At 40.1% G+C, this 115343-nt stretch carries 96 protein-coding genes and 1 rRNA gene (1 of these 97 running past the window's edge); 38 read left to right on the top strand and 59 right to left on the bottom strand.

Going from position 1 to position 115343, the window contains the following annotated elements; genetic code table 11:
• Both rrf and HWV58_RS09100 read left to right on the top strand, forming a co-directional pair.
• A 5S ribosomal RNA gene (rrf, locus tag HWV58_RS09095) occupies window positions 1-106 on the top strand; the annotation flags it as partial.
• 491 nt (window positions 107-597) lie between these two features.
• Window positions 598-1578 (top strand): acyl-ACP desaturase, encoded by a 981-nt coding sequence (locus HWV58_RS09100; RefSeq protein ID WP_175633813.1) that lies wholly within the window; start codon window positions 598-600, stop codon window positions 1576-1578.
• A 61-nt stretch (window positions 1579-1639) separates the two neighbouring features.
• Here the strand turns inward: HWV58_RS09100 and HWV58_RS09105 are convergent, their stop codons facing one another.
• From HWV58_RS09105 to pafA, 4 genes are all read right to left on the bottom strand, one after another.
• On the bottom strand, window positions 1640-2563 hold the full coding sequence (locus HWV58_RS09105; protein WP_175633814.1) for an MBL fold metallo-hydrolase: 924 nt from the start codon (window positions 2561-2563) through the stop codon (window positions 1640-1642).
• Window positions 2563-5958 carry a methylmalonyl-CoA mutase family protein gene (locus HWV58_RS09110; RefSeq protein ID WP_175633815.1) on the bottom strand — a complete coding sequence of 1132 codons (3396 nt, stop codon included), beginning with the start codon at window positions 5956-5958 and terminating at the stop codon, window positions 2563-2565. Before HWV58_RS09110 ends, HWV58_RS09105 begins: the two co-directional genes overlap by 1 nt.
• A gap of 223 nt (window positions 5959-6181) precedes the next feature.
• Complete coding sequence (locus tag HWV58_RS09115) at window positions 6182-6553, bottom strand: VOC family protein (protein ID WP_175633816.1); 372 nt, start codon at window positions 6551-6553, stop codon at window positions 6182-6184.
• Between the two features lie 165 nt (window positions 6554-6718).
• A complete protein-coding gene (gene pafA, locus HWV58_RS09120) occupies window positions 6719-8377 on the bottom strand; it encodes an alkaline phosphatase PafA (RefSeq protein ID WP_175633817.1) in 1659 nt (552 codons plus the stop codon).
• 493 nt (window positions 8378-8870) lie between these two features.
• Here pafA and HWV58_RS09125 point away from each other — a divergent pair, with 493 nt between their 5' ends.
• Window positions 8871-10406 carry a DUF3472 domain-containing protein gene (locus tag HWV58_RS09125; protein WP_175633818.1) on the top strand — a complete coding sequence of 512 codons (1536 nt, stop codon included), beginning with the start codon at window positions 8871-8873 and terminating at the stop codon, window positions 10404-10406.
• A gap of 76 nt (window positions 10407-10482) precedes the next feature.
• Here the strand turns inward: HWV58_RS09125 and HWV58_RS09130 are convergent, their stop codons facing one another.
• From HWV58_RS09130 to HWV58_RS09180, 11 genes are all read right to left on the bottom strand, one after another.
• Window positions 10483-11772 (bottom strand): bifunctional folylpolyglutamate synthase/dihydrofolate synthase, encoded by a 1290-nt coding sequence (locus tag HWV58_RS09130; RefSeq protein ID WP_175633819.1) that lies wholly within the window; start codon window positions 11770-11772, stop codon window positions 10483-10485.
• Between the two features lie 137 nt (window positions 11773-11909).
• Window positions 11910-12731 (bottom strand): energy transducer TonB, encoded by an 822-nt coding sequence (locus HWV58_RS09135; RefSeq protein ID WP_175633820.1) that lies wholly within the window; start codon window positions 12729-12731, stop codon window positions 11910-11912.
• On the bottom strand, window positions 12731-13132 hold the full coding sequence (locus HWV58_RS09140) for an ExbD/TolR family protein (RefSeq protein ID WP_039482209.1): 402 nt from the start codon (window positions 13130-13132) through the stop codon (window positions 12731-12733). Before HWV58_RS09140 ends, HWV58_RS09135 begins: the two co-directional genes overlap by 1 nt.
• Window positions 13132-13836, bottom strand: a complete 705-nt coding sequence (locus HWV58_RS09145; protein ID WP_039482213.1) for a MotA/TolQ/ExbB proton channel family protein — start codon at window positions 13834-13836, stop codon at window positions 13132-13134. The genes HWV58_RS09140 and HWV58_RS09145 overlap by 1 nt, the downstream gene beginning before the upstream one ends.
• A complete protein-coding gene (locus tag HWV58_RS09150) occupies window positions 13836-15422 on the bottom strand; it encodes an HU domain-containing protein (protein ID WP_175633821.1) in 1587 nt (528 codons plus the stop codon). Before HWV58_RS09150 ends, HWV58_RS09145 begins: the two co-directional genes overlap by 1 nt.
• 378 nt (window positions 15423-15800) lie before the next feature.
• Complete coding sequence (locus HWV58_RS09155; RefSeq protein ID WP_175633822.1) at window positions 15801-17066, bottom strand: erythromycin esterase family protein; 1266 nt, start codon at window positions 17064-17066, stop codon at window positions 15801-15803.
• A 226-nt stretch (window positions 17067-17292) separates the two neighbouring features.
• Complete coding sequence (locus HWV58_RS09160) at window positions 17293-18990, bottom strand: TonB-dependent receptor (protein ID WP_175633823.1); 1698 nt, start codon at window positions 18988-18990, stop codon at window positions 17293-17295.
• Between the two features lie 4 nt (window positions 18991-18994).
• Window positions 18995-22018: a tetratricopeptide repeat protein gene (locus tag HWV58_RS09165; RefSeq protein WP_175633824.1), complete on the bottom strand. Its 3024-nt coding sequence runs from the start codon at window positions 22016-22018 to the stop codon at window positions 18995-18997.
• Window positions 22019-22442: 424 nt separating this feature from the next.
• Window positions 22443-23372 carry an aspartate carbamoyltransferase catalytic subunit gene (locus HWV58_RS09170; RefSeq protein ID WP_039482225.1) on the bottom strand — a complete coding sequence of 310 codons (930 nt, stop codon included), beginning with the start codon at window positions 23370-23372 and terminating at the stop codon, window positions 22443-22445.
• Window positions 23373-23379: 7 nt separating this feature from the next.
• Window positions 23380-23925 (bottom strand): bifunctional pyr operon transcriptional regulator/uracil phosphoribosyltransferase PyrR, encoded by a 546-nt coding sequence (gene pyrR, locus HWV58_RS09175; RefSeq protein WP_124562171.1) that lies wholly within the window; start codon window positions 23923-23925, stop codon window positions 23380-23382.
• A 122-nt stretch (window positions 23926-24047) separates the two neighbouring features.
• The gene (locus tag HWV58_RS09180; RefSeq protein WP_175633825.1) at window positions 24048-24869 is read right to left on the bottom strand and encodes an aminotransferase class IV; all 822 of its coding nucleotides are present in this window, start codon (window positions 24867-24869) and stop codon (window positions 24048-24050) included.
• 132 nt (window positions 24870-25001) lie between these two features.
• Between HWV58_RS09180 and HWV58_RS09185 the strand changes: the two genes are divergently transcribed.
• Window positions 25002-25403 carry a thiol-disulfide oxidoreductase DCC family protein gene (locus tag HWV58_RS09185; RefSeq protein ID WP_175633826.1) on the top strand — a complete coding sequence of 134 codons (402 nt, stop codon included), beginning with the start codon at window positions 25002-25004 and terminating at the stop codon, window positions 25401-25403.
• A 3-nt stretch (window positions 25404-25406) separates the two neighbouring features.
• Here HWV58_RS09185 and HWV58_RS09190 read toward each other — a convergent pair whose 3' ends face one another.
• The 3 genes from HWV58_RS09190 to HWV58_RS09200 all read right to left on the bottom strand — a co-directional run bounded on the left by HWV58_RS09190 (window position 25407) and on the right by HWV58_RS09200 (window position 27837).
• The gene (locus HWV58_RS09190) at window positions 25407-25607 is read right to left on the bottom strand and encodes a hypothetical protein (protein ID WP_175633827.1); all 201 of its coding nucleotides are present in this window, start codon (window positions 25605-25607) and stop codon (window positions 25407-25409) included.
• Window positions 25608-25857: 250 nt separating this feature from the next.
• Window positions 25858-26232 carry a DUF779 domain-containing protein gene (locus HWV58_RS09195; RefSeq protein WP_175633828.1) on the bottom strand — a complete coding sequence of 125 codons (375 nt, stop codon included), beginning with the start codon at window positions 26230-26232 and terminating at the stop codon, window positions 25858-25860.
• A 99-nt stretch (window positions 26233-26331) separates the two neighbouring features.
• Window positions 26332-27837, bottom strand: coding sequence for an aldehyde dehydrogenase family protein (locus HWV58_RS09200; protein WP_175633829.1), 1506 nt, complete (start codon window positions 27835-27837; stop codon window positions 26332-26334).
• A 235-nt stretch (window positions 27838-28072) separates the two neighbouring features.
• On the opposite strand from HWV58_RS09200, the gene HWV58_RS09205 reads away from it, so the two are divergent.
• A complete protein-coding gene (locus tag HWV58_RS09205) occupies window positions 28073-28999 on the top strand; it encodes an AraC family transcriptional regulator (RefSeq protein WP_175633830.1) in 927 nt (308 codons plus the stop codon).
• Here HWV58_RS09205 and HWV58_RS09210 read toward each other — a convergent pair.
• From HWV58_RS09210 to cmk, 8 genes are all read right to left on the bottom strand, one after another.
• On the bottom strand, window positions 28988-29587 hold the full coding sequence (locus tag HWV58_RS09210) for a hypothetical protein (protein ID WP_175633831.1): 600 nt from the start codon (window positions 29585-29587) through the stop codon (window positions 28988-28990). The two genes, HWV58_RS09205 and HWV58_RS09210, sit on opposite strands and share 12 nt — an antisense overlap.
• 1 nt (window position 29588) lies before the next feature.
• Window positions 29589-30065 carry an RNA polymerase sigma factor gene (locus HWV58_RS09215; RefSeq protein WP_175633832.1) on the bottom strand — a complete coding sequence of 159 codons (477 nt, stop codon included), beginning with the start codon at window positions 30063-30065 and terminating at the stop codon, window positions 29589-29591.
• 264 nt (window positions 30066-30329) lie between these two features.
• A complete protein-coding gene (locus HWV58_RS09220; protein WP_175633833.1) occupies window positions 30330-31994 on the bottom strand; it encodes a beta-N-acetylhexosaminidase in 1665 nt (554 codons plus the stop codon).
• 268 nt (window positions 31995-32262) lie between these two features.
• Window positions 32263-34197 (bottom strand): 30S ribosomal protein S1, encoded by a 1935-nt coding sequence (rpsA, locus tag HWV58_RS09225; RefSeq protein ID WP_175633834.1) that lies wholly within the window; start codon window positions 34195-34197, stop codon window positions 32263-32265.
• A gap of 340 nt (window positions 34198-34537) precedes the next feature.
• Window positions 34538-35521: an SH3 domain-containing protein gene (locus HWV58_RS09230; RefSeq protein WP_175633835.1), complete on the bottom strand. Its 984-nt coding sequence runs from the start codon at window positions 35519-35521 to the stop codon at window positions 34538-34540.
• A gap of 137 nt (window positions 35522-35658) precedes the next feature.
• Window positions 35659-37158 carry a TPM domain-containing protein gene (locus tag HWV58_RS09235; protein ID WP_175633836.1) on the bottom strand — a complete coding sequence of 500 codons (1500 nt, stop codon included), beginning with the start codon at window positions 37156-37158 and terminating at the stop codon, window positions 35659-35661.
• A 60-nt stretch (window positions 37159-37218) separates the two neighbouring features.
• Window positions 37219-38049 carry a 3-keto-disaccharide hydrolase gene (locus HWV58_RS09240; protein ID WP_175633837.1) on the bottom strand — a complete coding sequence of 277 codons (831 nt, stop codon included), beginning with the start codon at window positions 38047-38049 and terminating at the stop codon, window positions 37219-37221.
• Between the two features lie 253 nt (window positions 38050-38302).
• Window positions 38303-38983 (bottom strand): (d)CMP kinase, encoded by a 681-nt coding sequence (cmk, locus tag HWV58_RS09245; protein ID WP_175633838.1) that lies wholly within the window; start codon window positions 38981-38983, stop codon window positions 38303-38305.
• 74 nt (window positions 38984-39057) lie between these two features.
• Between cmk and arfB the strand changes: the two genes are divergently transcribed.
• Both arfB and HWV58_RS09255 read left to right on the top strand, forming a co-directional pair.
• The gene (arfB, locus tag HWV58_RS09250; RefSeq protein WP_175633839.1) at window positions 39058-39465 is read left to right on the top strand and encodes an alternative ribosome rescue aminoacyl-tRNA hydrolase ArfB; all 408 of its coding nucleotides are present in this window, start codon (window positions 39058-39060) and stop codon (window positions 39463-39465) included.
• 132 nt (window positions 39466-39597) lie between these two features.
• Entirely contained in the window at window positions 39598-40632 is a 1035-nt protein-coding gene (locus tag HWV58_RS09255; protein WP_175633840.1) for an MAC/perforin domain-containing protein, read from the top strand.
• Window positions 40633-40803: 171 nt separating this feature from the next.
• Here HWV58_RS09255 and HWV58_RS09260 read toward each other — a convergent pair whose 3' ends face one another.
• Both HWV58_RS09260 and lon read right to left on the bottom strand, forming a co-directional pair.
• Window positions 40804-41754 carry a lipid A deacylase LpxR family protein gene (locus HWV58_RS09260; protein ID WP_175633841.1) on the bottom strand — a complete coding sequence of 317 codons (951 nt, stop codon included), beginning with the start codon at window positions 41752-41754 and terminating at the stop codon, window positions 40804-40806.
• A gap of 83 nt (window positions 41755-41837) precedes the next feature.
• Window positions 41838-44309, bottom strand: coding sequence for an endopeptidase La (gene lon / locus HWV58_RS09265; RefSeq protein ID WP_175633842.1), 2472 nt, complete (start codon window positions 44307-44309; stop codon window positions 41838-41840).
• 315 nt (window positions 44310-44624) lie between these two features.
• Here lon and HWV58_RS09270 point away from each other — a divergent pair, with 315 nt between their 5' ends.
• Window positions 44625-45245, top strand: a complete 621-nt coding sequence (locus tag HWV58_RS09270; RefSeq protein WP_175633843.1) for a tetratricopeptide repeat protein — start codon at window positions 44625-44627, stop codon at window positions 45243-45245.
• A 54-nt stretch (window positions 45246-45299) separates the two neighbouring features.
• Here the strand turns inward: HWV58_RS09270 and HWV58_RS09275 are convergent, their stop codons facing one another.
• Together HWV58_RS09275 and gpmI are read right to left on the bottom strand one after the other, a co-directional pair.
• The gene (locus tag HWV58_RS09275; protein ID WP_175633844.1) at window positions 45300-45830 is read right to left on the bottom strand and encodes a hypothetical protein; all 531 of its coding nucleotides are present in this window, start codon (window positions 45828-45830) and stop codon (window positions 45300-45302) included.
• Complete coding sequence (gpmI, locus tag HWV58_RS09280; protein ID WP_175633845.1) at window positions 45830-47350, bottom strand: 2,3-bisphosphoglycerate-independent phosphoglycerate mutase; 1521 nt, start codon at window positions 47348-47350, stop codon at window positions 45830-45832. Before gpmI ends, HWV58_RS09275 begins: the two co-directional genes overlap by 1 nt.
• A gap of 173 nt (window positions 47351-47523) precedes the next feature.
• Between gpmI and HWV58_RS09285 the strand changes: the two genes are divergently transcribed.
• The 4 genes from HWV58_RS09285 to HWV58_RS09300 all read left to right on the top strand — a co-directional run bounded on the left by HWV58_RS09285 (window position 47524) and on the right by HWV58_RS09300 (window position 50534).
• The gene (locus HWV58_RS09285) at window positions 47524-47922 is read left to right on the top strand and encodes a DUF4783 domain-containing protein (protein ID WP_175633846.1); all 399 of its coding nucleotides are present in this window, start codon (window positions 47524-47526) and stop codon (window positions 47920-47922) included.
• 95 nt (window positions 47923-48017) lie between these two features.
• Window positions 48018-48860 carry a carboxylating nicotinate-nucleotide diphosphorylase gene (gene nadC, locus HWV58_RS09290; RefSeq protein ID WP_175633847.1) on the top strand — a complete coding sequence of 281 codons (843 nt, stop codon included), beginning with the start codon at window positions 48018-48020 and terminating at the stop codon, window positions 48858-48860.
• A 49-nt stretch (window positions 48861-48909) separates the two neighbouring features.
• Window positions 48910-49557 (top strand): glycerol-3-phosphate 1-O-acyltransferase PlsY, encoded by a 648-nt coding sequence (gene plsY / locus HWV58_RS09295; RefSeq protein ID WP_039482305.1) that lies wholly within the window; start codon window positions 48910-48912, stop codon window positions 49555-49557.
• A 170-nt stretch (window positions 49558-49727) separates the two neighbouring features.
• Window positions 49728-50534, top strand: coding sequence for a M48 family metallopeptidase (locus HWV58_RS09300; protein WP_124562149.1), 807 nt, complete (start codon window positions 49728-49730; stop codon window positions 50532-50534).
• A gap of 242 nt (window positions 50535-50776) precedes the next feature.
• On the opposite strand, the gene HWV58_RS09305 is transcribed toward HWV58_RS09300, so the two are convergent.
• From HWV58_RS09305 to HWV58_RS09320, 4 genes are all read right to left on the bottom strand, one after another.
• The gene (locus HWV58_RS09305) at window positions 50777-52033 is read right to left on the bottom strand and encodes an anthranilate synthase component I family protein (protein ID WP_175633848.1); all 1257 of its coding nucleotides are present in this window, start codon (window positions 52031-52033) and stop codon (window positions 50777-50779) included.
• A gap of 283 nt (window positions 52034-52316) precedes the next feature.
• Complete coding sequence (locus HWV58_RS09310) at window positions 52317-53597, bottom strand: adenylosuccinate synthase (protein ID WP_175633849.1); 1281 nt, start codon at window positions 53595-53597, stop codon at window positions 52317-52319.
• A 38-nt stretch (window positions 53598-53635) separates the two neighbouring features.
• The gene (locus tag HWV58_RS09315; protein WP_175633850.1) at window positions 53636-54133 is read right to left on the bottom strand and encodes a Fur family transcriptional regulator; all 498 of its coding nucleotides are present in this window, start codon (window positions 54131-54133) and stop codon (window positions 53636-53638) included.
• A 174-nt stretch (window positions 54134-54307) separates the two neighbouring features.
• Window positions 54308-56515 carry a RelA/SpoT family protein gene (locus HWV58_RS09320; RefSeq protein WP_175633851.1) on the bottom strand — a complete coding sequence of 736 codons (2208 nt, stop codon included), beginning with the start codon at window positions 56513-56515 and terminating at the stop codon, window positions 54308-54310.
• A 109-nt stretch (window positions 56516-56624) separates the two neighbouring features.
• On the opposite strand from HWV58_RS09320, the gene HWV58_RS09325 reads away from it, so the two are divergent.
• The 4 genes from HWV58_RS09325 (at window position 56625) to HWV58_RS09340 (ending at window position 60050) form a co-directional block, all read left to right on the top strand.
• Window positions 56625-57239 (top strand): DUF4294 domain-containing protein, encoded by a 615-nt coding sequence (locus tag HWV58_RS09325; RefSeq protein WP_175633852.1) that lies wholly within the window; start codon window positions 56625-56627, stop codon window positions 57237-57239.
• 6 nt (window positions 57240-57245) lie between these two features.
• Entirely contained in the window at window positions 57246-57758 is a 513-nt protein-coding gene (locus HWV58_RS09330) for a glutathione peroxidase (protein WP_175633853.1), read from the top strand.
• A 5-nt stretch (window positions 57759-57763) separates the two neighbouring features.
• Window positions 57764-58480 carry a bacillithiol biosynthesis deacetylase BshB1 gene (bshB1, locus tag HWV58_RS09335; RefSeq protein ID WP_175633854.1) on the top strand — a complete coding sequence of 239 codons (717 nt, stop codon included), beginning with the start codon at window positions 57764-57766 and terminating at the stop codon, window positions 58478-58480.
• A 208-nt stretch (window positions 58481-58688) separates the two neighbouring features.
• Window positions 58689-60050, top strand: a complete 1362-nt coding sequence (locus tag HWV58_RS09340; protein WP_175633855.1) for an acyl-CoA dehydrogenase family protein — start codon at window positions 58689-58691, stop codon at window positions 60048-60050.
• A gap of 41 nt (window positions 60051-60091) precedes the next feature.
• On the opposite strand, the gene HWV58_RS09345 is transcribed toward HWV58_RS09340, so the two are convergent.
• Window positions 60092-60496: a hypothetical protein gene (locus HWV58_RS09345; protein WP_175633856.1), complete on the bottom strand. Its 405-nt coding sequence runs from the start codon at window positions 60494-60496 to the stop codon at window positions 60092-60094.
• Window positions 60497-60498: 2 nt separating this feature from the next.
• Window positions 60499-61830, bottom strand: coding sequence for an L-lysine 6-transaminase (gene lat, locus HWV58_RS09350; protein ID WP_175633857.1), 1332 nt, complete (start codon window positions 61828-61830; stop codon window positions 60499-60501).
• 431 nt (window positions 61831-62261) lie between these two features.
• On the opposite strand from lat, the gene HWV58_RS09355 reads away from it, so the two are divergent.
• Together HWV58_RS09355 and HWV58_RS09360 are read left to right on the top strand one after the other, a co-directional pair.
• A complete protein-coding gene (locus HWV58_RS09355) occupies window positions 62262-62675 on the top strand; it encodes an SRPBCC domain-containing protein (RefSeq protein WP_175633858.1) in 414 nt (137 codons plus the stop codon).
• A 129-nt stretch (window positions 62676-62804) separates the two neighbouring features.
• Window positions 62805-63932 carry a hypothetical protein gene (locus HWV58_RS09360; RefSeq protein ID WP_175633859.1) on the top strand — a complete coding sequence of 376 codons (1128 nt, stop codon included), beginning with the start codon at window positions 62805-62807 and terminating at the stop codon, window positions 63930-63932.
• 149 nt (window positions 63933-64081) lie between these two features.
• Here HWV58_RS09360 and HWV58_RS09365 read toward each other — a convergent pair whose 3' ends face one another.
• The 3 genes from HWV58_RS09365 to HWV58_RS09375 all read right to left on the bottom strand — a co-directional run bounded on the left by HWV58_RS09365 (window position 64082) and on the right by HWV58_RS09375 (window position 67189).
• Window positions 64082-64831 (bottom strand): hypothetical protein, encoded by a 750-nt coding sequence (locus HWV58_RS09365; RefSeq protein ID WP_175633860.1) that lies wholly within the window; start codon window positions 64829-64831, stop codon window positions 64082-64084.
• A 379-nt stretch (window positions 64832-65210) separates the two neighbouring features.
• On the bottom strand, window positions 65211-66080 hold the full coding sequence (locus tag HWV58_RS09370; RefSeq protein ID WP_175633861.1) for a 1-aminocyclopropane-1-carboxylate deaminase/D-cysteine desulfhydrase: 870 nt from the start codon (window positions 66078-66080) through the stop codon (window positions 65211-65213).
• An 80-nt stretch (window positions 66081-66160) separates the two neighbouring features.
• Window positions 66161-67189, bottom strand: a complete 1029-nt coding sequence (locus tag HWV58_RS09375; protein ID WP_175633862.1) for a DUF6588 family protein — start codon at window positions 67187-67189, stop codon at window positions 66161-66163.
• A 94-nt stretch (window positions 67190-67283) separates the two neighbouring features.
• Here HWV58_RS09375 and HWV58_RS09380 point away from each other — a divergent pair, with 94 nt between their 5' ends.
• From HWV58_RS09380 to HWV58_RS09390, 3 genes are all read left to right on the top strand, one after another.
• On the top strand, window positions 67284-68312 hold the full coding sequence (locus HWV58_RS09380; RefSeq protein ID WP_124560228.1) for an RluA family pseudouridine synthase: 1029 nt from the start codon (window positions 67284-67286) through the stop codon (window positions 68310-68312).
• 3 nt (window positions 68313-68315) lie between these two features.
• A complete protein-coding gene (locus tag HWV58_RS09385; RefSeq protein ID WP_175633863.1) occupies window positions 68316-69155 on the top strand; it encodes an aminotransferase class IV in 840 nt (279 codons plus the stop codon).
• A gap of 130 nt (window positions 69156-69285) precedes the next feature.
• Window positions 69286-70032, top strand: coding sequence for a hypothetical protein (locus HWV58_RS09390; protein ID WP_175633864.1), 747 nt, complete (start codon window positions 69286-69288; stop codon window positions 70030-70032).
• Window positions 70033-70090: 58 nt separating this feature from the next.
• Here HWV58_RS09390 and fmt read toward each other — a convergent pair whose 3' ends face one another.
• A complete protein-coding gene (fmt, locus tag HWV58_RS09395; protein WP_175633865.1) occupies window positions 70091-70999 on the bottom strand; it encodes a methionyl-tRNA formyltransferase in 909 nt (302 codons plus the stop codon).
• An 88-nt stretch (window positions 71000-71087) separates the two neighbouring features.
• On the opposite strand from fmt, the gene HWV58_RS09400 reads away from it, so the two are divergent.
• Together HWV58_RS09400 and HWV58_RS09405 are read left to right on the top strand one after the other, a co-directional pair.
• Window positions 71088-72131 (top strand): DNA topoisomerase IB, encoded by a 1044-nt coding sequence (locus HWV58_RS09400; protein WP_175633866.1) that lies wholly within the window; start codon window positions 71088-71090, stop codon window positions 72129-72131.
• A 32-nt stretch (window positions 72132-72163) separates the two neighbouring features.
• On the top strand, window positions 72164-74023 hold the full coding sequence (locus tag HWV58_RS09405; RefSeq protein WP_175633867.1) for a PAS domain-containing sensor histidine kinase: 1860 nt from the start codon (window positions 72164-72166) through the stop codon (window positions 74021-74023).
• A gap of 27 nt (window positions 74024-74050) precedes the next feature.
• On the opposite strand, the gene HWV58_RS09410 is transcribed toward HWV58_RS09405, so the two are convergent.
• Both HWV58_RS09410 and HWV58_RS09415 read right to left on the bottom strand, forming a co-directional pair.
• Window positions 74051-74257 carry a hypothetical protein gene (locus HWV58_RS09410; RefSeq protein WP_175633868.1) on the bottom strand — a complete coding sequence of 69 codons (207 nt, stop codon included), beginning with the start codon at window positions 74255-74257 and terminating at the stop codon, window positions 74051-74053.
• Window positions 74258-74466: 209 nt separating this feature from the next.
• Window positions 74467-75618: an exo-beta-N-acetylmuramidase NamZ family protein gene (locus HWV58_RS09415; protein ID WP_235972698.1), complete on the bottom strand. Its 1152-nt coding sequence runs from the start codon at window positions 75616-75618 to the stop codon at window positions 74467-74469.
• Window positions 75619-75900: 282 nt separating this feature from the next.
• Here HWV58_RS09415 and HWV58_RS09420 point away from each other — a divergent pair, with 282 nt between their 5' ends.
• Window positions 75901-77121, top strand: coding sequence for an ABC transporter permease (locus HWV58_RS09420; RefSeq protein WP_175633870.1), 1221 nt, complete (start codon window positions 75901-75903; stop codon window positions 77119-77121).
• A 77-nt stretch (window positions 77122-77198) separates the two neighbouring features.
• On the opposite strand, the gene HWV58_RS09425 is transcribed toward HWV58_RS09420, so the two are convergent.
• Entirely contained in the window at window positions 77199-77642 is a 444-nt protein-coding gene (locus tag HWV58_RS09425; protein WP_175633871.1) for a hypothetical protein, read from the bottom strand.
• Between the two features lie 30 nt (window positions 77643-77672).
• A complete protein-coding gene (gene truA / locus HWV58_RS09430; protein ID WP_175633872.1) occupies window positions 77673-78479 on the bottom strand; it encodes a tRNA pseudouridine(38-40) synthase TruA in 807 nt (268 codons plus the stop codon).
• A gap of 76 nt (window positions 78480-78555) precedes the next feature.
• On the opposite strand from truA, the gene HWV58_RS09435 reads away from it, so the two are divergent.
• Window positions 78556-78939 (top strand): YchJ family protein, encoded by a 384-nt coding sequence (locus tag HWV58_RS09435; protein WP_175633873.1) that lies wholly within the window; start codon window positions 78556-78558, stop codon window positions 78937-78939.
• A 124-nt stretch (window positions 78940-79063) separates the two neighbouring features.
• On the opposite strand, the gene mazG is transcribed toward HWV58_RS09435, so the two are convergent.
• From mazG to mnmD, 6 genes are all read right to left on the bottom strand, one after another.
• Window positions 79064-79870, bottom strand: a complete 807-nt coding sequence (gene mazG, locus HWV58_RS09440; RefSeq protein ID WP_175633874.1) for a nucleoside triphosphate pyrophosphohydrolase — start codon at window positions 79868-79870, stop codon at window positions 79064-79066.
• A 39-nt stretch (window positions 79871-79909) separates the two neighbouring features.
• The gene (locus tag HWV58_RS09445) at window positions 79910-80359 is read right to left on the bottom strand and encodes a DoxX family protein (RefSeq protein ID WP_175633875.1); all 450 of its coding nucleotides are present in this window, start codon (window positions 80357-80359) and stop codon (window positions 79910-79912) included.
• Between the two features lie 63 nt (window positions 80360-80422).
• Complete coding sequence (locus HWV58_RS09450; RefSeq protein ID WP_175633876.1) at window positions 80423-80719, bottom strand: hypothetical protein; 297 nt, start codon at window positions 80717-80719, stop codon at window positions 80423-80425.
• A gap of 1 nt (window position 80720) precedes the next feature.
• Window positions 80721-81830 carry an AI-2E family transporter gene (locus HWV58_RS09455; protein WP_175633877.1) on the bottom strand — a complete coding sequence of 370 codons (1110 nt, stop codon included), beginning with the start codon at window positions 81828-81830 and terminating at the stop codon, window positions 80721-80723.
• A 504-nt stretch (window positions 81831-82334) separates the two neighbouring features.
• Entirely contained in the window at window positions 82335-83282 is a 948-nt protein-coding gene (locus tag HWV58_RS09460; protein ID WP_175633878.1) for an aldo/keto reductase, read from the bottom strand.
• Between the two features lie 127 nt (window positions 83283-83409).
• Window positions 83410-84075: a tRNA (5-methylaminomethyl-2-thiouridine)(34)-methyltransferase MnmD gene (mnmD, locus tag HWV58_RS09465; RefSeq protein ID WP_175633879.1), complete on the bottom strand. Its 666-nt coding sequence runs from the start codon at window positions 84073-84075 to the stop codon at window positions 83410-83412.
• A gap of 100 nt (window positions 84076-84175) precedes the next feature.
• On the opposite strand from mnmD, the gene HWV58_RS09470 reads away from it, so the two are divergent.
• Window positions 84176-84514 carry an MmcQ/YjbR family DNA-binding protein gene (locus HWV58_RS09470; RefSeq protein ID WP_175633880.1) on the top strand — a complete coding sequence of 113 codons (339 nt, stop codon included), beginning with the start codon at window positions 84176-84178 and terminating at the stop codon, window positions 84512-84514.
• Window positions 84515-84571: 57 nt separating this feature from the next.
• On the opposite strand, the gene HWV58_RS09475 is transcribed toward HWV58_RS09470, so the two are convergent.
• Complete coding sequence (locus HWV58_RS09475) at window positions 84572-85369, bottom strand: DUF2625 domain-containing protein (protein ID WP_175633881.1); 798 nt, start codon at window positions 85367-85369, stop codon at window positions 84572-84574.
• A gap of 212 nt (window positions 85370-85581) precedes the next feature.
• Complete coding sequence (locus tag HWV58_RS09480; protein ID WP_175633882.1) at window positions 85582-87618, bottom strand: M13 family metallopeptidase; 2037 nt, start codon at window positions 87616-87618, stop codon at window positions 85582-85584.
• Between the two features lie 430 nt (window positions 87619-88048).
• Here HWV58_RS09480 and HWV58_RS09485 point away from each other — a divergent pair, with 430 nt between their 5' ends.
• A complete protein-coding gene (locus HWV58_RS09485) occupies window positions 88049-90034 on the top strand; it encodes a heavy metal translocating P-type ATPase (RefSeq protein ID WP_175633883.1) in 1986 nt (661 codons plus the stop codon).
• A 143-nt stretch (window positions 90035-90177) separates the two neighbouring features.
• On the opposite strand, the gene HWV58_RS09490 is transcribed toward HWV58_RS09485, so the two are convergent.
• Window positions 90178-90585 carry a DoxX family protein gene (locus HWV58_RS09490; protein ID WP_175633884.1) on the bottom strand — a complete coding sequence of 136 codons (408 nt, stop codon included), beginning with the start codon at window positions 90583-90585 and terminating at the stop codon, window positions 90178-90180.
• Between the two features lie 218 nt (window positions 90586-90803).
• On the opposite strand from HWV58_RS09490, the gene HWV58_RS09495 reads away from it, so the two are divergent.
• The 5 genes from HWV58_RS09495 to HWV58_RS09515 all read left to right on the top strand — a co-directional run bounded on the left by HWV58_RS09495 (window position 90804) and on the right by HWV58_RS09515 (window position 98669).
• Window positions 90804-93470, top strand: coding sequence for a valine--tRNA ligase (locus HWV58_RS09495; protein WP_175633885.1), 2667 nt, complete (start codon window positions 90804-90806; stop codon window positions 93468-93470).
• Window positions 93471-93532: 62 nt separating this feature from the next.
• The gene (locus HWV58_RS09500) at window positions 93533-94213 is read left to right on the top strand and encodes a hypothetical protein (protein ID WP_175633886.1); all 681 of its coding nucleotides are present in this window, start codon (window positions 93533-93535) and stop codon (window positions 94211-94213) included.
• Between the two features lie 317 nt (window positions 94214-94530).
• A complete protein-coding gene (locus tag HWV58_RS09505; protein WP_175633887.1) occupies window positions 94531-95886 on the top strand; it encodes a Gfo/Idh/MocA family protein in 1356 nt (451 codons plus the stop codon).
• Between the two features lie 16 nt (window positions 95887-95902).
• The gene (locus HWV58_RS09510) at window positions 95903-97270 is read left to right on the top strand and encodes a 3-keto-disaccharide hydrolase (protein ID WP_175633888.1); all 1368 of its coding nucleotides are present in this window, start codon (window positions 95903-95905) and stop codon (window positions 97268-97270) included.
• 205 nt (window positions 97271-97475) lie between these two features.
• Window positions 97476-98669, top strand: coding sequence for a Gfo/Idh/MocA family protein (locus HWV58_RS09515; protein ID WP_175633889.1), 1194 nt, complete (start codon window positions 97476-97478; stop codon window positions 98667-98669).
• Between the two features lie 168 nt (window positions 98670-98837).
• On the opposite strand, the gene HWV58_RS09520 is transcribed toward HWV58_RS09515, so the two are convergent.
• From HWV58_RS09520 to HWV58_RS09530, 3 genes are read right to left on the bottom strand one after another with little or no spacing between them, the layout of a single operon-like run.
• Window positions 98838-99296: a type I restriction enzyme HsdR N-terminal domain-containing protein gene (locus tag HWV58_RS09520; protein WP_175634030.1), complete on the bottom strand. Its 459-nt coding sequence runs from the start codon at window positions 99294-99296 to the stop codon at window positions 98838-98840.
• A gap of 29 nt (window positions 99297-99325) precedes the next feature.
• The gene (locus HWV58_RS09525; RefSeq protein WP_175633890.1) at window positions 99326-99673 is read right to left on the bottom strand and encodes a hypothetical protein; all 348 of its coding nucleotides are present in this window, start codon (window positions 99671-99673) and stop codon (window positions 99326-99328) included.
• 36 nt (window positions 99674-99709) lie between these two features.
• On the bottom strand, window positions 99710-100390 hold the full coding sequence (locus tag HWV58_RS09530; protein WP_175633891.1) for a formylglycine-generating enzyme family protein: 681 nt from the start codon (window positions 100388-100390) through the stop codon (window positions 99710-99712).
• A 110-nt stretch (window positions 100391-100500) separates the two neighbouring features.
• Here HWV58_RS09530 and holA point away from each other — a divergent pair, with 110 nt between their 5' ends.
• Window positions 100501-101523, top strand: coding sequence for a DNA polymerase III subunit delta (holA, locus tag HWV58_RS09535; protein WP_175633892.1), 1023 nt, complete (start codon window positions 100501-100503; stop codon window positions 101521-101523).
• Between the two features lie 139 nt (window positions 101524-101662).
• Window positions 101663-103921, top strand: a complete 2259-nt coding sequence (locus HWV58_RS09540; RefSeq protein ID WP_175633893.1) for a glycosyl hydrolase family 95 catalytic domain-containing protein — start codon at window positions 101663-101665, stop codon at window positions 103919-103921.
• A 182-nt stretch (window positions 103922-104103) separates the two neighbouring features.
• Here the strand turns inward: HWV58_RS09540 and HWV58_RS09545 are convergent, their stop codons facing one another.
• Window positions 104104-104916, bottom strand: coding sequence for an MOSC domain-containing protein (locus tag HWV58_RS09545; protein ID WP_175633894.1), 813 nt, complete (start codon window positions 104914-104916; stop codon window positions 104104-104106).
• Window positions 104917-105038: 122 nt separating this feature from the next.
• Window positions 105039-105926, bottom strand: a complete 888-nt coding sequence (locus HWV58_RS09550) for a helix-turn-helix domain-containing protein (protein ID WP_175633895.1) — start codon at window positions 105924-105926, stop codon at window positions 105039-105041.
• A 371-nt stretch (window positions 105927-106297) separates the two neighbouring features.
• Here HWV58_RS09550 and HWV58_RS09555 point away from each other — a divergent pair, with 371 nt between their 5' ends.
• Both HWV58_RS09555 and HWV58_RS24425 read left to right on the top strand, forming a co-directional pair.
• On the top strand, window positions 106298-107005 hold the full coding sequence (locus HWV58_RS09555) for a hypothetical protein (protein WP_175633896.1): 708 nt from the start codon (window positions 106298-106300) through the stop codon (window positions 107003-107005).
• A 7-nt stretch (window positions 107006-107012) separates the two neighbouring features.
• Window positions 107013-109034: a plastocyanin/azurin family copper-binding protein gene (locus HWV58_RS24425; protein WP_175633897.1), complete on the top strand. Its 2022-nt coding sequence runs from the start codon at window positions 107013-107015 to the stop codon at window positions 109032-109034.
• 77 nt (window positions 109035-109111) lie between these two features.
• On the opposite strand, the gene HWV58_RS09565 is transcribed toward HWV58_RS24425, so the two are convergent.
• Window positions 109112-113056, bottom strand: a complete 3945-nt coding sequence (locus HWV58_RS09565) for a hybrid sensor histidine kinase/response regulator transcription factor (RefSeq protein ID WP_175633898.1) — start codon at window positions 113054-113056, stop codon at window positions 109112-109114.
• A gap of 439 nt (window positions 113057-113495) precedes the next feature.
• On the opposite strand from HWV58_RS09565, the gene HWV58_RS09575 reads away from it, so the two are divergent.
• Entirely contained in the window at window positions 113496-114764 is a 1269-nt protein-coding gene (locus HWV58_RS09575) for a glycoside hydrolase family 88 protein (RefSeq protein WP_175633899.1), read from the top strand.
• Window positions 114765-114896: 132 nt separating this feature from the next.
• On the top strand, window positions 114897-115343 hold the 5' portion of the coding sequence (locus HWV58_RS09580) for a SusC/RagA family TonB-linked outer membrane protein (protein ID WP_175633900.1). The gene runs 2703 nt beyond the window's last position; 447 of the gene's 3150 nt are visible here — the first part of the coding sequence; it begins with the start codon at window positions 114897-114899; its stop codon lies beyond the right edge, outside the window.

Below are 115343 nucleotides of genomic sequence, written 5' to 3' on the forward strand. Positions count from 1 at the left end.
GCCTATATCGGTGGTGTCCACCTCTTCCCATTCCGAACAGAGAAGTTAAGCCCACCAGAGCCGATGGTACTGCGGTAACACGTGGGAGAGTAGGTCGGTGCCAAATCTTAAAAGAAACCCTTTAACAACAATGTTAAAGGGTTTTCTTGTTTTAGGGCATTTGAGTGGGAAGCAAAAAGATAAAAGCTTAAAGGCTAAAGCATAAAGCGGGAGGCACTGCTTAGAGCTTTAGTCTTTTGGCTTTAAGCTTTCAATAATAGCCCTGATGGCGGTGGAAATCCCCTTTTGGCTCGAAGAACATACCTAACTCGCGTTACCCCTCCAAAAGGATTGAAACGAACAGCAGGACGGAACCTTTACTATTAGCATTGGCTTTGCGCTTCAGAAAGAATTATAAAATTTCGTTTTAACAAAATAATGGAACTGTAAATGGAGATTGTGTGACGCAATCAAATTGTTAACAAAACTTAATAATTAAAATGATGTTGATAATTTAAAGTTGATTTAAAACTGATTTGATGCTAAATATGTTAATATCACGAGGTTTGCCGTAATATTTGGTTATCTTTGCTTACAACAAATATATAAACACGAATAATGAGTTTTTTTGCAGATAAAAGAAGGGAAGTGATGGTGCATATAGAACAGTATATGCTGGATATGATGGATACCTATCTTAAACCGATCGATACCAACTGGCAGCCATCTGACTTTCTACCTGACTCTACAAGTGATACATTTTATCAAGATATAAGAATACTAAGGGATAATGCAAAAGATCTTTCATACGATCTTGTAGCTGTATTAATTGGTGATACGATTACAGAGGAGGCTTTGCCTACTTATGAGTCGTGGTTAGCAATGGTGCAGGGACCAAGTATGAAAGAAGATGGTGGGTGGATGAAGTGGAACAGACATTGGACTGCTGAAGAAAACCGTCACGGGGATTTGTTGAATAAATATTTATACCTATCGGGTAGGGTGGATATGCGCCAAATGGAGATTTCTACACAATACCTTATTGCTGATGGTTTCGACATCGGTACCGGACACGATCCTTACCGCAATTTTGTTTACACTTCTTTTCAGGAGATGGCAACCAATATTTCGCACAGAAGAGTAGCTTCGTTAGCCAAAAAAGATGGCGATACGCTATTGTCGAGAATGTGCGGTGTAATTGCTTCTGATGAAGCCAGACATGCAAAAGCTTATAAAGATTTTATGAGCCGTATCTTTGAAGTTGATCCAAATGAGGCGATGCTTGCTTTTGAAGATATGATGCGCCAAAAAATTGTAATGCCTGCTCACTTCTTGCGTGAAGTTGGTTTAAAAATTGGTCAAACTTTCGGTCATTTTACTGATGCAGCACAACGTTTAGGCGTTTACACGGCGATTGATTATGTTGACATTATGCAACAGTTAATTGTTGACTGGAAAATTGAAGGTATGCGCGACTTAAACGAGGCCGGAGAAAAAGCCCGCGACTACATTATGGCTTTACCTTCGCGTTTGTTGCGTGTAGCGGAAAGAATGAAAAATCCTACGATTGATTATAAATTCAGCTGGATTGCAGGATAAGCCCCACTGATTTTACCATATTTAAAACCTGTTGCCTATTGCAACAGGTTTTTTTTTAGGGTTAATAGAAAATTTGATCTTGCTTAGCCAGGTTAAAGCCTTTATTTTGCAAAGCTTGTTGTGCCTTAGCGCTCCACAATAATGGGTTGGTATGGTTAAAATGGATGAAATACAGCTTGCGTTTTACTGCTGCTGTTTCGTTTTTAAACAAATCTGTTGTTTCTGTAAGCAAAGGGTGAGGTACTTGGGCAATTGCCCTGTTAGCAAGTTCGGTATTGCTATAAAAGGTAGCATCAACCATGGCTACATCTACATTTTTAACTTCTGTTATAATATCTTTATTCCACTTGCTCCATTTGTCGATATCAGGAATAAAGAGATATTTTTTAGTAGGGGTAATAATTTTAAAGCCGGCAGTTTCTGAAAATTCATCACGGTGAGGTACCGTAAATGCTGTTACTGTATTATTGGAGACAGTAATGGCTTGGTCGGCCGAAAGCCCAATAATATTGATGTTGTTTAACTTGACAAGTTGGCTCCATGGTCCATTTTGCTCCAGAAAGGCTTTTAACTTAGGCAATACATACACTTTTAAACTTTTGGTTGCCATTACTTCGCGACCAAATTCCATTAAGCCGGTATAATGACCAATATGGGCGTGCGTAATAAATACGCCCTCAGGAAGATATGGATAGGCATTGTTGGTTTGCGATTTAAAATGTTGCAACTGTTGTTTGATATCGGGAGTAGCTTCGAACAACCACCATTTTTTATTAACCGGATCGACCAGGGCAAGGGAAACCACCTGTTTCTGCATTTTTGGATTAGCCCAGGCTATTTTACAACAGTTTTTCTGGCAGCCCATGTGTGGGTAGCCACCATCCTGCGCAATACCTAAAGCGATTATGTAAGTGGTTTGGGGTAGTGTAGCAGCCCAGGTATTTGCACTAAACAGGACAACAATTAGAAAGATTAATCTTTTCATTACATGTTTCTCCTGTATTGTCCGCCAACTTCGTAAAGGGCGTTGCTAATTTGCCCTAATGAACAGATTTTACATACTTCCATTAACTGTTCGAAGATATTATCGCCGGCAACAGCCGATTTTTGCAACTGTTTCAACAAACCGGCGGCTTTATCTTGGTTACGGTTCTGGAACTTTTCTAATGTAGAAATCTGGAACTGTTTTTCTTCTTCGGTTGCCCTGATTACTTCCCCCGGAACAATGGTAGGCGAACCGTTTTTATTTAAGAAGGTATTTACGCCAACAATAGGATATTCGCCAGTATGTTTCAGGGTTTCGTAGTACAGGCTTTCTTCCTGTATTTTTCCCCGTTGGTACATGGTTTCCATAGCTCCTAAAACACCACCACGATCGTTTATTCGTTTAAATTCTGCCAGTACAGCTTCTTCTACCAAATCGGTTAATTCTTCGATGATAAAGGCTCCCTGTAGCGGGTTTTCATTTTTGGCCAGGCCTAACTCCCGGTTTATGATCAATTGTATGGCCATCGCCCGTCTTACCGATTCTTCGGTAGGTGTAGTAATGGCTTCGTCGTAAGCATTGGTGTGGAGCGAATTACAATTGTCGTAAATGGCATAGAGAGCCTGTAAGGTAGTCCGGATATCGTTAAAATCGATTTCCTGGGCGTGCAACGAGCGACCTGAAGTTTGAATGTGGTATTTCAGTTTCTGCGAACGATCGTTCCCTTTATATTTGTTTTTAATGGCTTTTGCCCAGATTCTACGTGCTACACGGCCAATTACTGCATATTCAGGATCGATACCGTTAGAAAAGAAGAAAGAAAGGTTAGGCGCAAAATCATCGATATGCATGCCCCTGCTTAAATAATACTCCACAAAGGTAAAGCCATTACTCAGCGTAAAAGCCAGTTGCGAGATGGGATTTGCACCTGCTTCGGCGATGTGGTAACCCGAAATGGATACTGAATAGAAGTTCCGTACTTTTTCATCAATAAAATATTTCTGGATATCACCCATCATCCTTAGGGCAAATTCGGTAGAAAAAATACAGGTATTCTGTGCCTGGTCTTCCTTTAAAATATCAGCCTGAACAGTCCCACGCACGGAGCTGATGGCTTTGGCTTTAATTTGCGCATAAACATCAGCAGGCAGCACCTGATCGCCGGTTAGGCCTAAAAGCATTAAGCCCAAACCATCGTTTCCTTGTGGTAAAGTACCATTATAAGCAGGCCTTTCTGCATTTTTGGCTTTATAAATGGCCTTAATTTTAGCTTCAACTTCCTTTTCCAGTCCATTTTCGATAATGTACTTTTCACATTGCTGATCGATAGCAGCGTTCATGAAAAAGCCCAGTAACATTGGTGCTGGCCCATTAATTGTCATCGATACCGATGTGGAAGGTGCACAGAGATCAAAACCCGAGTATAATTTCTTGGCATCATCTAAAGTGGCGATGCTCACACCTGAATTACCAATTTTACCGTAAATATCGGGACGGATGTGTGGATCTTCACCATAAAGGGTAACCGAATCAAAAGCGGTAGATAAGCGGTGAGCCGGTTGGCCTAATGAAACGTAGTGGAAACGTTTGTTGGTCCGTTCGGGTCCACCTTCACCAGCAAACATGCGGGTAGGGTCTTCGCCTTCGCGCTTAAGTGGAAATACCCCTGCTGCATAAGGAAATTCGCCCGGTAGGTTTTCGGTGAGCAACCACCTTAAAATATCGCCCCAGTCTTCGTAACGGGGAAGCGATACCTTTGGAATCTGAAGCTTCGAAAGCGATTCGTAAAACAAAGGCTGTTTAATTTCTTTATCGCGGACTTTATAAATGAAAAACTCTTCCTGATAAGCCTTTTTTGTTTCGGGCCACTGGCGCAATAGCCTTTTGCATTCACCGTCGAGTTGTTCTTCGAAAAAGGTGTAGGTTGCCTGTAAATTTCTTGACACCCCGTCCTCCGGACCCTCCTCTAAAAGAGGGAAATTGATTTCCTTCGTAAGATCAATTACACCTTTGAGCTGGTACATTTTACGGGCAATAGTGGCCTGTTTAGTTACCCACTCGTTATACATCTGGCTCGATTCTGCAATTTCAGCCAGATACCGGATGCGATCGGGTGGAATGATATAAATCTTTTCGGATTGATCTGTAGTCAATTCCATTTTGGCTTTGAAATCAGTTCCGGTTTTAACCTTTATCTGCTCCATTAAGGCCACAAACAAGTTGTTCATGCCCGGATCGTTGAACTGGGAGGCCATAGTGCCATACACCGGAATTTCATCGTCTTTGGCATCGAAAATGTTATGGTTGCGCTTATATTGCTTGCGCACATCCCTCAACGCATCTAAAGCACCTCTTTTATCAAATTTATTAATGGCTACGAGATCGGCGAAATCGAGCATATCTATTTTTTCCAATTGCGTAGCTGCACCAAATTCGGGTGTCATAACGTACAATGAAACATCGCAATGCTCGGTAATTTCGGTATCCGACTGGCCAATTCCCGAAGTTTCGACAATAATCAGATCGTAGCCTGCTGCTTTGCAGATATCGATACTTTCCTGCACGTTTTTCGACAATGCCAGATTGGCTTGCCGGGTAGCCAGCGAACGCATGTACACCCTTGGATTGTTGATCGCGTTCATCCTGATCCGGTCGCCAAGTAGGGCACCTCCGGTTTTTCGCTTAGAAGGATCGACAGAAATAATGGCCAGCGTTTTATCTTTCACCTCTACCAGAAAACGGCGCACCAGCTCATCAACCAGTGATGATTTTCCAGCTCCACCGGTTCCGGTAATACCCAGGATAGGAGCAGTGTTATTTTGTGATAGTCGCTTTAATTCGTCAACAAATTTTTGTGCGCCCTCCGGATCATTTTCTGCAACAGTAATGGCACCGGCTATGGCTTTAATATCTTTTGCCGGAATGGTTTCTAATTCGTTGGTGATACTGGCTTTGGTAACAAAATCAGTTTGCACCAGCATATCGTTTATCATGCCCTGTAATCCCATCTTACGGCCATCATCGGGAGAGTAGATTTTCGAAATCCCATATGCCTGAAGTTCTTCAATTTCGGCTGGTAGGATTACCCCTCCGCCACCTGCGAATATCTTAATATGCCCCGAACCTCTTTCCTGCAACAGATCGTACATGTATTTAAAATATTCGATGTGACCGCCCTGATATGACGTCATGGCGATGCCCTGTACATCTTCCTGAATGGCGCAGTTTACAACTTCATCAACCGAACGGTTGTGCCCCAGGTGAATTACTTCGGCTCCCGACGATTGCAGGATACGGCGCATGATATTGATGGTTGCATCGTGGCCATCGAATAAAGAAGCAGCGGTTACAAAACGGATTTTATTTTTGGGCTTATATATTTCTACTTGTTGCATAAACTGAATTTAAAGCAAAGGTAATTTTAAATCTACCTGTGTTTGTCATTTAAATAGCCGGATAAGCAATAAGTTGGTTCTGTATTGGAGAGATTTCGACTAAAGACTCCGAACTAACGATTCCAGACTTAAATCAGGCTTTTTCCGACTGATATTTGGTATGCAAATGTAGTAAAATATGCGGCGCAAACCGCGAATACCCTATACCGTTACGGCCTTTAGTCTATTCTAATTCGCGCCCAAACTGAAGCAGATAGCCATTGTTATCGTAAATGGCAAACTCCCTCATGCCGAATTCGAAATCTTCAATAGGGTAGCAGATTTCGCATTGATCTTTTAAATTTTCCCAAAGCGTTTCCACTTCGTTGGTTTTGATGTAAAGTGAACCGCTCATAATGGGTTTCGGGATATTGCGGTGAGCATTGGGCATACTGAACATGATCTCTATCTCATCTTTAGTGAGGCTGAACCAGCTCAGATCATCAAATTTTGTGGCACAAGTGAAACCTAAAACTTCGGTATAAAATTTTAGGGTTGCCGGCATATCATGCGATTCGAGCATGGGGGTAAGTTTGGTGGCGGTATATTTTGGCATTTTCTAAGATAAAAAATTGAAGTTAATTTTTAATGTCAGGCCAGGGATAAGTAAAACTATTCTGGCTCTAGAAACAACCAGGAAGATAGAGACCCTGAAATAAATTCAGGGTGAGGATTACCTTTAAATAAAAAAAACTATGCTGGTGGCATAGTTTTCTTTGAATTATTTATTGGTTATTTCTGTTATTGGTTCTCCTACCGTTCCGTTTGGCATTTGGATGTGGAGTAGTGCAGCCAGTGTGGGTGCAATATCAGTCATGTAGTGTGTTTTATTGGTAGCACCTGGTTTAATACCCCAACCCATAAACACAAGTGGAATATGCGAATCGTATGGGTTCCAGTTACCGTGCGTAGTACCGGTACTGCCGCCATTAAACCAGTTTGGCTGCAAAACGTAATAAATATCGCCGCTTCTGCGTGCGTTATATCCGTTGGTGATCATCTTTTTCTGAATCTCCTGAAGCGTGCTTTGAGAAATGTTCGCAATATCTACTGCATTCTGAAAGCCATCTAAAGTTTTTAAGAATTCAACTGATGCTGATTTGATTACATTGAAACTTACTGAAGCTTTATCTGTTTTCGCGTGGTCGAAAATGATCTGGTTGTTCATCGATCTTAAAACCACATTGTTTACTTTGAATTTATCGTTCAGATAAGTATTTAATTTATTGGCAATATCCCTGTCGCTTACAACACCAGAAGGCATTTTGTTTTCTTGCATAAAGCCTGGTACGTGTGCAGCACCGTGATCGGCAGTTAAGAATACGGTATAGCTACCTTTACCTACTTTTTTATCCAGGTAGTTAAAGAATTCTTCAATGTCTTTGTCTAAACGCAAGTAAGTATCTTCTGCCTCAATAGAATTAGGTCCGTAAGCGTGACCAACGTAATCAGTAGAAGAGCAGCTAACCGCTAAGAAATCGGTAATGTTATCCTGACCTAAATCTTCTGATAAAATGGCCAGTTTAGCTAAATCTAAAGTAATGGTATTGCCATAAGGAGTACTTCTGATCGCATCGAAATTTTTATCGATATTTTGGGTTAACTGGTGTGGAAAAGTATTGTTTTTGCCTTCATATTCTTTGGCATCGGCAGTACTGTTTACGTAAGTGTTAATTGGGTATAATGTTTCCCAGTTTTTAGCGTAAAACTTATTAGCCAGTTTTAATTTGTTATAGTCAGCAATCCAGTTTGGTACTTCTTTCATGTAATAGCTACTGGTAATCCAGTTTCCGGTACTGCCCTGATACCAGTAAGCCGCATTTGCAGCATGGCCTGCAGGAAGGATAGAACCCCTGTCTTTTAACGAGATACCGATTACTTTACCTTTAAAATTGGTGGCTAACCTCAACTCATCGGTAATGGTGGTGGTTAACATATTTTTTGGCGACATGTTTCCTTCAGAAGAAGGCGTGCTGCCAACCGTAGTTGCGGTCGAATCTTCGGTACAATAAACATTCTTTTTGGTCTCCGGATCGTACCAATCGTTACCAATAATGCCATGTACAGCTGGTACCGAACCTGTGTAAATACAAGTATGGCCACAAGCAGTATAGGTTGGTGTGTAAGGAATAAATGTATTTTCTACTGAAAAACCTTCGTTTACTAATCTTTTTAAACCACCATTGGTATAACGGTTGTAAAAGCGATACAGGTAATCCCAGCGCATTTGATCTACAACCAGGCCAACCACCAGTTTAGGGCGGGCTACTTCGGCTGGAAATGCTTTAGCTGGTGCAGGTGTTACTTTTTTGGATTGCCCGAAAGCAATAGAAATAGAAAGAATTGAAACTGAGAGAATCAGACCGGGAATTTTTTTCATTTTATCTTTATTAATGCGGCTAAAGTAACCATTTTTGAATGAAGAAATTTTTTATTTGTGTAAATATTTAGAAGCGAAACAGGCGATTTCTGGAAGTAATTTAAACGCAAACGGTTGTCTAAATAACATTAATCAAAAAACGGTCATTGGGTATTACATTCGACATCTTTTTGTTTATGAAAAGTATCTACAGGTAGAATTTTGATTATTAAACCTGCTCATTTTCATGTGTTTGCAGTTGATTTGTCTAATAAATTAGAGTTAACACTATCGCAATTAACACAATCGTTTGCGTGGAGAAAAATCAGCTCATTTTGATTTTTGTGGTTAATTTAATATGATAATTAATCACCTAACCAAAATGTAAAACTATGAAGTCAACTAAATTTTCGACCTGGTCTTTAATGGCTATGGTTACCCTCGTTTTTTTCTCTTTTCCTGTCAAAAAAGTATTATTGCAGAAAACCCACAGTTATCAAAGAAAACCCTGGGTTTGGCAACAGCTGCTGCGTTAAGCGGGGAGAATGCAGCGCCATCAGAACACCTTTATTTTTCCTTTCCTTCGGATGCGATTGCTAAACTGCATAAAATAAAAATTACACAATCAGCTAATGCCGAATATTTTTCGGTGCACAATTATGCGGGTGGCTATGCAGGTTTGCAGCAAACCCCCGATAATTCTTTTGGAACACCCAACATTCTGATTTCTTCGCTGTGGGACCCAAATACTGCGGGTGGGGTTTATTCGGAAGTAGCTTACACAGGGCCAGCGACCATTAGCAGCCGGTTTGGAGGTGAAGGGGATGGTTACAAAACCATTAATCCTTACCAATGGGAACTTAATACCTGGTATAATTTAGCCCTAAGGGCATGGAAATTAAACGGGAAGTTATATATCGGATCTTTTATCCAAAATCAAACCACCGGAGTTTGGTTCCACACGTCTACACTGGCCATCCCTGAGCGTACACAGTTTCTGGGTTCCAGTAACGATGCGTTTTTAGAAAACTGGACCGGAACTAATCCTGCTTATGATGGCAGTTTTATCAGAAAAGCCTTTTTTAAAGATTGCTGGAATTTAAGTACAAACAATACCTGGGAAAAGCATACCAGCAGAAGTTTTAGTGCCAATGCCGGCGATGCCGGTAGAAACGGTATTTACGACAGGGCTTTTAACTCGGGATATGATGCTACGGAGGATGCTTATTTTATGGAACACGGTGGAAATGTTCAGCCGGGTTCGGGTTTCGGTACCGGGCGTACATTGGCACTTCCGGCACAAACCAATCAGGGATCGGCACCCACATTAACCATTGCAGAAGTGCAATCGGCAACAGCCACCAGCAACGGTAATACGGTAAGCGTAAACTGGACGAATAACCAGACCAAAAGCCCTCAGTTTTCATCAAAAGTAGAGTTGCTTAACCCATCTGGTACAGTAGTTAGCACAGTAAATGAAGTATTGCCTCAAAAAAGATCGGCCACCATTAGCAGTACTTTAGGAAGTGGGACTTATTCAGTAAGAATTACCATCACGGATATTTTCAATCAGAATTCTACTCCATTAACAGTGCCTGTTACCAATGGCATTACAGCAAATACCTGGTACAAAATCAAAAATGCATCAAGCGGTCTTTATCTCGCTATCGAAAATAACAGCACAGCCAATAGTGCTTTTCTGGTTCAAAGCATCAGTGCCACCGGAAATGGACAAAAATGGAAATTTAACACTCAAGGAGCAAATTATGTGATTGTTAATGCCAACAGCAATAAGGCACTGGATATAGCCGGCGGTACACAAACATTAAGCGGCAATATTATTCAATATACAATTACCAGCGGTGCAAATCAACAATGGATTATGCTTCCTGTGGGTACAAATAAATATGTAATTCAGAGTAATCTATCTAGCCATTATGTGTTGGATAACCCGGGGAGCAGTACAACGAGTGGTACTAAGATTGTGCAATATAGCATTAATGGTGCTTCTGGTTCTGCAAATCAACAATGGATATTAGAAGCGCAATAATATAAGAACCAAGAGGTGAGTGGTACAAGGCACTCACCTCTGTTATTAATTTGTATTTTGGAGGATAATAATCAATTTACAGCGCTTCGGCTACTACAAAAGTGCTTCCACCAATATAAACCAGGTCTTTTACACCAGCCGATTGGATGGCAGTTGCTTTGGCTTCAGCTACCGACGAATAAGTATTTCCTTTTAAGTTAAATTCGGCGGCCTGTGCTGCAAGTTCACTGGCGGTTAACCCTCTTTCTAAATCGGGTTTGCAAAAATAATATGTAGCATGTTTAGGCATAAGCGATAAAACTTTAGAAATGTCTTTATCCTTAACCATCCCGAAAACAATGTGCAGGTTTTGATAAGGCGTTTGACTGATGTTTTTGATTACTTCGCTAATTCCGGCCTCATTGTGTCCCGTATCGCAGATTACCAAAGGGTTTTTACTTAAAGTTTGCCAGCGGCCTTGCAAGCCTGTTTGTTTTTTAACCTGACTTATTCCCTTAAAAATACTGGTTTCATTGGTTTTGATTTCCGTTTTCTCGTTAAGCACCGTCAAGGTTTCTAAAACAGTCAAGATGTTTTTATGCTGGTACACACCGGTTAAATCGCTTTGCAGATTTTTATACCTGATTTGATTATCCTGATAAACGGATAGCGAAAGTTTGTTGTTCCTGATCTTAAAGTCCTGAGCCCTTAAAACTGCATCTGCAAAAATAATCGGGGCATTTTCTTCCTTTGCTTTTTTTTCGAAAACCGGAGCCGATTCGGGATGGGTTTCGCCAATTACAACCGGAGTATTTTTTTTAATAATCCCTGCTTTTTCACCCGCAATTTCGCCCAGGGTATTGCCCAGCATATTAGTGTGGTCTAAACTGATATTGGTAATTACTGAAATGAGCGGTTTAATGATATTGGTCGAATCTAACCTGCCACCCAGGCCTACTTCAATTACAGCAATATCTACCTGATGTTTGGCAAAACAATCGAAGGCTAAGGCAACGGTAACTTCAAAAAACGAGGGTTCAACTTCTTCAATCAGTTTTTGCTGGTTTTTAACAAACGAAATCACTTCCGTTTTGCTGATCATCTTTCCATTGATCCGGATCCGCTCACGAAAATCTTTTAAATGCGGGGAAGTATATAAACCGGTTTTGTAACCCTGTGCCTGTAAAACCGAGGCCAGCATGTGTGAGGTTGAGCCCTTGCCATTGGTACCACCTACATGTATACTTTTAAACTGATGTTGTGGATTACCTAAAGCTTCGCAAAAAATGATGGTATTGGTTAAATCTTTTTTAAAGGCCGAAGCACCTACACGGGTAAACATGGGCAGTTTACTGTATAAATAATCTAGTGTTTGCTGGTAGTTCATAATAATGATCAAATATAAGCTGAGTATCGCTATTATGAAATGAAATAATGAAGATTTTGTTAGCGTTGATGCAGGTTACAAACAAAAAAAAGCACAGGTATACCTACCTGTGCTTTTCGAATTATTTATTTAAATTATTATTTCACTTTAAAGTTGAAGATTACGATACCCGTTTGTACATCAGGGGCCGATTCTAACTTATTTAAGCTGGCTCCCATTACGGCTTGTTCGCATTTTCTCCATAAAGCCAAATCGGATAGGGTAGTGCCTTTTGCACCTGCACGCGCCTGAACCACTTTACCATTTTTATCGACCCGGATTTGGACAGCAATTTTACCTGCGCTTTGTCCGTCGTCTTGTATACGGGGGATATCGATAAATTTTCTGCTGGCAAGCGAAAGCTGAACATTTCCATTTCCTGAACCGCCTTCACCATAATTAGAAGCTAAAGGATCACCGTCTTTATCGCCCTGGTTTCCAGGTGTACTGCCAGTTCCATCTCCTTGCCCTTGTCCGGTATTCTTTTTACCTTTGTACAAAGCATTTTGATTGATAACCGGTTTTGCAGGTTTTTCTTCTGTTTGTGCAGTTGGGGTAGTAGTTTTAACCTTGGTGGGTTTGGTATTTACCGCTAAAGCCTCTTCCGTATTCTGCGTCTGAATTTCTTTTTCGCTCGATTCGGTTGAAGTATTCGGAGTAACTTTTTCTTCTGGTGTTACTTTATCAGGTGCTTTTTGGTTTGCATTCGGATCAACAGACGGCTCTTCAATGCTGGTGTAATCGTCGCCCATACCTTCTGCCGCAGTACCATAATTTACTACCATACCACCCATACCAATATCCTCTGGCGGCTGGAAAGAGCCGATTACAATGAAAAAGCTGATCACAAGCAGAAAAGCCATTATCCCGGTAGAAATGGCAACTGCTTTTGGGTAATTATTTTCTTCTGCAGTATTCATTATTTTTTAGGCTCAACAGCTAAAACAAGTTTTAATTTCAGTTTATTGGCAACATCATAGGCTACCATAATGTTTTCGGCAGGTACATTTTTAGCTACGTACAATATGATGGTTAAATCGGGGGCCAGTTTTTGGAAGCCTTCGATAACCGGTTGTAACTGATCTTCTGGTGTCGGTTTCTTATCAACGAAATAATTTAACTTTTCGTCTATAGTTACGGTAACTGCTTTTTTGGCTGTAGATTGTTGTCCGCTTGATGATTGGGGCAATAACAATTTAACTACCTGAGGATTTACCACAGCAGATGCCAACAGGAAAAACAGCATCAGGAAGAACATAATGTCATTCAGTGCCGATGTATGTACTTCTACACCTCCTTTTGTTCTTTTGCGTAAATTCATTATTTGCCCGGTTCTTCTAATAAATCAATAAAGTCAATTGCATCAGTTTCCATCTTAAGGATGATTTTCTCTACCATAATATTTAAAATATGGTACAATACATAAGCAATAATACCGATAATTAATCCGGTTGCCGAAGTAATCATTTTGGTGTATAAACCGCCCGAAATGGTTCCGATTTCGATAGCTCCTTTAATTGATACCTGGTGGAAAATGGTAATTACCCCCACAATAGTACCTACGAAACCAAGCATCGGTGCAATACCGGCAACAATACCCAATATGCTGATGTTTTTCTCGAGTTTAGAAACTTCTAATTTACCCACGTTTTCAATGGCACCTTCAATTTCTTTAATCGGGCGACCAATGCGTCTTAAACCTTTTTGCAACATACGCGAAAGGGGAGAGTTATTGTTCCTTAAAAGCGACATGGCTCCATCTAAATTGCCCGATTGGATATATGACCTGATCTGGCCCATCAGGTTCGATTCATCTTTAGTCGCTTTTTTAATGGTTAAGTAACGCTCTACAAATATAACCAATGCTAAAAAGGCCAGAAATGCCAGGGGAATCATTACCCAGCCGCCTTTAAACAATAGATCGATAAAATGTAGTTCTGGTGCAGGCTGTGTTACGGCCTGGTTAATTGCATTTGCTGTGTCTTGTAATGCTTGTGTGGTGTCTTGAATTAATAAAGTTATCATTATGGTTGTGTGTTGTTAAATATGGGTTGTACGTAAAAACCTTTCCCTTTAAGTTTTTTCTGTAATAAATCTCTTTGGCTTATTGCTTCTTTTTCGTTGGTAAATGTACCCAGGCTTATGTTTTGACGTTTGCCCGGCATTTTCGCAATTTTAGCCGTTATACCTACCTTTTTTAAGGTTTTAATGTGTTGCTCGGCTTTTTCAATGCTTCCGAATGAGGCACTGATTACTTCAAATGTAACCGGACCGGTTTTTTTAGCTTCTGTTTCTGGTTTAGCCGGTACTGCTTCTGCTTTTGGCGCTACAGGTATTACTTTTGGTGCCGGATTTTTAACGGTATCGGCCTTTTTCTGTACCTGATTGGCTTTTAAAATGCTATCTGTTTTGGCGATAGAATCTTGTTTTGCTTTCAGGGTATCGATTGCCACCTTTGTCGAGTCAATCGCTGCAGGAGTATTGATTACTGGTTCTGATTGTCCGTTAAACAATTCGGGTTTAACCAGGTAGGTAATGGCAGCAGCAATAATGATAACCAGGGCTACAATAACCACTTTTAACCAGGTAGACATGCCTTGCGATTGTTCTTCGTGCTCAATAGGATCGTGGCCAAAACGGTTTGGATGTTCTTCGTGCTGATGTTTAATAAAAGCAGGAGCCTCAATAACAGGTTCAGCAGGTTTAACCTCTTCTTCGAGTGGAATATAAGTTTTCGGCTGTTCTGATTCTGGTGTATGCCCAAAACGGTTCGGGTGTTCCTCATGTTGGTGTACAACTGCTGGCGGAACTTCTACTTCGTGTGCCTCGGCAGTTTTACTGGCTTCTTCCTGTTCTGGCGTATGTCCAAAACGATTCGGATGCTCTTCGTGCTGGTGAATAATGGCTTCCGGAACTTCAACTTCGTGATGCTCATCAATCGCAGTTGCTTCTTCTGATTCGGGCGTTTCAATTAAAGCCGGATCGGGAACAACAGTTGCAGGAGTTTCTGCACTTTTTTCAACTGCTTGCCCGGTATGTTGTAAGGTTTTTTTAAGATCGTCTTTTACCTCGTCTAACTCTACATTTTCTATTACTGGTTGCTGGTAAGATTTATTTTGAAAAGGTGCAGGTGCAACCGGTGCTTCGGCAATTTCATCATAAACAGCATCATCTTCTTTGGCCGGTTCTGCCTGTGCTTCTTCAACCACAGTGTCGGTAAGTGAGGGCAAGCCGTAAAACTCAGAACCATAGTTCATGTTTTTAATCGGTTCGAAATCCAATCCTTGTTCGGTAAAAAACAAACGACCGGTATTTTCTAACTCAATTTCATGATCCTGCTCCAGTTTCTGGTTAACTTCTTCAACAAATTGTGCGATGTAATATTGGGCACTTTCGGCAGAGATATTTCTTTTGGTCGCAATAAAATCAGTTAACGCTTTTTCTTCGGTAATATCGGCAGCAAACTGAAGGGTATAGCCAGGAGGTAAAAACGTTTGTTTTTCCTTATCGTATCTACCGGGATATTTCTTTTTATAAAAAGTTCCTAAGCCGGTAATCCCAACTTCTTTGCGTTGCTGCAAGAGTTCTAAAAGGTATGATAAGATATCCATTCGGGTAAAATTAGCGTTTTTATTTTAATTTGTTAATTCTACCTTCAAATGTAGCAATGGCCATATTTTTAATTTTCGGTTAAAAAATTGAATACAAGAAAGATATGATTTTTTATGGATGATAACGATTTAAATTATGTTTTCGCAAAAATCATACCTGTATCTACCCAAACATAACGTAGATAAATACAGAAATGGTATATCTGCAAGCAAATGACTAAAGCTTTTCCGATAAATTATAAAGGTAGTGTAACCAATGGTACAATTTCCTGAAGGGTGATTTAACTGCTCAGCGGAGTCCTGAACAACTCTCAGTGTTATAAAGATGCTGTGGCCAGGATAGCGGATGCTGAAGTGAAAAAGTGTTTTACCTATAATTTATTTAACCACTGAGGCACAAGGATACATCTCCCGAATATAAAAAATACCATCGTAAATATCCGTCCACGATGCCGATTCGGTAAAATGATACACGCCCTTCATAAGGAAAGGTTTTTTATTGTCCGGATTTTCTTCACGAAACTGCTTAAAGTTTACGAAAGTATAGGGTACTGTTTCAGGAATCCAGGTTTCAAAACTGTTCTTAGCCGGTAGTTCTACAGTAAACTTTTTATCGGTGTAAGTTCTACCATAGCTTCCAACCCTGGAGTTAAAACCTAAGATATAAGTTTGTTCGTTAAGCTGTTTATCTGCTGTGAATAAATTGCCCATAATTTTAGTCTCTTTACTATTGTGCCATTTTGAGTTTTTGATTAGTTCGGGGTGTTTAATAATATGGGCATTGTGTGCCCAAACAATTATTTTTTCTTTTGGAAACTTGTACTTTAAGAGCCATTTTAAATTCTCTGCCATTTGATTATCCCTAATTTCAGAATCATCACTTTTTTTGCTTAAAAAAGAAATCTCACTTTCAGTTAATGCCATTAAGCTTTTAAGCAGCATCGTTTCAAAAGACGTAGGATCAGCTGCGGAAAGTTCGTGGCTGATTTGTTGTAGTGCTGCCTTAAATTTTCGCTGTTTTTGAAGGTTTTTATTGTACGTTATCGAATCGATAAAAGAGAGAAAATCTACTTGATATTTTTCAGTGTTAGTGTAGTTAATCTTTTTTCCTTTTAAATAATTGTCGATAAATGTTTTCAAATTTGTATCGCTGTAGCTGCCAGTTATCTGATTATCGAAACCAGATATGATTAGTGGATTTTTATCTCGATAAGTTTTTGGTACATAATTGTACAATAAATCGTCGCAAGAATTACATTTGCTCCATATACTAAAAATATTATCCGATAGGAAAGGATCAATTTTAGACTTTTGTTTTTCCAATCGATCCCAGCCTTCGTTTAATGCAAAAAAGTCACTTTCAAATGCCAAAACATTAAATCCTTTTTCTTCGTGAAGATATTTGACTAATCTTGTTTTCGCTAGAAAAGCTGGCGAGTCGCCATGATCCTGTTCGCCCATCATCACCACCCTCGAATCTCCAATTGCTTTTCCAATGGCCTGCAATTCAGAAAAATCAGTCGAATCTGGTGATATGGTTTTAATATCAACCCGCTCATCTGCTACAAATTGTTTTATATCTTTTTGTACGCAAGCCGAAAAAACAATTGAGATAAGTGCGCAGGATAATAATCGGTTTAACATGGTTTATTATTTGATCAGTTAAAAATTTGAAATATAATGTTTTTAACTCACTTATACCTGCCATTCCAACTATTTTGTCCATCGAAAACAGACCTTTTGCAATCTGGCATTTACTAAACAGCCATAACAAAAAATGCCTCCCGATTGCGGAAGGCATTTTTTGTTATGGTTAAATTTCTGAAGTTTTGCCAGGCATTGCCTTGGCAGAAATCGAGTGTTTCCTATTTTAAAACGAATAGGTCAATCCACCAAAAATGTTAAACCCGTTTACCTGGTAGAACAGGTATCTGTTGTAGTTCTTATTCAAAATGTTATTTGCTTTGGCAAAAACAGAGAATTTATTGTTAATTCTATAATCTGCCCCAATACCTAAATCAACAAAACCTTTAATGGTTTCGATTGATTCGATTGAAGTATTCGGCACCACATACTGTTGCGGGTTAACAGGATTAGCAATGTATAATTTTGCTTTAACATCGTCCTGAATAACAACAGCTGCGTTAAAGCTTAACTTTTTGTTGTAGGTGTAAACAAAGTTAGAGCTTACTTTTAAGCCTGGTTTAAACCACGAGTAAGTTTCCTGAGCAGGTTTCCAATCGTCGATATTTAGTTTACCAGTCCATTTTAATGCGTCGCTCACCTGTACCGAGATTTCGCCTTCTAAACCGGTAAGTTTGGTTTTGCCGAAATCATAAATCACATCAAACTTATTAAAATCAGTATAGTTATTTACAAACAGTGGCATGTCATCAAACTGTTTTACATAAATACGGGCTTTATAACCGAAACCTGGTCCGCCGGTACCTTTAATACCTGCACTAAAGCTTAATTTTTCGATGGTATTTCTAATATTGATATTGCTGTTTAACCATGGATTTTCATCAGTTAGACCTTTAAGCGAGTTTCTGTTTACATCTCCTTTTACCTCACCAAAAACCTGCAGGTAATCGGGGATCAAAGTGAAATCGGCAGTAACGGCAGGGAAAATCCTCGAGCTGCTATAAGTACCAAATTCCTGCACAAAATTAATACCTGCTGTGATTTTTGCACCATTAACCTGCAAACGGATGTATGGGTTTAAGCGCAATAAATTGTTGCCAACATTGGTTAAAGCATCTTTGGTATTGCCAAATTCAGTTGAAGCTGCCAAACCTAAATTAAAAGAGCTAATTCGCTTGTTTAAATAACCATTCAGGCTGAAATAGTTTTCTTTAGCGCTAAACTTATCGCCCCAGATATAACCGTTCGCTTTTAAAGCATAGCTAAAGGCATCCTGGTCTTCTGTAAAGTTCTTCACCATTTCACCTTCCAGCTCTACAAAGGTTAAAGCCTGCTTTTCAGGGTTAGGATTTAACGTTGGGCGCACATCATCAATACCGTAAAAATAGGTGCCGTTGCGTTCGAAATTCAGCTTGCCGCTAAAAGTATTTTCATCCAATATGCTGCGGCCGAAAACACTCAACTGCTGACTGCTGCTGTTCTGTTTGTTCAGCTTTCCTTCCTGACTAAAATGTCTGAAATAGCCACCAAGTTGTAAGCCCTCATCTTTACCTGTATTAAAGTAAGCCTCTCCTAAAAGCGTAGCCAACGAACCAAAGGCCCCTTTAACATAATTGTTTACCAATATACTTGCTTTTTCTTCGGCAAGGGCCTGGGCTTGTAGCTTTTGGATATCGCTGTTCAATTCCAGTTTTCTGTCGGTAATGCTGTAGTTCAGTTTGGCCTTGTAGGTTTTAACATCATCCAGGTTCGGACTTCTTCTCAGTTTTACTGCCTCTGCCAAAATTGGCTTATAGGGGCGAACCACTTCAATCTCTTCGTTTACAGCAGTTTTTTCTTCAGGCTTTTTATCCTGCGCCTGTGCAGTCATTAATCCAGCAGCTAAAAAAAACAGTGAACTATATATATATTTAATCGATTTCATATTGCTACTTCTTCTTGTTTAGTTTTTCCAGTTTTTCTTTGGCTGTAGGGATGATGTCATCCTTACCGTCGTAATTATCAATGATACTGAGAAGTGTACTTTTTGCCTGTAAATTATCTTTCAGGGCCACATAGTTATCCGATAGCAGGATGAATGATTTGGCTACCCAATAATCGTAAGAGGCCATGTTGTTAATCAGATCGAAACAGGTTTTAGATGAGGTTTTGTAATCACCTTTATTATACTCTACTAAAGCCAGGTTGTATTTCGCCTCGGCAGCAGCAACCGTTTTGGTTTTGGCCACTACGTTTTTAAATTCTTTCACCGCTGTGGTGGTATCGCCTTTTAATAAATAAGCTTTACCAGAGAATAAGCCCGAACTGTTTTTTTCTTCTTCAGAGGCTTTCTCCGAATCTTTAGTTAACTGCGCATATTTTAACATGTCATCTGGCATGTTTAAGGCCGTGTAAGCCTTTAACAGATTGTTGATGGCAAAACTATAGTGCGATTTATAATCGGTAGTGGTTTCGAGTCTTTTTAAGTAAACGATGGCTTCGTTATACTTTTTCTGATCGAGGAATAACTGTGAAATACTCACCAACGAACGTTCTGTATAATCGCTGGTCCAGTCGTTTAAGATAAACTCGTAATCCGGAATAGCTTCATCCGGACGTTTTAGTTTCACCAGCGATTCGGCCCTTATAAATTTGGCTTCTTTCTCGTGGTTGGCTTTAGGGAATTTATCGAAATAAGCATTAACAGCCTGGAAAGCACCGTTGGCATCGCCTTTTAAGTATAGGTTGTTTACAGCCGCAAAAACGATGTTATCCTGCTCATTGCTCGAGTAATTGCCCAGTGGAGTGGTGTTTGCATAAGTAATAAAACCATTGGCATCGCCACGATCTACATAAATGTTTTTGATCGATTCCATGGCCTGTTTAGCTTCATCAGCAGTCGGGTAATCGGCAATTACCTTTTTAAACGATTCCAAAGCCACATCGTCCTGATCCTGGTTATACTGTACCAAACCAATGGTTACCAAAGCTTTCGGTACATAACTGCTGCGTGGATATTTGGCTACCAGGGCTACCAAATCGGATTTCGATTTATCGAAGTCGCCTTTATTGAAGTAGGTATAAGCCGTTTCGAAACCTGCATCATCGGCATAATTCGAATTTGGGAATTTAGACAACAAACTCTGCATGGTGCCAATTTTAGCATCGTACTGGTTTTCTAAGCCCTGGATCATCCCTTTCTGGAAAGTGGCATAATCTTCGGCGCTGGTGTGCCTGTTTATGATTTTGTTGTAATTGGCCATCGCATCGCCGTAATTCTTGTTTACGAAATAAGAATCGGCTAAACGTATGGTGGCATCATCGATGGTTTTCTGGTCTTTATCATTACCAGCTAAAAATTTCTCGAAATAGTTAGCGGCTTTGCTGTATTTTTCATCTTCGAAAGCTGCGTAAGCGAGGGCGTAGTTGGCAAAATTGTAAACCCCTGTTTTGTCGGCATCGGGCATTTTCAAGAATTTCTCGAAGGTGGTAACGGCCTCGCCATATTTGCGCAGCTCGTACATCGATTCGGCTTTCCAGTAGGTGCTTAAAGCGTGTATTTCATTGTCCTCAGCAAATTTTTCTGAACGTAAGAACATCGATAATGCATTGGGGAATGCCCTTTCGTTGTAAAACTCCAATCCGCGGAAATAGGTAACTTTCTGGTAAGCTTCTTTGGCTTCTAAGGTTTTATCGGGAATTGATTCTAAAATATCAACCGCCGCCTGGTAATTTTTGGTGGTAAGCAATACTTCGCCCAGCAAAGTTTTGGCTTCGTTGATTTTGCGCGATTTCGGGAAAGTTTTTAAGAAACCCTGTGTCGCTTCAAGCGCTTGCTGGTGAAATTCCAGTTCGTAGCTTAATTTGGCATAGTTTAACCAGGCTTCTTCCTGAATTGCTTTGTCGAAATCTAAACGCGAAGCCCTGAAGAAGGCACTTTGGGCTTTTTGTTTATCGTTTAACTGGATAAAAGCTTTACCCAGGGTATGCATACCGTTTTGCAGGTAAACATCATCCGTATTCAGCTTTTCTAAAACTGTTACCGATTCTTTGTATTTCTTATTTTGGAACAAAGAGTAACCATACTGGTAAATGAAAAGGTTGTTCTTAGTCTCGCTTTTATCTTTGGCATAAAATTCAGCAAAGTACTTCTCTGCATTTTTAAACTCGGATTTTGCGAAGTAAGAAGCCGCAACCAAACTCAACATTTCGGGTTCGAACTGTTGTTTGGTTTTTTGCATAACCGGTAAAGCATAGCTGATTACATCATCGTAACGCTCATCTAAATAATACATCGAAGTGATGTAATATGGATAGCTGGCTTCGTAGGTTGGCGAGCCCTTTAGCTTTTCGAAATTGGCAAGGGCAGTTTTATACTCTTTGTTTAGATAGTTGATGTAAGCAAAATAGTAGGTAGCACTTTCCTGAAAAGCACCTTCTTCTTTTTTAACTTTCTCGAATAAAGGTTCTGCTTTTTCGTAATCTTTAAGTTCGAAATAGGCATATCCCTGTTTAAACTGGTATTCGTTTCTTTGTTTGCCCGAAAGGGTAGAAGGATCGGTTTTTTCGAACCACTCTAAAGCTTTTTTATAGTTTTTTTGGTTAAAATAAGTTTTTCCAACATAAAAATAAGCCAGTTTGGTATTCGGGTTTAGCGGATAATCGCGGATAAAAGCCTGAAACAAACTTTCGGCATCGCTATTGGTTAATTCAAGCGCGCAAACGGCAGCATAGAATTTTGCATTTTCTTTTAACAGCGAAAGTTCGGCATTGCTCTCGGTTTGGGTAGAAGGCTTATAACGTTGTAGCTCAACCAGTTTAAACTGTTGGGCAGCTGCCGTATATTTTTCTTTGTCTAATAATTCTAAGCCAGTTTGATAGTTTTTATTAAGGTTTTGCACGGCGCTAACCTGGGCGTAGGCGCTAAAACCTCCTGCTACAAATAGCGGAATTAGTAAGTATTTTTTCTGCATTGGTTTCAAATATGGTTGGTACTAAATTAGAAATAGTATCAAAGCTTATCAACAGAAGTAATTAACATCTGTTAATAACAGCAATAAACGATAGGATTTTTGGTTTGGTATTGGCTAAAGTACGAATGTGGAAAATTAGCCGCCTGGCTATTGGTTCATTAGTTCAGTAGCCATTAGTTCATTGGTGGGGTTGTCGCAGATGACGAAATTGCCTAGTAGTTTAACTGGTTAATCGTATAAACTGGTTAACTGTTTAAATCGGTTAACTGTGTTGTAATTGTTAAGTTGTTAGAGCTTGTTACATTGCTAACTGGAAACTGTGTACCGTTTATTAGCTATCGGCAACAGTTTAGACTTCAGACTATCGACTATGAACCAATTGAGCTGAGGACTCAGAACTCCAATCTCTTAACTCTAAACTAATCTACCCCTGGCTTGCCAGCAGATACAGTACGGCCATCCGGATGGCAACGCCGTTTTCTACCTGTTCTAAAATGATAGATTGTTTGCTGTCGGCTACATCACTGGTAATCTCTACGCCACGGTTTATCGGACCAGGGTGCATCACCACGATTTCTTTATCAAGGTTATCTAAGATCTGTTTATTTAAGCCATACATCATGGCGTACTCTCTTAGCGAAGGGAAATATTTAATATCCTGGCGCTCCAGCTGGATACGCAGCATATTGGCTACATCGCACCAGTTCAGGGCTTTTATCAGGTTATGTTCTACTTTTACACCAAGCTGGTGGATGTGTTTAGGAATCAATGTAGTAGGGCCGCACACCATTACCTCAGCGCCTAAACGCTGTAAGCAAAGGATATTGGAGATGGCTACGCGTGAATGCAGGATATCGCCCACGATCACTACTTTTTTACCTGCAACATCGCCCAGTTTCTGGCGGATAGAGAAAGCATCAAGTAAGGCTTGTGTTGGATGCTCGTGTGCACCATCGCCGGCATTTACGATCTGTGCTTTAACGTGTTTGCTTAAAAACTGACCTGCACCTGCATATGGATGACGCATAACTACCATATCTACCTTCATGGATAGAATGTTGTTTACCGTATCAATCAGGGTTTCGCCCTTGCTTACTGAGGAAGAGGAAGCCGCGAAATTAACCACATCGGCCGAAAGTCTTTTTTCTGCAAGCTCGAAAGAAAGCTTCGTTCGGGTAGAGTTTTCGAAAAAAATGTTGGCAATAGTAATATCACGAAGTGAAGGCACCTTTTTAATGGGCCTGTTTATCACTTCCTTAAAATTATCTGCAGTTTCGAAAATCAATTCGATATCATTCCGGTTAATATCTTTAATGCCTAAAAGATGTCGGGTTGATAATTTTTCAGCTGCCATTTTTAATTTATTGTTTTTCCGATAATAAAACTACTTTGTCTTCACTTCCTTCGCTTGTCCAGGTTACTTTTACCTGTTGCGAATTTAGGCTGTCTACCTGATGTCCGATATAATCGGGCTCAATTGGTAAGTGCCTGCTGAACCTCCGGTCTATTAAAACCAAAAGTTCTACTTTTTCTGGGCGGCCATAGGCTAATAGCGCATCTAGTGCTGCCCTGATGGTTCTACCGGTCCAAAGTACATCATCAATTAAGATTACTTTTTTGCCTTCGATAATAAAATCGATAGAATTGCTGCTTGCGGTAACCAGTCCGTCTTTACGGCGAAAATCATCCCTGAAAAAAGTAATATCGAGGTTTCCCTTTAATATTTTTTTGTTTTTAAGGATGGTTTGTAGTTCCTGGTGAATACGGTCGGCCAAAAAGATACCTCTTGGCTGAATGCCAATTAAAACGGTATTCGAGAAATCGTCGTGGTTTTCAATTAACTGATGGCAGAGCCTCTTAATTGTAATCTGAATTTTTTGTCCGTCAAGAAGTGTTTTCTTTTGCATTGAAGAAGGATTGGGCAAATATATAAAAATGTTTTAAGGTTGGAAAGCCGGATGCCGATTGTTTTGGCTTTCGTTTGCTAAATTATTAAGTTTCAGTTATTATCAATTGCAATATTTTATACCTATTGCTGTTGGTAATCATCAATGAGTTGAAGAAGTTTGCTGTTTATTGCTTTTACTACTTCGAAAGTGCCATTGCCAATTTCTTTGCCATCAATTACGCTCACCGGCCAGGCATTTTTAGTCGAACTGCTGATAAAGGCCTCTTTTGCGGTGTATAATTCTTCGAGTTGAAAATCTCGCTCAACTATTTTGTACCCTGCAATTTCGAAATTTAAAATTTTACTGCGGGTAATTCCTCTTAAAATTTCTGTTTTAGGTGTTACAATGTGATGATCGGTTACCATAAAAAAGTTTGCCCTCGGGCATTCTCTGATAAGGCCGTTATTGTGGTACAACAAATCTTCAGCTCCACTGTTTTTAACAAAAGATTGCAGCCTGATAGCTTGCAGATAATCGATTGTTTTAACCATGGGCAACTGGCGCTGGTGGTTGTAGCTAAGTAGTTTCAAAGGGTTTATAAACGGATCTGGATTAGCCCCTAAAGGTGTTTGCGTTATGATGAGGTTCGGTTTGCTCATGGTATAGCCATCAAGGGCAAAACCACCTGTTAAAATTATTTTGATGCCTGAGTTGGGGATATTGTTTTTTTCAATTAGCTGGTTTATACTTTCGCTTAGTTGTGCGCGGTTAAAGCCCACTTCCATATTCATTTCCGCTGCAGAGTGGTAAAACCTGTCGAAATAATCGTCGATAAAAATGGGTTTATGGTTTACCGTTTTAAGAAAATCGAAAATGCCAAAGCCCCTTTGCACAGCTAAATCACTAACCGAAATTTTGGCCTCTGCAGCCGGGTACAATTTGTTGTTTATTGAAATATACATCGCACTGGTGGTGTTTGATATGATATTTAAAATTAAGCTAATTGAACTTGAATTGCTAAATTTTTGATGGAATTAAGGGCTAATAATACAAAAACCTGATTTTTGTACAGGCGTTAATTGTTAATTTTAGCCATGTTTAACAAGCCAATAATCTTTTTTGATGGTGTATGTAACCTTTGTAATGCATCGGTTCAGTTTGTTATTGCGCACGATAAAAAAGATCAGTTTAGTTTCTCAGCTATTCAGGGTGAGTTGGCTAAAGAAGTTCTTCCTAAATTTAAGGTAGACCCGGGTGAACTCAATACAGTCATGCTTTTAGCAGAAGGAAAATTATACACCAAATCTTCTGCAGCATTGCAGATTGCAAAAAAACTAAGCGGGGCCTGGCCGCTTCTGTATGGTTTTATCATTATCCCGAAATTTATACGAGACTGGGTTTACAACATCATCGCTAAAAACCGATACAAGTGGTGGGGCAAAGAAGAAAGCTGCTGGGTGCCAACTCCCAGGTTAAAAAGTAAATTTTATCCCTAGCAGTTACTGGTTGTTGTTCTTTTTGCGTGGCGACCAAAGCCAAAACGTGAGGATAATTAAAGGAATGCAGATGCTTAATGCAATTACAATCATAATTGCCCGCTGTTTAACCATATCGGGCTCAGTAGATGTAAATACATATACCGCTTCTTTAATGGCAAAAAGTGTAATAATGGTACAGATTACAGCAAATATTTTCCTCATGGTTTGAATTTGAATGCAAAGATTGCATAAATTTTTAAAAGGAGGGAATTGACAGAATAAATTTCCAATCGCAGCGTACAAAATAATATTCGTCATCATCTCGACTGAAGCGCAGCGAAATGGAGAGATCTGTTTTGGTAGATCTCTCGGCTACGTTACACTTTGCTCGAGATGACGACTTCTTATTAAAACAAAAAAGCCGGTTGGAATACTCCAAGCCGACCTCTTTTTAAACCAAATAAACCAAAAATTACTCTGCTGTTTTTACCGGAGCCAGGTCTTTTAATTCCTCTTCAGTAAATAAGCGGTAATGTATTTTAAAAGTTTTTTGAAGCGGGGTTTCTAAAGAAAAACCACCTACACCAAATCCATCCAGCACATCGAGCGTGAAATGCGAAAATTGCCAGTATTCAAAAAGATCGCGGTCTACCCAAAATTCGCAGTTTTCTACTTCGCCGAGGCAAACATCGTTCATGCGCAAATAGTAGCCTCCTTTTTCAAAACATTGGGGTTGCGTGCCCTCGCAACAACCACCTGCCTGGTAAAAGATCAGCTCGCCGTGTTTTTCTTTAAGTATTGCAATCAGTTCTTTTGCTTTGGTTGTACTTTCAATCCGCTTAATCATGGTAGCTTTTGGATTAAGATCCTCAATAGTAAAAATTACGGCAGATCTGTAATAAACCTGCCGCAATCAAATTAACCAACGGTGGATTTAATTTTTTTACTAAAAGAAACCTAGTTTATTTTTATCATAAGAAATAAGCATGTTTTTGCTTTGGCGGTAATGGCCCAGCATCATTTTATGGTTTTCCCTTCCTACGCCCGATTGCTTGTAGCCCCCGAAAGGCGCACCTGCAGGGTATGCGTGATACTGGTTTACCCAAACACGGCCCGCCTGAATGGCTCTCGGTACCTGGTAAAGTTCGTGCGCATCGCGGGTCCAAACGCCGGCACCAAGGCCATATAATGTATCGTTTGCTATCTCAATGGCTTCTTCAACGGTTTTGAAAGTTGTAACAGCCAGCACCGGGCCAAAAATTTCTTCCTGGAAAATCCGCATTTTGTTATGGCCCTTAAAAATGGTGGGTTTAATGTAGTAACCACCACCTAAATCGCCACTAAGCTCATTTACTTCGCCTCCGGTTAATATCTCGGCACCTTCTTCTTTACCAAGTTTAATGTAAGCCGCAATTTTTTCGTATTGTATTTTCGAAGCCTGAGCACCCATCATTACCGTACGGTCTAACGGACTTCCAATTTTAATCGCTTTTGTACGTTCAATAACTTTGGCGATAAATTTTTCATAAATATCTTCCTGTACCAGCAAACGGGAAGGGCAGGTACAGATTTCGCCCTGGTTTAAAGCAAACATTACCGCACCTTCAACCGCTTTATCTAAAAAGGCATCGTCTTCGGCCATTACCGAACTGAAGAAAATATTAGGCGATTTACCACCCAGCTCTAAGGTAACCGGGATGATATTTTCAGTTGCATATTGCATTACCAAACGCCCGGTTGGGGTAGAGCCGGTAAAGGCAGCTTTGGATACTTTTGGATTGGTAACCAGTGCACGGCCAAGTTCTGCGCCGAAACCGTTTACTACATTTACTACTCCGGGAGGCAGTAAATCGCCTATCAGTTCCATTAATATCATAATCGATACCGGTGTGCTCTCGGCGGGTTTTAAAACCACGCAGTTACCAGCAGCAAGGGCAGGGGCCAGTTTCCAGATTCCCATTAACAGCGGGAAATTCCAGGGGATAATTTGTGCTACCACACCAATAGGCTCGTGCACGATTAAGGATACGGTATTGTGATCTAATTCAGAAAGAGAACCTTCTTCGGCGCGGATTACGCCAGCAAAATACCTGAAATGATCGATACCCAGAGGCAAATCGGCGGCCAGGGTTTCGCGTACCGCTTTACCGTTATCAATCGTTTCAACTGTGGCCAGGTATTCGAGATTATCTTCCATCCGCTGGGCAATTTTATTGAGTATAATGCTCCTTTCGGTTGAAGAGGTTTTACTCCAGGTTTTAAATGCTTCGTGTGCAGCATCAACGGCGAGGGCTAAATCTTCTTTGGTAGAATGTGCGGCTTTGGTAAATACTTTTCCATCAATGGGAGAGACATTATCGAAATACGCACCTTTTACCGGTGCTACAAATTTTCCGCCGATGTAATTATCGTAGTGGGATTTGAATACCGGTTTTTCAATTAAGTTTTCCATAATTATTATTGAATTTTTGCGGTTCGAAAACAACTTTTGGGTCTTTCTGAAAAAGATATCCTTCTTGTTTTCTTTACGGTTTTAAGATTTGGTTAATACAAACCTACTTGCAATTGTGCGGCGATGATAGTATAATTGCCTCAACCGATAGCATTATTGTTGCAGTGTGGCAAAGCTTGCCAAAATACCTTTATATTTGAGTAGAGTAATGCTCGCTAACCAAATCTTTATTGTTATGGCACATGTACTGGATCAGGTAAGTTTAAGTAAAACGGAAAGTTTACAAACTTTAGTAGAGAACCGGACCTCTTATACTTTAGCGCGTTGCGAGCTGAATGTTTTTGAAACCTATACCGAATCGTACAGGGTTCCACTTACTTTTAACGATTTTGTAATTACGAGTATGCTTCGGGGTAAAAAGGTAATGCACTTGTTCGATAAAAAAGGTTTTGACTACTTTCCGGGCCAAACCGTTATCGTTCCGCCGGCAGTAACGATGAAAATTGATTTTCCGGAAGCCTCAAATGTAAATCCTACCCAATGTATTGCACTGGCAATAGATCAGGATCAGATTAAGAAAACCATTGCTTATTTAAACGAGTTTTTCCCGAAAGAAGGGAGTAACGAAAAGTGGTTGTTAAATTACGATCAATATCATTTTTACAACAATGAGGAAATTGCTTACCTGATTAACAAAGTGATCCGCATTTGCTCCGAACGCTCAAAGGAAAAAGATATTCTGGCCGATTTAACCTTAAAAGAATTGCTGGTAAGAATAATGCAAACCCAGAACCTGAATATCTTAAACAGCGATACCCATAATCCCAACCATAACCCACTGGCTTTTGTGCTCAACTACATTAAGGCCAATTTAAACGAGAAGATTAACATTAATAGTTTAAGCGATAAGGCCTGCATGAGTAAAGCTACCTTTTACCGCCTGTTTAAACGCGAGTTGGGCATTAGTCCAAACGATTTTATTTTAACCGAAAAAATTAATAAGGCCAAAGTGCTTTTATCGCAGCCTGGAGGTAAAGTAGCGTCTATTAGCTATGAACTGGGTTTTAGTGATGCCAATTATTTTATCCGTGCCTTTAAAAAGATTGTGGGCATTACGCCCGGTGCTTACCAGCTACAGGTTGCCAGCCAGTTAATCCATTAAATCATTTAGCTTATCGGTCAGCTGTTTTAAAGGTTTGGCAAAAATACTGTTGTTCATTCGTTTAGTAAGCCAGGTAAAAGGAATACCAACCAGTGCCAGTAAAGCCATTTGTATAAAGAAATTAGGCAACTGAATTACTTGTTCAAAGGTATGGTGTACACATAAACGGTATGCCAGCAAGCCAATGGGGCCAGCCAATGGCAAAAAGATGTACCCGAAAATTGTTTCGCCCCTTAAAATCTTTTTTATAGCCTTAAGGTTATCGTTAAGCACCTGTTTGGTGTTGGCATTGTAATCTACAGCCGTTTTAATTTTATTAAAATCGCGCACACCCAGCGCCCTGCAAATCTCGTAGGTAGCAACTATGAGCAGAAGCAATATTTTTAAATCGCCGCTAACAAATATGGCGAGGGCTAAAAGCGGGAGGTCAATAATTCTGATCCACCTTAATTTCCATTTCAACTTAAAAATCAGCTCCTGTAAAAGGCTGTGTGCTTTTTCATCGATAGTGAGTTTCGAGGTTTCTATCTGGTTGGCTTTTGCGCTAAATTCTACACCCAGGTTTTGCCATTCTTGTTCTAAATTCATGTTATTTGCCTGTTAAAAGTGTGGTTAATTGTTGTTTAATACGGTGTAATTTCACGTTGGTATGATTTCGGGATATCCCCATCATTTCACTGATTTCGGTATTATCGAAACCATCGAGATGCAGCATCACGATACTACGGTCAATTTCTGTTAACTGTTTAATGCAGCGGTATAGCCAGTCGGCTCGTTCTGATAGTTCAGGCGGGTCGAAATAATGATCGAATACCCCACGTGTTTTAAGCCTTGTTTGTTTTTGCTGTTTGCTTAAAAAAGAGAGCGATACATTTAAACTCAGCTTATAAAGCCAGGTCGAAAATTTGGCCTCACCTTTAAAGCGTGGATAAGCCTGCCAGCTATGGAAAACAATTTCCTGGTATAAATCTTTGCGGTCTTCCTCCTCATCGGCATAGAGGTTTACCATTTTATAGATAATGCCTTTATGTGCTTCGAGTTTATCGAGATAAGATTTTGCTATCATACCTTATTTAGCCTGGTCTGCTGGTTTAGTCGTCGATTTTAATGTTTTCTGATATTGGTAGATTCCGATAACCAAAGATATTGCCGCCACAAGCAATAACGGATATTTTAAAAAGTAGGGTAAATTGGTGCAGCTTACTACACAAATTAAAAATGCTGTTGTTCCGAGTTTTGAGGTTTTGGTTTCCATATTGCTTCAATAACTGATTAATTAATTTTGAACAGTTAGTAAGCAATGGCGACAAAAAATTACAGGGAAGTAAAATTAATTTTCAAGGTATTTTTTAGCATAGGTAATGCCCATCAAATCGTATCGTTTAAACTGCGTTTTCAGGCGTTTTTGGAAATCGGTATAGTTGCGTTTTTCTTTCGGACTCCATAAAACTTCGCTTAAGGCATCCAGTCTTGGAAACAGCTGATATTGCACTTTGGCGGGGTTGGTGATGTATTCGCTCCACAAACAGCCCTGTGCACCCCAAATATATCTGGCCTGCTCGGCATTCAATTCTGCCGGTACAGGTTCGTAATTATACACGCCCATTAAAGGCGAAAGTTTATTGGCGGTTAAACTATCTTCTTTTGCAAACTGAGCGTGATTAAAGTACATTTTGTCTTCGGGTGTCATAATGGCTTTGTGGTTTTGTTTTGCGGCCTCAATGCCACCTTTTTCACCCTGCCAGCTCATTACCACTGCATTTGGAGCCAGTCCACCCTGTAAAATCTCATTCCAGCCAATGATGGTTTTGCCTTTGCTGTTAACAAACTGCTCCATCCTTCGGATAAAATAGCTCTGCAGCTCGCTTTCGGTTTTTAAACCATTGGCCTTCATAACCTGCTGCGAAACGGCCGATTTTTTCCACCATACTTTAGATGCTTCATCGCCACCAATGTGAATATAAGGAGATGGGAATAGGGCCATTACCTCGGTTAAAACATTTTCTAAAAACTTAAAAGTCGTATCTGAAGCCTGTAGTACATTGTTGTATTTGTTCATCATGCCCCAGGTTTCGGCTACCGCGTACTTTTTGTTCGGTTCGGTGCCTAATTCGGGGTATGCAGCAAGTAAAGCCATGCTGTGTGCGGGCATTTCAATCTCTGGTATAATGGTAACGTAGCGTTTAGCTGCATAATCAACCACTTCTTTAATCTGTTCCTGCGAGTAAAAGCCGCCATGGCGAATGCCATCGGTTTTAATCACGGCATCTTTTGGCGTAATTTTTACCTCGTTTGGTAAAACTTGATATTTGATGTTTTCGTTGCCTTTTCCCGGCCATAAACCAATAATGCTGCCATTGCGCCATGCTCCGATTTCGGTTAGTTTAGGATATTTTTTGATCTCAATTCTCCAGCCATGGTCATCGGTTAAATGCCAGTGAAAGTAATTCATTTTATGGAGGGCTAAATAATCGATGTATTGTTTAATAAAAGCCACATCAAAAAAATGGCGACTCACATCAAGGTGCATGCCACGGTAACCAAAGCGTGGATAATCGGTAATTGAAACAGCCGGAATGGTTAGTACAGGGGCTTTGGCTGTTGGTAGTAATTGAATAAGCGTCTGGATACCATAAAAGGCAGCAGTATCTGAACCTGCCAATATGGTAACAGCGTTTTGATCTGAGTTTAACTGATATTGACTGGTTTTTACGTGGGATGGATCAATGATCAGGTTGATCATATTTTTGCGTTTGAGATCCAGGTTTTTGAACCACTTTAATTTTAAATTGTAGTTTTTACTCAGGTATTCATCCAGAAAACTGATGCAGGCATTGCCACCAAAATCAGTATACAAACTGGTGGTAATATCTAATTGAAAAGGTTTTTCCTGTGCTTTGAATTGAAGTGCTACCGGCTGCGGAATAATACTGATCTCCTGTGCCGAAATTTTGAACGAAATAAGGATCAGGAACAAAAAGATAATTTTTCTCATGATGAAAAGACTAGGTTACGCTCTTCAAAAGTAGTAATAATAGGAGGGATGTGCGAGATAAGTAGGGAAGAACGGATTATTTTGTTACATAATAAAGAAAGTGGTCATTGCGAGGAGGTACGACGAAGCAATCTTACAACGGTCGTTGCGCCCATGCCAAAAAGATTGCTTCGTCGGCTGAAAAAGCCTTCTCGCAATGACGGCAACCTAAAACAAAAAAAATCCCGATAACTTTCGCTATCGGGATTAATTTATCAGTTAAAAAGAACTAGCCTTTTTTAGCTTTGCTTTCTTCGCCTTCTAATTGCGATTTCAATTGAGCCAATACGTCTAAGTCTCCTAAAGTAGATTTCTCTACAGAATCTTTAACTTTTTTAACCGCAGTTACAGCAGCTTTAGCTTCTTTTTTCTTAGTTGCTCTTTCTTCAGCAACAGCTTCAGCTTTAACCTCTTCCCAGATACGGGCGTGAGATACTACGATACGTTTTGCTTCTTTGTTGAATTCAATGATTTTGAAGTCATTGGTTTCTTCAGCTTTAACTGAAGTACCATCTTCTTTAACCATGTGTTTAGTTGGTACGAAACCTTCTACACCATATGGTAAAGCAATAACAGCACCTTTATCAGTTACTTTAACAACAGTACCCTGGTGAACCGAATCTAAAGTGAAGATCGTTTCGAAAGTATCCCAAGGGTTTTCTTCTAATTGTTTGTGACCTAAGCTTAATTTACGGTTATCAACGTCTAATTCTAAAACAACTACGTCTAATACATCACCAACTTTAGTGAATTCGTTAGGGTGGTTAACTTTTTTAGACCATGATAAGTCAGAAATGTGGATTAAACCATCGATACCTTCTTCGATTTCAACAAATACACCGAAGTTAGTCATGTTTTTAACAGTTGCTTTGTGCTTGCTTCCAACCGGGAATTTAGCAGCAACTTCTTGCCATGGATCGTTAGATAATTGTTTAATACCTAAGCTCATTTTGCGCTCGTCTCTGTCTAAAGTTAAAACTTCAGCTTCGATCTCGTCACCAACTTTTAAGAACTCTTGTGGGTTTCTTAAGTTTTGTGACCAGCTCATTTCAGAAACGTGGATTAAACCTTCAACACCTGGGATGATTTCTAAGAAAGCACCGTAATCTGCAACAGTTACGATTTTTCCTTTTACTTTAGAACCAACTTGAATGTCAGCACTTAAGTTCTCCCAAGGGTGTGGAGTTAATTGTTTCAAGCCTAAAGCGATACGTTTTTTCTCATCATCGAAATCTAAAACAACCACGTTGATTTTTTCATCTAATGATAATACTTCTTTCGGATGCTCTATGCGGCCCCAAGAAATGTCAGTAATGTGAAGTAAACCATCAACACCACCTAAATCGATGAACACACCGAAATCAGTAATGTTTTTAACAGTACCTTCTAATACCTGACCTTTTTCTAATTTAGAAACGATTTCTACTTTTTGTGATTCTAAATCGTCTTCGATTAACACTTTATGAGAAACTACTACGTTTTTAAACTCATGGTTAATTTTAACAACTTTGAATTCCATTGTTTTACCCACGTATACATCGTAATCGCGGATAGGTTTAATATCAATTTGAGATCCTGGTAAGAAAGCCTCAACGCCCATAATGTCAACAATTAAACCACCTTTAGTACGGCTCTTAACGAAACCATTGATGATTCTATCATTTTCAAGCGCCTCGTTAATTGCTTCCCATGATCTTTGGGTTTTAGCTCTTTTGCGAGAAAGGATCAATTGACCGTTAGCATCTTCTGGTGCTTCAACGAATACGTCAACTGAATCGCCGATTTTTAGATCTGGTGTATCACGGAACTCAGAAGTAGAAACTAAACCGTCTGATTTGAAACCTACGTTTAATACTACATCTTTGTTGTTGATTGAAACAACGATACCGCTGATGATTTCACCTTTAGTGATCTGGTTGAATGTTCCGGCATACATATCTTCAAACTTTTTACGGTCTGCTTCATTGTAGTTACCAAAAACTTTTTCATCTGCATCCCAGTCGAAATCTTCGCTTGGTGTTGCTAATGATGATTTGATCGATTCGATCGAAACTGAATCAGCTTCTGATTCAATCGTTTCTTTTTCAGTCAGGCGTCCGCCTTCTCCCTGAAGTTCAGCTGTTTTAGCTGCTAATTCTTTTTCTGCTACTTGTTTTTTAGCCATTAATTAATTGTCTCCTTTTTTCCCTATTTAGGGACTGCAAAGGTAATACTTTTTTTAATTATGGAAAAGTTTTTTTTAATAAATATGGCTGATTTTAAGCGCTTTATAATTTTGCTCTTGAGTAGAGGTGCCTGAAAGGCGAAGCGGTTATTTTTATAGACGGCCCATTTTTCGAAATGAAACTGTTTTATTTTTGCATTTTAAGCATTTTATTTGGCCAATTATTTGAAAATGAACGTTCAGCAATAATCGGAAAATGCAGTCCCGCTATCGCTTATAGTTCTCTACCGATGAAATATCGGGATGCGGGCTTCCGTAGAAACGTTTGATAATTATGGTTTTATTTCTTTGTAAACGTCCCCCTAGTAAAACCCTCACCAATTAAGGTTTGTTCATCCCTGATCAATAGCATGATGGTGTTTTGCTGGTCGTATAATTTAATCATATCGCCATCAATAACATATTTTGAGGTAAAAATCGAATCGTTGTAGGCATCGCTCACGATAACCGAATCTTTCGATTTAAAATTGAACGTTTTATACTGGATGTCTTCGCCACTGGCAAACGTGCCCGTAACCACTTTTTCGGCTACAAATGTGATGTAGCAAAAATATCCCACAACTAAAATAACGATTACTGAGAAACCAATTATAAACTTGTTGCCACTGGCGTATTTAAGCGAGAAGTATAAGATAGCAAACAAAATAACCGCTACCACAGCAATAAAAATAATACCCGAATAATCTTTGTTCGATTGTGGTACCGATGCTGCAATGGTATTTTTTTGTACCGGAGCCTTTACGGGCGAAACCCGAACCAAAAATTCTTTACTCACCCATCCTTCGCCATTGGTTACTTTAATTTTAAAGAAAGTTGTATTCGATGAATCGATAACTGCTACATTTTCATCTTTAGGCAGGTAGCCAACAATTTTGCTTTTTGCATCGGCTTTTTCGCGCACACGTAAATCGTCGGCCGTTACCCGATACATGTCTTCACTAGCTGTTGCCGTTTGTGTTTGCGTATTCGGTGTTGCTGTATTGGCTGCAGGTTGGGCAGGTTTAGTTGCGGGAGCTATTTTCTCTAAAAAGTCTTTGCTTGTCCAGCCCTCACCATTTTTTACTTTTACCTTGTAAAACTTTGCATCGCTGGCATCTAAAACGGCTACATTTTCGTTTTTCGGGATAAAGCCAATGATCTTGCTTTTCGCATCTTTACTTTCCCTAACCCTTAATTTATCAGCGGTAACACGATACATATCTTGTGCATTAACCGTAAGCGAGAGCATAAAAAGGGCAAAAAACAGGAATAAGGTTCTGGTCATAGGTATGGGGTTGCGCAAAGCAGTTTAATTAAAAAATCTGGCAACGACGTTAAGAGCAAACATCGTGCTAAGTGCTCCAAAATTAGGAAATACTTTTAATTAGTATGATAAAAGCGGAAGTTAAATGGAAAACCTTTTTACCAGCTACCTCCTGTACCGCCACCACTGCTGCTACCACCGCCCCAACTGCTACTGGATGAAGATGAAGAGCTGCTGCTACCCGAAGAAGAACTGGAAGAACTAGACTTAACCAACATGGCCAGGGTAATCCATTTTATAAATTCTTCGCGCTTGCAAAAGCTGCATTCATTTATCAGTTTAGCCTGCCCTTCATGACTATAAGTTGCAGCTTTAACGGTTACTTTTTTATCCAGTTTATAGGTTCTAAAGCTGCACGATGGACATTCGGTATAACTGTTGTAGGCTTCGGCAGGCCAGGCTTTAATGATGTGTTCCTGATGGTCGGCACTTTCCCAAATATCGTAGTCGTAAGCCTGGATTACTTCTTCCTTGCGTTGACCCTTGGTTAAAAAAGGTTCACCTTCTATGTTGATATCGCGATCGACCCTTACCATTTCTTTGTTTTTGCTATCTAAAATTAGTTTAAAGCGGTCGATGGTTTTTACACGCTTAATCAGGTGGATGATCATCGCAATCAGGATAATTGGAGAAAAAAAGATTAACCACCAGTTTTTCTTATGGAAGGCGACAACAGCATCAAAGAAGTTTTCGTCGTCCTGGTGTGCTTTGCGTATTGAAGAAATATAAAACAGGTACCTGAAAAAAAGGGTCACTGCTAAAATTCCGAAAAGGATATAGGGTACATGTGCAAGCCTGATACCGCTAAACAGCTCGAAGCTTTCGGTAAAGACCACAACAAATACCGAAATAAAAGCAAAGATAAATATACCTGCGCAGCCCTTTGCTATGGTTGTATCGTAGCTGTTTTCTTGTTTATTAAGGCTTTTCAGGCTAATGCCACTTTTTGCTTGCCGGTTTACAATTTTAAACACACCGAAAAACGCCACGATAATTACTAGGCAAGGCAACCAAAAATTTTTGAGAGGAGTACTGGTTTCGCGTTGTGTAAAGAGCTGGTTAAGTTCTTGTTTATTGCCGGGGTTTAAAATAATTTCACCAATGGCATTAATGGTATTGGTTATACCTGTACTAAAATCATTTTTCTTAAAGGCTGGAACCAGGTTGTTTTGGGCAATGTGTTTAAGCGTAACATCCGGTAAAACGCCTTCGGTTCCTGTGCCGGTAATGAAGCGGTATTTGCGCCGGTCTTTAGCTATAAATAAGAGGAGGCCATTGTTGCTTGTTTTCTGTCCAATACCCCAGTGCTGAAACAGCCCGTAGGCAAAATCGAAATCTTCTTTGTTGTGGTCGAAATCGTTAACAATAACTACAGCGACCTGAACATTGGTTTTATTCTCAAAATCGGCAATGGTACTGTTCAATGAAGCAACAATACCACTGCCTAAAATATTATCGGGGTCGCTAACATAGCCACCGCCATTGTTTTTCGGGTCGGGAATATCTTTTACCTGATATGCAGTTTGTGCAGCAGCACAATTGGCCAGGAAAAGAAAAAGTAAAAAGGCAAAATGTTTGGTTAAAAGCGTTTTGAGCATTGTATTAATTTAGGTTTAAAATTATTGCGTCAACATTTAACAAACAGATTCCAGTATGGTTTACTCTTTTAAAATTTTTGCCAGTACTTTATCCAGTTTAGCTTTATTTTTCATGTAAGGCTCAAGGTCATACAGCTGTACCGATTTAAAGTGGATTGGATGACTCTCGCTTTGTAAAGAAATATAACCTGAGGTTAATGGTTTGCCGTCAACTTTGGCTTTAGGATCATAGTTAGAAACGCTACCGCCACCAATTTGTGGTTTGGTATATTCTAAAACTACCTCACCACCAATAATGTGCTTAATTACCGAATCGCCTAAAACTAAAAACTCTGCGGTTACCCATTGGTCGCCGGCATAGGTTTTCGATTTAGAATCTAAACAATGTGGGGTAAATAATTTACCGTTGTAGTTAATTAAGGTGCCTGGTGTACAAACATTACTGGTGTGGCGTTCGTGTTCGCCGTCGCCACCTAAAATTTGTCCTTCAATAGAAATGGGGAAATCCTGGTTTTTTAACATGGTTGCCGGATCCTGGCAGTGCAGCATCGCACCACTGTTTCTAAATGCCCAGCCCGGACCACCTTTTACCTGATCGCCAACAAAGCGGTAGGTTACTTTTAACAGATAGGCCGAAAAAGGTTTTTTGTAAAAAATATGGCCGTATTGGTCGTCAAATTCTTTGTATCCATCATAACCTACTTTCATTAAGCCATCTTCAACGCGGAAAGTGTTGGCATAATTTTCTTTGTAATCGTGTTTGGAGATTTTAACGTTCCAGTCTTTCAAGTCTTTTCCGTTGAAAAGATTAATCCAGCCTTTTTGGGCATTGGCACATAACGTTGCGGTAACTAAAAATAATGCCGTAAGGCACATTGATCTTAATTTCATATTTGCATTTGGGTTAGGTGCTAAAAATATGAATTTTTTTCTAATGTATTCAGGTGGCAGTTTAAGGTTGTATCTGGCTATTGAGGAATGAACTATTTTGCCACAGATGCACGGAATAACACGGAGATTTTTTTGCACCTAGCTCACTAATGAGCCGATGACTAATGAACTATTTTGCCACGGATGTACTGAATAACACGGAGGTTCTTTTGCCCACAGCTCACTAATGAACCAATGACTAATGAACTATTGACTAATGAACCAAAAACGGCTCCACATGATACAAAGCAAAAGTAAGTTGCTCTTCTTGTGTTAAATCTGTATTGTCTAAAATGATGGCATCTTCTGCTCTAATCAGCGGACTTTCTTTCCGGGTGGTATCGGCATAATCGCGGTGGGCCAGGTTTTCAAAAACTTCTTCCAAAGTGGTATCGTTATTGCCTTTGCTCTCCAGCTCTTTGAAGCGGCGTTCGGCCCTTATTTTTGGATCGGCTGTCATGAAGAATTTAACCGGTGCATGTGGGAAAACGGTAGTGCCGATATCGCGGCCATCCATCACAATGTTTTTCGATCTGCCCATGCGCTGTTGTTGTTTCACCATTTCATGGCGTACAATCCGGTGTGCTGAAACTTCGCTAACATTTTCTGAAACCGGCATTAAGCGGATTTCGTCAGAAACTTCTTCGCCGTTAAGGGTAATATGCGATTCGTAATCGCGCGAATGGAAATTTAGTTCGATGTGTTGCAAAGCATCTTCAACTTTGGCATCGTCGGTAACATCAATGTGGTTACGCAAAAAATATAGGGTAACGGCACGGTACATTGCCCCGCTATCTACATAAATGAAACCTAATTTTTTAGCCAATGCCTTTGCCAGGGTGCTTTTTCCGCAAGATGAATAGCCATCAATAGCTATAACCAAGTTTTTCTTCATTCTGCTACAAAGGTAAAAAAAGCCATTGGGTTTGCTAACTTTTTTTAAATCGATATTCTTTATACTTTTGCCGCATGTTACCTAGCAGAGAAGAAATTTTACGATCAGCCTTATTTAAAACCTCACGTAGTGGGGGTAAAGGCGGACAGAACGTAAATAAGGTTTCGAGTAAGGTAGAGCTTGTTTTTGATATCGAAACCTTTGCGTATTTTACTGATGAAGAAAAGGCTTTGCTTAAAGAAAAGCTGCAAAACCGTCTTGATACTGAAGGATTGCTGCATATTGTTTCTCAGCAAGATAGGAGCCAATTGCTCAACAAAGAGAAAACGATAGTAAAACTGATTGATTTACTGAAAAAGGCATTGATTGTTCAGAAAAAAAGAAAGCCAACCAAAATCCCTAAAGGCGTTATCGAAAATAGGTTAAAAAATAAAGCTGCTACTGCTGAGAAAAAGAAAAACAGGAAAATGTTTGATTTTTAATTCATTAACTGCTTTTTTTACTACTTTTTTAGTTGTTTTGCTAGTCGGTTAAAAAAATCTCATGAGCCGAATGGTTTGAGGTGTAAATAGGCACCAAAATTGATGGTGCAGGTTACACACAAATTAAACCAAATGAAAAGAACAATCTTAGCCTTGGCCTTTATGGCCACACTTGCTGCCTGCAAGAAAAACCCTGATGAAACTCCAAATTCCTCCCCGGAAGAAAAATTATCTCCTGATATTGCCTTTACCGTTAATGGAGCAACAAAAGAACCCCAGCTTTTATATCAACCATCCGAAACGTTTAATTATTTGGGATTTGGTTATGATGTTACGGATAAATTTAATGATGAGACTTCTGTAAGGGCAAGCGTTGTCGACATTTCGGCTTATGACGCGAGCGCCAGTTACATGGTTAACATTGCAAGAGGAACTGAAGGGGCTTGGACAACTATTCAGGCTGAAAATGCAGCAGACCTATCAGCAAAATTTTCTAGCTTATACGAAGCGACTGATGGCTTGAAACTTTTTGGGAATACCATTGATAAATTTCCAGGCTTTGATATTACCGATAAAAAATATGTTTATGGATACTATTCTCATTACATGATCTGGAAAAGATATAATTTTTGGGATGATCAAAAACGTGTTAATAATTTTTTAACAGCTGATTTTAAGCGGGATATTACTTTGTTGAGTGCTCAGCAGCTTGTAGAGAAATATGGAACTCATGTTTTAATCGATATTAAAATAGGTTCTAAATTCGACGTGCTTTATCAGGCAGAAGCACCTGATAATGGAAGGAGAGGAGCGATTATTATGGAAGGCTTACGTTATACCCTAAAAAGAACTTTTGGCTTGCCTACCGGCTATTTAGACGAACCTAAACTCCGCGATTTAAATGATAATGCTTCAGCAAAAATCTATTATCGTTCAACAGGCGGGGATATTAATAAATTAAAACCCGAAACCATAAATAACAGGGTGATTTTAAATTTGAATAACTGGGTTGCTTCAACTACTGAAGATAAAGCGCGTTTCATTGGAGCTTCAGATGATGGCTTGGTTCCCATATACAACTTTATTAATGATTCGGTAAAAAAAGCTGAGGTAAAAGCTTACATCGAACAATATTTTGCGGCTAAAACAGTGAAGTTGAAAAATTAATAAACAAAGAAGGGCGATCAAAATCGCCCTTCTTTGTTTTAGTTAATGGGTTTAAAAAGTATGACATATCAATTTTTGGTTAATCGGTTTATACAATTAACCAATTAATCGGATGGTGTTTGACCGAAGCAATAGCGTAGTTACTAATAATTAAGCCATATCACAATTCAGCTATATTTTTCCAAACCTATAGTACAAGCTTAAGCCACCATAATTTTGCGCCTTGGCTACACTTTTAACTTCCTTGGTTTTAAAAATGATATTAAAATCGGCCGTAAACCTCTTCGAGCTGTAGTTTACCCCAAACTGTTGTTCAAAAACAATGGGTTTAACGCCAAAAGTTAGGGGACTATTGTCTTTAAACATACTTCCCTGAATGGTTGCATCGTAAGCCACAAAATTGAGTTGCGGTTTTACGTAAAAGAAAAACTCTGAGTTGTTTAGGCTTTTGGTTTTAGCATTTCCAATTACTGCATTATGGTAAGCGGTGTTGAACAATTGATTGATTTTACCAGCCCTGAATAAAACTGAAGCTCCCAAACCTGAAAATGTAGTGCCTAAATTGGCATAACCCTGAGCACTGATATCGGCAATTGGATCTTCTGGCCTGAAAATGAGCTTGCTGTAATTTGCGGCTAAGTTTACAGCTACTTCATTTTTAATCTGGTAATCCCAGCCAGCCGGAGTGTAAAAGCCAACTGTTTTATGCAAAAAGCGCTGTGCAGTTTGAGCAAGCGAGTTGGGACCAACCGTACCCAATTCTACACTGGTTTTTAAAACACTTTCGTTTTTGTAAAAAACCGAGTAAGCTGCACCTGCGTATAAGTAACCGGCAAAGGGACGGTCCTGATCTTCTTTGTTGGGTACCTGACCCCAGTAAGGTGTGTACATTTTTTGTCCGGCAGAAATTTCGTAGGTTTTTTTCTCGATTTTATCCGATAGCTTTTCGGTATTTAAAGCCCTGCGGAAATAAATAAATAACCCGTTGGTATAATAGCGGTCGTTTAAAGTGGCCAGATAGGCATCGTTTTCGGTTTTAAAACCAAATTCGTTTTTAAAGGATTGTGCAAAACCGGTTGATACAACCAGACAAAAAACTAAAGCAGCTAAAAGTGATTTCATAAAAAAGTCCCGATGATTATCGGGACTATAAAAGTATTTATTGTAATTGGATTTTTAATCGTTCTCTGTCAAAAGATTATAAATTAGTTTACAATCGGCGCAATTTTAACGCTTAAATCCAATGGTTTTTTTACTTTGTTTTTGGTGAGGGCCAAGTCAATCACTTCGCTCATTTCACTTACGTAATGGAATTTTAGGTCCTTGATATAGCTTTCTTTAATCTCTAAAATATCTTTGCGGTTGCTTTTGCAAAGGATAATTTCTTTGATGTTTGCTCTTTTTGCAGCCAGGATTTTTTCTTTAATTCCACCCACAGGAAGTACTTTTCCACGTAAAGTAATTTCGCCCGTCATGGCCAGGTGTTGTTTAACTTTGCGTTGGGTAAAGGCCGAAGTTAATGCGGTAAGCATGGTTACACCAGCCGAAGGGCCATCTTTTGGCGTAGCGCCTGCAGGCACGTGCACGTGTACATCCCAGTTATCAAATAAGGTATAATCGATACCGAACTCTGCTGCATGTGCACGTAGGTAAGCCAGGGCAATTACAGCCGATTCTTTCATTACATCTCCCAGGTTACCGGTTAAGGTTAATTTACCTTTTCCGGGACTTAAGCTCGATTCGATAAATAAAATATCGCCTCCAACACTTGTCCAGGCCAGGCCTGTAACCACACCAGCCACTTCGTTGCCTTCGTACAAATCCTTATCGTAAATCGGCGCACCTAAAATACGCTCTACATCTTCCGGATTTAAGTTCGCATCGTAGCTTTCTTCCATGGCAATTTTTGTAGCCACACCACGAACCAGTGAACCTATTTTTTTCTCTAAACCACGCACGCCCGATTCTCTGGTATAATCTTCAATCACCTTCTCAATCAGCGCAGGTTTAAGGGTAATATCCTTGGTTTGCAAGCCATGGTTTTCTTTCTGTTTCGGCAACAGGTATTTTTTGGCAATTTCGATTTTTTCCTCAATGGTGTAGCCGTTTACTTCAATAATCTCCATACGATCAAGCAAGGCAGGCTGTATGGTGCTTAAAGAGTTTGCTGTAGCAATAAACAGGATGTTCGATAAATCGTAATCCATTTCTACATAATGATCATAGAAAGCATTGTTTTGTTCAGGATCTAAAACCTCCAGTAAAGCCGATGATGGATCGCCCCGGTGGTCGGTTCCTACTTTATCGATCTCATCCAATACGAATACCGGGTTATCGGCACCTGCTTTTTTTATAGAAGAAATAATACGGCCAGGCATAGCACCAATATAGGTTTTACGGTGACCACGAATTTCAGCTTCATCGCGGATACCGCCCAATGCCATACGCACATATTTACGACCTAAAGCTTTGGCGATCGATTTGCCTAATGATGTTTTACCAACCCCTGGAGGGCCAACCAAACATAAAATAGGGGCTTTCATATTTTGTTTTAGTTTCAGTACGGCCAGGTATTCGATAATACGCTGTTTCACTTTTTCTAAACCAAAGTGATCTTTATCCAGGATACGTTGTGCTCTTTTCAGATCGAAATTATCTTTTGTAAACTCGCTCCATGGTAAATCCAGAAGGAGTTCTAAATAATTTAACTGTACCGAATAATCTGGTGCGGCAGGGTTCATTCTACCCAGCTTGTCTAATTCTTTATCAAAATGCGCAGCAACAGCTTTGGTCCATTTTTTCTTTTTGGCCCTTTCCTGTAAAGCATCAAATTCTAAATCGGCAGAATTGCCACCCAACTCTTCCTGAATTGTTTTTAACTGCTGGTTTAAGAAATAATCGCGTTGTTGCTTATCTAAATCGGTACGTACTTTCGATTGGATCTGATTTCTCAGTTCAAGCATCTGTAACTCTACCATTAAAAGCTCCATTACTTTTTGAGCCCTTTCCTGCAGTTTGTCCATTTCCAGGATTTTCTGCTTATCGGCCATTTCGGCATTCATGTTTGATGAAATGAAATTGATCAAAAATGAATTACTTTCGATGTTTTTAAGCGCAATACTGGCTTCGCTCGGAATGTTTGGCGAAAGCTGAATAATTTGTGCCGACATTTCGCGTATCGACGCAATGAGTGTTTTAAAGTCTTTGTCTGCTTTATGTTTCTGCTCCTCAAATTTTTTAACAACAGCTTTAATGTAAGGCTCGTTCTGAACCTCTTCAATTAAGCTGAAACGTTGCTTACCCTGTATAATTACTGTGGTGTTACCATCGGGCATTTGCAACAGTTTAATGATGTTTGCAACGGTACCAACGGTGTTTAGCTGCTCAAAAGTCGGATCTTCGATCGATACGTCTTTTTGAGAAACTACCCCAATAATTTTGTTCCCCTTGTAAGCTTCTTTAATTAGTTTTATCGATTTATCCCTTCCAACTGTAATCGGAATAACTACACCTGGAAATAAAACGGTATTCCGCAAAGGCAATATGGCCAGGCTTTCAGGCGTTTCCTCATTGTTCATTTCCTCCTCGTCTTGTTGAGACATTAAGGGAAAAAACTCTGTATCTTCATTGATTATTGGCATAGCTGTATGGAAATCAAATATATCTTGTTTACTCATTATCACATTTTCCGCTAACGACAAACTGGCAGTTTGATCGTATTCACTTTGTTTAATTTTTATATTAAGTTAACAATTTCAACTCTTGTGCCAAAGTAAAAATTATATTAATGTTATGTTAAAAAGGCAGGGCAATTTAAATATTTCCTTCAATATCATATAAAGTATTTTTTTGCGTTTAAGCTAATGTTTGGTGACTTTGTGCCCGAACAAAAGAAATTAAAACTTTTAAATTATCAGAATAGGATTATATTGCAAAAAAATTGTCCTATATATTGTATTGGACGTTAGATTTGTTAAACTTATTAATCATACATGAACTATTTTAAACAGGCGATTATAGCACTTATTATTTTTTCATCAACAGGCAGTTTTGCACAGGGTAACTACGAAAGAAGCATGCAGGCAATGATGAAAGGTGATTATAAAACAGCCGCTGCACAATTGGAAAAAGCCAGTGCCAAGACACCTGACAATGCAAATGTATTGCAGATGCTTGGTTATTCGTATTTCCAGAACCGGGAGTATGAAAAATGTATAGATACTTACAGCCGTTTGCTTGTAGTAAAACCAAATGAAGTTTCTGCCTACTATTACCGTGGAATTGCCAGATTAAAAATTGCTAACGATCCGAAAGAATCGTTGAGTACCATGCGCGACAATTTTTACCAGGCATCGCTTAAAGATTTTACCAAGGCTATTGAAATTAGTGGTGAAGAAGATACCCAAATGTTTCAGAACCGTGGTTTAGCCTATAAAGATTATGCAATCTTTAAATCGTTTAAAGCCAAGAAAAAAGACGAGAAAGCAGCTTGCATTGCACTTTTTAATAATTCGATTGCCGATTTCCAGAAAGTATTGACTTTGCAGCCGCTTAGAAAAGATATTATTGATTGGGTAACTTACGATAAGGCGCAGATTGCTACCTTAAAATAAATAACCATACCCTTTAATGTAAAAGGAGCCTCGATTTGGTCGGGGCTCCTTTTTTTATTTCAACTTACCAATAATCAGGTATTTTTTAAGGTTTAACAGCCTGATTTTTTGCTGTTTGTTTATCCGGTACAAACTATCAGGGTAATAGGTTAGGGTATCCTGCGATCGGTATAGGATGTTTTTATTATCGATGATAATTTCAACCTTATTAATTTTTAAATCGTGCTTTTCAACCACAATTTTTTTAACCGGGATCTTTTTATTGTCTGAAGTATAGACATCGGAACCATTTTCCTGTGCAATTTTAAAACTTCCGCGCCAGGAGGTTTTATTGATATCGGCATTTACAAAAATGGCCAGCTCTTTCTGCCAGTCGGTAATGGTGGCCGATTTATTTTCGGCCGCTCCATTTACGCTTACTGTTTTTTGTACAGTTGGGTTGAGTTTTTGCAAACGAACTATTTCCTTTCCAAAATAGCCCTTAATGTCGAAATATAAAAAGCTGGTATTTGCATCGGCAGCTTTCCGTTGGTTACAGGAAAGCAAAGTCAGGGCAAATACCGCTATGTATCGTTTTTTAGTCATTATACTAAAACGTTTCCAGTCATTTCGGCCGGAATATCTACACCTAAGATCCTTAAAACAGTAGGGGCAATGTCGCCTAGTTTACCGTCGGCAATGGTTTTGTAGTCATTATCAATTAGAATACATGGAACCAGATTGGTGGTGTGGGCAGTGTTAACCGAGCCATCGCCATTAACCATATATTCAGAGTTGCCATGATCTGCCAGAAGGATAAATGAATAGCCATTTGCCAGTCCGGTTTTAACTACAGTTTCTGCACATTTATCGGCAGTTTCTACTGCTTTTACTACAGCTTCAAAAACACCGGTATGACCAACCATATCAGGGTTTGCAAAATTTAAACAAATGAAATCTGCCCAACCGGTTTCCATTTCTTTGGTAATGGCATCAGTAATTCCTGCAGCACTCATTTCTGGCTGCAAATCGTAGGTTGCCACTTTTGGCGAAGGGATTAAAATGCGTTTTTCGTTTGCGAATTCAGCTTCCCTGCCGCCTGAGAAAAAGAAAGTAACGTGCGGGTACTTTTCTGTTTCTGCAATTCTGATCTGGTTTTTATTGTTTTCGGCCAAAACTTCCCCGATGGTTTTGGTCAGGTCATCTTTAGTGAAAATTACATTTACTTTTTCAAAACTCTCATCGTAGGTAGTCATGGTTACATAATACAATGGCAGTTTGTGCATTTGTTGCTCTGGGAAATCTTTTTGCGTTAGCGCAGTTGTAATTTCACGCCCTCTATCTGTTCGGAAGTTGAAGCAAATCACCACATCATCAGGTTGGATTGTTGCTACCGGAGCACCGTTATCCTGTGTTAGCACAACAGGTTTTAAGAACTCGTCGGTAATGTTTTCATCGTACGATTTTTTGATGGCAGCCAAAGCATCCTGTGTCTTTTCGCCAATACCGTTAACCATTACATCATAAGCCTGTTTAACACGTTCCCAACGGTTGTCGCGGTCCATAGCGTAATAACGGCCAATTAAAGAAGCTAGTTTAGCATCTGTATGTTGAATGTGGTTTTGTAAATCGGTAATGAAACCTAAACCTGAGTTCGGGTCGGTATCGCGGCCATCTAAAAAGGCGTGAACATAACTTTTTACGTTCGATTCGTTCGCGGCATCGCAAAGTGCTTTTAAATGCTCAATATGAGCGTGTACACCTCCATTTGATACCAAACCGATAAAGTGTACTGATTTGTTGTTCTTTTTGGCATAATCGAATGCGCTTACTAAAACAGGGCTATTGTGCAGTTCGCGGTCGGCAATGGCTTTGTTTATTCTGCCCAGTTCCTGGTAAACCACGCGGCCGGCACCTAAATTCATGTGGCCCACTTCCGAGTTTCCCATTTGTCCGGCTGGTAAACCTACGGCTTCACCAGATGCTTCAAGCTTAGAATTTGGATAATTCTGTAATAACGAATCGAAAAAAGGAGTGTTAGCAGCGTAGGCAGCATCAGAATTATCTTGTTTTCCGTAGCCCCAACCATCCAGAATTATAAGCGCGAGTTTTTTATTGTTTACCATCTTTATTTTGAAAATTATTGATCAACATTAAAACATTTTTACTTTAAACCTGTTTTAGTGTTTTGTTTATATGGCAAATATAACTTTATTGAATGTTATACAAATTAAGAAATCCTTTTTTTGATATGCTAATGGCATAATTTTAGCTGTACGCTTCTGTATAAAATACAGAAATGATCCGGAGCTTATTCTTATTAATCTTTAGTTTATCATCATTATGCCGTCCCATAGCTATCCAGGCTGATATTATTGATGATTTGTCGTCGTATTTTAAGGCAGGCAATGCCAAAGAAATTGCCAAAAATTTCGCTTCTACCATCGAACTGATTATTGTTGATGAGGAAGATGTATACTCAAAAGCACAAGGTGAACAAATTTTAAGAGACTTTTTTGTCAAGCACCCACCTACTAAAACAAGTATTTTTCATAAAATTAATACCAACCCCAATTACCGTTTTGGTGTCGTTATTTTAAGTACTGCCAAAGAAACGTTCAGGGTTTCGATTACCATGAAAAAGTTTAATACGGCATTTTCGATTACAGAGTTGAGAATCGAACCAGCAAAGGATTAAAATCGGGTATTCAGCCATTCATCATATCTTTATATCCATCAGTAAATTGTCTGCTAACAAATAATTCTTATTTTTGCGACATTAAAATCTACATTTTGGATACTCAACTTATACATCAATTCATAAAAAATGCCCTTACTGAAGATGTTGGCGATGGTGATCATACCTCCTTATCAACCATTCCATCGGGCACACAAGGAAAAGCAAAACTCATTATTAAAGAAGATGGTATACTGGCAGGAATAGAACTTGCTCTAGCCATTTTTAAGGAAGTAGATGCTGGATTAAAAGTTGATGTATTGTTGCACGACGGCGATGTAGTGAAAGTTGGAGATATTGCGCTTACCGTTACCGGAAGTACCCACGCAATACTGATTGCCGAGCGTTTGGTTTTAAATTGCATGCAACGCATGAGTGGCATTGCTACTAAAACCAACCGCATTGTTTCTTTACTGAAAGCGACCAAAACAAAAATTTTAGATACCCGTAAAACTACACCTGGCCTGCGCTATTTAGAGAAATGGGCAGTGAGAATAGGTGGAGGTGTTAATCACCGCATCGGGCTTTACGATATGATTTTGATTAAAGATAACCATGTTGATTATGCAGGCGGGATCTCGAACGCGATTAAGGCTGCTCAACAATATCTTTCCGATCAAAATAAAAATCTCCAGATTGAGATCGAAGTACGGAATTTAGAAGAGCTGAAAGAGGTTTTAGCCATTGGTGGTGTAGACCGCATTATGCTCGATAATTTCAGTTTCGAAAACCTTAGGGCTGCGGTAGCCTTAATTGATGGGAAATTCATTACTGAAGCATCGGGAGGTATAACCGAAGAGAATGTAGCCGAATATGCGGCATGCGGAGTAGATTTTATTTCAATGGGCGCGCTTACACATTCTGTAAAGAGCCTGGATATGAGTTTAAAAGCATACTAAAGTGATTTGCGCTAAAATTAAAAGCTTATTTTTTGTATCATTGTAGGCTATGGTTACGGTTTATTCGCTCAGTGCTTTATTATTAGCTTACCTTTTTGGATCGATACCAACAGCTGTATGGCTTGGTCAGGCCTTTTATGGCGTTGACGTTAGAGAATATGGCAGCGGTAATGCAGGCGCTACCAATACTTTTAGGGTATTGGGCAAGAAAGCCGGTATTGCGGTAATGATTATCGATATTGCAAAAGGCTATACTGCAACCAATCTGGCTTATTTAATCGGTTTATCTGTAACCGGGCCACAAAATTCTGCACCATTTGTAAATTACCAGCTTGCCTTGGGCGTAACCGCAGTAATGGGACATTTATTTCCTGTTTTTGCCGGATTTCGCGGGGGGAAAGGAGTTGCCACACTTTTTGGAATGATTTTGGCAGTTAACTTCGAAGCATCTATGCTTTGTGTTCTGGTTTTTGTTATTGTATTGCTGATTACGAAATATGTTTCGTTAAGTTCCATCTGTGCCGGATTTACCTTTCCGCTCAGTGTAGTTTTTCTGTTTCAAGTTTCCATAAAATCGGAAGTACTATACGGAATGGTGGTTTGTGTACTCATTTTAGTCACCCACCAAAAAAACCTCGAAAGATTGCTTAAAGGCAAAGAATCTAAAGTGTATTTGTTTAAGAAAAAAGCTAATTAATTAACAAGTACATTATCGAAAACTTATTTTCAATATTCCTGTTAATATGGATATTACAAATAAGGGATGGATATCATTAACGACAGATTTTGTGAAACAATTCTTATTTCCGGCTTAAAAACGGAACTGTAATGATTGTTGAATAACCAAGAAAACTAAATTTATAAAAAATGAAAAAGTTATTTTTAACAGCAAGCGTTGCTGGTGTTTTACTGTTCAACTCTTGTTCTACAGTGCCTTTAACCGGCCGTAGCCGGTTTGATCTGGTAAGCAACGATCAGGTTTTGCCAATGGCATTTCAAGCATATAATACCTTTTTAACAGAAAATAAAACGACGGTTTTACCAGCATCTAATGCGCAAGCCTTAAAGGTGAAAACTATCGGCAGCCGCTTAATTACCGCCGTAAAATCGTATATGAATAGCAATAACTATGGTAATTTAATTGCAGATTACCAGTGGGAAGTGAATGTAGTACAAAACAATGAAAAAAATGCCTGGTGTATGCCAGGGGGCAAAATTGTAGTATATACCGGAATCTTACCGGTAACACAAGATGATGCCGGTTTAGCTACGGTAATGGGGCATGAAATTGCACACGCCATTGCAGGCCACTCAGCCGAACGCATGTCACAGGAAATGGTTGCGCAGGGTATAGGTGCAGCGGCAGGTGTAGCCTTATCTAAAAATCCAAAAACCCAATCTATCTTCAATACGCTTTATGGCGTAGGTACCCCTGTTGCGATGCTTAAATTTAGCCGTAACCAGGAGTTAGAGGCCGATCGTTTAGGTTTAATTTTTATGGCTATGGCCGGTTATAATCCACAAAGTGCAACCAGTTTCTGGAACCGGATGTCGGCAGCATCAGCCGGAGCACAAAAACCGGCCGAGTTTTTAAGCACTCACCCTAGCGATGAAACGCGTATTGCGCAGATTCAAAAATATTTGCCAGAAGCACAACAATACTATAAGAAGTAAGGTAGAAGGCTTAAGGTAGAAAGGTGGAAGGTTTTGCATGATGCATAAACTTTCCACCTTTTTTGATTATTATCATATAGTGAGATCGTCATTTCGCGCGCAGCGCAGTCGAGAAATCTACTTTGAGATAGATCTCTCCACTCCACTGCGTTCCAGTCGAGATGACGACAGTTAGTATAAGCGGGTCGCTTTGCGCTGGTTCAATGAACTAATGCCTGGTGAACAATTAAACTAATGAACAACTATCCGCCCAAAACCTTCAAAATGGCGCTGGCTTTAAGCAAGCATTCTTCATATTCTTTCTCTGCATCGCATTGATAGGTAATGGCTCCACCCACCTGAAAGGACAAGTATTTGGACTCAGCATTAAATAAAATGCTGCGGATAACCACGTTAAAATCGAAATCTCCATCCGGACTGATACATCCAAAAGAACCTGAATAAATACCGCGTCTGGTTTCTTCATATTGTTCAATAAGCTGCATGGCCTTAACTTTAGGTGCACCTGTCATAGAGCCCATGGGGAAGGCATTTTTAATGGCATCGATAAAGTGGATCTCCGGATCGAGCTCACAACTAATAGTCGAGATCATCTGGTGCACCTGTGGGAAGCTGTAAATGCCAAAAAGCTCGTCAACCTTTACAGTACCTTTAACAGCTGATTTGGCAAGGTCGTGACGCACCAAATCAACAATCATTACATTTTCAGCCTGCTCTTTAATATCGTTTCTTAGATTCTGTTTAATCAGTTCATCAATATCAGGATTTGTACTGCGCTTTGCTGTTCCTTTAATCGGTTGTGATATTAAACGGTTGCCACGTTTGCACATAAACCTTTCGGGCGTGGCCGATAAAATATACTGGTTGTACACTTTAAAGTAACCTGCAAATGGGGTTGGCGAAAGTTGGTTTAGCGCTTCAAAAGTTGCAACAGGATTAATCTGTGCATTTTCTGCAAAGAATTCCTGACAAAAATTAACCTCATAAATATCGCCACGGATGATATGGCTTTTTAAACTTTCAATTTTGCTGATGTACTGCGCTTTTGAAATTTTTTGATTGATATTTAACGTTACCGGTAAATTTTGGCTTTTGAATGGAAAGCTGTTGATTTCATCTAAAATGGTTCGATCGCCAATTAATATTTCAATTTTACCATTTTTAAACGCAATAAGGTATTCTGGAATAAAGAAATATAAATCCGGAAAGTTTAACTGATCTGCATGATTAGATTGCAAATTTTCCGTTTCGTTTTTAAGATCGTAACTGAAAAAACCGAAAAGCCATTGCTTATTGATCGACTGAAACGCTTTAAACTGATCAAAAGCAGTACCTGAGGCACATTTTAGTTCGCTTTGTACTCCTGCTGCAATTACAAAATCGTAGGCCGAGTAAGCGTCTTTATATTCGTTGGAGTCAAGAAAGCAGCAAACATCGAACTGGTTAGCCCAGTGTAGTGCTTTTTGTTTAAAATCTGATATGTTTTGTAAGGTTTCCAAGCTGCGGCAAAGGTAAAAATAGCGCTGGTAATTGTAAGCAATTAATTTTTATCTTTTGATTGAAACTTCTTGATTAAGGATATCGTCATTTCGAGCGGAGTGCAATGGAGTCGAGAAATCTATTTCGAGGTATATATCTCTATTTCACTGCGCTACAGTCGAGATGAAGATTGTTAAAACAAAAAAGCAATCCGTTTTGGATTGCTTTTTATGTATTTCCGTCATTTTCAACCAAAGAGCCTGCCTCTAAAGGCTGGGAGAAATCTATCGGTTTGAAGATATATTAATGTAATTCTAAAGTTTGTGCCCTGTCTGGTCCTACCGAAAGGAATTTGATTGGTACTTGCAATTCTTTTTCTAAGAAAGCAATGTATTCAGTCAATTTAGCCGGAATTTCATCAACCGAAGTAATTTTAGTTACATCAGTCGCCCAGCCATCAATTGCTTTTAATACTGGTTTCGGTTCGATAGAAATGATATCATAAGGCATATAATCAATCGTTTCGCCATTATATTCGTAGTGTGTACAAGCGTAAATGGTATCGAAAGTATCTAAAACATCAGCTTTCATCATAATTAATTCGGTAACACCGTTTAACATGATGGCATATTTTAATGCAGGAAGATCAATCCAGCCACAACGACGGGCACGGCCTGTGGTTGCACCAAACTCATGACCTAAGGCACGTAAGTTCTCACCAACTTCGTTGTCTAACTCAGTTGGGAAAGGACCACCACCTACACGGGTGCAATAAGCTTTGAAGATGCCATAAACAGCACCAACTTTATTTGGAGCAATACCTAAACCGGTGCAGGCACCAGCAGTAGTAGTGTTGCTTGAAGTAACGAAAGGATAAGAACCAAAATCAACATCTAATAAAGTTCCCTGTGCGCCTTCTGCTAAAACAGCTTTGCCTTCTTTCAGGTAACCGTTTACAAAATGCTCACTATCTACATGAGGGATAGTTTTCAAGAACTCAATAGCTTCGAAGAAAGCAGCTTCTTTTTCAGCCAATTCATATTCGAAACCTTCGTAGTGAGAAAGAATTTCAGTATGTTTTTCTACTAGTTTAGCATAGCGCTCTTTAAAATCAGGTAGGGTAGTATCGCCAACGCGTAAACCATTACGGCCGGTTTTATCCATATAAGTTGGACCGATGCCTTTTAGCGTAGAACCAATTTTGTTTTTACCCATGCGTGCCTCGTTGGCTGCATCCAGTAACTGGTGACTAGGTAGAATTAAGTGTGCTTTACGGGCAATAACCAGTTTACCATCGGCAACAGGATCATGACCAGCTTTTTTTAAATTATCTAATTCTCTTTTTAAGATAATAGGGTCTATTACTACACCATTTCCGATCAGGTTCATGGTTTTTTCGTTAAAAATTCCTGATGGGATGGTATTTAAAACGAATTTTTTGCCATCAAACTCTAAAGTATGTCCGGCATTTGGGCCGCCCTGGAAACGGGCAATAAGATCATATTTTGGACTTAGTACATCAACGATTTTTCCCTTTCCTTCATCGCCCCATTGCAGGCCGAGAAGTACATCTACTTGCGTCATTATTTAATAAATTAAGCTGGTTTTATTTGTATTATAATTTAATTTGTTTCCAGATTTGCTGCTGTAGCGACACTTTCGTTTACTTTATTGGCCATACTGCAATCAGAGCAGAAACCATACAGGTTTAACGAGTGGTGTTTAACATCAAATTTTAAGAGATCACCAACCATGGTTTGGATCTGGTGTATCCGGGGGTCGCAGAATTCTACTACTTTACCGCATTCGATACAGATTACGTGATCGTGCTGGCGGTAACCATAAGATTTTTCGAATTGCGCCATGTTCTTACCAAACTGGTGCTTGGTAACTAAATCGCACGAAACCAATAACTCCAGCGTGTTGTAAACCGTCGCGCGGCTAACGCGGTACTTCTGGTTTTTCATGTGGATGTACAGGGTTTCTACATCAAAGTGGTCATTTCTTGAATATATTTCTTCCAATATAGCGAAACGCTCTGGTGTTTTACGTAGATTTTTGTTCTCTAAATAAGCCTCAAAAATCTTGCGAACGAGCTCATTTGTTTTTTGTTCAGACATAGTTTTTAAACTCCATTCAAAGGTAGTCAATTAGTTTGATTGTTCGAGGGTTAGATTGTTGAAATGTTGTAATAAGTCGGAGGTCGGCAAGACCGAGGTTCAAAGTTCAGTCTGAAAATAGCGTATAACTTACCACCTTGACTTCCGACTCCGGACTTCCCACTTTCGGACTAATTATGCATCAAACCTTGTAACCCCGGTAACTCCTCTAACTTTTAACAAATTTTTAATCAGGTTTTCTAAATGTTCGGTATCGTTTACAAAAATCATAATCGATCCGTCAAATATTCCTTCATTGGTATCAACAGTAATCGACCGCATGTTCACCTTAAAGTCGGTAGAAATAACCCTGGTGATGTTATTAATTAAACCAACATCATCGATCCCTACAATGCGTAAACCGGTTAAGAAGGTAAGTTCCTGTTGTTTATTCCATTTGGCTTTAACTACCCTATAGCCATAATTCGACATCAGCTGGGCTGCATTCGGGCAATTGGTGCGGTGGATTTTTATTCCTTCACTTACGGTAACAAAACCAAAAACATCATCGCCCGGAATCGGATTACAGCAGGCGGCCAGGGTATAATCTATTTTCTGCTGGTCTTCGCCAATTAATAAAATATCATTTTCTGAGCCTTTAATCTTGGTTTTAACCATATCAACCGTTAGGTTTTCTGGTCGCTCAGGAGCCCTGCTTTCTACTTCTTTCTCACTTGATAAATATTCTTTAATGTCTTTAAGTTCTATTTTGCCCAGGGCAACATTAACAAAGAGCTCCTGCGTTGAGGGTAGTTTAAAGAAATAACTCAGTTTTTGAAGGTTATCGGTATTGTAGGTGATTTTAAGCGATTTCAGCTTTCTTTCTAAAATCTCTTTGCCATTTTCGGCAATTTTTCGCTTTTCTTCTTTTAGTGATGACTTGATTTTCGACTTGGCCTTTGCAGTAACCACTACATTGAGCCAGTCTTCTTTTGGCGTTTGCTTGCTGGAGGTAATGATTTCTACCTGATCGCCGTTTTGCAATTTGTAAGAAATAGGTACAAGTTTATGGTTAACCTTGGCACCAATACAGGTTGCGCCTACGTCAGTATGAATCTCGAAAGCAAAATCTAAAGCGGTAGCGCCTAATGGCAACTGGATTAAAGCTCCTTTTGGTGTGAAAATGAAAATCTCGTCCGAAAAGAGGTTCATTTTGAAATCATCGAGAAAATCCAAAGCATTGGCTTCCGGATTATTCAGCATTTCGCGTACTTTCTGGATCCATTGGTCAAGTCCGTTGTCGTTGCTCGATTCTTTGTATTTCCAGTGTGCAGCGAAACCTTTTTCGGCAATTTCGTTCATTCTTTGGGTACGGATTTGCACTTCTACCCATTGGCCGCGTGGCCCCATCACAGTTGTATGCAAACTTTCGTAACCATTTCCTTTTGGCGATGAAACCCAGTCGCGTAAACGGTCGGGGTTGGGGCGGTATAAATCGGTAACTATTGAATAAGCTTTCCAGCAATCTGCCTTTTCATTTTCGGGTGCCGAATCCAGGATAATCCGGATAGCAAAAAGATCGTATACCTCTTCGAAAGGGATGTTTTTCTTTTTCATCTTGTTCCAGATGGAATGGATTGACTTTGGCCTGCCGTATACATCAGCAACCAATCCTTGTTCGTGCACTATTTCATCAATAGGCTCAACAAACTTTTTGATAAACAGCGCCCGCTCTGCTTTTTTCTCGTTGAGTTTCTTGGCAATAAATTTATAGGTATCAGGATCGAGATATTTCATGGAAAGATCTTCCAATTCTGATTTTATGGCATATAAACCTAAGCGGTGGGCGAGGGGAGCGTATAGATAAATGGTTTCGGATGCGATTTTAAGCTGCTTGTGCCGTGGCATAAAATCCATGGTACGCATATTATGCAACCTATCAGCCAGTTTAATCAGGATTACCCTCACATCGTCGGCCAGGGTAAGCAGCATTTTACGGAAATTCTCGGCCTGCAAAGAGCTGTTGGTATCAAAAACACCCGAAATTTTGGTTAAGCCATCTATAATTTTAGCGGTTTTTTTACCAAATTCTCGTTCAATATCTTCTAAAGTAATGTCAGTGTCTTCCACTACATCGTGCAACAGAGCGCACACAATAGAGGTAGTGCCCAAACCGATTTCTTCGGCGGCAATTTGTGCCACGGCAATGGGGTGATAAATATAGGGTTCACCCGATTTTCGGCGCATATCTTTATGGCTTTCGAGTGCCATATCAAACGCTTTACGGATTTCCTTTTTATCGCCCTTCTGTAAAGTAGATTTACTTGCGCGTAATAATGCCCTGTATCTTTTAAGAATCTCTTGCTTTTCTGCCTCTAAATCAATCACTAACTCTGTTTTCATTTGTATTTTTTGCGTAAAAATTGCGTCTTATTTATGAATAAAACTTATATTAGTTCTGTGGAACAACTAATATATGAAATAACACCTAACTTTGTAAAAGTATAAATTTATGAAAATTAAAGGGCTCTTTTTTCTTTGTATTGTAATGATTTACGGTGTTTCACTGCAGGCGCAGGAACCAGCTGCCCCTGTATTCCCAAAATTGGGTAAGAGCGATACAATCAGAGTAGCCTCTACCAACGATAATGGGGTGATGATTCCGTGGATGCAATTGGAAGATGTTTCTATTTATGCGGCCAGGATATGGAAGTCTCCTGCCGAACAAGCAGCTTACAACCGTTTAAGATACAATGTGTTAAAAGTAATGCCTTATGCTCTATTTGCCAAACGCAGGTATGAGCAACTTGAACAGGACCTGGCCCGGACACCGGAGAAAAAGGAACAAAAACAACTGGTTAAACAATGTGATAAAGAAATTAAAGACATGTTTAACCGCGAAATAAAGGAACTAACAATTACTCAGGGACAGATTTTAACCAAGCTGATAGACCGTGAAGTTGGCCGGACCACCTACGATATTGTAAAACAAACCAAGGGAGGTTTTGCCGCGTTTTCTTATCAGATTGTTGCCCGCGTGGTTGGCCATAATTTAAAAAGCACTTACGATCCGACAGAGGATAGGGATATAGAATCTATTATCCGCACATCGGGTTTTTATCAATAAAAAATAATGCAGGAAAGCATTCCGAATATTTATCCGTTTAAGGTTAAGAAAATCAATGGCGACGATCAGCCTTTATCTGCCTACCGGAATAAAGTAGTACTCATCGTAAATACAGCATCGGCCTGCGGATTTACACCGCAATTGAAAGAATTACAACAGCTTAAAGACGAAATTAATCATCCTGATTTCGAAATACTAGGCTTCCCCACAAACGATTTTGGTAAACAGGAACCCCTTGATGGTACCGATATTGCTTCCTTTTGCGAAGTTAACCATGGCGTTAAATTCCCTGTTTTTGATAAAATTATGGTACGTGGGCAGTTCATGCACCCACTTTATCAGTTTCTGAGCGATAAAAAACAAAACCATAAATTAAGCTCGAAACCCCGCTGGAACTTTCACAAATACCTGGTAAACAGAAATGGCGAACTGGTTGACTTTTACCTGCCGTTTACCAAGCCTTTAAGTACAAAAATCAAAAAGAAAATTCAGCAGTTGCTGAATCAAAATGCCCGATAAAACCTATGAAATTAGATATTTTAGTTATAGCCGTTCATCCTGACGATGCTGAGCTTTGCTGTTCAGGAACAATTTTAAAACACATTGCATTGGGTAAAAAGGTTGGCATTGTTGACCTCACCCGTGGCGAACTGGGTACACGCGGCACTGCTGAAACCCGCGACGAGGAAGCTGCAGACTCGGCCAAAATACTGGGACTGCATGTTCGCGAAAACCTGGGTATGCGCGATGGCTTTTTCCAGAACGATGAGTTTCATCGTTTAGAGGTAGTTAAAGTGATCCGTAAGTATCAGCCTGAAATTATTTTAAGTAATGCCTTAGAAGACCGTCATCCCGATCATGGCAGGGCAGGAGACTTGGTTTTCGATTCGGTATTTTTATCGGGTTTACCAAAAGTGGAGACGGTTTTAAATGGTGTTAAACAAGAAGCGCACCGCCCGAGGTTACTTTTACAATATATTCAGGATCGTTATTTAAGACCGGATATTATTGTCGATATTACTGATCATATGGATGCCAAGATCAAATCGATACAAGCTTTTAAGACTCAGTTTTACAATCCAGATGTTGATGGATTGCAAACTTATATTTCATCGCCCGAATTTTTTGAAAGTGTGATTGGCCGTGCCAGGGAATTTGGCAAGAGTATCGGTACAACCTTCGGAGAGGGCTTTACCTCGAGGAAATTATTAGGAGTTGATAATTTGTTTGATTTGAGATAGCCTTTTTTTAACCGCAAAGGAAAGAAGGATTCGCAGAGAACGCAAAGTTAGACCCAACATATTAAATTATTCATGATGGTTTCGTGCCTGCACGAACCATTTTTTGCTTTTAGGCTCCTAGTCCTTACTTTTCTTTGCGAAAACTTTGCGGTTAAAATGAAAGTCCAACAAAACCCGCATTTGTTTGTTATTTTGAAAACGAATAATAATGGCGAATATATTTTCTTCTCTCAAAAACGCATATAAGCTTTTTAAACATGTAGATTTCGATAAGTTAGATGCCTTATCAAAAAAAGTTGATCTGCCTAAAATGGTCGAAACGATTTCCAACCTGGATGATAAACAGATTCAGGGGATGATGAAAATGATGGGAGGAGGGCATAAAAAGAAAGAATTGCCACCCATTGAAGGCGATTTTTATCACCTGGGCGATGAAGCTTTAAAAGATGAGGATCGTGAGCTGCAGTTAAAAGTGCGCGCTTTTTTAGAAAAGGAAGTTAAGCCCATAGTAAACCAATATTGGAACCGGGCCGAATTTCCATTCGAAATTATACCCAAACTTGCTGAACTGAACATTTGCGGATTAACCTACCAGGGTTATGGCTGTCCAGGTAAATCGAACCTAATGGAAGGTATTTTAGCCATGGAAATGGCCAGGATTGATACTTCTATCTCGACCTTTTTCGGTGTGCAAAGTGGTTTGGCCATGGGCTCCATTTATTTATGCGGATCGGAAGAACAAAAGCAGCAGTGGTTGCCTTTAATGCAACAGTTTAAAATTATCGGTGCATTTGGCTTAACTGAGCCTGAAGTGGGCTCGGCAGCGGCAGGTGGCTTAACTACAACCTGTAAAAAAATAGGCGACAAATGGGTTTTAAATGGTCAGAAGAAATGGATTGGCAACGCAACCTTTGCTGATATACTGGTGATTTGGGCACGCGATGAGGAGAGTGGTGAAGTAAAGGGTTTTATTGTTAAAAAAGACAATCCGGGTTTTGCTGTAGAAAAAATGCAAAATAAAATGGCACTTCGCATTGTGCAGAACGGACTTATTACTTTAACCAATTGTGAAGTAGATGAGGCTGATCGTTTACAAAATGCCAATTCATTTAAAGATACTGCAAAGGTTTTACAAATGACCCGCGCAGGCGTAGCCTGGCAGGCTGTAGGTTGTGCCAGGGGAGCTTATGAGAATGCTCTCGATTATACCCGAACCCGCAAACAGTTTGGTAAACCGATTGCCTCCTTTCAATTGATCCAAAACCACCTGGTAGAAATGCTATCGAATTTAACGGCTATGCAAACACTTTGTTTTCGTTTATCGCAACTACAGGATCAGGGTTTGCTGAAGGATGAACATGCTTCGCTGGCCAAGGTTTTCTGCTCACTGCGCACACGTGATGTAGTAAGTAAGGCGCGCGAGGTAATGGGGGGAAATGGTATTTTATTGGAATACAATGTGGCCCGTTTCGTTGCCGATGCTGAGGCTATTTACTCGTATGAGGGCACGAAAGAGATTAATACCCTCATTGTTGGACGGGCAATAACGGGGTTTTCGGCTTTTGTATAGCTGTAAACCTATGAGGTTTTTAAAACCTCATAGGTTTAATATTATTTAAAAGGATGCTTATTAAACGCTACCTGGCTCATGGCACTTTTTTCGTACAAAGCAATACAGGCTTTATTAAAAACCGGATCAAAATTAACTTCACCGGGCGCTAAGCTTTGCGGAACGCTTGCATTTTGCATAAAGAAATACACTTTGGTATTGCCATATTTGGTGTGTGGCATTAAATTACCATAATCTTCCAGCTCTTTCCAAACCGAATCTTTAACTGTTACCACATAAATACGCTGTACAGGCCCTGTGTTATTATCGTTTCTGTATTTGGCAATTTCTTTAAAACCAGCTTTCATATCTTCAATCCCTGGTTGGTTAAAAGTATCTTTAACCATAAAGAAAATTAGGATTAAAACAATTGCTGTAATGCTATAAATAAGAGATTTTCTGCTCATGCCTACAATAAAGGCAATATTTTTTCCATAATGGTCAAGCCTTCGTCAATATGTTTTTGTTCAATGCAAAGTGCCGGACGGAAGCGGATTGTTTTTTCGCCACAGCCCAAAAACATCACATTGTTTTCCAGTCCTTTGCTTATAAAACTATTGCGCATTTCTTTATTTGGGAAATCGAATGAGCAGAGTAATCCTCTTCCGCGTACATTAGTCATCTGATCGAAACGTTGCGCTAATTTTTCAAGCTGACTGCTTAAATAGCCACCCACCTTTGTTGCATTTTCGCAAAGTTTATCTTCAGCTATAATCTGCAGAATTTGGGTTGAGCGCACCATATCAACCAGGTTACCGCCCCAGGTAGAATTAATACGGCTCGGTACCTTAAATACATTGGTTTCTATTTCGTCGATCTTTTTCCCTGCCAGGATGCCACATACCTGCATTTTTTTTCCGAATGCTAAAATATCTGGACGTGCTTTTTCGCTAAAGTGCTGGTGACACCAGAATTCGCCCGTTAAGCCAACGCCGGTTTGCACTTCATCGTAAATTAAGCAAGCTTCATTTTCATCTGCAAGAGCTTTTAACTGGATCAGGAATTCTTCGCGCAAATGGTTGTCGCCACCTTCCGATTGGATTGGTTCTACGATAATGGCGCAGATATCATCTTTATTATCGGCAAATGCCTTTTTAATTTGAGCAATAGATGTTGCTTCAGTTTCGATAGCTTGTGACAGATTACTGCCCGATAGCGGAAATTTAACCTCCGGAACCGAAACTCTTGGCCAATCGAACTTGGCGAACCATTTGGTTTTATCGGGCAGGGTATTGGTTAAACTCAGCGTATAACCCGTGCGACCGTGAAAAGCTCTTTCGAAATGCAATACTTTAAAGCCCTTTTCGCTGGTGTAACCCTTAGCAAAGTTCTTTTGCACTTTCCAGTCCATGGCCACTTTCAAAGCATTTTCTACCGCCAGACCACCGCCTGCTATAAAAAATGCGTGGTGCAGGTAATCTGGGATACCCACTTCGGAAAATGTTTCTACAAATTGTGCGTATTGCTGGGTGTAAACATCAGAGTTAGATGGGTTAGCCAAAGCAGCCTGAAAAAGACTTTGCTTAAAAGCCTCATCATTGATCATTTTGGGGTGATTGTATCCTAAGGGAACAGATGCAAAACAGGTGAAAAAATCGAGCAGGGTTCTATTGTGTTTCGAATCGTAGATATACGCGCCCTGACTCTTTTCCATATCGTAAGTCAGATCGAAACCATCAGCTAAAATGTGCTTACTTAACGATTCACTAACGCGGTTTGCAGGTACTGTTAATTGATACATAAACTTGGTTTTGGTATAATCCAAATTTAGTTAAATGTGCCTAAAATCAAAATTTAAGCACTTTTTGTGCCTGTAAAGCAAAAAACAGGTTTAAACAGTTTAAAGTATGTTTATAGACAAATTTGTGTTTTGGACTTCACAGATGTGGAAAACTTTTTAGCTTAAAAATCACGATGAGGTCCTCTTGTGTCTTAAATCCATACGACAATTTATCTCCATCATCATTCAGAAACAGAAATAATTTTAATACTATTACTATACTCTATCTATACTTTAGGTATGCTTTAACTATGCTTTAGCCATATATAATGCTACTATATACCAGCCGTGGTATTTACATGGCACAACTGCACCCTTAACATGTCCTTAATGCACGCTGTTTAAACGAAAACTGCGAAGTAATTTTACATAAGCCAACGAAATGATAAGGGATGAAAAAAGACTTAATAGCAACCGTTTTGATAGAAAAACCAATTGATGAGGTATGGAATCACTGGACAAATCCACTTTCTATAAAAATTTGGAACATCCCTTTTGAAGATTGGCATTGCCCCAAAGTAATCAATAATCTGAAAGATGGAGGTTCATTCTTTTTCAGAATGGAGCATATAAATGGTCATGATGGTTTTGATTACACAGGAATTTATGATAAAATAATTCGTTACGAATCAATAGCAAGTACCTGCAATGATGGCAGGCGAAATTTAGTAGAATTTCAGTCATCAGCAAACAATACCATTATCAAAGAAACTTTTGAACCGGATAAAACAACACCCTTAGCAGTTCAGCAGGATTTTACAGATTCCGTTTTGAAGCGGTTTAAACGGTTTGTGGAACAACAATAAAAACTTTCTGTAAAGTTCTAAATATTATTACTTTAGCGGTTGAAAAAAGATAAATACTGCCTTAATTTTCATTAACCAAATAAATTATAACAACAATCTACACCTATCACTTACCTACCTATTAGCTTTATGAAAAACAAAATTAACCCCAAACACCTTGCGGTGCTCAGTTTGGCGCTATTATTTATTGGATGCGCTAAAACGGAACCCGTACCTGAAGTAACTGTACCAACTTCCCCTACTTATTCTTTTTCAGGTACCTCGCCTGATGAGCTTATGTTTGAGGATGGTGAAGCCATGTCGGTAATGACCAACGAAAGCAGAAGATTTGATGTCAGCAATGTTTTACGTGTTACTGCTGTGAATAATACAACTATCGAGATCGCCAATTTTGCCCCGGTTGATATTTCTGATGCCACAATCGTTGTATCTATTGTTGGTCAGCCAGAAAAGGTCAAATTATTACATATTGGAACGATCAAAGGGCATAGGATTAAACAAATCCAGTATCCCTTTATTAGCGGACAGGTTGAATATCCTGACGTTAATAATAAAACTGTAAATCTGTCGGCCTACAAAGAAGCAGGTATCAATCCAACAGCCATCAGTTTTGAATTTACAGGAACAACGCCATTAATTACTAAGCTTAAAAAGTTGAGTATTATTAAATGGCAACCTAAAATGCACGATTTTGACCCGGAGAATTTAGATAACAACTGGCTGGATGAGCCTACTGCAAAGCAATTCAGGATGTTTACGGGTTTCATGATCAATTTTGCTTACATGTACACCGATGCAACCATGCGCGGGCGTATAGTTGATGAATTAATAATAGGCAATGATGGTGTAACTGCGCTCACTACAGCTGAAAAAGAGGCCGATTGGATAAAAGCCCAAACGCGTACAAAAATCAATTGCGGTTTAACAGATACGCGTAAAGTTTCGGGCTTAGGCGGCGGGAGCACTTTCGGTATCCCGGATTGGGTTACTTTAAATTTTATGACCAATAGCTATACCACTCCTTTTCATGAAATGGGGCATGTTTTGGGTTATAATCATAGTTCATCTATGACTTATCCTCAGAACAGCAGGGGGAATGTACCGGTATTTATGGCCCGGCAGGATGAAATGAATAAAGCCGGTGATTTTCCGGTAACGTTAAGCAATTATTATAAACCTGATGATGTACCGGCACCAAAAGCTATCACCTCTGGCTTAGTACAAAAGCTTGGAATGAAAGACGAATGTATTTATTGATTTGTGGTTATACCGGAATGTAGAATCGGCAATTATAAACTAAAACTGGAAGCCTGAAATCGCTCGATTTCAGGCTTCCAGTTTTTAATGCTAATATGGTGTAGCCTTATGTCTTAGAGAGGTTTGCTAAATTATAGTTGCCCGAATATTTAAAATTTAATCGATAGTTTTTCCGATACCAAAGCGTTATCCTTATAATATTCAAAAAACCAGTTACCGTCTTTTTTTAAAACCACTCCGTTAGTACTGGTATTGCTGGCGATATAATAATCGGCTACAGTCGTTTTTAGCAAAGTAAGTACAATTTTAGGTGCTGAATCGATCAGTTGGTAACCATTGTTGATGGGTTGCGCATATAAAAGGGCTTCCGATTGTTTGGTGGTAGCTACAGCAGGTTGAGTAACAGGAGCAGGTGCAACTGTTTTTACTTCTTGGGTAGGTGTAACAGGGGTTGAATTAACCACAGCAGTACTGCCCGCTTCATAATGTAGATCGCCAAAAGAAGCAAAAGCATCTCTCATCGCAGCATTGTACGATTGCTTGTATTCTTTCTCTCTGCTTTTACCTTCTTTACTTTTCAGTACAATATTTCCTTTACAATCTTTAAGCACAAAGGTAAGATTGGTTACAAACATGCTGTTGTGTTCTTCTACGTCAATTACCAGAGCCTTACATCTGTCGGTTGCAATTTCTGAAGGTATTTCGGTGTTATCGTAATATACAGTGAAGCCTTTATCTTCAAAAAGCGCTTTGGCCAGTACATTTAAATTATACTGATTAGGCTGTTTGAGAAAGCCGAATTTTTCAGGTACAATTAAATACTTATAATTAATAGCGGCCGACTGTCCTTTTGCTGTAAATGATAAGGCCAAAAGAATGATAAAAAAATATGTTTTCATAACAGATATTTCGGTGAGGAATAAGATTCATGTTGAAGTTATGCAATGAATTAGAGAAAATCAAATTTGATAAATGTTAGCTGATTTAAATCTACGCTTTGTCGTCTGCTGGGACGCTAATTTTAATGATTTTTTTACCGTGTTTCTGGTATCAACATCCTGTAATTCACAACTTTATTGATATTTTTGCTTGAATGTGTATAAATATTCATACTACATCTATTAATTTGTGGTGTTGGTCTATTTGTGTCGCTTTAAATCACAGTGAATAATACCTTTATAATAAGAATCAAATCAACGGGACGATTTAGAAATCTTATTTGGGCTCCACAGCAATGTGGAGCCTTTTTTTATTTTTGAAACTCAAAATATTTAGCCCTTAAAACTTATCCTGCATGCCAAATAAGCCCATTAAGCCTCCGGTGTGGATAGCCAAAATACGTTCATCGCGGTGCAGTTTCCCTTCTTTTTCTAAATCGCAAATGGCATAAAACATTTTTGCCGTGTAAACCGGGTCTAAAAGCAATCCTGTTTGCGCAGTAAACGTTTTAATAAAATGAATCAGCTCTGGAGTATTTTTGGCGTAGCCGCCGAAGTGATAGTCTAAATGCAGTTCTAATTGTTTATCTATTGGAGTGTATCGGGCAATTTCGTCTGCTATAAATGCGCCACCTTTTAAAACCGGTATAACATGAAGTTTGGTATGGAGTTGTTGTTTTTGCAAACCTTTAAGTAAGCCGGCAGCGGTAGTTCCGGTTCCGGCCGCACAAAAAATATGATCGTAGGTTTCGGTTAATTCGCCAATTATTTCGGCACAGCCAAGGGTAGCTTCTATTGATGCGCCACCTTCATCTACAAAAAAGGCTTGTTGATTATCTGCAAAGTGATTTTCGAAAAGCTGGTGTTTATTGCGGTAGCTTTCGCGGTCGGTAAAAATAAGTTCCATACCGAATAAACTGCACAGCAAGAGCATTTCGTTTTTTACGGCTTCGCCACGCACAAAGGCCGTAGCTTTTAAATCTGACCTTGCTGCGGCAGCAGCAGTGGCGACCAGGTGGTTAGAATAAGCCCCGCCAAAAGTAACCAGGTGTGTTTTGTTTTCGGCTTTCGCTTTGGCAAGTATGTATTTCAGTTTACGCCATTTATTGCCAGAAATGTAAGGATCGATCAGGTCGTCGCGCTTTACCGATAAATGGCTGAAAGGGGCAAAGCTTACTTTTTGTTCCGGGCTGTAGATTTCTTTAAACACATGTAAAAATAAAAAACACCCGGGTATTTCGGGTGTTTTTTATTTTAATCAGTCAGGCTTGTAAACCTGCGGTTATGTTTTTATTTCCCAATACCGAATCCAAAACCGGCATTAACTACACTGTACTTGGCCTGGGTATATGAGGTATAAAATTTAAAGAAACCGAATTTTAACTGGAAACCTAAACTTCCCCTCACGCCATCTATATCGGTTTGTTTAACCGCTACCGGGTCAACATAGGTAGCATTGGTTCCGCCATCGGTAAACTGATAAGTACCTAAAGCTTTTAAATTGGTGTTCGAGGTCTGGTAACCTACACTGGCAAAAGGAGTGAAAAACAAGATTTTTTTCGAAACAATGGCATCGAAATTTACGCCGTTAAATTTCGCATCAATGCGTTGGTTCGAATTACCCGTATTGTTGATGTCTAAAGGCAGATCGTACTTGTATTGTGTAAAACCTCCTGCTATGGCAACATCTACCGGAAACAGTTTCTCGGTTGTTGAACCCATAAACAAAGGCAATAACTCAACCTTTGCACCAAAACCGATCATCGATAAGCTTCCTAAATCGCTACCCAGTTTTATTTTAGGCATGGCCCTTAAGGTAACATCGATGTTTTTAGGTAGGCCAAGTGTAGCCTGTATTTGTAATGCAGGTACCACATGGAAACCCACACCTTGTGGCAGGTTGAAAAATTTACCTGTAGGCGTACCACTGCTGGTATAAATTTGCATTTTGCCACCTTCGTGGTCATCGCCAAAAGCAGTTGGCCCAATTGAAGAAGCTCCGGGAGCGGGTTTAATGTTGCCCAAACCCAGGGTATTTACATCGTAACTTCTGCCTGCTTGTGGTACAAAAGATGCTGAAGCCGATACCCTTACATCAAATTTTAAGAATCCTTTCGATTTGGCGGTGTTGGTCCAGCCATCGGTTAAACCCAGTCCTAAACCTTTGTACAAAGGATCGAAATAGGCATTAATTAATTTGGTCGCATCGGCAGGACCCGAAACAAATAAGCTTCCAACATCCTGCTGTGCACTTACTTTTTGAGCGGTTACCAATAAAAATAAGGCACATAATGCCTTTAAAGCGTAGCATTTTCTCATATATAATAATTTGATTTAGAGTAAAGATAGAGCTGTTTTTCGCAAAACTGTAATCATTAAACAATTCTTGCTGTTAAAAGTTTATTTTTGCACCATGGAAAATGTGGTCGAATTGCAGGAATCGGAAGAGCAGGAATTATATGAACATTTAAAAATTATTGTCGATAAAGGGCAGTCTTTGCTACGCATCGATAAATTTTTGATGGTTCGTGTAGAAAATGCCTCGCGAAACCGTATTCAGAATGCCATTGATGCAGGTAATGTGCTGGTTAACCAGAAGCAAATCAAATCGAGTTATAAGGTTAAACCTTTTGATGAGATTTCGATTGTGTTGCCTCATCCGCCACGCGATACCGAAGTTTATCCAGAAGATATTCCACTGGATATTATTTATGAAGACAGCGATTTGCTGGTGGTAAATAAATCCGCCGGTATGGTGGTGCACCCCGGTTTTAACAATTATACTGGCACGCTGGTTAATGCTTTGGCTTTTCACTTTGAGCAGTTGCCGCAGTTGCCGGGCAATGATGGTCGCCCGGGTTTGGTACACCGCATTGATAAGGATACTTCGGGTTTGTTGCTGATCAGTAAAAACGAGAAATCGATTACTCATCTTGCCCGTCAGTTTTTCGATCACAGCATTACACGTAGGTACATTGCCTTGGTTTGGGGCGATATCGAAAACGACGGTACCGTAACAGGCTATATTGGCCGAAGTGCGAAAGATCGCCGTGTGATGGATATTTACGATGATGAAGAAAAAGGTAAATGGTCGGTAACCCACTATAAGGTTTTAAAGCGCTTGGGCTACGTTACGTTAATTAGCTGCGAACTCGAAACCGGCCGTACGCATCAAATCAGGGCACACATGCAGCACATTGGGCATCCGCTGTTTAGCGATGCCATGTACGGCGGCGATAAGATTTTAAAAGGAACTACGTTTAACAAGTACAAACAGTTTGTTGAAAATTGTTTTGAGTTATTGCCCCGACAGGCTTTACACGCGCAGAGTTTAGGTTTTATACATCCAACAACGAAAGAATATATGTACTTTGAATCGCCGCTACCCGACGATTTTAAAGCTGGTTTAACTAAATGGGAAAATTATATCGCTACATCATAAAATATGCTTCAACAGTACCTTTTATTTAATGATGAATTTCATGCGACAGATGCACCTGTTTTAAATGCCTCTAACCGGGCTTTCAAATTTGGCGATGGTTTGTTTGAAAGCATGCGGATGATTAACAACAAGCTACAGTTTGCCGATTTACATGCCGATAGGTTAACCGCTGGTATGAAAGCCCTGAAAATGGACGGACATGCCCTAATGGACGATTATTTTTTACGCCAGAAAACTGCCGATCTGGCCAAAAGGAACAAGTGGAATGGTAACGTGCGCTTTCGCCTTTCGGTTTACAGAGAAGGGGCAGGCGTTTATACACCTGAAATCAATAAAGCAGGTTACGTGCTGGAAGGGATTCCTTTAACTGCTTCAACATACGAATTAAACGGCAAGGGCCTCATTATCGATGTTTTTGATGAAATGACCAAGCCGGTTAACAAGCTGTCTAATTTTAAAACCTCAAACGCCTTGCTGTATGTAATGGCCGGGCTTTTTAAAAGTCAGAACCGTTTGGATGAGGCCATGATCTTAAACCAGCATGGTTTTCTGTGCGAAAGCATTAGCGCCAATGTTTTTGTGGTTTACAATAAGCAGGTTTACACCCCGGCATTAACCGAGGGGTGTGTAAGTGGTGTTATGCGCACAGCCATTATGCAGCTGTGCAAAATGAACGATATTCCGTTAATCGAAGCCCAGATTAATCCTGAAATATTAAAAGCGGCCGAGGAAGTTTTTATTACCAATGCCACTCAGGGAATACAATGGGTAATGGGCTATGGCCGTAAACGCTACTTTAACGAAGTTTCGAAGGTTTTAATCGATAAGCTGAACGCTCTATAGCCGTAATCAGTGATAAGTTTATGAGGCAAATTTCTTTTGCTTCGTTGATGTTACATTTTATTCCTACGGATTTGTGTTTGCCTGAACTATATTTTTAGTATTATTGGTTACACACACAAATTTAATCGAAATGAAAAAATTACTCATTCTCGTAATGGCTTGCTATGGCCTGAACGCACGTTCACAACAGTTGAACGAATCCAGAAACTTTCTGTATATCTATTCAGATTCTACAGTTTATGCACAAAAGATCAGATTACGCCCCGATTTTAGCGGCGGGTGGTCGCTCCGGGCCGATTCCAGGCGGGTGCCGGTATCGCAGGTCAAATTTTTCAACAATGAGGATGGTTTCTTTGCCAATACCCGGAAACTCAATCTTTTGGGACAAGCTTCCTTTGCTGAGCGGATAATTGAAGGTAAACTCAATATTTATCAGGAAGTGGTTTACGATGATACTCCCATTGATGCCGAATACTACGGTTTTAGAGATTACAGGAGGCAAGTGGTGAACAACCGAATGTTCATGAACAAAGGCTATAACGACCTGAAAAAAGCAAACTACCGCAATTTAAACGAGGCCATGGCCGATAATCCTAAAAGTTTAGCGTTATTAAGGCAGTACAGAAACACCAAAATTACCGGCATTGCCATGTATGTAGCAGCCGGGGCTGCAATTATTGCCAGTGGGGTTACACTGATGTCGGAGGGTAAACAAGTAGGAACCACATTCGGTGGTATGCCCAAATATGCAGACCGTAGTTATACCGGCAGTTTTGTTTTGCTGGGGCTTGGTGCTGCTTTGAGTATAGGTGGTTATTTTGTCGGCGAATCTGGTAAAAAAAATATCGAAAGGGCTGTCGATAATTATAACCGCTAGGGTTTAAAATGATAACCAGACAGCAACTAATTAAGCCTGTCTGGTTATTTTTTAAGCTTTACAAACGCATTCCCCTTAAGAAATCTTCAATCAACATGCGCTTTTTACCTTCGTACTGGATGTCTAAAAGTTTAATGAAGCCATCTTTAGCGGCAAATTTTAAATAGGTTTTGCCATCTGTTAAAAAGCCTCCGGCAACAATACCCGGTTCCTTATCTTCGAATTCTGCCTTGAAAACTTTCAGGGTTTTATCATTTAAAAAAGTAAATGCAGTAGGGTATGGGCTCAAACCACGGATCAAATTATAAATGGTTTGCGCCTGGTTGTTCCAGTCGATTTTACAATCGTCTTTAAAAATTTTAGGTGCATGTTTTAAATCTCCGCTTTGTGGTTGCGGTTGTTCACTTACCTCACCTGCTTCAATCGCTTTAAGCGTTTTTACCAACAGGTTGGCACCAATATGCATCAATTTATCGTGCAGGCCGCCAGCGGTTTCATCATCAGCAATGGCAACACTGTCGCTAAGGATAATATTACCTGTATCAATTTCATGCGTAAGGAAAAAGGTTGTTACACCACTCTCTTTTTCGCCGTTTATAATGGCGTGATTTATAGGGGCAGCGCCGCGGTATTGGGGTAAAAGCGATCCGTGCAGGTTAATCGTTCCTTTAGGAGGCATATTCCATACCACTTCTGGTAGCATTCTAAAAGCTACTACCACCTGTAAATCGGCTTTGTAGCTGGCTAGGGTTTCTAAAAATTCGGCGTTCTTAAGTTTTTCGGGCTGAAGCACTGGTATATGCTTTTCAACCGCGTATTTTTTTACTGCACTTTCGTTAAGCTTTTGCCCACGTCCGGCTGGCCGGTCTGGTGCTGTTACTACCGCAACAACATCAAAATTGGCTTGTACCAGTGCATCTAACGAAGCTACAGCAAAATCGGGGGTGCCCATAAAAACTATTCTCATAAGAAAGTGTTGTGTTTTAAAAATAACGTGGCTGGCCACTTAAAGTTTTGCAAAATAACTAAAAATAAACCCATACGTAAAGGTAAAAATGGTACAAGGCAAAGATGTTGTAAAAGCAAGTGGATTGGTGTACGTAACCGACAGTATGCCTGGTATATACCGGAAGGGCAAACCCGGTAAATTTCATTATGAAGATAAAGACGGTAAAAAAGTTACTGAAGACAAACATCTCGACCGGATTAAAGCCCTGGTAATTCCGCCCGCCTGGCAAAACGTATGGATTGCCAATAAACCCAATGCTTATTTGCAGGTTACGGGAATTGATGCCGCCGGGCGTAAGCAGTACAAATACCATCAAAAATGGACCAGCCGCCGCTCTGAAGATAAATATTTTCGTTTGCTCGAATTTGGCAAAGCCCTGCCCAAAGCCCGGAAAAACTTGCAGAAAGACCTCCGTCGAAAAGATTTCGACGAACGTAAGGTATTGGCCATTTCGGTTGATGTCCTCCAAAAAACACTCATCAGGGTAGGGAACGAAAGTTACAAGCAGCTTTATGGCTCTTTCGGACTAACCACCCTGCGCGACAAGCATGTAAAAATACAAGGCAGTAAAATTATCATGGATTTTGTTGGTAAAAAAGGAGTACAGCAGAAAGTAGAGCTGAACGACCGGACATTGGCCAAACTGGTTAAAAAATGCAGGGATATTCCCGGGCAGGAGCTTTTTCAGTTTTACACCAATGGAAGCGAACATAAAAGTATCGATTCTGGAAAAATAAATGCCTACATCAAAGAAATTACCGGCGATGATTTTACTGCAAAAGATTTCAGGACCTGGGGCGGAACACTCGAAGCCATGCGGCAGTTTGCCCAGTGTAAGCTTAATGAAAATGCCGAATTAAACAGTAAAAAAACAATTGTTGCCGTTTTAGATTGTGTAGCTAAAAAACTCGGCAATACCCGGGCGGTGTGTAAGAGTTCTTACGTTTACCCGCTTTTGCTTACAGCTTACGAAAACAATGAGCTGGAAAAATACCTGAAAAAGATGAATAATAATTTGCTTAAAGGGAACATTAGTCTGGAGCACAACGAAAAAGTGTTATTATCTTTTTTAAAATCAGGTAGCAAGTAAAAAAACCGATTATATTTGTTTTTTATCCTGTTATGCAAATCAACCTCGACGATAAAGCCAATATTTTTAATACGCTTATAGAAGAGTCTCCAATGCCGATAGCGCTTTATGTTGGCGAAAATATGGTTATTCAGGTAGCCAACAGGGCTATGCTTAAAGCCTGGGGCAGAGATGCATCGGTAATAGGTAAAGAACTGGCCCTTGCACTGCCCGAGTTAAAAGATCAGCCCTTTCTTAATATACTTAATCAGGTAAGAACTACCGCGGTGGCTTACGAAGCCAAAGAAGATAAGGTGGTACTTTTAAACGATAATGTACTCCAAACCTTCTATTTCGATTTTATATACAAACCACTAATGGATACCGACGGAAAGGTGTGGGGGATTTTAAATAACGCTACTGACGTAACCGAACTGGTAAATGCAAAGTTTAAGGTTGAGCAGAGTGAAGCCCTGTTCCGGCAGATGATTTATGATGCGCCTGTAGCTATTGGTATTTTGAGGGGAAGGGATCTCGTTATTGAAGATGCCAATGATGATTTGCTAAAAATATGGGGAAAAAGTAAAGCTGTAATCGGACTGAAACTTTTAGATGGCTTGCCCGAAATTATTGGCCAGCCTTTTCCTGATCTTTTATTGCAGGTGTACGATAGCGGAGTTGCCCACTATGGTTACGAAACAATGGCCCGGCTGGAGCGCAATGGCGTTTTAGGCGATTTCTATTTCAACTTTGTGTACGATCCGGTATTTGGTCAAGACGGACAGGTAGCCGGTATTATGGTTGTTGCCAACGAAGTTACGGCCCAGGTAATTTCCAAAATGGAAGCTGCCAAAAGTGAAGAACGTTTTCGCAATTTTCTGTACGATATACCAATGGCTACTGCCTACTACGAAACGGAAAACATCATCATCAGTCTGGCAAATGATGAAATGCTCTGTTTTTGGAACAAGGATAAAAGTGTAATTGGCAAGACCGTTGTAGAGGCCATACCCGAATTGAATGTTCAGCCTTTTGTAGGGATTTTAAAGGATGTGTACCGCACGGGAGTTACTTATCATGCCGATCAGGAAGAAGCCCGGTTATGGGTTAATGGTAAGGAAGAAAAACGTTGGTTCAGTTTTACCTATAAACCGCTAAAGGATTCGAATGGTAGGGTTTATGCCATTATCCATGCCGCAATGGATGTAACCAAGCAAGTGCATTTACAACAACAAAAAGACGAATTTTTGGGTATAGCGAGCCACGAATTAAAAACACCCGTAACCAGTATAAAAGCCTACGCGCAAGTGCTCGAACGCATGATCAGGAATGAGGGCGACGAGAAAAAGGCAAGCATGGTGCGTAAAATGGATCAGCAGCTAAACCGCCTAACCGGATTGATTGGCGATTTACTGGATGTAACCAAAATTCAGTCGGGTAAAATGACCTTTAATCCGGTAGAATTTGATTTTGATGCTGCGGTTGAAGAAATTGTAGAAGAAATGCAGCACATCAGTTCCAAGCATAAAATTATTTGTGGTTTAGCAAGTAATGCGATTGTTTTTGCAGATAGAGAGCGCATTGGACAGGTAATTACCAATTTTTTATCGAATGCGATTAAATACTCTACTGATTCCAGTGAGATAGATGTAACAACCTTTACCCAAGGTAGGGAAGTTATTTTGAGTGTTAAAGATTATGGCATCGGAATTTCGGCAGATATGCAACACCTTGTATTCGATCAGTTTTACCGCGTAGATGGAAATTTACAGCATACCTATCCGGGATTGGGCTTAGGCCTTTATATCTCGGCTGAAATTATCAAAAGTGAGGGCGGCAGGATCTGGGTAGAAAGTACAGCGGACCAAGGGGCTACTTTTTTCTTTGCGCTTAAAATAAAATCGTTCAGATAATACAATTACTGCAATCTGAACGATTATTTATGCTTTTGGAGCTTTTTTGATCGGGTGCACAGGTTGCTCTTCATTTTCACGCTGTTGAGCCGGATTATTTGTTCTAACAGGCTTATTGGGTAAACTGTCGTTTGCTTTTCTTACAGTTTTGTGATCAACAGGTTCCCTGCCTTTAGGTACTTCTTCCTGGTAATTGCTTCCTGGTTTGCTGCTTTTAACTTTTGGACCGCTCATTGCTTAATGATTAAATGAATGAATTTTGAATGTTTAAGCTTCTAAAGTTGAATGTTTCAGGTTTTAATGTTGACAACACTCAACAGAATACGCTATTTAATAACAATGCTTAATCTGTTAAGTTTGAAAAATTGTCTTATCATTCTTCCATTCAATCAATCAATCAGCCATTCAGTCGTTCTCTCATTCCATCATCCCTCATTCAAGAGCTACGGATAAAGCAGATACTTTTTACGCATGGTTTTATACGCGCTCAGGCCTGGTTCCCAGCTAGCCCTGATTTCGGCTTCACTTTTTCCATCAATAATCTGTTGCCTGAAATCACCAACACCCACCAGTCTTTCAATGGTACCCATTTCTTTGCTTAACTTAGAATTAAAGAAATCTTCTTTTTTAGGCGATGCCCGGTATAATGAAATTAACCACGACAAATTAACCTGCCTGCTCTTGCGCAGTTCGGCTGTATCGTAGGTTCTTAAATCCAGTCCGTAACAAACCTGATCCTGAAACAGTGGTGTTTCAGACATGCCTTTTATACTTTTGGGTGTAAAGCTAAAATCGAATTTACCTTCCAGATATGGTGCACCAACCACCGTAAACGGGAATTGAGTACCCCGACCATGATTTAAGTACGTGCCTTCAAATAAACAGGTAGATGGATAAAGTAAAATAGCTTGTTGTGTATTTAAGTTTGGAGAAGGTTTAACCGGTAAAGTGTACTCCATATCGTGTTTATAATTGGCATTTTTAATAACCGTAATCTTACATTTCACCTTATCCTTTAACCAGCCCTCGCCGTTTAACATTTGTGCATATTCGCCAACGGTTAAACCGTGTGCAATGGGAATAGGCTGTATGCCAATGCCCGATTTATACTTAGGATCTAAAATTGGTCCGTCAATTAAATAACCGTTCGGGTTTGGCCGGTCTAAAATCAACAAAGTTTTTTTGTTGGCTGCACAAGCTTCCATGACATGTTGCAACGTATTAATGTAGGTGTAAAACCGAACGCCAACATCCTGTATATCGAAAACCATGATGTCGATATCGGCGAGATCTTCTGCCGTAGGTGTACTGTGTTTGCCATAAAGCGAAATGGCTTTAATCCCCGTTTTAGTGTCTACATCATCGTTTACCGTAACACCGGCACTTGCATTTCCCCTGAAGCCATGCTCCGGACCAAATATTTTCTGAATTTTAACGCCTAATTTTAACAGGCTATCTACCGAAGTTTGTGTGCCGATAACGGAAGTGGGGTTAACTACCATGCCCACCCGTTTGCCTTTTAAAAGGGACAAATATTTCTCTGTTTGCTCGGCACCTGTTTTAAGTTCAGATGGAAGTTTCATCTTCCTGATCATCAGTTTTTTGTTTTCGAGGCCCTTGCCACCGGCAACTTCTTGTTCAAGCGGTTTGGGTTGGCCACAGGCCGATAAGGCAATTAAACTGGTTAAAGCAAAGCTGAGGTATTGTTTCATATCCGGTATATTCTAATCTTATGCAGCCGCGGCAAAACAACTTACCAGGGTTAATGGTATTTGCTTCAGGCAGGCTGCATGATTTTTAAAGTTGGTTATTTATTTTCGAAAATGCCATTTTTTAAAAGGAATTGAGCATTTTTGTTACTTAGAAACCTGTTAAAATTGAATTTCGAATATTTTATAGCCGGGCGGATAGCCGTTAAATCAGAACGTACTTTTTCAAAGCTCATTGTTCGCATTGCGATAGCAGGCGTAATGCTGAGTTTGGCGGTTATGATCCTTTCTATAGCCATTATTAAAGGTTTTAAAACCCAGATTCAGGATAAAGTGCGCGGTTATTTGGGCGATGTACAAATTACACGCTACGACCTGAATAATTCTTTTGAGCATTCGCCATTTGTTTTAGATGATACCACTAAAAACGACCTGAAAAACAATCCCAATATCGAATATTTTTATCCTTTCGCTACTAAACCTGCAATTCTTTCGGCCAATAACGAAATAGAAGGGATTAATTTTAAGGGAGTAGATAAAAGTTATAACTGGGATTACATTAAACAACATCTTATTAGCGGAACCATCATCAATTTTGCTGATAGTACCAGGGCGATGCAAGAACTGTTGATTTCAAATTATACGGCCAACCGCTTAAAATTAAAAACAGGCGATGATTTTATCATTTACTTTGTACAAAACCAGTTGCGCCCGCGGAAATTTAAAATTGTGGGTATTTACGATATTGGCGTAGAAGATATCGATAAAGGTTTTGTATTGGGCAACCTGAATATTGTTAAACGCTTAAACAACTGGGAACCTAACGAAATTGGAGGGGTAGAGATCAGAATTAAAGATTTTAATAAACTTCAACCCGTTGCCGATGAGATTTACGAAAAACTACCACGTAATCTACGTTCCTTTTCTATTGAAGAAAATTTCCCTAATATTTTTACCTGGCTGGGGCTGCTTGATGTAAATACCAATGTGTTGCTCATTTTAATGCTGATTGTAGGGGTAATTAACATGGTTACCGCCTTGTTGATCATGATTTTAGAGCGCACGAACATGATTGGGATGCTTAAATCGTTTGGGGCAACAAACTGGAGCATCATGAAGATTTTTCTTTACAATGCTGCTTATCTGATTGGTATTGGCTTATTGCTCGGTAATATTTTAGGTCTTGGGCTTGGCTTTTTTCAGCAGGCTACTCACATTTTCAAACTCAACCAGGCTTCGTATTTTTTAGCCTATGTGCCAATCGAATTTCATTTTATTGATGTGCTGTTACTCAATGTAGTTACTGTAGTGGTATGTTTAACGGTGTTGATTATCCCTTCGCTTTTAATCAGTAAAGTTTCACCATTAAAAGCAATCCGCTTTAAATAAGACATAAAAAAGCCTGGGTCATCAAATCAGATCATTTTCGATGCCCAGGCAACCTAAACCTAACTTTTATTCTCTTGCTAGTTAACTTTTTTCAAAATGTATTCATATTGCAGGTAAGCGTATGAGGTAGCCGGTAAGTTTTCGGTAGCTGCCGGCTTAAACTTCTTTTTAAGCGTAAGATCGGTCGCATTGCTTTTAACCTCGTATTCGCCATTTAAAATCATGTTCCAGTCAAAATCGGCGGTATAAACACCTTCATTAACAAAAACAGCAAGCCCTTTATCAAAAGTATATGTACCTGATCCTGCTGTAGGTTTGCTGGTATTTTTGTAAGAAATACTGAACTGTCCGTTCTTTAATGAAGCAACTACAGGATAAGTGCTCGGTACCGATTTTACACTGTTGGTTACCACCAGTAAGCCGGTATAATCGCCATCGTTTACCACATCAACCTTATTGGGCTTCTTACAGCCTAGTGACATGCCAAGGGTAAATAAAAGGATGATGATTTTAGCTTTCATACTCCTTAAACGGAATCCGAAAGTAAAACGCTACAGTCTAACCGAAATCCATTCAATTCCTTGCGTGCTATGTAAAAACTCGGTTCTGGGTGGGAGATTTAAATAGGGGTAGGTTACTTTAGAAAGGTATAGACCCGTAGGGTGCGCCGGATCTAAAGTTTTAGGTGTTTGCAGGTTAATTAGCAAGCTTTCAAATTCATCTAAACTCAGTTCGCCTAATCCGGTTTTTAAGATTTTTCCCATTAAAATACGGATCATTTTGCTTAAAAAGCGGTTGCTGGCAATGTGAAAGCGAATGCGGTCGCCTTTTTCGTTAACAAATAAGTCAGCTTCCATTACATTACAGATGGTATGTTCGTATTTGTTGGGCTGGGTACAAAATGCGCGGTAATCTTTATATTGTGGAAGCAGATTCACTGCCGCTTTCATCTTTTGAAGATCAAGTTGCGGAGTCTGGTAAAAAGAACTTTGGTTGCTTAAGAAAGGATCTTTATAAGTATGGATAAAATAATCGTACCTCCGTTGAACAGCATCGAAGCGGGCATGTGGGAGGCCTTCCATTGGAATGATATCGAAAACGGCGATGTTTTGCGGTAGCGCTTTGTTTAAGCGATAAAGCAGATCGAAATCGAAGGCTTTATCAATATCGGCATGAAAGAAAAACTGACTGGCATGAACATGTGCATCGGTTCTGCCACAACCAATAATTGGAACTTGCTGTTTTAAAATTTGTTCCAGTGCTTTTTCAATTACCGCCTGTACGCTAATGGCACCTGGTTGTTTTTGCCAGCCATTGTAATGCTGACCCTGATAAGCAATGTGGAAGAAGTATCTCATTATTTTGGATTGCAATTTTACGGAAATTTTGGCATCAAGGACATTAAATTCATAATTTGCCGCTCAAATAATCGAGATGAACATTACCAATTGTCCCTGCGGGAGCGGTTTACTTTACCAAAACTGCTGTAAACCATACCATTTAAAGCAACAAATCGCACCTACAGCCGAAGCCTTGATGCGTTCGCGGTACTCGGCTTTTGTAGTGTATGATGGTGATTATCTAGTTGAAACCACACACCGCAGCAAACGGAAGGGCAATAGCAAAGATGCCTATTTAAAAAGCGCAAAAAATACCAAATGGCTTAAACTCGAAATTGTTGCGGCAACTTTTGATACCGTAGAATTTAAAGCTTATTATCTCAATAAGAAATTCCAAACCGAAGTACTGCACGAAAAATCTAACTTTAAGTTAGAAGACGGGAAATGGTATTATGTTGATGGGGAATTCTATAGTTAAGGTAAAATCGCAGATTTAATATAAATTTTGCGAATTGAATCGCAAATTTCACATGAGTTTTGCGAATGTAATCGCAAATTTAATAAAAACGACTTTTCATGGCTTGTTGTGAAAGGTAAGAAAACTATACTTTTTTTGCCTCATTCCAATACACGTCCATTTCGGCAAGGGTCATGTCAGCCAATGTTTTACCGTTTTCTTTTGCCTTACTTTCGAGGTACTGAAAACGTTTAATAAATTTTTTATTGGTTTTTTCTAAGGCATTTTCAGGATTGATATTAATGAAACGAGCGTAATTGATCAGCGAGAAAAGTACATCTCCAAATTCTGACTCGGCTTTTTCTACATCAATAGCGATATTATCGGCTACGTTAAATTCCGATCTAAATTCCTGTAGTTCTTCCTCTACTTTTTCCCAAACCTGGTTTTTATTTTCCCAATCGAAACCCACTCCACGGGCTTTCTCCTGAATACGGGAAGCCTTAACGAGTGCGGGTAATGAACCCGGAACACCAGCCAGAACCGATTTGTTGCCTTCTTTAAGTTTAATCTGCTCCCAGTTACGTTTTACATCTTCTTCATTTTGCACTTCTATGTCGCCATAAATATGCGGGTGGCGGTTAACCAGTTTATCGCAAACTCCGTTTAAAACATCTGTAATATTAAATCCGTTGGTTTCTGAAGCAATACGCGAATAAAAAACCAGGTGCATCATTACATCGCCCAGTTCCTTTTTAATTTCATCCAGATCGCCTTCCAAAATTGCATCACTTAACTCATAAGTTTCTTCAATGGTTAAATGGCGCAGGGTTTCCATGGTTTGTTTTTTATCCCATGGGCATTGGGTACGTAAGGTATCTAAAACGGTTAGCAAACGCATAAAAGCGTCGGCAGGATTATTTGCACTGGCTGGAATTGGATTGTTAGGCATGTTTTATGGTGTTTTTACAACAGGGTGTGTAATTAGCTGTTAACGAATGCTAAAATACCAAACCCAGGCGATTAAGAAAAGCTGAAAGGGAATTCTGAACCATAAATATTTAATACCTGGTCCGGGTTTATATAAATCTTCGTAATTGATGCGGTGCTTTGCCGCATAAATATTGGATGGTACAACGGCAAGCAGAAAAAGCATTACTGCGAAGCCGGTGTAGTATCTGATGCTTTCAATCTGAAGGGCAATGGCAAACAAAATTTCGAGTACGCCGGTAATCAGGATAATTTCGACCTTTTTGGGAATAAAAAGGGGAATCATAGCGGCCATACTGGTTTTAAACTTAAAGTGGCCAATAGCCGTAAAAAGCAACATCACGCCCATAGCCATATTGCCAGCAAAAATATTTCCTTTATCGAATGTGGTATGCCCGCCAAAGGCAAGCAGGGCAACATAAACAACGAGTAATACGAACAAAGGTTTCATGCCTCAAATATGTAAATTAACAGGCAAATACGTTTAAAACCTGGTGTAATGGAGTTGTAAAAATCACGAAATCAAATTAAAGGCAATTAATATAGTGGCGATAAACAGCACCACTAATCCTGAAAGGAAAATAAAATCTGCACTTTTTTCAAGCCTTTGACTTACCGCATCGCCTTTTCTCATCGAAATAAAAGATAAAATACAACTGGTCATAAATAGGATAACGGCTGCAACGGCAAACTCATCAATAATCGAACTATCGGCGAGGTTTAGTTTTTTTAAAGAGGTGAGCACAATAAAACAAATCCCCAGTAAATTGGCCGAAGTACTTAAAATGTGTGGCGAACGGTTCTCTGCCATGCTAATCTTTTTCCTCCAGTTTAATTTTTTTAGTAATGCGGTAAACCCGTTTTTTCTTCTCGGGTTTATGTTCTTCGCCCATTAAAATACCCCAGGGTTTAAGGTTGTCGATCCGGTCGAAAATGATTTTGAGCATAGCGAGGTAGGGAATACACAAAAACATACCCGAAATACCCCATATCATTTCGCCAACCACAATACCTATAAAGGCAAACAGTGCATTGATTTTTACTTTAGAGCCCACCACCAATGGCATTAAAATATTCCCGTCAATAGCATGAACACCAACAAAAGCAATTAAAACCAATAAAACTTTACCTGCACCTGCAGTGGCGAAAGTAATTAAACAGCTAATGAGTAAGGCAAAGAAAATGCCCAGATACGGAACCACATTAAAAATGCCTGCCACCAAACCCAATAAAACTGCATATTTTACCCCTAAAAGGCTGAGTACGGTAATCATTAAGATGGTTACGATTAGCATTTGCAAGAACAAACCAATAATGTATTTCTTAATGATATACTGGATTTGCGATACAATTTCGCTTACCTTTTCTTTGTGTTCTTCTTTAAATACTGATGTTAAAAAGGTAAAAAGTACCCTGCGGTAGTTTAGAATAAAAAAGGTAAACAAGAGGGTGAAGCCCAGGAATAACAGGGTTGAAGATAACGTAGCCAGCGTGGTAGCTACAATAGCAGCACTGGTTGCGAGGGCTTTTTCGGTACTATCGTTCAGGTAAGCTAGCTGTTTTTCGGAGTTTACATGAAAGGTTTTCGAAATCCAATGTTGCAGTTCATGGTAAGATACATCTGCTTTTTCCTTTAACAAAGGCCAGTCTGCCCACAAATCGCTCAACTGATTTCCGAAAAAATATACAATACCGCCAATTACCGCGATCATTAATATCACTGAAAGCAGTGTTGATAAACTTCTTTTAAATTTAAACCGTTGTTCCAGAAAATTGGCTACCGGAAGCAATAGTATGCCCATTAAAAAGGAGAAAAGAAGTGGAGCGAGGAGCGACTGCCCTAAAATGGCTATGTAGGTTAAGCTAATTAAACAGAAAAGTACCAGCGCAAGCTTAGGCAGGAATGATAATTTGTCTTTCATAAAAATAAGTTCTGTTTAATACAATCAGGCTGGCTAAATGTTTTAATCTATGTAGCGGTAAAATACCTGTACAAAATATTAATATTATCTGTCTTTTTTTGAAAAATATCGGAATTATAAAGGATATAGCTGGTAGAGTAGTTATTACAGATGTAAATAATTTCTTAAAGAGCTGTGACACGCGGGGATGGGTAACGTTATTGCTTCAGTTGTATTCATGGGGGCTCCGCCATTTTCTTTCGAAGCAAGTGAGATGGCTGGGGCTGTGGAGGCCGAAAAATTTATTAGGCCGGATTTAAGTAGAATTGAGATACTTTTCTAAGGCCTTGTTGGATGGAAATGCATAAACGATTATTGAATAGTGTTAATGATAGCTTATCGAATGACTCCCGCTCAAATAACCTCAAGGTGCTTCGATTACCTGTCCCAATTTTTCATCGGGAGGCTCTAATTGACAAATTTTAAGAGAACCAACCTTACAGGATGGTTCTCCATTAAAACTTTTTAATAAACACTGGCTTTATCCAGTAGCGAAATATCTTCTGCGCTTAACTTTAAATTAGCAGCTTCGGTAAAAGATTTGAGTTGGTTTAAATCGGTAACGCTGGCAATTGGGGCTGTAACCGACGGATGGTAAAGCAGCCAGGCCAATGCTACCGATGCCTGTTCTACGCCATGTGTTTCTGCAACCTGATCTAATGCCCCAAGGATTTTAAAACCCCGGTCGTTCAGGTATTTTTTTGCGCCACCTCCCCGCTGACTTTTACTTAAATCGGCTTCGCTGCGGTACTTTCCGCTTAAAAAACCACTGGCCAGCGCATAATAGGTAACTACGCCCAGGTTATGTTCCAGACAAGTTTTTTCGTGTTCTGCTTCAAATCCTTCACGATCGTATAGGTTGTAACCCGGCTGGTACACTTCGTAACGGGGTAAATTATGCTCGTTCGAGAAAATTAACGACTCTTTTAATCGATTGGCCGAAAAGTTCGATGCGCCGATCCAGCGTACTTTGCCGGCTTTAATCAGGCTATCGTAAGCGCTTAGGGTTTCTTCTACTGGTGTATTTTCATCATCATAATGCGAAAAATACAAGTCTATATAATCAGTTTGCAGGCGGTTTAATGAATGCTCGACCTGGTTAATGATGTAATCTTTTTTAAGCGATTTGCCCTGGCCCATATCTGAGCCTACTTTGGTGGCAATAATTACATCGTGCCGTTTGCCATGCGTTTTTAACCAGTTTCCAATAATGGTTTCCGATTCTCCGCCTTTATTGCCAGGCACCCAACGCGAGTAAACATCGGCTGTATCTATACAATTAAAGCCACTTTCGATAAAATGGTCTAAAATTTCGAATGATTTTGCCTGATCAATGGTCCAGCCAAAAACGTTGCCGCCAAAAACAACCGGTGCTATATTTAAATCTGATTTACCTAATATTCTTTTTTGCATGATTTGAATTTTATAATAGGATTAACAAACAGAATTAAATGCAGTTTTAAGAAAAGGTCTTGTTAATGTCAGTGTTTGTTTCAGTTATCAAGATTTAACCATCATCTTCCCTCATCCATTTTCCATCTTACGTCCCCTTTACTGCTCTCAGCATCTCCCTCTTTCCAGGTGCACCAGGTAGTTTTTCGATGTTAAAGCCACAGGCTTTTACGGCCCGTTTTAATTTTCCGGTAATGGCGTAGGTTACAAAAGTACCCCCGGGCTTTAAAAAACTGCAGGCATGGGCAATAATCTCATCACTCCACATCTCGGGCTGATGCTGCACAGAAAAGGCATCGTAATAAATAATGTCGAATTTTTTAGGCGTATTAAATGCGGCTAAGGTAGTATGCGGAATTTCGAGTGTGCTTAACGCCGATAGTGACTGAGGGGCTTGAAGGGCTGCCTCATAGTTATTGATAAAAGTATTCCAAATGGCTTGCGGTACATAGACCGAATAACCCGTTTGTTCAATTAATGTTGTTGATAAGGGAAAGGCCTCGATACTGGTGTAATCGAGTTGAATATTATGGATTTCGCAGTATTCGAGGCTTAAAATAAAATTTAAACCCGTTCCAAAACCGACTTCCAGAACAGCTATTTCAGGCTTGCCGGCAGAAGCAAATTTTAACCCAGCCTCAATAAATACGTGTTTGCTTTCCTGCAAGGCACCATGTTTGCTATGGTAATGTTCGCCTATGGTTTCGTTGTAAAGGGTATTCGAACCATCAGCGGTTGGGGTTATAATGTTCATGGGGCCTGGTGGAATTAATGATTTCTTTATGGAGGGCAAAATTAGCATTTTCTATCTGCCTTTCGGCTTTTGTTATTAGCTTTGCCTTAAATCTTTAAAAATGGATATCGAAACCTTCAGAGAATATTGTTTGAGTTTGCCCGGTACAACAGAGGGTATGAAATGGGGCCATTTGTGTTTCATGATCGAAGAAAAAATGTTCTTCATTATCGCCATTGACGAAGATAACAGTTTCTCGATCAAATGCGATCCGGAAGAATTTGATGCCCTAACTGTAAGAGATGGCATACAACAAGCTCACCACATGGCTAAACGCCAATGGATCCGTGTAGCCAATTTAGAGGTATTTAACGATACTGAACTAAAAAGCAGGGTAGAAGCATCGCGCGCCATGGTATTGGCTAAACTATCAAAGAAAGTTCAAGCTAAATACGCGTAGTTTATTCGCGGAGCCACAAAATTATAGAGTTTTGCAGATGCAATTTTCAGCTAAGCATTATTGCTCGGTTTTGGGTTCCTCTTTTTTCGAGTTGTCTTTTTTTATGCCTTTATCAGCATTCAATTCCTTCGACTTCATGATATTAAAACGGTACATTTCTTCGATTCCAACTAGTTTGCGGGTACATTTTTCAATATCAGTGCCTTCTTCCCACAGGTAAGGGCGGAAGCTGTAGGTTTTGGTGCCATCTAAATTGGCAATGAACTGGTTCCAGCTACTCCAGCGTAAGCCTTTGTAAAAATTAGACAGGTCGCTGTCGAAACAGAAAACCAAAAACTCGCCATAACCTGCACCAAGCGGTTGCCAGCTTAAACTGTTGGGCTCCAGGTAATATACGTTTTTAATATCAGGGCCTAAACCGCCATAGTTAATGGCAAAAAAACCACCAACGGCATCATCGGCAACCAACAGATAAGGCATGTTATCGCCATATTCTTTAATGGTTTTGCCTTTATTCCATTCAGAAACAGAGCGGTTTAAACGCTCGCTTCCCGAACCTAGAATCCTGATCCAGCCATTATCAACCATTATACCTCCGGTATTGTAAATTACCGAACCCAGGGTAGAGTAGGTAGAAATCTGCGTATTGTATAACACTTCTTTAGCTTTTGTCGAATCAACCGACAGAATCTCGACCTTGTTTTTGGCAGAATCGATCCATTTTTTTACCAGGGGCCACGCCGGATCTTTTTTATTAATTAATTCTTCGGCACTAAACAGTTTGTTTTGTGCAAAGCCGGTTAAAGAAACAAAAGTTAAAGCCAGGATGGAAAGTGTTTTGATTGCGCTTTTCATGGTATGATGGAATGTTTTTTCAAAGATAGAATGATATTTAACAATAGCCGAAAGGAGGACAATTAATTTTTGAATGTTAACCAGAAATCAATATAAAAACAAACGCCCCAATTAAAATCGGGGCGTTTACAATATAGGGATGAAATATTCTGTAGGTTTTGGCAAGTTGGTAAAAGCCTTACGCCTTCAACCTTTATGCACTTCACCTTAAATTACCACATTCTGATCCTGTCTTCTGGTTTTTTATATAATTTATCACCAGGTTTAACATCAAAGGCGTTGTACCAGGCATCCATGTTTACAGGGGCACCAATTGTACGGTACGGGCCTGGAGAGTGAGGATCGGTTTTAATTAACTGGGCAGCACTTTCTGGTAAGATGTTACCTCTCCAAACCTGTGCCCAGGCCAGGAAGAAACGTTGATCTGGCGTAAAACCATCAATTTTTTCATTGCTCTGGCCTTGTTTGGTCATTTTGAAAGCGGTATAAGCTGCATTTAAACCACCTAAATCGCCAATGTTTTCACCCATGGTTAATTTACCAATTACATGTACGGTATCCAATACGGTGTAAGCGTCAAACTGTTCGCCAAGGGCTTTTGTCTTAGCATCAAATTTAGCTTTATCATCGGCAGTCCACCAGTTTTTTAGGTTACCTGCAGCATCGTACTGGCTTCCGCTATCGTCAAAACCATGACTCATTTCGTGACCAATTACTGCACCAATACCGCCATAGTTAACGGCATCATCGGCATTAGGATCGAAGAAAGGGAATTGTAAAATACCTGCAGGGAAAACAATTTCGTTTAGCGTTGGGCTATAATAAGCATTTACTGTTGGCGGAGTCATGCCGAAGCGTTTGCGGTCAACAGGTTTACCCAATTGATTAACCATTTCGTTATAGCTCCAAACACTTGCATTGCGTAAGTTTTGGAAGTAAGTACCTTTATTGATCACTAAACCATCGTAGTTTTTCCATTTTTCAGGATAACCTACTTTTGGTGTAAAAGCATGTAGTTTAGCCAGTGCTTTCTGTTTGGTTTCAGGGCTCATCCACTCTAAACCATTAATTCTGATTTCGAAAGCTTTACGCAGGTTCACAATCATCTGGTTCATGCGTTCCTTCGCCTCTGGTTTAAAATATTTGGCTACATAAAGCTGGCCCAATAATTCGCCAATGGTGCCATCGGTTAACGACGACATGCGTTGCCAGCGTGGTGTTTGTACTTTCTGGCCGGTTTGTGCCTGGGTAAAGGCGAAACTGGCTTTCACAAAGGGAGAACTTAAGCTGGATGCCGATCCTTTTAAAATGTTCCATTCCAAATAGGTTTTCCAATCGGCTACAGAAACTGATTTTAACATGCCATCTAAGCTTGCCATAAACTTAGGCGACGATACTAATACAGTATCCTGACCTTTAATTTTAAATTTTGGCAGGTAGGCTGACCAATTGATATCTGGTGTTTTTTTATTGAGCTCGGCAACAGTAAGTTTGTTATAAGTGGCGTAAGGATCACGCATTTCCAAACGGCTCATCTGTGCTTCTGCAAATTGCTTTTCGATGGCAAAAACAGTTGCTGCCTTTTGTTTGGCCTCTTCTGCACTGCTACCGGTTAAGGTAAACAGGGTAACCATATAGGTATTGTAAGCCTCGCGGATTTTGACACTGCGGGCATCGTCTTTTAAATAATAATCGCGATCGGGTAAAGTGGTACCACCCTGACCAATGTTAACCATGTATTTGTTTACATTTTTACGGTCCTGGCCTACACCTACACCAAACATGGCGCCGGCTAAACCATTTACGCGCATGTACGCCACCTGATCCAGAACGCCCGGGATATCTTTAATTTGCTGAATTTTAGCTAAATCGGCTTTGATTGGAGTATAGCCTAAATTTTCGATGGTTAAGCTATCCATTGCAGCGGTGTAAAAATCGCCCACCCTGCGTTTTACTGATCCGGCAGGTGCTGTTTTATCGGCTGCAGCATCTTCAACAAGTGTTTTTACTGCGTTGATGTTGAAATCGCGAAGTTCGTTGAAAGAGCCCCAGCGTGTTTCTTTAGCCGGAACAGGATTGTTTTTTACCCAGGTACCACTTGCATATTGGTAAAAATCATCGCCCGGCTTAACCGATAAATCCATATTGGCTGGGTCGATAAATTTTTTGATGGTTTGTGCGTTTGCAGAAAAGCCAGCAGCAACTATACCCAGTGCCGCAAAATATCTTTTCAAATTTTGGTATTTCATTCGCTTAAAATAAGTTAGTTTATAATGCGAAATTTATGAAATACTAATTAATACTGTGGTAATATATTAGAAATATTACTTGTAAAACCAGTAGTAAATTTTTGCCAAACCTAGCCGTCTGATCAAATCTGATGCTGAAAATGAGATTTTAATAGATTTCATCTGTTTATATATTTAATGGTATTCTTCAGATGGATCCTTTTCTGATTATTTTAATCGTTTGAGGATACATTTTTTAAATCTTTTATACACTATTAACATTTTTTAACAAATTTTATTGTGTGGCTGTAAAAATTATTGCTATTAAGAATGATTCGGGATAAACCATTTTATTTTCCATAAATTTGATTTCAGATCGTTTAAATACAGTTTAGTATATACCGGGCTTAAGGGCCGGGGCGTTAAGTAAAGAGGTATAGCATAATAGATAATGAGCCACTCACACGATAATCACGATAGCTGTTGTAGCAGCAAAGCACATTCCGAGCCCAAAAATCAACACCATAACCATTCGCATGACGAAGGCGATGATCACGATCATGACCATGGCGGTGATCCATCTGCCTTTCAAACTTACTTACCTGCAATTGTTACGCTGGTAATGTTGCTGATTGGGATTGCTTTCGATAATTTTTTTAAGGTACCTGCTTTTCAAACCATCAGGCCATATTGGTACATTTTGGCTTATTTACCTGTAGGTATTCCGGTATTACGCGAAGTTTGGGAAACCTTTAAAGCTAAGGCCTTCTTTACCGAATTTTCTTTAATGTCTATCGCTACCATTGGTGCTTTTGCTATTGGCGAGTATCCCGAAGGCGTAGCTGTAATGCTTTTTTATACCATAGGGGAGCTCTTCCAAATGGCAGCTGTAAACCGCGCAAAAAGAAATATTTCTGCCTTGCTCGATGTGCGTGCAGATGTGGCGCATGTGATCAGAAACGGAAAATACGAAGATGTAAACCCCGAAAAGGTAGCCATTGGCGAAACCATACAAGTCAAAGCAGGAGAGAAAATAGCCCTGGATGGCGAAATGTTGTCTGAAAAAAGCAGCTTCAATACGGCTGCATTAACCGGCGAAAGCAAGCCCAGAACCATAAATAAGGGCGAAAGCGTTTTGGCGGGGATGCTAAACCTGGATAAGGTTATCGAAGTAAAGGTAACCAAAGTTTTTGCTGATAGTGCTTTATCGCGCATATTGGAGATGGTGCAAAATGCTACTGCGCGCAAAGCCAAAACCGAGCTGTTTATCCGCAAGTTTGCCAAAGTTTATACCCCAATAGTGTTTTTTCTTGCACTGGCATTGGTTACAATCCCTATTCTGGTTTTAGGCAGCGACTACCATTTCCAAACCTGGTTGTACCGGGGACTGGTTTTTCTGGTTATTTCTTGTCCTTGTGCTTTGGTTATTTCTATTCCCCTTGGTTATTTCGGTGGTATCGGGGCTGCGTCGGCAAACGGTATTCTGTTTAAAGGATCTAATTTTTTAGAGCTCATTACCAAGCTGGATACTGTTGTGATGGACAAAACCGGAACACTTACCAAAGGTGTTTTTAAAGTTCAGAAAATAGAAAGTACAATTAACGAGGCAGAGTTTTTAGCGCTACTAACTGCCGTTGAAGCAAAATCGACCCACCCCATTGCCAAAGCGATTGTGGTGTATGCCAACGGAGCAGATCTTCATCCGGCTACTAATTTGGAGGAAATTGCCGGAATGGGTTTAAAGGGTACGGTAAATGGCAAAACTGTTTTAGCCGGAAACGCAAAACTTTTAGTGAAATTCAATATTCCATTCGATCTTAAAATACAAGAGATAGAAGAAAGTATTGTAGTGGTAGCTGTTGATGGGCAATATGTGGGTTATGTTTTAATTGCTGATGAGATTAAGGAAGACGCTGCAGCTGCGGTTAAACAATTGCACGAAAATGGTGTAAAGCAAGTGGTAATGCTCAGCGGCGATAAAACTACTATTGTTAAAAAAGTTGCCGGCCAGTTGGGTATCGATGAGTATTATGGCGATTTATTGCCTGAAGATAAAGTGGCGAATCTGGAGAAAATTAAAAGTGATAAAACCAGGGTAGTTGCTTTTGTCGGCGATGGCATTAATGATACGCCAGTATTGGCTATTAGTGATATAGGTATAGCTATGGGCGCGATGGGAAGTGATGCTGCGATAGAAACGGCTGATGTGGTAATTCAAACCGACCAACCTTCTAAAATTGCTACCGCGATTAAAATTGGTAAGGCTACAAAAAATGTTGTGATCCAAAATATTACACTCGCCTTTGCTGTTAAAGCTCTTGTTTTAATTCTGGGTGCCGGTGGATTGGCCACCATGTGGGAAGCGGTTTTTGCAGATGTGGGTGTAGCTTTGCTGGCTATTTTAAATGCAGTGCGGATTCAGAAAATGAAGTTTTAATGTCTGCTGGTTTATTATCATTAAGCAATTAAGGTAGTTAAGAAAACTATATCCAATTTTAATGCCATTAACTTGTTGATATTGAATGAAATATATGATAAAAAAAATGAGCATACTTATATATTCTCAAAGATTTAGATTAATCATTGTTTTGATTCAGGGTGGCTTGACGTGTTCAAAAATACAATTGCAGTTAATACACAAATCAATATAAAATTATACTCTGTACCATTTCTTCCACCACCTACCACAAACCAGCCTTCTTTAAAGTGCACCATAATAATGCCCATTATTAAAACAAATATGCTGGCAAAACAGGCCAGGCGGATGTATTTATTAAAAATCAGCAGCAAGGCGCAAAGTACATGCGAGAGTTTAATGCTCCAGGCAAGGGCCACACCAAAAGGAGCAAAGCCAACTTTGTTCAGGTATAAATTTCCGAAATCGTTAATGCCGCCATCAAACATGCCAAACACGCTGTGCGATAATAAGATAATGGCTACAGAAAAGCGTAAAATGGCATAGCCAATGCTTAAGTTTTTAGCGTTCATATAGTTTATGCAAGGGTTTAAAAACATCTCCAGACAAATACTAAAATACAAAAAGCAATACCAACCCAAAAATAGAATGTTAGTTCAGCCTGCTAAGAAATCGAAAACAGGCAGGCTTCAGTACGTAATGATAAGGTGTTTAGCTGCTTTAGTCTTTCGGTTTCCGCTTTGGTCTTTCAGCTTAATTAGCTATTTTTGGGCTTTTATAACAATTTTTCATGAGCATTTCCACCAAGTACAATCCTGCAGAAACAGAAGATAAATGGTATAGCTACTGGCTATCTAAAAAGTTTTTCCACTCAGAGCCTGATGAGCGCGAACCCTACACCATCGTAATTCCGCCACCAAACGTCACAGGAGTACTGCACATGGGGCACATGCTTAACAATACCATTCAGGATGTTTTAATCCGCAAGGCGCGTATGCAAGGTAAGAACGCCTGCTGGGTGCCCGGAACCGACCATGCTTCTATTGCTACTGAAGCCAAGGTTGTAGCCATGTTAAAAGAACAGGGGATCAATAAAAAAGACCTTTCGCGCGAAGAGTTTCTAAAATACGCCTGGGAATGGAAAGAGAAGTACGGCGGTATTATTTTAGAGCAATTGAAGAAACTAGGAGCAAGCTGCGATTGGGACCGTACACGTTTTACCATGGAGGAAGATCTTTCTGAAGCGGTTATCGATTCGTTTATCCACCTGTACAAAAAAGGCTGGATTTATCGCGGTATCCGTATGGTAAACTGGGATCCCGCCGGTAAAACTGCAGTTTCTGATGAAGAAGTAATCCGTAAAGAAGTTAATCAAAAGCTGTATTATATTAAGTATCTGATTTCAGGTACAACAGATCAGTTTTTAACGATTGCAACCACGCGTCCTGAAACCATTATGGCCGATGCGGCGATCTGTATTAACCCTAACGACGAACGTTTTACACACTTAAAAGGCAAAAAAGTGTTCGTACCGCTGGTTAACCACGAAATTCCGGTTATTGAAGATGAGTATGTGGATATCGAATTTGGTACAGGTTGTTTAAAAGTTACCCCTGCACACGATTTGAATGATTATGAGCTGGGTGTAAAACACAATTTACCGGTTACCGATATTCTAAATGATGATGGCACCTTAAACGAACTGGCAGTTATTCTGGTGGGCGAAGACCGCTTTGTTGCCCGTAAAAAGATTGCCAAAATGCTTGAAGAGGCTGGTCATTTAGATAAAGTTGAAGATTATAAATCGCAGGTGGGCTTTTCTGAACGTACCGATGCTGCAATTGAACCTAAACTTTCGATGCAGTGGTTTGTGAAGATGAAAGAAATGGCACAACCGGCGCTGAATGATGTATTGAACGGAGAAGTAAACCTGATCCCGAATAAATTTGAAAATACCTACCGCCACTGGATGGAAAATGTACGCGACTGGAATATTTCGCGTCAGCTGTGGTGGGGACAACGTATCCCGGCCTGGTACGATGATAAAGGAAACTGGGTTGTTGCCAAAACCAAAGATGAAGCTCTGGAAGAATTCTGGAAGAAAAAACATTTGGACGAAAGCTGTTCAGATGCTGAGAAAGCAGGCTTTAAACACCAGTTAGAGCCATTTTTACGTCAGGATGAAGACGTAATGGATACCTGGTTCTCCTCATGGTTGTGGCCAATTTCTGTTTTTGATGGTTTTAAAGATCCAGATAATAAAGACATTAACTATTACTACCCAACCAACGATTTGGTTACGGCTCCCGAAATTTTATTCTTCTGGGTGGCCCGTATGATTATGGCAGGACACGAGTTTATGGGCAAAAAACCATTTACCAATGTGTATTTAACGGGTATTGTGCGCGATAAGCTGGGACGTAAAATGTCTAAATCGCTGGGTAACTCACCCGATCCGATTGGATTGATCGAAAAATATGGTGCCGATGCTGTACGTGTGGGTATGCTTATGTCATCGCCGGCGGGTAACGATTTAATGTTCGATGAAAGCTACTGCGAGCAGGGCCGTAATTTTGCTTCAAAAATATGGAATGCCTTCCGTTTGGTTAAAGGTTGGGAAGTAGATGCAAACCTCGAAAACCCAAATAAACAGGCTATTTCTTGGTTCGAAAACCGCTTTAATGCCGCTTTAGTTGAAATTGAAGACAACTTTAAACAATACCGTTTATCGGAGGCTTTAATGACTACCTATAAACTGGTTTGGGACGATTTCTGTGCCTGGTACCTGGAAATGGTTAAGCCTGCTTACCAGCAACCGATTGATGCCGAAAGCTATCAGGCTACGGTTGGTTTCTTTGAGCAGATTATTAAACTGTTGCACCCAAATATGCCTTTCTTAACGGAAGAATTGTGGCATGATGATCTGTTTGCTGTACGTGGCGAAATGGATTGCTGTATTGTTGCCGAATTCCCGAAAGGAGGCAGCATTGAAGAACAGTTATTGAAAGATGCGGAGGTGATTAAAACTGTTGTTGCCGAGATCAGGAATGTACGTAACCAAAAACAGATTTCACCAAAAGAAGCTTTGCCTTTAAGTTTGAAGGTAAATTCTGATATCGACTACGAGAAATGGTTAAATATTGTTTTCAAACTGGCCAATGTTTCGGAAGCTGAGATTGTGAACGATAAAATTGTAGGTGCAACCGCATTTATGGCTGGTAAGGACGAGTTCTTTATTCCGCTAACCGAGAATGTAGATGTAGATGCAGAACGCACCCGCTTAAATGCTGATTTGGTGTACTTACAAGGTTTCTTAAAATCGGTTGATTCGAAACTAAGCAACGAACGTTTTGTACAGAATGCAAAACCCGAAATTATTGCCAACGAACGCAATAAAAAGGCCGATGCTGAAGCTAAAATTAAAATCATTGAAGAAAGTTTAGCGCTTTTAGGATAATCATATAGTCATCAATACCTGCAAGGTTTTTAAAACCTTGCAGGTACAATATTTAATAAAGTATGTTACGCTCTCAAACCTTATTATACCTTTCTTTTTGTCTTATGTTTTCTCTTTCTTCTTGTAAAAAAGAGGATAAAGAAGAAGAATTGAAGTATCCTATTTCCTTGAAATATAAAACATATAGCAAGGCTAAGATGAGAATGTGGACTATAGATGGCGAAATTTTTGATCAGGAAAAGATCAATAAATTTGTTGGAAATAGTTTTGATAAATCATTTAACGCTGATTTTTACCAGATAAGTTTCAAAAGCCCTGATTCGGCAGATGTCCGCTTTCCGCCCGCACTACACGGTTTGTGGACATATAAAGTTTTAGATTCTTCCAATATTGAATTTAAAGGCGATGTTCAATTGTTTTTTGCTTCTGTTTTTGGAGATCAGGCAAGTTTAGACCGGGCATTTTTAATTTATAAATCTAATATTTATACCCAGGGGCTTAGAATCGTTTCAGATCCAAAATTACTTCCTTCTACTATTTACAGAGCGGATCTTGGGTTCGGCGCTACCGGAAATAAAAAGACACTATCTATTCCAGGATACCTTTATCGTATGCGTTTGTATAAAAGAGCATCAGTAATGGCGGGGCACATGTATGGAAAATTCAAAGAGAGCTTCCTGAATGAATTACAAGATCGCGATACTTTGGTTATACAAGAAACTAAAAACAACTGGGCGCTTTAAAATATTTTCATTTAACTCTTGGTTTCAAGACCTTGAAATCCCTTTAACAGTACATTGTTAAAGGGATTTTTCGTTTCTCTCTTAAAACCCTAAATTATTATTTCAAACGTTTTCCAAAATAATAAGCTTATTGCAATTCCAATTGAAATGGGCTTCAAATCGCTTACTGGATAAGTTTAGAGCAGATTAAGCTTTATTGAGCAAAAAATGGTTTCAAGAATAATACCTATTGAGTTTTAGTGCATCTTATTTAAAATACTATTTTAGCTCATTCAATATGGTTTGATGAGAAACCTTATTTGTTAATATGGCCAAATATGGAAAATTCCAGAAGGAAATTTATTAAGCAATCTGCAATATTTGCTGCGGCAACCTATGCCGGTACAATGGGAATGAGTGCTAAAAGTTATGGGCGCATCATCGGTGCAAATGATAGGGTACGGGTAGGCGTTGTTGGGTTTTCCGACCGTTTTAAAGAAACACTTCTGCCTTGTTTTATGAACCACAATAAAGAGCTGGACTTCGATATTGTTGGTCTTTCTGATTTATGGAATTACCGCAGGGATTTAGGCATTGCCCATTTAAAAGCAAAATTTGGTCACGACATTAAAGCCTGCCGCAACAACGATGAGCTTTATGCCACTAAAGATCTTGATGCCGTAATTATCAGTACAGCCGATTTTCAGCATGCTTTACACACCATCGAAGCCGTTAAAGCCAATTGTGATGCTTATGTAGAAAAACCCTTCGCCGAAACCATGGATGATGCTAAAGCAGCCTTTAAAGCAGTTAAAGCAAGTAAGCAGATTGTACAGATTGGTTCTCAGCGGAGGAGTGGTGAAAATTATACCAATGCAGCAAAATTTATTCAGGATGGTAAGTTTGGCCCCATAACCGCGGTGGACCTGGTTTGGAATGTAAACCAGCCCGGTAGGTGGCGCAGGCCAGATTTAGTGGCTAAATTAAAAGAAGAAGATATCGATTGGAAGCGTTTCTTACTTAACCGGCCGGTTGAGGCTTTCGATCCAAGAAAATACTTAGAGTACAGGTTATTTTGGCCATATTCATCAGGGATGCCCGGACAATGGATGAGTCACCAGATTGATACCGTCCATTGGTTTACCAATTTAAAGCATCCACGCAGTGTGGTGGCCAACGGAGGCATTTACACCTGGAAAGATGGCCGGAGAAACTGGGATTCGATGGTTGCCGTATTCGACTATGGTCAGCCCGATACTACCGATGGCTTTCAGGTAACCTTTACCTCGAGAATGCAGAATAGCGTAGGGGATGTAGGCGAAGTATATTACTCGAACGGTGGCGAGCTCAATCTCATTACCAATAAAGTTTCGCCAAAGGGCGGTTTAAAGGAAAAAGAAGCCGCTGCAATGGGCTTAAAAGCTAACCTTTTACCCGACTTCGATTTAAGTAAAACCGAAATCAAAGCAGCAACCGGCGCAAATATGGGCGGAGATCCCTTAACCTCGGGCCACATGCGCAACTGGATGGAATGTGTGCGCAGCCGTAAAACGCCTAATGCACCAGTGGAAGCCGGTTATTCGCATTCAATTGCTAATATCATGACCAACGCTGCGGTAAGAACAGGTGCAAAAGCCACCTTTGACGAAGGCAGACAAGAAGTAATCGCAAACGGAAAAGTATTTAAATATTAATTATCCAAAACCAATCATGTCAAAAATTAAAAAGTATAGCATTCTTGCTTTTTCTCTAATTAGTTTATCGGCGGCAGCCCAAAAAGCCAAACCCCTGTTTGATGGCAAAACCCTAACCGGCTGGAAATCGGTAGCTGGTGTAGCTCCATACAAAGTTGAAGAGGGAATGATTGTAGGTACCATGACCAAAGGAACACCTAACTCATTTCTGATTACCGAAAAAGAATACGGCAATTTTATTTTAGAACTGGATGTTAAACTTGAAGGCGAAAGTACCAACTCTGGTATTCAGACCCGTAGCCACATTAAACAAGAAGCCAATAACGGCAGAGGTATGGTTTTTGGCCGTCAGGTAGAAATCGATCCATCGGCGAGGGCATGGAGCGGTGGTATTTACGACGAAGCCAGAAGAAACTGGTTATACCCTTTAGAATTAAACCCATCGGCAAGATCTTTATATAAAAAGAACGAGTTTAACCATTACAGAATCGAATGTATTGGTAACGAAACCAAAACCTGGTTAAACGGACAGCCGGTAGCCTATGTAATCGATACTTTAGATCAGTCGGGCTTTATTGGTTTGCAGGTTCATGGTATTGGCAACAACACCGAAAACGATGGTAAAAAAGTTTATTTCAAAAACATCAATATCCAAACAGAAGGCCTTAAAGCCAAAGCTTTTCCAAAAGGATTTTACGTGGTAAACTTAACCCCAAATGCTTTATCACCTTTCGAGAAAGCTAATGGTTACAAACTGCTTTTTGATGGTAAAACCAATGCCGGCTGGATTGGCGCTTATAAAACGGCGTTTCCGGAAAAAGGATGGAAAATTGCCAATGGTACAATCAGTGTTGAACCTTCAGGCGGTGCCGAATCTACCAATGGTGGCGATATTGTAACCAAAGAAGAATATGCTGCTTTTGATATGTCGTTTGAGTTTAAACTTACTCCCGGCGCCAACAGTGGTGTTAAATACTTTGTTACTTTAAGCGAGAAAAATACAGGCTCTGCCATTGGTTTAGAATACCAGGTTTTGGATGATGTACTGCACCCGGATGCGAAATTAGGTCGCGATGGAAACCGCACTTTAGCCTCTTTATACGATTTAATGACGGCTAAAAAAGAATCAAGATATTTACGTCCGATAGGGAGCTGGAACAACGGTCGTTTGGTGGTGTATCCTAATAACAAAGTAGAACACTATTTAAACGGAGTTAAAGTTTTAGAATATACCCGCGGCTCAGAAGAGTTTAAAAAACTGGTAGCCATTAGCAAATACAAAGACTGGAAAAACTTTGGTGAAGCACCACAAGGGCACATTCTGCTACAGGATCATGGCAATAAAGTAGATTTCAGGACCATCAAAATAAAAACCTTAAAATAAGGTCATCACTCAAATCAGTTAAAAAATACTGCGAAGTACAGGGTATCAGTTACTTTGTACTTCGCATTTGTGCTTCATGGCATTTGGATTTATAACCGCTTCAAGCCATTAGCCTGCATGTAAAAAGTTAGAGAGCTCGGGTATTGCCTGTTCACTTTTTACTACCTTTAAAACATAATATTTAAAATAAAATACAATTTATATCATGCATCGTCGATCTTTTGTTAAACATTCCGCGTTATTGGGCTCTGGTTTATTGGTTGGTAATCAGGTTTTTGCTGATTTATACGCCGATCAGGTCATCAATGTGGCCATGATTGGCTGCGGCGACAGGGGCAAAGGTGTGTTATCAGTGATTAAATCGATTCCTGCAAAATATAAAATTGTAGCCTATTGCGATCTGCTGGATTTTAGGCTTAAAGAAACCGAAAAGTATGTTCCGGCCAGTGCAAAGGCCATAAAGGATTACCACAAGGTTTTAGATGATAAAGGTATTGATGCCGTTTTTATTGCAACACCTTTAAGCGAGCATTTCAAAATTGCAAAGGATGCCGTACTTGCCGGAAAACATGTATACGTAGAAAAAACCATGACTTATAATATTGAGCAGGCCCTGGCCCTCAAAAAGCTGGTTAAGCAACACCCTAAGCAGGTTTTTCAGGTAGGTTACCAATATCGTTATTCGCCTTTGTACTTTAAGGTGAAAGATATGATTCAGAGTGGTTATTTGGGTAAGGTTACTCAAATCGATTGCCGTTGGGACCGCAATGGCAACTGGCGCAGGGCAGTGCCCGATCCGGCTCTGGAAAGGAAAATTAACTGGCGCATGTATAAGGAGTATTCAGGTGGATTAGCTGCCGAATTACTTTCGCACCAGATTGATTTTATTAACTGGGCTTTCGAAACACAGCCCGACGAGATTATGGGCTCGGGTGGTATCGATGTTTTTAAGGATGGCCGAGAAACTTACGATAATATTCAAGCTATTCTACGTTATAACGAAAAAGGGATGATTGGCAACTTTGGTGCCACTTGCGGCAATGCGCACGATGGTTACCTGTTTAAAATAAAAGGTACCAAAGGTTCGGTGTCGCTACTTACCAATACCGGTTTATTCTATCCCGAAGAAACTACCAAAAAAGAACTGGGTATTGTCGATGGGGTAACGGGTGCTACAAAAATTGTGGTAAATAAAGATGGGGGCATCCCAATTTTGGATAAGCCAACCATCGATGGAACCAATTATGCACTCGATGAATTCTATAAATCGATAACTACCGGTAAAGAACCTGCTTCTAATATCAATACCGGTACACAGGCAGCAATATGCGTGGGGATGTGTAACGAGGCCATTTACTCTGGCGAAAAGCAGGTATGGAAATCAACGTACAGTGTTTAGCGCTTTGCCTAGATGATCCACTACGTTGATCATCATCCCCTGAAAACGGGAATCTTAAAGCGAGATGCAGGCCTGGTCATAGTATTAAGATTCCCAGGCAAGCTGGGAATGATGGATTTTCTATTTGTGATCCACTTTTCCGTGTTATCCGTGCTTTCCATGGCTAAATCACAGACTCAAATATTCCGGCATTTCCTCTGCAAAGTTAAAGCTGCCTTTCTCCAGGTCCATCTTTGCATAAACATGCTGCAAGCCGTTGGTTAATACAATCCACCTAGCCTGGTGAATAGAATTGTACCGGGCAGCCTGATCAAAAACCGATTGCGTTATTTTTACTTTGGGTGCTTTGCATTCAATCAACATCAGTTTTTCGCCGGCAGTGTTGTACACTAGAATATCGCTCCGTTTTTGCAGCTGGTTAAGTAACAAACCACCCTCAATCTGGATCAGCGTACGCGGAAATTTCTTTGCTGAAATAAGGTTTTGTATAAAATGCTGACGCACCCATTCTTCCGGCGTTAGCACCAGGTGCTTTTTCCTTAGCTCGTCGAAAATAAAAACCACATTATCCTTTCGTGTAATTTTAAAAGGATAAGGCGGAAGGTTTAGCGGGGTAGGGGTAAATATTTCAGTTTTCAATTTCAGTTTTTTAGCATTTAAGACCAACGGTGTGCACAAAATCTACATTGCTTAGCTAAGGGTGTTCTCGCTAGTTTACCACAATTGGGACAATTGTTTAAAAATATCTTTTCCTGGTTTAAAATTCTTTGAGCTACCCTTACCTCAAAAGAATCGTAACCATCTTTTAGTAAGTTCAATATGCTTTCATCCTTCGTAAGCCAGTCAGCTTTTTTATAAATATTTAGTGCCCTCGGCGTTATGGTAGGGTCAGTATCTAATCCAAGTTTAATCAGAGAATGGCTGTGACGAATCGCTAGCCGCTCATCTGCAGTTAAGCATTTGGAAAAATAAGTCACAATGTATTTTGCCGTATCCTGATCCATTTACTTCAAAGTTATGGCTTTTAAGCCATTTACGTTTTACAAATTCCTCGCCAGCCTGAAACCCAAATCTTCTATTTTAAATGATTTAGGATGGCTGCGCCGGCGGTTTGTGGCCATACAACCCCGATCTTCATCGCTCCAGCCGCCACCACGGATAATGCGGTACGAGCCGTACACGCTTTCATCGTAAATATCCGAGCACCATTCCCAAACATTGCCCAGCATATCATATAAGCCCCAGGCATTGGGCATTTTGAGACCCACCTGCTGCGAGGTTTTTCCGGAGTTTGGTTTGTACCAGGCAATCTGATCCAGTTCGCCGTACCTGATGCCGTTGGTACCTGCTTTACAGGCGTATTCCCATTCGGCCTCTGTAGGCAACCTAAAGCCATTGGCCGCTGGTTTAAATAGCACTTCCTCGGCTTCCTGGTCAAAAATATAACAAGGGGCTAAATTATTTTTTTCAGATAAGGCATTGCAAAATGCTACGGCATCGCACCAGGTTACGGTTTCTACCGGGTGTTCATCTCCGGTAAATGTACTTGGTCTGTTGCCGGTTATTTCAAAATAAAGCGCTTGTGTTACCGCGTATTTTGCTAAGTAAAAAGGTTTTATTTCAACTGTCCAGCTTTGCTTAATCCGGTCGTCTCTCAGCACAATTTCGCCAGCAGGTATTTCTACCATGGCAATCGCTGAAAGGTTTAATTCGTGCACCATTGTTTTTCTCTGTAGCTGATCGGTTTATAAACCCCAAAGTTAATATTATGTGCATAAACAAATCAGTTAATTTCTTTAATCGTTCAACCTAAATCGTAATTTTACAGGCCATGACAGCTGCCGAAATAATCAAAGATATTAAAGCCCGAAAATTTAAACCCGTGTATTTACTGCATGGAGAAGAATCATACTACATCGATCAGGTAACCGATTACATCGAAGATAAGCTGTTAAATGATGCCGAAAAGGGCTTTAACCAAACGGTGTTGTATGGAAAAGATACCGATATGGCTACGGTTTTAGGTGCGGCCAAGCGTTACCCCATGATGTCAGACTATCAGGTGGTGATTGTAAAAGAAGCGCAGGATTTAAAATGGGGCAAAGAAGATGGTGGCAGTAAAGAGGGCGAATTTGTGCTCAATTATTTCGAAAAGCCTTTACCCAGTACCATTTTAGTGCTCGCTTTCAAATACGCCAATTTCGATAAGCGGAAAAAAATTTATAAAGCCATCAGCAAAAGCGGCCTGATCTTTCAGTCAGACCCCGTGCGCGATTACAAACTGGTACCCTGGATCGAAGATTTCATTAAAGAAAAAGGGTATAAAATCGATCAGCAGGCGTCGGCATTAATGGCTGAGTATTTGGGTACAGATTTATCTAAAATCGCCAACGAGATCGAAAAACTAATGCTTAATGTACCTAAAGATCAAACCATCAATACTGATCTGGTGCAAAAAAACATTGGTATCAGTAAAGAGTACAATGTTTTCGAGTTGCAGAAAGCGCTGGCTATGCGCGATGTACTGAAGTGCAATAAGATCATCAATTATTTCGCCAGTAACCCCAAAGCCAACCCTACGGTGATGGTGCTGGCCAATTTAGGCGGTTATTTTACCAAGCTGCTCAAATATCATTATGTACCCAATAAAGCCGATGCCGCATCAGCATTGGGGGTGCCTCCGTTTTTTATCAAAGATTATGAGGTAGCTGCCCGGAACTACAATACCGGCAAAGTTTTCCAGATCATAAGCCTGCTGCGCGAGTACGATTTAAAAAGCAAAGGATTAGACAGTACCGGTAATGTTGATGATGGCGAATTGCTGAAAGAACTCGTTTTTAAGATTATACATTAATCTTTTTTTCGCAAAAATCTATTTTATATTAGCCATCAAACGTTTGCGTAATTTTAAGGTGATTTTATTATAATTAAATATCGGTATTTTAGAAATTGATACAGTAAACACAAATGCTAATCATTTCTAAAAGAACCAAATGAAAACTAAAATCTCTATCTTTTTATTACTCCTGTGCTGCACTTTTGGGGGCTATGCACAGCGTTTAAAACCTTACAACCTTTCTTTTCCTAAACTCGCCGATAAGTGGGATGAGGCTATGCCACTGGGTAACGGTATGCTGGGTGCATTAATCTGGGAAAAAAACAATAAACTCCGTCTCTCTTTAGATCGTGCCGATTTATGGGACGAGCGCAAAGCGATGGACATCTCGAAATTCAACTTTAAATGGGTTGAAGAGCAGGTGCACAAAAACAACTATGGCGCAGTACAAAAACTGGGCGATGAACCTTACGACCGGAGCCCGTTCCCAACCAAGCTGCCTGCCGCCGCACTTGAATTTGATATGGCTAAACTGGGTAAAGTGGTGGCCAACGATCTTGATATCGAAACCGCTTTGAACACTGTTAAATTCGATAACGGAGCCGTATTTAACTGTTACATCCATGCTACCGAACAACGCGGTTATTTCAGCTTTAGCGACTTAAAAGCTACCGATTTATTACCAGCCCTGATTGTACACAATTACAGCAATAACCAAACCGAGAAAGGCGATAACAGCCACGCCGGGGTGGGCTTGCAAAAGCTTGGTTATGGCAAAGGCACGGTTGTGAACACCGCCAATAGTGTACGTTATCACCAACCTACCTACGAAGGCCATTATTTCGAGGTGCTGGTGCAATGGCAAAAAATGGGCAAGAACAAAATTATTGGCTCGTGGACCATTACCAGCGATAAAGCAGCAAGCTTGCCTGCTATTTCTACAACAGCAAAAGAGCCTACCGGCTGGATTGAACACACCGCCTGGTGGAAAAACTTCTGGAGTAAATCGAGCATTTCGGTACCCGATGCGCTGATCCAGAAACAATATTACCTCGAAATGTACAAGCTGGGTAGTGTATCTCGTAAAGGTGCGCCAGCCATTACCTTACAGGCAGTTTGGACAGCCGATAACGGAAGTTTGCCACCCTGGAAAGGCGATTTTCATAACGACCTGAATACACAGTTAAGTTACTGGCCAACCTATACCGGTAACCACCTGGCAGAAGGCGCCACCTTTACCGATTGGCTTTGGAAAATAAGAGACCGTAACCTGAGCTATACCAAACAGTATTTTGGCGTTGAGGGCTTGAATGTGCCGGGCGTGGTTACGCTAAACGGCGACCCTATGGGAGGCTGGATTCAGTATTCGCTTTCTCCAACCGTTGGGGCATGGGCTTCGCAACACTTTTACTGGCAGTGGAAGTACAGTATGGATGATACCTTTCTGAAAACAAGGGCTTATCCTTATATCCACGATGTGGCCACCTATCTCGAAAACATTACCCGTTTAAAAGATGGTGTGCGTAAATTGCCGCTAAGCTCCAGTCCAGAGTATAACGATAATAGCATCAAAGCCTGGTTTTTAGAATGGACCAATTTCGATTTATCGCTAGCTAAGTTTTTATTTAAAGCGGCAGCCGAAGTGAGCCAGGCCAATGGTAAAGAAGCAGAGCGCAAGCACTGGTTAACCATTTTGAGCCAGTTACCCGAATATGAAGTGAACGAAACCGGCTTTACCATAGCGCCGGGTGCAAATTTAACCAGTTCGCACCGCCACATGTCGCAATATATGGCCATTTACCCGCTCGATTTGCTTGATGTTAATAAAGAAAAAGATAAAACGGTAATCGAGAACTCTTTAAAACGCATAGAAGAAATGGGTACCCGGGCCTGGTGTGGTTACTCTTTTAGCTGGATGGCTTCTTTATACGCCAGGGCTTACCAGGCCGATAAAGCAGTAAAACAACTCGAAATATTTGCCAGTAATTTCTGTTCGGCAAACAGTTTTCACTTAAACGGCGATCAGAAAGGCGGACAATATTCGGGTTTCACCTACCGTCCTTTTACGCTCGAGGGTAACTTTGCTTTTGCACAGGGCGTGCAGGAACTGCTGGTACAAAGCCGCAATGGCTATATCCAGGTTTTCCCGGCAGTACCCCAAAGCTGGGCCAACGTTTCTTTTAAAGATTTACGTACCGAAGGGGCATTTTTAGTAAGTGCAGCCAAAGAAAATGGTGTGCCTGCTAAAGTAAAAATCTATGCAGAGAAAGGTGGTGTATTGCGCATTAAGCTCCCTTTTAAAACTTACCTCGCTAAAGATGTACCGGCAGGAAGTGTAAAAATGGGCGATGATGGTATTGCTGAAATAAAGCTTAAAGCAAAGCAAACCGTGACATTTGAGAATGGTTATGAGTAGTTTTTAATTAATCCTTGCAGACTTTATTCTGCATTACGATTCCCATTTTCACGGGAATGACGGATCGCCGTAGTGGAACACCTATAGAAAAACCGTCATTCCCAGCTTGACTGGGAATCGTAATGCTAATTGTAATGTTCTTCTCTAGCGGTTCAATGCCCTCTCAAACCACTACCCCAGTTTCACTTCCAATCCACAACCCTGATCTCATCTCCGGTACGGATTAAACCCTGTGCCTGAGGAAGGAGGTTCTGGCCGAACATAATTTTTTTATTGATGGTGCGGTAGCCGGCTAAGGTGCGCAATGGTTCCTGGCCTTTTTCGCCGGTTTGCTGGTTGATGGTAATGAGCACACAGCGTGCACATGGTTTTACTGCCGAAAACAGTACATCGCCAATGTAGAAACTTTTAAAGCGGTCTTCCAAGTGTGCTTCGCCACCCGTAAAAACAAAATTAGGGCGAAACCTATCCATCAGTACCGGTTCCTGTAATTTTTCGTTAAGCCCGTTTAAGGCCGATTCACCGATCATCAGGCAGGGATAACCATCGGCAAAACTTACAATTTCATCGTTCCCGGCATAGTCGCGGTCAACGTAACGCTTCTCTGCCAATGGCATTTTTACCAGCTTTACCTTAAATTGCAGGTAAGCTGAAAACCACTCGCTTACGGCCTGGTTTACTTCCAGTCCGGTAGAAGCATCATCCCAGATATTTACTGGTATTTGCTCGCCTGTATCTTCATCCAAAGCAAAAGAAATAGTTACTTCAGGAGTTAGTTTATGGACAACAGTTAGCTTTCCATCGGCAATGCTAACCTGTAAAAGTGCCAGTTCAAAATGTTTGCGCTGGGTGATAAACATTCCCGTTTCATTTACAAGCATCCACCTTCTGTCGTATTTTAAACCCTTCTCTTCCAAATGCGCTTCGTTAAGTCTAAATCCGCCCAGCGATTTTATCGGGTAAACATATATTGCAGAAAGGGTAAGCTCGTTCATGCTTTAAAGGTAAAAACAAAGCGGTAATTATTGTGCACAAAGATGAATACAGTTTATGCATTCAAAGCGGCTGTTATGGCAATTTTTAGGCAGAAGGGAGGAACTTGATAAACAATAGTTGCTTACAAGGTAAAGCCTACCGTATAAACCTGTTTTTTATAGGCACCCGGCGACATGCCCGTTAGCTTTTTAAATGATTTAGAAAAGTAAGAAAGGTTATCGAAACCAGTTTGGGTAGCAATTTCAGAATAAGAGAGGCGGCTGGTGGCTAGCAAATACTGCGCGCGTTCTATCCGTTTGCCCAGTATGTAAGTAACGGGCCTTTCGCCGGTAAAGGTTTTAAACAGGCGAGAAAAATAATCAGGATGCTGGTTTACACGCGATGCCAGCCCGGTTACCGATAATTCCTGATGAAGGTTAACCAGGATATACCCTACTGTTTCGGCTATTTTGACGGGCGTTTGGTGGTTTTCTGACTTAAAGCATAGCTGTGGGGCAAGTAAACGGCCCATTAACTGGAGCAATATTCCTTGTGTTTCCAGGTAGCTGGCCACATGTTGCCGGTTATTCAGTTCCTGGTATTCTTTATAAAAAATGTTTTTTTCGTACACTTTAGGGTCATCAGACCTGTTAATGCCCCGGCCGGGATTAATTTCTAGCAAACGCTTAAAAAGCGCAACATCCATGGGGCTCGCCTCAATTTTTGAAACTGTACGGTTTCGCGCAAAAAGTGAAATGCCATCTGCCGATTCTTCAAAAAACTGCACAAAATACTGACTTAAATAGTCGTTACAATGCAGGTTGCAGAGGGTAAAACTGGGGATAATATAAAGGTAACCAGCTTCGAGCGGCAAAACCTGCGATTGATCGGATATTTCGCCCGAGCCACCATCTATGTAATAAATGCGGTAATAGGGACTAATTACGTTGCGGTAATCCCATTTAGCTGAAAGTTTTACATAATCAACATTAAGTAACGAAAAGGTATGCTGCAATACACGCTTAATCATTTTTTAACAAGTCGGATTTTTACAATAAATAATTGTTGCACGCTGATTTGCGTAGGGTAAGATACTTATTTTTGATAATACCGGCCAAATCTGATGCGCAGCCCATTAGGGGATTTATTTTTTACTGGTTAATTTTTAATGCAGCATACCGATGCTATACCATAAACTTATTTAGCGGCTGTGTAGTTGGGTTGTGCTACCGTTTGCATTGTTTTAATTTGCTGATAATAAGCTTGTTGAATTGAATTTCAAATATTGTTATATCAGATTTTTTGTAAACTGATGTGCTATTAATATATTTGTTATGCAACCGATTGTTTTGGTCGCATTAACCAAATAAAACTATGATCTACAAACGATTGATGAGCTGTATGGCACTTCTTATCTGCTGCGCATCTTATACTATGGGCCAAAATGCGGGTCCTTACGTAATCAACGCAGTAAACAAACCCTATTTATTGAGGAGTTTTCTCCTGTTTGAAGGAAAGAAACGTACCCATGTTATTTCGGTAGGGACACCCGAAAAGCTAAATTATACCTACGATTTGAAACAAGGTGCCTTGCTGCAGGTGTGGCGAGGTGATTTTATGGATGTAAAAGAAATGTGGAAAGACAGGGGAGAACCCCAGTTAGCCAAACCTTTGGGGACCGTTTTGCCATTTTCTGCAGCGCCAGCCCTTGCTGTACTGGCCGATAAGGATGCTGCCTGGCCCGATTCTATTGCTTTTGACGAGCTCCAAAATAAAGGCTATGTGTTAGATAAGAACAAAATGCCTGAGTTTTTATATGCGGCTAACGGTGCCGATGTAAGCGATAAAATAACCGTTCAAAATGCAGGTGCAGCACTAAACCGTACCATTAGCATCAGCAATGGCAAGCAGCCACTGTATTGCCGTATTGCCGCTGCGCCAATTATTGATGCTCATAAAAACAATACCTACAGCGTTGGCGATAAAGCATACACCGTAAAAGTTGCCGATGGCACGAAGGCTTTCATCAGGAAAACCCAAAATGGTAAAGAGTTACTGGTGCTATTGGCCAACCCAACCGATTCGTTAACCTATTCGCTAACCTGGTAATCAAAACATGAAAAGAACTAAATACTTATTGTCTCTTTTGTTATTTGGCACAAGCCTTGTAACGGTAAAAGCACAAACCGAAAGCCAGATTTATCCCATTGTAACCATACCCATACCAAAAGAAATTGCACTTGAAGTTGGCGGCATGACCTTTTTGCCTAACGATGAACTGGCTGTAGCTACCCGTAAAGGTGAAGTATGGATTATTACCAACCCCTATATGAAAGACGGGCAGCAACCCAAATACCGGTTGTTTGCACATGGTATGCACGAAATATTGGGTTTAAATTATATCAAGGGTGATATTTACCTTACCCAACGTGCCGAAATTACACGCCTGCGCGATTTGGATGGCGATGGAGAAGCAGATGAATACAGCACCATGTATTCGTGGCCACTATCAGGCAATTACCACGAATATGCCTATGGCCCTATATTGGATAAGGACGGGAACATGGTGGTTACCCTGAATGTGGGTTGGATTGGCTATGGCGCAAGTTTATCTAAATGGCACGGCTGGATGCTCAAATTTACGCCCGATTTTAAATTAAAACCCTTTGCAACTGGTTTCCGCTCACCTGCAGCCTTGGCACTCAATGGCGATGGTGAAATATTTTACGCAGAGAACCAGGGCGACTGGGTAGGATCGGGCAGTATTACCCATGTTGAGGAAGGCGATTTTGTAGGTAACCCTGCCGGTTTGGTCTGGGCAGACGAACCTGGTTCTCCGGTAAAGCTGCACACGAAAGATATTCCGGATACTGGCGAGCCCAAGTTCGAAGTAGCTAAAAGGGTACAGGGATTAAAAAGCCCTTCGGTATGGATTCCGCACTCGATTATGGGTAATTCTACATCGGGCATCTTAAATTATTCGGACAATGGTAATATGGGGCCTTTTAAAGGACAACTTTTTGTAGGCGACCAATCGCAGAGCAACATTAACAGGGTGTATTTAGAAAAAATTAAAGGTGTGTACCAGGGTGCGGTATTTCCGTTTCGCCGCGGATTTTCTTCCGGCATACTCAGAATGAACTGGGGTTCAGATGGCAGTATGCTGGTGGGCATGACTTCGAGAGGCTGGTCATCGACCGGAAAAGCTGAGTATGGCTTGCAACGTTTGACCTGGTCGGGCATTATGCCATTTGAAGTACAAACGGTAAAAGCACAGCCTGATGGTTTTGAACTGGAGTTTACCCTGCCGGTCGACGAAAAAACAGCCCGCGATGCCGGTACCTATAAATTATCGACTTTTACTTATAAATACCATCATATTTACGGTAGCCCTGTAATTAACCAGTCGGCGAGGAGCATTAAAGCTGTGGTGGTTTCTCCTGATCATAAACGTGTGCGTTTGGTACTGGACAGTTTAAAAGAAGGTTATATTCACGAAATCAGAATGGAAGGGTTGCGTGCGGAAAAAGGCAATACACCTTTGCTGCATAATTACGGGTATTATACCTTAAACAGGATTCCGGATGGAGAGAAAATAGCCCTGACTGCCGAAAATAAACCCACAGGTAACATGGTGGGAGAGCATGCTATGGCAGGAATGGATCATCACCAAATGGGCAATATGCCCGCAAGCGGCGGGGCTGTTAAAGGTAATACCGATGCCAGTAAGCATGTAACCACACAACCCGAAAACTGGTCCAAAGGACCTGATAAAACTATTTTGCTGGGAACCAAACCTGGTTTGAAATTCGATATAACCAATATTACCTTAAAGGCGGGCACAAAAGTGAAGTTAACCTTTGCCAATGCCGACGATATGCTGCACAATTTTGTGCTTACCACGCCGGGATCGGGTAATGCGGTAGGCGAAATGGCTTTGAAAATGGGACTTGACGGCGAAAAGTATGATTTTGTTCCCGGTAGCACCAAAGTGCTGGCACATACCGTATTGCTGCAGCCTGGAAAATCAGATACGATTTATTTTACAGTACCTAAAACCCCTGGCGTATATCCTTTTATTTGCACCTACCCGGGTCATTATATGGTGATGAAAGGCCTGATTAAAGTGATTAAATAACACTCGCATTTAACAGCCAGTAATTATGAATAAGCAGATTGAGCCTGAATTTAGCGCTTAATCTGCTTTTTTATTCCTTAATTTTTAATGTAATGGCTTGGCGTTATGCCATAAACCCTCTTAAACTCGCGGCTGAAGTATTTTACATCATTAAACCCTACCTGTACCGCTACCGAAAGAATAGAGGTTTCGCCCTGCTGCAATAATGTAACAGCATGTTTTAAACGCTGTGTTTTAATAAACTCATTTAGTGAAAGGTTGGTGAGCGCACTGAATTTTTTGTAGAGCACCGATTTACTCATGCCTATTTCTAAAGTAAGGGCAACAATATCAAAATCTGCATTGGCTAAATTCTCGTCAATAATGAGCTGTAGTTTCGATAATAGTTTTTCATCAGCAGAGGCATTAGGCTGGTGCATCATAGGAGGCAGCTGCAACTGTTCGCTGTATTTCTTTTGCATGGCCGTTTTTAAAGCCAGCATGTTGTGGATATTGAGTTGAAGGATTTTATTGCTGAATGGTTTGGTTATATAAACATCAGCACCATGCTGCAAGCCTTGTATCTCATGTACCTGTGCCGATTTAGCGGTGAGCAGGATTACCGGAATGTGTGAGGTACGGACATCTGTTTTAATTTTTTTGCAAAAGGTTAACCCGTCCATAACCGGCATCATGATATCGCTGATAATCAAATCAGGCAGGCTGGTACTGGCCGTTTCCCAGCCCTGCAAGCCGTTTTCACTTAGCTGTACCTGGTAATCGTTCTCCAGCGATTGCTTAATAAAATCCCGCAGTTCGGCATTATCTTCTACAATAAGCACCGAAGGCTTGTTTTTATCAGGGCTTGCAACTGTTTCGGTAAACGGGATTTCGGGAGCATAATCAGGCTCATACTCCAGCGCATAGCTTTCCGATGTCATCAGCTTATCGGTATAAGCCGTTGTTAAATGGCTGTTGCCCAGTTGCAATAATACTTTAAAGGCTGTGAAACCCCGTTCGTGCTCAGTAGCTAAGCTGCTGTTTACCTTAACTTCTCCTTTATGCAGTTCTACCAGCTTTTTAGACAGGGCCAAACCAATACCCGTACCCATGCTTTGGTCTTCCTGATAAAAGTTCTTGAATATATCGTCGATGTTATAAAGCGCAATGCCTTTTCCGTTATCGTTAACGGTAACACATACTTGTTCAGGGCTGTTTAGCTCAATCACAAGGCTTATTTCGCCATCGGCCGGGGTAAATTTGAATGCATTGGACAGCAAATTGAAGAACACCTTTTCCATTTGGTTTTTGTCAAAATAAACGGGTATGGCTTCATTTGTAGTTTTAAAAGTATAGCTTATGTTTTTGGCTTCGGCCAGGTGCCTGAAATTTTCATATACCCCGCGTAAAAAAGCCACTATATCAGTTTCGGTAAAGTATAAACGCAGGCTTTCCGAATCGGCCTTTCTGAAATCAAGCAGCTCGTTTACCAGGCGGTATAAGCGCTCGGTATTGTTTTTAATGGTTAAAGCGTATTGGTGTACAATGGTGTTATCGCTCGTAAGCTCTTCCAGTTTCTCGAGCGGGCCTAAAATTAGCGTAAGTGGCGTTCGTATTTCATGCGATATATTGGTGAAGAAATCCAGTTTCATCTGGTAGTTTTTCTTCTGGTGTTCGGCTTCAATATGCTCCAGATAGAGCTCTTGTTTCAGTTTGGCTTTCGCCCTGAAAAATTTAATAATGTAGGCCACAATAAAGTAAATGGCTATGGCATAAAGTAAATAAGCCCAGATGGTTTTCCATATTGGCGGTAAAACGGTAATGGTAACCGATTTGATTTCCTTACTCCAGATACCATCGTTATTGGTTGCCTTAACCAGAAAAGTATAGGTTCCTGCCGATAAATTGGTATAGGTGGCAGTAGGTACTTCGACATTGTTCCAGTTGCTTTCAAAACCTTCCAGCTTATAGGCATATTTGTTTTTACTCGGTTTTATAAAGTTTAGTGCCGAAAACTCTAAGGTAAAATTGTTCTGCAGGTGGCTAAAGGTGATGTTTTTGCTCAGGTTAATATCTTCGGTAAGCAGTCCGGTTTCATCGTTAATTTTAACCGGGTTATTAAAAAGCTTTAAGTTCGAAAGCACCACTTGAGGGGCAGTATTGTTTTTTTCTATTTTCTGCGGATCGAAGGTAACCAGGCCGTTAAAGGTGCCGAAAAACAATGCTCCGTTGGCCGCTTTGTAAAAAGAGCTGGTGTTAAACTGGTTGTCGGGCAAGCCATCCAGCATGTTAAAACTCCTGAAAAAGCGGGCTTTACGATCGTATTTTACCAAACCATTATCGGTACCAATCCATAAATTGTTTTGATTGTCTTCAACCAGGCTTAAAATGTTATCGCTGGGCAGGTTGTTTTTATAGTTAAACAGCTCGAAGGTTTTATTGCGCTGATTGAGCAGGGCTAAACCCTTGTGGTAAGTACCAAGCCAGATATTTCCTTCACTATCCTGCTGAATGCAGTTAATATTCAATTTAAATGCATGGTCTGGTTCACCTTTGTAATCTTCAGGCTGTATGGTCAGGTTAGGTGAGAGGCTGTATAAGCCGGCTGGAGTACCAATCCAGATCTTGTTCTGACGATCCTGAAAGAGTGCAGTAATTTTTTTATTAAATCCGCTGTTGCTACCCGCTAAATTTAACAGCTGAAAACGTTTGGTTAAAGGATCAAAAAGGTTTAGGCCTTCGTCGGTACCAACCAGTACCTGCTGCCCGCGGCTCACCAGCAGGCAGTTCACATTATCGGATGCGATATTGTTGCTGTTATTTCCAATCCCCTTGCGCTTGTACACGGTAAATTTTCCGGTTTGGGGATCAAAATAACTTAAGCCTCCAACTGATGTGCCGATTAGTACATGCTGATACTGATCAATCGCTATCGCTTTAACCAGATTGGAGCTAAGGCTGTTTGGATTGGCTGGCGAATTCTTATAGCTGATAAATTGATTGCTTTGCCTGTTGAAATAGTTTAAACCACCAGCTTCGGTACCTATCCACAGGTTATGCTGTTTATCTTCTACTATAGCACTTACTATACTGCTGCTGATGCTATTGGGCGAAAGGTTATTCTGATAGCTTTTAAAAGGGGTATTAACCGCATATACCACGTTTACACCACCAAAAAAAGTACCTATCCAAACCGAGCCGTCTTTATCCTGAAAAATATCATGAATGGAGTTTTGGCTTAAACTGTTTGCATCGGTAACATCGTGCTGGTAATGCTGAAAAGTAAACGAATCCGGATCGCCGATAGAGAGGCCATCCTGTGTGCCAATCCACATCTTGCCATTTTTAACCGCAATGATTTTCCGGATGTTATTGTTAACCAGGGTTCTTTTATCAGCACCGTTTTTGGCAAAGTGGCTAATCTTTTTGGTGGCCATATCCAGGATTTGTATGCCATTGGTTTTAGTGCCAAACCACAAATTGCCGTTTTTATCCTGTGCAATGGCTTTAATCTGGTTGCCATAAAATACATCAAACGCAGCTTCCTGATGCAACAGCACCTTTAGCTTTTTGTTGCTGAAAAAAAGTTCGTATAAGCCAACCGAAGTACCTACCCAGATATGCTGATCCTTATCTTCAAAAATTTCGCTAACCTCGTTACTGCCTTTACCCAGCTGGATGGGAATAATTTTTTTACTGTTTGCTGCAATAAATTTTAATCCGGTTAAGGAGGCTATCCAAAGTTGCTTTTGTTTATCCTCTACAATTTTGGTTATCCCCGAGCCAATTGGCATAATATGCTCGAAAGATTCGTTAACGGGGTTGTATAGGTCTAAACCACTGTTTATTACCCACATGCGCTGGTCGTTCCTTATTTCCAGGCATTTAATGAAATCGTTTGAAGAGATTGAACCGGTATTTTGCGGGTCGTTTTTAAAAATCCTGAATGTGCGGCCGTCAAAGCGGTTTAAACCGTATTTTGTGCCCAGCCAGATATAGCCCGTAGTATCCTGATTGATAGATAACACCGAATTGTTAGACAAGCCGTTGCTGATGTTTAAGTGGTTGAAAATTAGCTGGCTACTTTGGGCGTGGCTTTTAGTGGCATTAAAAAAAATGCAGTAAAGCCATATCAATACCAATGAAAATCGAAGAGCCTTCAAATTTTTGTCGTTAAGTTCTGCTTGTTATTTGGTCTAAATGCTATTGGGTAGCGCTATTATTACTGGCAATCGTTCCTAATATCTAACCGGGATGAAGCGATTTGCATTAGCAATAATCAAATTTAGGAATGAAAAGGAAATATTTACCCTTTTTAAGGAAAAAAATTACCCTTCAACTGGCAGAACTACAGCAATTTCGAATAAGACAAAAGGCCGGGTAAACAGTGCCACATAGAGGCTTACAGCATTTACACCACCTTTTACAAAACGAAAAGAACCGGATACACCTGGAAACAGGCATGCACTAACCAAATTAAAAATGATAAAGAGAAATTTACTGATCGCCGCTTTTACTTTTGCTTCGTTAACCACTATAACGAGTACAACCAAAGCCCAAACCGAAGAAAAGTTTATTACACATAACCTGGCCCTTTGCCAAAAACGGGTAAAAGAAATGTTGGCCAGCAAAAGCCTTACGGCTACAGCTTTTCCGCAAACAACCGATAAAGAAGGGAAACTGCGCAGTGGTGGCTTATACGAGTGGACTACCGGCTTTTTTCCGGGCAATCTATGGTATGCTTATGAGACCAATAAAGATGCCGCACTAAAAGCACAGGCCATCCAGTGGACAGAAAAGTTAGCACCGCTGCAAACCTTTACCGAACACCACGACCTTGGTTTTATGATGTACTGCAGCTATGGCAATGCGTACAGGCTTACCCAAAACGAGAGTTATAAGCAGGTTTTAATGAATTCGGCCAAAGCATTAAGTACCCGCTTTAACCCGGTTACCGGTTGTATTAAATCGTGGAATGTGTTTAAATCGTGGCATGGCAAAGAGAGCTATAATTTCCCTGTAATTATCGATAATATGATTAACCTCGAGTTGCTGTTTTTTGCCTCAAAAGTTTCGGGCGATACCAGTTTCAGGCATATTGCCATTACGCACGCACTTACTACGATGAAAAACCAGTTCAGACCCGATAACAGTTCGTACCATGTGGTTTGTTACGACGATAAAACCGGTAAGGTACTGGCACGCGAAACCGCACAAGGCTACGCCGATAATTCTACCTGGGCGCGCGGACAAGCCTGGTCTATATACGGTTATACCATGACCTACCGCGAAACCAAAGATGTTCGCTTTTTAAAAATGGCACAGGGTTTAGTCAACTATTTTATCGACAGTAAAAATCTGCCTGCCGATTTCGTTCCTTACTGGGATTTTAATGCCAACCAGGCAGGTTATACACCGGGTGTAAACTCCAATGCCAATAACATTAACGTAAAATACCGCGATGCTTCGGCAGCAGCGGTTACCGCATCGGCCTTGTTAGAACTGAGTACTTATACTACAGGTAAAACTGCCAAAAAGTATAAAGATGCAGCCGTAAAAATGCTTCACTCGCTGGCCACACCAGCATACTTTGCGGCAACAGGTACCAATGCCGATTTTATTCTGAAACACAATGTAGGATCGATTCCGCACAACAGCCAGATCGATGTACCTTTGGTATATGCCGATTACTATTTTATGGAGGCATTACTCAGGTACAGGAAGCTAAACGCAGGATTAAAACTGTTTTAAGAAAATTTAACCCAGTGTGGTGAAAAAGGATAAATTTCACCCCTAAAAGGAAAAAAATACCCCCTAAATTTACAACTGGGGGGTAAATTTGATACCAAACAACCAACTATAAACTTTTATTGAATTAGTGTTATGAGAAGAATTCTGCTATTTTCAGTCTTCCTACTGACCGTCTTTTCGAGTTCTGCCCAGCAGAGTAAGATAATAACCGGAACTGTTACCGATCAAAAAACCGGCGAAACCATAGCCGGTGTTAGTATAAGTATTAAGGGCACAACCAAAGGTGGCGTTACCACCAGGGCACAGGGTGAGTACAGCATCAGTATACCTACCGATCAGCCAACGGTTTTGGTATTCAGATACGTAGGTTACCACGCCAAAGAGGTAACTGTAAACCAACAAAAAACAATAGATGTAACCTTAGCCGAGCAAAACAACGACCTGGATCAGGTGGTGGTAGTAGGCTATGGTACGGTAGCCAAAAAAGACCTTACAGGTTCGGTAAGCTCGGTTAAAATGGCCGAGTTAAACAAAGCACCGGTACGTTCTTTCGATGAGGCTTTAGCAGGTCGTGTAGCT

The sequence above is a fragment of the Pedobacter ghigonis genome (genome assembly GCF_903166585.1).
Classification (GTDB): Bacteria; Bacteroidota; Bacteroidia; order Sphingobacteriales; family Sphingobacteriaceae; genus Pedobacter; species Pedobacter ghigonis.

Bases quoted from the DNA above. Each gene is read 5' to 3' on its own strand.
- HWV58_RS09505 (WP_175633887.1), top strand. From the start codon at position 94,531: ATGGAAAATTCCAGAAGGAAATTTATTAAGCAATCTGCAATATTTGCT.
- HWV58_RS09140 (WP_039482209.1), bottom strand. From the start codon at position 13,132: ATGAATTTACGCAAAAGAACAAAAGGAGGTGTAGAAGTACATACATCG.
- HWV58_RS09360 (WP_175633859.1), top strand. From the start codon at position 62,805: ATGAAAAACAAAATTAACCCCAAACACCTTGCGGTGCTCAGTTTGGCG.
- HWV58_RS09355 (WP_175633858.1), top strand. From the start codon at position 62,262: ATGAAAAAAGACTTAATAGCAACCGTTTTGATAGAAAAACCAATTGAT.
- HWV58_RS09275 (WP_175633844.1), bottom strand. From the start codon at position 45,830: ATGACTAAAAAACGATACATAGCGGTATTTGCCCTGACTTTGCTTTCC.
- HWV58_RS09170 (WP_039482225.1), bottom strand. From the start codon at position 23,372: ATGGCAGCTGAAAAATTATCAACCCGACATCTTTTAGGCATTAAAGAT.
- HWV58_RS09145 (WP_039482213.1), bottom strand. From the start codon at position 13,836: ATGATAACTTTATTAATTCAAGACACCACACAAGCATTACAAGACACA.
- HWV58_RS09110 (WP_175633815.1), bottom strand. From the start codon at position 5,958: ATGCAACAAGTAGAAATATATAAGCCCAAAAATAAAATCCGTTTTGTA.
- plsY (WP_039482305.1), top strand. From the start codon at position 48,910: ATGGTTACGGTTTATTCGCTCAGTGCTTTATTATTAGCTTACCTTTTT.
- HWV58_RS09195 (WP_175633828.1), bottom strand. From the start codon at position 26,232: ATGATTAAGCGGATTGAAAGTACAACCAAAGCAAAAGAACTGATTGCA.
- HWV58_RS09210 (WP_175633831.1), bottom strand. From the start codon at position 29,587: ATGAATTTAGAACAAGAATGGCAAAACCTGGGTGTAGAATTTAGCGCA.
- HWV58_RS09515 (WP_175633889.1), top strand. From the start codon at position 97,476: ATGCATCGTCGATCTTTTGTTAAACATTCCGCGTTATTGGGCTCTGGT.
- HWV58_RS09315 (WP_175633850.1), bottom strand. From the start codon at position 54,133: ATGTCTGAACAAAAAACAAATGAGCTCGTTCGCAAGATTTTTGAGGCT.
- HWV58_RS09260 (WP_175633841.1), bottom strand. From the start codon at position 41,754: ATGAAATCACTTTTAGCTGCTTTAGTTTTTTGTCTGGTTGTATCAACC.
- arfB (WP_175633839.1), top strand. From the start codon at position 39,058: ATGTTACCTAGCAGAGAAGAAATTTTACGATCAGCCTTATTTAAAACC.
- HWV58_RS09390 (WP_175633864.1), top strand. From the start codon at position 69,286: ATGAAAAAATTACTCATTCTCGTAATGGCTTGCTATGGCCTGAACGCA.
- HWV58_RS09165 (WP_175633824.1), bottom strand. From the start codon at position 22,018: ATGCAGAAAAAATACTTACTAATTCCGCTATTTGTAGCAGGAGGTTTT.
- lon (WP_175633842.1), bottom strand. From the start codon at position 44,309: ATGAGTAAACAAGATATATTTGATTTCCATACAGCTATGCCAATAATC.
- HWV58_RS09200 (WP_175633829.1), bottom strand. From the start codon at position 27,837: ATGGAAAACTTAATTGAAAAACCGGTATTCAAATCCCACTACGATAAT.
- HWV58_RS09215 (WP_175633832.1), bottom strand. From the start codon at position 30,065: ATGATAGCAAAATCTTATCTCGATAAACTCGAAGCACATAAAGGCATT.
- pafA (WP_175633817.1), bottom strand. From the start codon at position 8,377: ATGAAAAAAATTCCCGGTCTGATTCTCTCAGTTTCAATTCTTTCTATT.
- HWV58_RS24425 (WP_175633897.1), top strand. From the start codon at position 107,013: ATGAAAAGAACTAAATACTTATTGTCTCTTTTGTTATTTGGCACAAGC.
- cmk (WP_175633838.1), bottom strand. From the start codon at position 38,983: ATGAAGAAAAACTTGGTTATAGCTATTGATGGCTATTCATCTTGCGGA.
- HWV58_RS09155 (WP_175633822.1), bottom strand. From the start codon at position 17,066: ATGTTAAACCGATTATTATCCTGCGCACTTATCTCAATTGTTTTTTCG.
- HWV58_RS09205 (WP_175633830.1), top strand. From the start codon at position 28,073: ATGGCACATGTACTGGATCAGGTAAGTTTAAGTAAAACGGAAAGTTTA.
- HWV58_RS09345 (WP_175633856.1), bottom strand. From the start codon at position 60,496: ATGAGCAGAAAATCTCTTATTTATAGCATTACAGCAATTGTTTTAATC.
- HWV58_RS09235 (WP_175633836.1), bottom strand. From the start codon at position 37,158: ATGCTCAAAACGCTTTTAACCAAACATTTTGCCTTTTTACTTTTTCTT.
- HWV58_RS09445 (WP_175633875.1), bottom strand. From the start codon at position 80,359: ATGAAACCTTTGTTCGTATTACTCGTTGTTTATGTTGCCCTGCTTGCC.
- HWV58_RS09550 (WP_175633895.1), bottom strand. From the start codon at position 105,926: ATGATTAAGCGTGTATTGCAGCATACCTTTTCGTTACTTAATGTTGAT.
- HWV58_RS09510 (WP_175633888.1), top strand. From the start codon at position 95,903: ATGTCAAAAATTAAAAAGTATAGCATTCTTGCTTTTTCTCTAATTAGT.
- HWV58_RS09485 (WP_175633883.1), top strand. From the start codon at position 88,049: ATGAGCCACTCACACGATAATCACGATAGCTGTTGTAGCAGCAAAGCA.
- HWV58_RS09375 (WP_175633862.1), bottom strand. From the start codon at position 67,189: ATGAGAAAATGCTACGCTTTAAAGGCATTATGTGCCTTATTTTTATTG.
- HWV58_RS09185 (WP_175633826.1), top strand. From the start codon at position 25,002: ATGTTTAACAAGCCAATAATCTTTTTTGATGGTGTATGTAACCTTTGT.
- HWV58_RS09490 (WP_175633884.1), bottom strand. From the start codon at position 90,585: ATGAACGCTAAAAACTTAAGCATTGGCTATGCCATTTTACGCTTTTCT.
- HWV58_RS09130 (WP_175633819.1), bottom strand. From the start codon at position 11,772: ATGAACTACCAGCAAACACTAGATTATTTATACAGTAAACTGCCCATG.
- mazG (WP_175633874.1), bottom strand. From the start codon at position 79,870: ATGCCTAACAATCCAATTCCAGCCAGTGCAAATAATCCTGCCGACGCT.
- HWV58_RS09230 (WP_175633835.1), bottom strand. From the start codon at position 35,521: ATGACCAGAACCTTATTCCTGTTTTTTGCCCTTTTTATGCTCTCGCTT.
- rpsA (WP_175633834.1), bottom strand. From the start codon at position 34,197: ATGGCTAAAAAACAAGTAGCAGAAAAAGAATTAGCAGCTAAAACAGCT.
- HWV58_RS09115 (WP_175633816.1), bottom strand. From the start codon at position 6,553: ATGCCAAAATATACCGCCACCAAACTTACCCCCATGCTCGAATCGCAT.
- HWV58_RS09500 (WP_175633886.1), top strand. From the start codon at position 93,533: ATGTTACGCTCTCAAACCTTATTATACCTTTCTTTTTGTCTTATGTTT.
- HWV58_RS09450 (WP_175633876.1), bottom strand. From the start codon at position 80,719: ATGGCAGAGAACCGTTCGCCACACATTTTAAGTACTTCGGCCAATTTA.
- HWV58_RS09220 (WP_175633833.1), bottom strand. From the start codon at position 31,994: ATGAGAAAAATTATCTTTTTGTTCCTGATCCTTATTTCGTTCAAAATT.
- HWV58_RS09340 (WP_175633855.1), top strand. From the start codon at position 58,689: ATGGCGAATATATTTTCTTCTCTCAAAAACGCATATAAGCTTTTTAAA.
- HWV58_RS09150 (WP_175633821.1), bottom strand. From the start codon at position 15,422: ATGGATATCTTATCATACCTTTTAGAACTCTTGCAGCAACGCAAAGAA.
- HWV58_RS09405 (WP_175633867.1), top strand. From the start codon at position 72,164: ATGCAAATCAACCTCGACGATAAAGCCAATATTTTTAATACGCTTATA.
- lat (WP_175633857.1), bottom strand. From the start codon at position 61,830: ATGTATCAATTAACAGTACCTGCAAACCGCGTTAGTGAATCGTTAAGT.
- HWV58_RS09330 (WP_175633853.1), top strand. From the start codon at position 57,246: ATGCAGGAAAGCATTCCGAATATTTATCCGTTTAAGGTTAAGAAAATC.
- HWV58_RS09460 (WP_175633878.1), bottom strand. From the start codon at position 83,282: ATGCAAAAAAGAATATTAGGTAAATCAGATTTAAATATAGCACCGGTT.
- truA (WP_175633872.1), bottom strand. From the start codon at position 78,479: ATGAGATACTTCTTCCACATTGCTTATCAGGGTCAGCATTACAATGGC.
- HWV58_RS09190 (WP_175633827.1), bottom strand. From the start codon at position 25,607: ATGAGGAAAATATTTGCTGTAATCTGTACCATTATTACACTTTTTGCC.
- HWV58_RS09410 (WP_175633868.1), bottom strand. From the start codon at position 74,257: ATGAGCGGTCCAAAAGTTAAAAGCAGCAAACCAGGAAGCAATTACCAG.
- HWV58_RS09240 (WP_175633837.1), bottom strand. From the start codon at position 38,049: ATGAAATTAAGATCAATGTGCCTTACGGCATTATTTTTAGTTACCGCA.
- HWV58_RS09300 (WP_124562149.1), top strand. From the start codon at position 49,728: ATGAAAAAGTTATTTTTAACAGCAAGCGTTGCTGGTGTTTTACTGTTC.
- HWV58_RS09135 (WP_175633820.1), bottom strand. From the start codon at position 12,731: ATGAATACTGCAGAAGAAAATAATTACCCAAAAGCAGTTGCCATTTCT.
- HWV58_RS09555 (WP_175633896.1), top strand. From the start codon at position 106,298: ATGGCACTTCTTATCTGCTGCGCATCTTATACTATGGGCCAAAATGCG.
- HWV58_RS09425 (WP_175633871.1), bottom strand. From the start codon at position 77,642: ATGAAAGCTAAAATCATCATCCTTTTATTTACCCTTGGCATGTCACTA.
- HWV58_RS09285 (WP_175633846.1), top strand. From the start codon at position 47,524: ATGATCCGGAGCTTATTCTTATTAATCTTTAGTTTATCATCATTATGC.
- mnmD (WP_175633879.1), bottom strand. From the start codon at position 84,075: ATGAACATTATAACCCCAACCGCTGATGGTTCGAATACCCTTTACAAC.
- HWV58_RS09525 (WP_175633890.1), bottom strand. From the start codon at position 99,673: ATGGATCAGGATACGGCAAAATACATTGTGACTTATTTTTCCAAATGC.
- HWV58_RS09435 (WP_175633873.1), top strand. From the start codon at position 78,556: ATGAACATTACCAATTGTCCCTGCGGGAGCGGTTTACTTTACCAAAAC.
- HWV58_RS09455 (WP_175633877.1), bottom strand. From the start codon at position 81,830: ATGAAAGACAAATTATCATTCCTGCCTAAGCTTGCGCTGGTACTTTTC.
- HWV58_RS09480 (WP_175633882.1), bottom strand. From the start codon at position 87,618: ATGAAATACCAAAATTTGAAAAGATATTTTGCGGCACTGGGTATAGTT.
- HWV58_RS09495 (WP_175633885.1), top strand. From the start codon at position 90,804: ATGAGCATTTCCACCAAGTACAATCCTGCAGAAACAGAAGATAAATGG.
- HWV58_RS09530 (WP_175633891.1), bottom strand. From the start codon at position 100,390: ATGGTGCACGAATTAAACCTTTCAGCGATTGCCATGGTAGAAATACCT.
- HWV58_RS09415 (WP_235972698.1), bottom strand. From the start codon at position 75,618: ATGATCAGGAAGATGAAACTTCCATCTGAACTTAAAACAGGTGCCGAG.
- bshB1 (WP_175633854.1), top strand. From the start codon at position 57,764: ATGAAATTAGATATTTTAGTTATAGCCGTTCATCCTGACGATGCTGAG.
- holA (WP_175633892.1), top strand. From the start codon at position 100,501: ATGACAGCTGCCGAAATAATCAAAGATATTAAAGCCCGAAAATTTAAA.
- HWV58_RS09105 (WP_175633814.1), bottom strand. From the start codon at position 2,563: ATGAAAAGATTAATCTTTCTAATTGTTGTCCTGTTTAGTGCAAATACC.
- HWV58_RS09320 (WP_175633851.1), bottom strand. From the start codon at position 56,515: ATGAAAACAGAGTTAGTGATTGATTTAGAGGCAGAAAAGCAAGAGATT.
- HWV58_RS09470 (WP_175633880.1), top strand. From the start codon at position 84,176: ATGGATATCGAAACCTTCAGAGAATATTGTTTGAGTTTGCCCGGTACA.
- HWV58_RS09365 (WP_175633860.1), bottom strand. From the start codon at position 64,831: ATGAAAACATATTTTTTTATCATTCTTTTGGCCTTATCATTTACAGCA.
- fmt (WP_175633865.1), bottom strand. From the start codon at position 70,999: ATGAGAATAGTTTTTATGGGCACCCCCGATTTTGCTGTAGCTTCGTTA.
- HWV58_RS09255 (WP_175633840.1), top strand. From the start codon at position 39,598: ATGAAAAGAACAATCTTAGCCTTGGCCTTTATGGCCACACTTGCTGCC.
- HWV58_RS09270 (WP_175633843.1), top strand. From the start codon at position 44,625: ATGAACTATTTTAAACAGGCGATTATAGCACTTATTATTTTTTCATCA.
- HWV58_RS09400 (WP_175633866.1), top strand. From the start codon at position 71,088: ATGGTACAAGGCAAAGATGTTGTAAAAGCAAGTGGATTGGTGTACGTA.
- HWV58_RS09310 (WP_175633849.1), bottom strand. From the start codon at position 53,597: ATGACGCAAGTAGATGTACTTCTCGGCCTGCAATGGGGCGATGAAGGA.
- HWV58_RS09540 (WP_175633893.1), top strand. From the start codon at position 101,663: ATGAAAACTAAAATCTCTATCTTTTTATTACTCCTGTGCTGCACTTTT.
- HWV58_RS09100 (WP_175633813.1), top strand. From the start codon at position 598: ATGAGTTTTTTTGCAGATAAAAGAAGGGAAGTGATGGTGCATATAGAA.
- HWV58_RS09385 (WP_175633863.1), top strand. From the start codon at position 68,316: ATGCTTCAACAGTACCTTTTATTTAATGATGAATTTCATGCGACAGAT.
- HWV58_RS09180 (WP_175633825.1), bottom strand. From the start codon at position 24,869: ATGTATATTTCAATAAACAACAAATTGTACCCGGCTGCAGAGGCCAAA.
- HWV58_RS09475 (WP_175633881.1), bottom strand. From the start codon at position 85,369: ATGAAAAGCGCAATCAAAACACTTTCCATCCTGGCTTTAACTTTTGTT.
- HWV58_RS09325 (WP_175633852.1), top strand. From the start codon at position 56,625: ATGAAAATTAAAGGGCTCTTTTTTCTTTGTATTGTAATGATTTACGGT.
- pyrR (WP_124562171.1), bottom strand. From the start codon at position 23,925: ATGCAAAAGAAAACACTTCTTGACGGACAAAAAATTCAGATTACAATT.
- HWV58_RS09575 (WP_175633899.1), top strand. From the start codon at position 113,496: ATGATAAAGAGAAATTTACTGATCGCCGCTTTTACTTTTGCTTCGTTA.
- HWV58_RS09545 (WP_175633894.1), bottom strand. From the start codon at position 104,916: ATGAACGAGCTTACCCTTTCTGCAATATATGTTTACCCGATAAAATCG.
- HWV58_RS09160 (WP_175633823.1), bottom strand. From the start codon at position 18,990: ATGAAATCGATTAAATATATATATAGTTCACTGTTTTTTTTAGCTGCT.
- gpmI (WP_175633845.1), bottom strand. From the start codon at position 47,350: ATGGTAAACAATAAAAAACTCGCGCTTATAATTCTGGATGGTTGGGGC.
- HWV58_RS09380 (WP_124560228.1), top strand. From the start codon at position 67,284: ATGGAAAATGTGGTCGAATTGCAGGAATCGGAAGAGCAGGAATTATAT.